The 100398-nt window shown below is 66.8% G+C and carries 95 protein-coding genes (1 of these 95 only partly in view); 32 read left to right on the top strand and 63 right to left on the bottom strand.

What is annotated here, in order from left to right; all coding sequences use genetic code 11:
* The 10 genes from E1832_RS12285 to E1832_RS12240 all read left to right on the top strand — a co-directional run.
* Positions 1-2336, top strand: a 2336-nt coding sequence (locus E1832_RS12285) for a type VI secretion system contractile sheath domain-containing protein (protein ID WP_206021049.1), incomplete at its 5' end; no start/stop codon positions are given.
* Between the two features lie 75 nt (positions 2337-2411).
* The gene (locus E1832_RS12280) at positions 2412-4505 is read left to right on the top strand and encodes a type VI secretion system Vgr family protein (RefSeq protein ID WP_133360050.1); all 2094 of its coding nucleotides are present in this window, start codon (positions 2412-2414) and stop codon (positions 4503-4505) included.
* Between the two features lie 10 nt (positions 4506-4515).
* A complete protein-coding gene (locus E1832_RS12275; protein ID WP_133360049.1) occupies positions 4516-5109 on the top strand; it encodes a DUF6931 family protein in 594 nt (197 codons plus the stop codon).
* 17 nt (positions 5110-5126) lie between these two features.
* The gene (locus E1832_RS12270; RefSeq protein WP_133360048.1) at positions 5127-5426 is read left to right on the top strand and encodes a PAAR domain-containing protein; all 300 of its coding nucleotides are present in this window, start codon (positions 5127-5129) and stop codon (positions 5424-5426) included.
* A gap of 8 nt (positions 5427-5434) precedes the next feature.
* A complete protein-coding gene (gene tagH / locus E1832_RS12265; protein ID WP_133360047.1) occupies positions 5435-7012 on the top strand; it encodes a type VI secretion system-associated FHA domain protein TagH in 1578 nt (525 codons plus the stop codon).
* A gap of 63 nt (positions 7013-7075) precedes the next feature.
* Positions 7076-8416: a type VI secretion system baseplate subunit TssK gene (gene tssK, locus E1832_RS12260; protein ID WP_133360046.1), complete on the top strand. Its 1341-nt coding sequence runs from the start codon at positions 7076-7078 to the stop codon at positions 8414-8416.
* A gap of 16 nt (positions 8417-8432) precedes the next feature.
* Entirely contained in the window at positions 8433-9875 is a 1443-nt protein-coding gene (tssL, locus tag E1832_RS12255) for a type VI secretion system protein TssL, long form (RefSeq protein WP_133360045.1), read from the top strand.
* Positions 9872-13450: a type VI secretion system membrane subunit TssM gene (gene tssM / locus E1832_RS12250; protein WP_133360044.1), complete on the top strand. Its 3579-nt coding sequence runs from the start codon at positions 9872-9874 to the stop codon at positions 13448-13450. Before tssL ends, tssM begins: the two co-directional genes overlap by 4 nt.
* On the top strand, positions 13450-14127 hold the full coding sequence (gene tagF, locus E1832_RS12245) for a type VI secretion system-associated protein TagF (RefSeq protein ID WP_133360043.1): 678 nt from the start codon (positions 13450-13452) through the stop codon (positions 14125-14127). The genes tssM and tagF overlap by 1 nt, the downstream gene beginning before the upstream one ends.
* On the top strand, positions 14124-14846 hold the full coding sequence (locus E1832_RS12240; protein WP_133360042.1) for a PP2C family protein-serine/threonine phosphatase: 723 nt from the start codon (positions 14124-14126) through the stop codon (positions 14844-14846). Before tagF ends, E1832_RS12240 begins: the two co-directional genes overlap by 4 nt.
* Before the next feature lie 102 nt (positions 14847-14948).
* On the opposite strand, the gene E1832_RS12235 is transcribed toward E1832_RS12240, so the two are convergent.
* Positions 14949-17120, bottom strand: coding sequence for a serine/threonine-protein kinase (locus E1832_RS12235; protein WP_133360041.1), 2172 nt, complete (start codon positions 17118-17120; stop codon positions 14949-14951).
* Between the two features lie 27 nt (positions 17121-17147).
* Positions 17148-17714: an OmpA family protein gene (locus E1832_RS12230; protein WP_133360040.1), complete on the bottom strand. Its 567-nt coding sequence runs from the start codon at positions 17712-17714 to the stop codon at positions 17148-17150.
* 181 nt (positions 17715-17895) lie between these two features.
* On the opposite strand from E1832_RS12230, the gene E1832_RS12225 reads away from it, so the two are divergent.
* Entirely contained in the window at positions 17896-18732 is an 837-nt protein-coding gene (locus E1832_RS12225; protein ID WP_245513969.1) for a M15 family metallopeptidase, read from the top strand.
* Between the two features lie 84 nt (positions 18733-18816).
* Here the strand turns inward: E1832_RS12225 and E1832_RS12220 are convergent, their stop codons facing one another.
* Genes E1832_RS12220 through E1832_RS12210 form a run of 3 tightly spaced genes read right to left on the bottom strand, consistent with a single transcriptional unit; the run spans position 18817 to position 21933 of the window.
* On the bottom strand, positions 18817-19500 hold the full coding sequence (locus E1832_RS12220) for a hypothetical protein (RefSeq protein ID WP_133360039.1): 684 nt from the start codon (positions 19498-19500) through the stop codon (positions 18817-18819).
* A 4-nt stretch (positions 19501-19504) separates the two neighbouring features.
* A complete protein-coding gene (locus tag E1832_RS12215) occupies positions 19505-20362 on the bottom strand; it encodes a hypothetical protein (protein WP_133360038.1) in 858 nt (285 codons plus the stop codon).
* Between the two features lie 44 nt (positions 20363-20406).
* Positions 20407-21933 carry a caspase family protein gene (locus E1832_RS12210; protein ID WP_133360037.1) on the bottom strand — a complete coding sequence of 509 codons (1527 nt, stop codon included), beginning with the start codon at positions 21931-21933 and terminating at the stop codon, positions 20407-20409.
* A 215-nt stretch (positions 21934-22148) separates the two neighbouring features.
* On the opposite strand from E1832_RS12210, the gene E1832_RS12205 reads away from it, so the two are divergent.
* Positions 22149-22901, top strand: a complete 753-nt coding sequence (locus tag E1832_RS12205; RefSeq protein WP_133360036.1) for a hydroxypyruvate isomerase family protein — start codon at positions 22149-22151, stop codon at positions 22899-22901.
* Between the two features lie 50 nt (positions 22902-22951).
* Here E1832_RS12205 and E1832_RS12200 read toward each other — a convergent pair whose 3' ends face one another.
* The 3 genes from E1832_RS12200 to E1832_RS12190 all read right to left on the bottom strand — a co-directional run bounded on the left by E1832_RS12200 (position 22952) and on the right by E1832_RS12190 (position 26913).
* Positions 22952-23488: an NADPH-dependent FMN reductase gene (locus E1832_RS12200; RefSeq protein WP_133360035.1), complete on the bottom strand. Its 537-nt coding sequence runs from the start codon at positions 23486-23488 to the stop codon at positions 22952-22954.
* 20 nt (positions 23489-23508) lie between these two features.
* On the bottom strand, positions 23509-26319 hold the full coding sequence (gene polA, locus E1832_RS12195; RefSeq protein WP_133360034.1) for a DNA polymerase I: 2811 nt from the start codon (positions 26317-26319) through the stop codon (positions 23509-23511).
* A 414-nt stretch (positions 26320-26733) separates the two neighbouring features.
* Positions 26734-26913 carry a zinc-finger domain-containing protein gene (locus E1832_RS12190; RefSeq protein ID WP_133360033.1) on the bottom strand — a complete coding sequence of 60 codons (180 nt, stop codon included), beginning with the start codon at positions 26911-26913 and terminating at the stop codon, positions 26734-26736.
* A gap of 324 nt (positions 26914-27237) precedes the next feature.
* On the opposite strand from E1832_RS12190, the gene E1832_RS12185 reads away from it, so the two are divergent.
* The 4 genes from E1832_RS12185 to E1832_RS12170 all read left to right on the top strand — a co-directional run bounded on the left by E1832_RS12185 (position 27238) and on the right by E1832_RS12170 (position 34350).
* Complete coding sequence (locus E1832_RS12185) at positions 27238-30246, top strand: error-prone DNA polymerase (RefSeq protein WP_133360032.1); 3009 nt, start codon at positions 27238-27240, stop codon at positions 30244-30246.
* Positions 30247-30343: 97 nt separating this feature from the next.
* Positions 30344-31861: a 2,3-bisphosphoglycerate-independent phosphoglycerate mutase gene (gene gpmI, locus E1832_RS12180; protein WP_133360031.1), complete on the top strand. Its 1518-nt coding sequence runs from the start codon at positions 30344-30346 to the stop codon at positions 31859-31861.
* Entirely contained in the window at positions 31858-33006 is a 1149-nt protein-coding gene (locus E1832_RS12175) for a murein hydrolase activator EnvC family protein (RefSeq protein ID WP_133360030.1), read from the top strand. Before gpmI ends, E1832_RS12175 begins: the two co-directional genes overlap by 4 nt.
* A gap of 6 nt (positions 33007-33012) precedes the next feature.
* Positions 33013-34350 carry a S41 family peptidase gene (locus E1832_RS12170; protein WP_133360029.1) on the top strand — a complete coding sequence of 446 codons (1338 nt, stop codon included), beginning with the start codon at positions 33013-33015 and terminating at the stop codon, positions 34348-34350.
* Positions 34351-34424: 74 nt separating this feature from the next.
* Here the strand turns inward: E1832_RS12170 and E1832_RS12165 are convergent, their stop codons facing one another.
* From E1832_RS12165 to E1832_RS12155, 3 genes are all read right to left on the bottom strand, one after another.
* Positions 34425-34802: a hypothetical protein gene (locus E1832_RS12165; protein WP_133360028.1), complete on the bottom strand. Its 378-nt coding sequence runs from the start codon at positions 34800-34802 to the stop codon at positions 34425-34427.
* 11 nt (positions 34803-34813) lie between these two features.
* Complete coding sequence (locus tag E1832_RS12160; RefSeq protein WP_133360027.1) at positions 34814-35575, bottom strand: DUF6478 family protein; 762 nt, start codon at positions 35573-35575, stop codon at positions 34814-34816.
* 65 nt (positions 35576-35640) lie between these two features.
* The gene (locus tag E1832_RS12155) at positions 35641-36411 is read right to left on the bottom strand and encodes a hypothetical protein (RefSeq protein ID WP_133360026.1); all 771 of its coding nucleotides are present in this window, start codon (positions 36409-36411) and stop codon (positions 35641-35643) included.
* Positions 36412-36777: 366 nt separating this feature from the next.
* Between E1832_RS12155 and E1832_RS12150 the strand changes: the two genes are divergently transcribed.
* The 6 genes from E1832_RS12150 (at position 36778) to E1832_RS12125 (ending at position 44024) form a co-directional block, all read left to right on the top strand.
* A complete protein-coding gene (locus tag E1832_RS12150; RefSeq protein ID WP_133360025.1) occupies positions 36778-39906 on the top strand; it encodes an ABC transporter transmembrane domain-containing protein in 3129 nt (1042 codons plus the stop codon).
* Positions 39899-40786 carry a CPBP family intramembrane glutamic endopeptidase gene (locus E1832_RS12145; protein ID WP_133360024.1) on the top strand — a complete coding sequence of 296 codons (888 nt, stop codon included), beginning with the start codon at positions 39899-39901 and terminating at the stop codon, positions 40784-40786. The genes E1832_RS12150 and E1832_RS12145 overlap by 8 nt, the downstream gene beginning before the upstream one ends.
* 63 nt (positions 40787-40849) lie before the next feature.
* Positions 40850-41815: an acetyl-CoA carboxylase, carboxyltransferase subunit beta gene (gene accD, locus E1832_RS12140; RefSeq protein WP_133360023.1), complete on the top strand. Its 966-nt coding sequence runs from the start codon at positions 40850-40852 to the stop codon at positions 41813-41815.
* Between the two features lie 42 nt (positions 41816-41857).
* Entirely contained in the window at positions 41858-42163 is a 306-nt protein-coding gene (locus E1832_RS12135) for a monooxygenase (RefSeq protein ID WP_133360022.1), read from the top strand.
* Positions 42164-42185: 22 nt separating this feature from the next.
* Complete coding sequence (locus E1832_RS12130) at positions 42186-43469, top strand: bifunctional folylpolyglutamate synthase/dihydrofolate synthase (RefSeq protein WP_133360021.1); 1284 nt, start codon at positions 42186-42188, stop codon at positions 43467-43469.
* A 57-nt stretch (positions 43470-43526) separates the two neighbouring features.
* Complete coding sequence (locus E1832_RS12125; RefSeq protein WP_133360020.1) at positions 43527-44024, top strand: GFA family protein; 498 nt, start codon at positions 43527-43529, stop codon at positions 44022-44024.
* Here E1832_RS12125 and zapE read toward each other — a convergent pair.
* Complete coding sequence (gene zapE, locus E1832_RS12120; RefSeq protein WP_133360019.1) at positions 44021-45082, bottom strand: cell division protein ZapE; 1062 nt, start codon at positions 45080-45082, stop codon at positions 44021-44023. The genes E1832_RS12125 and zapE overlap by 4 nt on opposite strands.
* A gap of 160 nt (positions 45083-45242) precedes the next feature.
* On the opposite strand from zapE, the gene E1832_RS12115 reads away from it, so the two are divergent.
* Positions 45243-46481: an MFS transporter gene (locus E1832_RS12115; protein WP_133360018.1), complete on the top strand. Its 1239-nt coding sequence runs from the start codon at positions 45243-45245 to the stop codon at positions 46479-46481.
* Positions 46482-46659: 178 nt separating this feature from the next.
* On the opposite strand, the gene E1832_RS12110 is transcribed toward E1832_RS12115, so the two are convergent.
* From E1832_RS12110 to mbfA, 6 genes are all read right to left on the bottom strand, one after another.
* Positions 46660-47586: an ornithine cyclodeaminase family protein gene (locus tag E1832_RS12110; RefSeq protein WP_133360017.1), complete on the bottom strand. Its 927-nt coding sequence runs from the start codon at positions 47584-47586 to the stop codon at positions 46660-46662.
* A complete protein-coding gene (locus E1832_RS12105; protein ID WP_133360016.1) occupies positions 47583-48206 on the bottom strand; it encodes an HAD family hydrolase in 624 nt (207 codons plus the stop codon). The genes E1832_RS12110 and E1832_RS12105 overlap by 4 nt, the downstream gene beginning before the upstream one ends.
* Positions 48207-48274: 68 nt before the next feature.
* Positions 48275-48733, bottom strand: coding sequence for a YaiI/YqxD family protein (locus tag E1832_RS12100; protein ID WP_133360015.1), 459 nt, complete (start codon positions 48731-48733; stop codon positions 48275-48277).
* A gap of 4 nt (positions 48734-48737) precedes the next feature.
* Entirely contained in the window at positions 48738-49568 is an 831-nt protein-coding gene (gene fghA / locus E1832_RS12095) for an S-formylglutathione hydrolase (RefSeq protein WP_133360014.1), read from the bottom strand.
* Positions 49569-49687: 119 nt separating this feature from the next.
* Positions 49688-50617, bottom strand: coding sequence for an AEC family transporter (locus E1832_RS12090; protein WP_133360013.1), 930 nt, complete (start codon positions 50615-50617; stop codon positions 49688-49690).
* 40 nt (positions 50618-50657) lie between these two features.
* The gene (gene mbfA, locus E1832_RS12085) at positions 50658-51629 is read right to left on the bottom strand and encodes an iron exporter MbfA (RefSeq protein ID WP_133360012.1); all 972 of its coding nucleotides are present in this window, start codon (positions 51627-51629) and stop codon (positions 50658-50660) included.
* A gap of 132 nt (positions 51630-51761) precedes the next feature.
* Between mbfA and E1832_RS12080 the strand changes: the two genes are divergently transcribed.
* Complete coding sequence (locus tag E1832_RS12080; protein WP_133360011.1) at positions 51762-52379, top strand: TetR/AcrR family transcriptional regulator; 618 nt, start codon at positions 51762-51764, stop codon at positions 52377-52379.
* A 23-nt stretch (positions 52380-52402) separates the two neighbouring features.
* Here the strand turns inward: E1832_RS12080 and E1832_RS12075 are convergent, their stop codons facing one another.
* The 3 genes from E1832_RS12075 to E1832_RS12065 form a co-directional block, all read right to left on the bottom strand.
* Complete coding sequence (locus tag E1832_RS12075) at positions 52403-53176, bottom strand: NYN domain-containing protein (RefSeq protein WP_133360010.1); 774 nt, start codon at positions 53174-53176, stop codon at positions 52403-52405.
* Between the two features lie 103 nt (positions 53177-53279).
* Positions 53280-53771 carry a GNAT family N-acetyltransferase gene (locus tag E1832_RS12070; protein WP_206021048.1) on the bottom strand — a complete coding sequence of 164 codons (492 nt, stop codon included), beginning with the start codon at positions 53769-53771 and terminating at the stop codon, positions 53280-53282.
* Positions 53772-53824: 53 nt separating this feature from the next.
* Positions 53825-54955, bottom strand: coding sequence for an S-(hydroxymethyl)glutathione dehydrogenase/class III alcohol dehydrogenase (locus tag E1832_RS12065; protein ID WP_133360009.1), 1131 nt, complete (start codon positions 54953-54955; stop codon positions 53825-53827).
* Positions 54956-55167: 212 nt separating this feature from the next.
* Between E1832_RS12065 and E1832_RS12060 the strand changes: the two genes are divergently transcribed.
* A complete protein-coding gene (locus E1832_RS12060) occupies positions 55168-56820 on the top strand; it encodes a Y-family DNA polymerase (RefSeq protein ID WP_133360008.1) in 1653 nt (550 codons plus the stop codon).
* Positions 56821-56896: 76 nt separating this feature from the next.
* Positions 56897-57241, top strand: coding sequence for a DUF2794 domain-containing protein (locus E1832_RS12055; RefSeq protein WP_133360007.1), 345 nt, complete (start codon positions 56897-56899; stop codon positions 57239-57241).
* A gap of 39 nt (positions 57242-57280) precedes the next feature.
* On the opposite strand, the gene E1832_RS12050 is transcribed toward E1832_RS12055, so the two are convergent.
* The 3 genes from E1832_RS12050 to E1832_RS12040 all read right to left on the bottom strand — a co-directional run bounded on the left by E1832_RS12050 (position 57281) and on the right by E1832_RS12040 (position 60013).
* Positions 57281-58138: a C40 family peptidase gene (locus tag E1832_RS12050; protein WP_133360006.1), complete on the bottom strand. Its 858-nt coding sequence runs from the start codon at positions 58136-58138 to the stop codon at positions 57281-57283.
* Complete coding sequence (locus E1832_RS12045) at positions 58135-59517, bottom strand: leucyl aminopeptidase family protein (protein WP_133360005.1); 1383 nt, start codon at positions 59515-59517, stop codon at positions 58135-58137. Before E1832_RS12045 ends, E1832_RS12050 begins: the two co-directional genes overlap by 4 nt.
* Positions 59518-59632: 115 nt before the next feature.
* Complete coding sequence (locus E1832_RS12040) at positions 59633-60013, bottom strand: hypothetical protein (RefSeq protein ID WP_133360004.1); 381 nt, start codon at positions 60011-60013, stop codon at positions 59633-59635.
* 153 nt (positions 60014-60166) lie between these two features.
* Between E1832_RS12040 and E1832_RS12035 the strand changes: the two genes are divergently transcribed.
* A complete protein-coding gene (locus E1832_RS12035; protein WP_133360003.1) occupies positions 60167-60817 on the top strand; it encodes a carbonic anhydrase in 651 nt (216 codons plus the stop codon).
* A gap of 32 nt (positions 60818-60849) precedes the next feature.
* On the opposite strand, the gene E1832_RS12030 is transcribed toward E1832_RS12035, so the two are convergent.
* The 3 genes from E1832_RS12030 to E1832_RS12020 all read right to left on the bottom strand — a co-directional run bounded on the left by E1832_RS12030 (position 60850) and on the right by E1832_RS12020 (position 64867).
* Positions 60850-62487 (bottom strand): DUF4139 domain-containing protein, encoded by a 1638-nt coding sequence (locus E1832_RS12030; RefSeq protein ID WP_133360002.1) that lies wholly within the window; start codon positions 62485-62487, stop codon positions 60850-60852.
* 106 nt (positions 62488-62593) lie between these two features.
* Positions 62594-63616, bottom strand: a complete 1023-nt coding sequence (locus tag E1832_RS12025) for an aspartate-semialdehyde dehydrogenase (RefSeq protein ID WP_133360001.1) — start codon at positions 63614-63616, stop codon at positions 62594-62596.
* Between the two features lie 81 nt (positions 63617-63697).
* Positions 63698-64867 (bottom strand): MFS transporter, encoded by a 1170-nt coding sequence (locus E1832_RS12020; RefSeq protein WP_245513968.1) that lies wholly within the window; start codon positions 64865-64867, stop codon positions 63698-63700.
* 159 nt (positions 64868-65026) lie between these two features.
* Between E1832_RS12020 and E1832_RS12015 the strand changes: the two genes are divergently transcribed.
* Entirely contained in the window at positions 65027-66178 is a 1152-nt protein-coding gene (locus tag E1832_RS12015) for a DUF3095 domain-containing protein (protein WP_206021047.1), read from the top strand.
* A 15-nt stretch (positions 66179-66193) separates the two neighbouring features.
* On the opposite strand, the gene E1832_RS12010 is transcribed toward E1832_RS12015, so the two are convergent.
* From E1832_RS12010 to E1832_RS11950, 13 genes are all read right to left on the bottom strand, one after another.
* Complete coding sequence (locus E1832_RS12010; protein ID WP_425358972.1) at positions 66194-67270, bottom strand: branched-chain amino acid ABC transporter permease; 1077 nt, start codon at positions 67268-67270, stop codon at positions 66194-66196.
* Positions 67267-68298, bottom strand: coding sequence for a branched-chain amino acid ABC transporter permease (locus E1832_RS12005; RefSeq protein WP_133359999.1), 1032 nt, complete (start codon positions 68296-68298; stop codon positions 67267-67269). Before E1832_RS12005 ends, E1832_RS12010 begins: the two co-directional genes overlap by 4 nt.
* Positions 68299-68434: 136 nt before the next feature.
* Positions 68435-69157, bottom strand: coding sequence for an ABC transporter ATP-binding protein (locus E1832_RS12000; protein ID WP_133359998.1), 723 nt, complete (start codon positions 69155-69157; stop codon positions 68435-68437).
* Complete coding sequence (locus tag E1832_RS11995) at positions 69150-69914, bottom strand: ABC transporter ATP-binding protein (RefSeq protein WP_133359997.1); 765 nt, start codon at positions 69912-69914, stop codon at positions 69150-69152. The genes E1832_RS12000 and E1832_RS11995 overlap by 8 nt, the downstream gene beginning before the upstream one ends.
* 112 nt (positions 69915-70026) lie before the next feature.
* Positions 70027-71202, bottom strand: a complete 1176-nt coding sequence (locus E1832_RS11990) for a substrate-binding domain-containing protein (protein WP_133359996.1) — start codon at positions 71200-71202, stop codon at positions 70027-70029.
* 113 nt (positions 71203-71315) lie between these two features.
* Positions 71316-72086: an aldolase/citrate lyase family protein gene (locus tag E1832_RS11985; protein ID WP_133359995.1), complete on the bottom strand. Its 771-nt coding sequence runs from the start codon at positions 72084-72086 to the stop codon at positions 71316-71318.
* Between the two features lie 22 nt (positions 72087-72108).
* A complete protein-coding gene (gene hpaH, locus E1832_RS11980; protein WP_133359994.1) occupies positions 72109-72909 on the bottom strand; it encodes a 2-oxo-hept-4-ene-1,7-dioate hydratase in 801 nt (266 codons plus the stop codon).
* On the bottom strand, positions 72906-73763 hold the full coding sequence (locus E1832_RS11975; RefSeq protein ID WP_133359993.1) for a fumarylacetoacetate hydrolase family protein: 858 nt from the start codon (positions 73761-73763) through the stop codon (positions 72906-72908). The genes hpaH and E1832_RS11975 overlap by 4 nt, the downstream gene beginning before the upstream one ends.
* Positions 73760-75175: a pyridoxal phosphate-dependent decarboxylase family protein gene (locus tag E1832_RS11970; protein WP_133359992.1), complete on the bottom strand. Its 1416-nt coding sequence runs from the start codon at positions 75173-75175 to the stop codon at positions 73760-73762. Before E1832_RS11970 ends, E1832_RS11975 begins: the two co-directional genes overlap by 4 nt.
* A gap of 94 nt (positions 75176-75269) precedes the next feature.
* Positions 75270-76250 carry a 3,4-dihydroxyphenylacetate 2,3-dioxygenase gene (gene hpaD / locus E1832_RS11965; protein ID WP_133359991.1) on the bottom strand — a complete coding sequence of 327 codons (981 nt, stop codon included), beginning with the start codon at positions 76248-76250 and terminating at the stop codon, positions 75270-75272.
* Positions 76251-76357: 107 nt separating this feature from the next.
* Entirely contained in the window at positions 76358-77212 is an 855-nt protein-coding gene (gene hpaD, locus E1832_RS11960) for a 3,4-dihydroxyphenylacetate 2,3-dioxygenase (protein WP_133359990.1), read from the bottom strand.
* A 42-nt stretch (positions 77213-77254) separates the two neighbouring features.
* Complete coding sequence (gene hpaE, locus E1832_RS11955) at positions 77255-78766, bottom strand: 5-carboxymethyl-2-hydroxymuconate semialdehyde dehydrogenase (protein WP_133359989.1); 1512 nt, start codon at positions 78764-78766, stop codon at positions 77255-77257.
* A gap of 5 nt (positions 78767-78771) precedes the next feature.
* On the bottom strand, positions 78772-79158 hold the full coding sequence (locus tag E1832_RS11950) for a 5-carboxymethyl-2-hydroxymuconate Delta-isomerase (RefSeq protein WP_133359988.1): 387 nt from the start codon (positions 79156-79158) through the stop codon (positions 78772-78774).
* 110 nt (positions 79159-79268) lie between these two features.
* On the opposite strand from E1832_RS11950, the gene hpaR reads away from it, so the two are divergent.
* Entirely contained in the window at positions 79269-79718 is a 450-nt protein-coding gene (hpaR, locus tag E1832_RS11945; RefSeq protein ID WP_133359987.1) for a homoprotocatechuate degradation operon regulator HpaR, read from the top strand.
* An 18-nt stretch (positions 79719-79736) separates the two neighbouring features.
* Here the strand turns inward: hpaR and maiA are convergent, their stop codons facing one another.
* From maiA to E1832_RS11920, 5 genes are all read right to left on the bottom strand, one after another.
* The gene (gene maiA / locus E1832_RS11940) at positions 79737-80375 is read right to left on the bottom strand and encodes a maleylacetoacetate isomerase (protein ID WP_133359986.1); all 639 of its coding nucleotides are present in this window, start codon (positions 80373-80375) and stop codon (positions 79737-79739) included.
* A gap of 258 nt (positions 80376-80633) precedes the next feature.
* Positions 80634-81176, bottom strand: coding sequence for a VOC family protein (locus tag E1832_RS11935; protein ID WP_133359985.1), 543 nt, complete (start codon positions 81174-81176; stop codon positions 80634-80636).
* A gap of 3 nt (positions 81177-81179) precedes the next feature.
* Positions 81180-81380: a DUF2783 domain-containing protein gene (locus tag E1832_RS11930; RefSeq protein ID WP_133359984.1), complete on the bottom strand. Its 201-nt coding sequence runs from the start codon at positions 81378-81380 to the stop codon at positions 81180-81182.
* A 5-nt stretch (positions 81381-81385) separates the two neighbouring features.
* The gene (locus E1832_RS11925; RefSeq protein WP_133359983.1) at positions 81386-82996 is read right to left on the bottom strand and encodes an FAD-dependent oxidoreductase; all 1611 of its coding nucleotides are present in this window, start codon (positions 82994-82996) and stop codon (positions 81386-81388) included.
* Between the two features lie 210 nt (positions 82997-83206).
* Positions 83207-84157 carry an MBL fold metallo-hydrolase gene (locus E1832_RS11920; RefSeq protein WP_133359982.1) on the bottom strand — a complete coding sequence of 317 codons (951 nt, stop codon included), beginning with the start codon at positions 84155-84157 and terminating at the stop codon, positions 83207-83209.
* 57 nt (positions 84158-84214) lie between these two features.
* Between E1832_RS11920 and E1832_RS11915 the strand changes: the two genes are divergently transcribed.
* A complete protein-coding gene (locus E1832_RS11915) occupies positions 84215-84781 on the top strand; it encodes a DUF2585 family protein (protein WP_133359981.1) in 567 nt (188 codons plus the stop codon).
* Between the two features lie 32 nt (positions 84782-84813).
* Here E1832_RS11915 and fahA read toward each other — a convergent pair whose 3' ends face one another.
* Positions 84814-86073 carry a fumarylacetoacetase gene (gene fahA, locus E1832_RS11910; protein ID WP_133359980.1) on the bottom strand — a complete coding sequence of 420 codons (1260 nt, stop codon included), beginning with the start codon at positions 86071-86073 and terminating at the stop codon, positions 84814-84816.
* An 86-nt stretch (positions 86074-86159) separates the two neighbouring features.
* Positions 86160-87515, bottom strand: coding sequence for a homogentisate 1,2-dioxygenase (hmgA, locus tag E1832_RS11905; RefSeq protein WP_133359979.1), 1356 nt, complete (start codon positions 87513-87515; stop codon positions 86160-86162).
* A gap of 61 nt (positions 87516-87576) precedes the next feature.
* Between hmgA and E1832_RS11900 the strand changes: the two genes are divergently transcribed.
* Positions 87577-88038, top strand: a complete 462-nt coding sequence (locus E1832_RS11900) for a MarR family winged helix-turn-helix transcriptional regulator (protein ID WP_133359978.1) — start codon at positions 87577-87579, stop codon at positions 88036-88038.
* Between the two features lie 70 nt (positions 88039-88108).
* Positions 88109-89362, top strand: a complete 1254-nt coding sequence (locus E1832_RS11895) for an adenylate/guanylate cyclase domain-containing protein (protein ID WP_133359977.1) — start codon at positions 88109-88111, stop codon at positions 89360-89362.
* Here E1832_RS11895 and E1832_RS11890 read toward each other — a convergent pair.
* From E1832_RS11890 to ffh, 16 genes are all read right to left on the bottom strand, one after another.
* On the bottom strand, positions 89359-90168 hold the full coding sequence (locus tag E1832_RS11890; protein ID WP_133359976.1) for a division plane positioning ATPase MipZ: 810 nt from the start codon (positions 90166-90168) through the stop codon (positions 89359-89361). The two genes, E1832_RS11895 and E1832_RS11890, sit on opposite strands and share 4 nt — an antisense overlap.
* Before the next feature lie 266 nt (positions 90169-90434).
* Entirely contained in the window at positions 90435-90656 is a 222-nt protein-coding gene (gene rpmE / locus E1832_RS11885; RefSeq protein ID WP_133359975.1) for a 50S ribosomal protein L31, read from the bottom strand.
* Between the two features lie 11 nt (positions 90657-90667).
* Positions 90668-91054: a 50S ribosomal protein L19 gene (rplS, locus tag E1832_RS11880; RefSeq protein ID WP_133359974.1), complete on the bottom strand. Its 387-nt coding sequence runs from the start codon at positions 91052-91054 to the stop codon at positions 90668-90670.
* Positions 91055-91348: 294 nt separating this feature from the next.
* Positions 91349-91687: a YegP family protein gene (locus tag E1832_RS11875; protein ID WP_133359973.1), complete on the bottom strand. Its 339-nt coding sequence runs from the start codon at positions 91685-91687 to the stop codon at positions 91349-91351.
* 85 nt (positions 91688-91772) lie between these two features.
* Positions 91773-92585 carry a tRNA (guanosine(37)-N1)-methyltransferase TrmD gene (gene trmD, locus E1832_RS11870; RefSeq protein ID WP_165978867.1) on the bottom strand — a complete coding sequence of 271 codons (813 nt, stop codon included), beginning with the start codon at positions 92583-92585 and terminating at the stop codon, positions 91773-91775.
* Complete coding sequence (locus E1832_RS11865; RefSeq protein ID WP_133359971.1) at positions 92578-93375, bottom strand: sulfotransferase family protein; 798 nt, start codon at positions 93373-93375, stop codon at positions 92578-92580. Before E1832_RS11865 ends, trmD begins: the two co-directional genes overlap by 8 nt.
* Positions 93375-94154: a hypothetical protein gene (locus E1832_RS11860; RefSeq protein WP_133359970.1), complete on the bottom strand. Its 780-nt coding sequence runs from the start codon at positions 94152-94154 to the stop codon at positions 93375-93377. Before E1832_RS11860 ends, E1832_RS11865 begins: the two co-directional genes overlap by 1 nt.
* 4 nt (positions 94155-94158) lie before the next feature.
* Positions 94159-95016 (bottom strand): hypothetical protein, encoded by an 858-nt coding sequence (locus E1832_RS11855; RefSeq protein WP_165978868.1) that lies wholly within the window; start codon positions 95014-95016, stop codon positions 94159-94161.
* Positions 95017-95051: 35 nt separating this feature from the next.
* Complete coding sequence (gene rimM, locus E1832_RS11850) at positions 95052-95555, bottom strand: ribosome maturation factor RimM (protein WP_133359968.1); 504 nt, start codon at positions 95553-95555, stop codon at positions 95052-95054.
* Between the two features lie 156 nt (positions 95556-95711).
* A complete protein-coding gene (gene rpsP, locus E1832_RS11845) occupies positions 95712-96095 on the bottom strand; it encodes a 30S ribosomal protein S16 (protein ID WP_133359967.1) in 384 nt (127 codons plus the stop codon).
* A gap of 69 nt (positions 96096-96164) precedes the next feature.
* Complete coding sequence (locus E1832_RS11840; protein ID WP_133359966.1) at positions 96165-96461, bottom strand: chorismate mutase; 297 nt, start codon at positions 96459-96461, stop codon at positions 96165-96167.
* 31 nt (positions 96462-96492) lie between these two features.
* Positions 96493-97098, bottom strand: a complete 606-nt coding sequence (locus E1832_RS11835; protein ID WP_133359965.1) for a GNAT family N-acetyltransferase — start codon at positions 97096-97098, stop codon at positions 96493-96495.
* Positions 97098-97625 (bottom strand): GNAT family N-acetyltransferase, encoded by a 528-nt coding sequence (locus E1832_RS11830; protein ID WP_133359964.1) that lies wholly within the window; start codon positions 97623-97625, stop codon positions 97098-97100. Before E1832_RS11830 ends, E1832_RS11835 begins: the two co-directional genes overlap by 1 nt.
* Positions 97622-98185: a GNAT family N-acetyltransferase gene (locus E1832_RS11825; RefSeq protein ID WP_133359963.1), complete on the bottom strand. Its 564-nt coding sequence runs from the start codon at positions 98183-98185 to the stop codon at positions 97622-97624. The genes E1832_RS11830 and E1832_RS11825 overlap by 4 nt, the downstream gene beginning before the upstream one ends.
* Entirely contained in the window at positions 98182-98733 is a 552-nt protein-coding gene (locus tag E1832_RS11820) for a GNAT family N-acetyltransferase (protein WP_133359962.1), read from the bottom strand. Before E1832_RS11820 ends, E1832_RS11825 begins: the two co-directional genes overlap by 4 nt.
* Positions 98734-98905: 172 nt before the next feature.
* Positions 98906-100398: the 3' portion of a signal recognition particle protein gene (ffh, locus tag E1832_RS11815; RefSeq protein ID WP_133359961.1), read on the bottom strand. It continues 22 nt past the right edge of the window; only the last 1493 of its 1515 coding nucleotides appear in the window; its start codon lies beyond the right edge, outside the window; the stop codon is at positions 98906-98908.

Raw genomic sequence — 100398 nt, 5'->3', positions numbered from 1 at the left:
CGCTGGACCTGCCGGAAGAGGCCGCGGAGGACACCGACGATCTGCTGGCCGACCTCGCCGCCACAGCGCCCGAGGAGACGGCGGCAGAGGACACCGCCGGCGCCGCGCTCGACAGCCTCGCCGCGCTGGACCTGCCGGAAGAGGCCGCGGAGGACACCGACGATCTGTTGGCCGATCTTGCCGCCGCAGCCCCCGAGGAGACGGGTCTGGACGCGGACAGTGCCGATCTGGACGATCTTTTCGGCGATCTGGGCGATCTGGGCGATCTGGGCGATCTCGGCGATGCGGATAGCGGTACGCCGGCGGAACAGGCGGCGGCGACGGCCCCCGAAGAGACCGGCGGCGGCGATTTCGATGACCTCCTGGGCGATCTGGACGTGGCGGGCGGCGATACGCCCGAACAGGACGTGCCCGAGCAGGATGAGGCCGAACCAGCCGGGGACAGCAGCGTGGATTTCGGCGATCTGGATGACGAGCCGGGCGAGACGGAGGCGGCCGGGGGCGTCGGCGCCGATGATCTCGACGATCTCGACGATCTGCTGGGCGATCTGGGCGCGACAGAGGATGCGGGCGGGGATGCGGGCGCGGATGGGATCGCGGACGGGACCACCCCCGCCGCCCCCCCTGCCGCCACCCTCACCGGCGAACCTGAATTTGCCTATGGCACGCTCAGCGCAGATCGTCCCACGCCCGAACGGCTCAACCGCAAGCGCTTCCGAATGGCTATCCTGGGCGATTTCTCGGGCCGGGCCGCGCGCGGGCTGATCGAGACCGGCGATGCGCTGGCCGCCCGCCGCGCCACCCTGCTCGATCCCGACACCGTCGAGGAGATCATCGAAAGCTTTGCCACCGATCTGGTGCTGCCCCTCGGCAAGGACGGCGCCGGAATCGCCGTTCCGCTCCGGGGGCTTGACGATCTGCACCCGGACGAGCTGTACGAAAAGGTCGGGATATTCGCCGAACTGGCGGGCCTGCGCGGCCAGCTGGCCAGCGGCGCCACCGCCGAACGCGCGGCGCAGCGCCTGCGCGACTGGGGCGCGGCCTATGGCAAACCGGTGCGGCCGCCGCGCGCGCGCTCGGGCGGCAACACGGTGCGGGCCGACCTGAAACTCAGCGCGTTCCAGCAACTGATCGGCGACACCCGGCCCAAACCGCCCGAGGCGAGCCCGGCGGACGATCTGATCGCCCAGATCGTCGGCCCCCATATCCAGGCCCTGCCCGACCCGGATGCGGCGGCGATGACCGCGGCGGTGGACGAGGCGCTGTCGACCGCCATGCGCCTGCTGCTGCACCATCCGGAGTTTCAGTCGCTCGAGGCCCAGTGGCGCTCGCTCGATCTGATCGCGCGGTCGGTCGAGGCCGACGATACGCTCGACGTGATGCTCTACGACATCTCGGCAGAAGAGATCGCCGCCGATCTGGCCAGCCATGACGACCTGTCACAAAGCGGCTTTGCCCGCCTGCTGACAGGGGAGCCGCTGGACGAAGAGAACGGGCGCGGCGGCTATTCGGCGCTGATCGGGCTCTATACCTTCGAAGAGACGCCGCCGCATGCTGAGCTTCTGGGTCGTGTCGCCCGCGTCGCGGCGCATGTCGACGCGCCGTTTCTGGCCGCCATCTCGCCCGGCTTTCTGGAGGTCGAGAAAAAGGACCGCCACCCGCTGGTGGCCCGCGCCTGGGACACTTTGCGCGCCATGCCCGAGGCCGGGCATCTGGGTCTGGTGACCCCGCGCGTCCTGCTGCGCCGCCCCTATGGCGCGAAGACCGAGCCGATCTATGAGTTCGAGTTCGAGGAATTCACCATGGAAGAGGGGCTCTCGGGCCTGCTCTGGGCCAACCCGGCGGTGCTGACGGCGATCCTGCTGGCGCAATCGTTCCGCCGCAACGGGCCGTCGATGGGGCTGGGCTCGGTTATGTCGGTGGGCGAGATGCCTTATCACTATGTCGCCGACCGCTATGGCGACCAGGTGGCGCTGCCCTGCACCGAACGCAACCTGACCCAGGCGCGGGTCGAATTTGCCATGGCGCGCGGCTTTATGCCGGTGGTCTCGATAAAGGGCCGCGATGAGGTTAGACTGGCCTCGTTCCAATCGCTCGCCGGGGGCGACATCCTCGGGCTATGGTCGGGCGCCGTCCCGCCGCAGCCCTCGCCGCCGAACCCGGCGTCGCCGCCCGTCGCCGGCGACGCGGGGGATCAGGCCGGTGCCGACGCTGTGGGCGATGACGATCTCGACGATCTGCTCGCCGGCTTCGGCGACGATCTGGACACGGGCGGGGAGGACGGCGGGGGCGGCGATATGGAGGCCGATCTCGCCGCGCTGCTGGATGATTTGTGATGAAGATTTTTGACCGCATTTTCGAACGCAAGGTGATTTTAACGCGCGTCGCGCCCGGTCACGAAAGGACAGGCCATGGCGATCAGTAAACCACATGAAAAGGACGTCGTCTGGATGTCGGGCGGCTACCAGGCTGAGGACCTTTCGATCAAGCGCGCCATCGTGCGCGAAGGGCTCAGCACGCTGACCGAAACCACGGTCGAGTTCCAGTCAAAGAACAAGTCGCTTGACCTCAAGGACTTCATCGGCAAGCCGATGCGGGTGCACATGCTCGACGAACAGATGAAGGAACGCCAGTTCCAGGGCCTGTGCATCTCGGTCGAGAACCTGGGCTTTCGCGACGGCTATGGCCAGTACGTGGCCGAGGTCCGCCCCTGGGCCTGGATGCTGACCCGTACCCTGAATTGCCGCATCTTTCAGGAAAAGACCGCCGTGCAGATCATCGAGGAGGTGTTCAGCGAACACGGGTTCTCGGATTTCCAGAAACGGCTGAGCGACAGCTATGAGGTCCGCCCCTACTGCGTGCAGTACCGTGAGAGCGATTTCGATTTCATCAGCCGCCTGATGGAGGAGGAGGGGATCTATTACTACTTCGACTCCGACAAGGCCCAGTCCGTCTCGGAAAGGATGGTGCTCAGCGACGGGGTCAACGGCCATTCCCCGGTGCCGGGCGAGGCCACGCTCGACTTTCACGCCCGCGACAACACCGACCGGCGCCGCGGCGATCACATCGCCGAGTGGACCGAGCAGGAGGAGCTGACCCGGGGCAAGGTCACGCTGACCGACTATGATTTCCTGTCGCCCAGCGCCGATCTCAAGGTCGCCAACGCGATCAAGAAGGGCAGCCACAGCCACAACACCTATGAGGTCTATGACTATCCCGGTCATTACCGCAAGGACACCGGGCTGGGCAACAAGCGCGCCCGCGTGCGGATGGAGGCCGAGGCGGTGCGCCACAAGCGCTGGCGCGGCGCCGGCAGCGTGCGTACGCTGGCCACCGGCTTTACCTTCAAGCTCAAGGATCACCCCGACAGAAAGGCGAACGCCGACTATATCATCACCGACGCGGTGCATTACCTCCAGCTCGATACCGACTACAAGGAGGGCGGCCTGCGCCACGACCTGAAACCGCTGAACGCCGATTTCCCCGAAGAGATGTCCGGCGACGCCTATGCCTGCGTCTTCGGCGCGATCCCCAAGAACGAACAGTTCCGCGCCCCGCTGAACACCCCCTGGCCGGAGATCCCCGGCATGCACACCGCGACCGTGGTGGGCAAGTCGGGCGAAGAGATCTGGACCGACGAACACGGTCGCATCAAGGTGCAGTTCCACTGGGACCGCGTCGGCAAACGGGACGAAAACGCCTCGTGTTGGGTTCGCGTGGTCACGCCCTGGTCGGGCAAGGGCTGGGGCATGGTCGCGGTGCCGCGCATGGACCAGGAGGTGGTCATCCAGTTCGAAGAGGGCGACCCCGACCGCCCGATCTGCACCGGCATGCTCTACAACAAGGACACCATGCCGCCGTACGACTATCCGGCCGATCAGACCCAGCTCGGGATCAAGACCAACTCGTCCAAGGGGGGCGGCGGCTACAACGAGCTGATGTTCGACGACAAGAAGGACGCCGAACTGATGCGCGTGCAGGCGCAAAAAGACCACCAGATGCTGATCAAGAACAAATCGGTGGTCACCATCGGCCAGGACGCGGTCGATGCCGGCGCCCATGACGACGAGGGCAGCCTCAGCCAGGTGGTGCGCAACCACGTCACCCAGACCATCCAGGAGGGCAACCACTACTGCACGATCGAGAAGGGCGACGAGGAATACAAGATCGAGACCGGCAGCCAGCTTCTGGAGATCAAGAAGGACAAGACCCAGAAGATCGACGGCAAGCACACCAAGACGATCACCGGCAATGACGCCACCACGGTCAAGACCGGCAACATGACCGTCGATGTCAAATCCGGCAAGATCACCATGACCGCGGCGGTGGAGATCCTGCTCAAGGTCGGCGGCAGTTCGGTCAAGATCGACAATTCAGGCGTGACCATCAAGGGCCCGATCATCAAGATTCAGGGCGATGGCATGATAGAGGCCAAGAGCCCGATGACGACCGTCAAGGGCGACGCGATGCTCGTCCTCAAGGGCGGCGTGACGATGATCAATTAGGGCGGCCGATATGAGCGACAAGTTCCAAGGGTTGGTCAAGTTCCCCGGCGATCCGGTGGCAAAGCTGCTGGCGCGCTGCAACGTGATCCTGAAAACCCGGATCGACGCCCCGGCGAGCGCCCCGGCCGCTGTGGTGCTCTCCGAGCTGACTGAAAAACGCGCGATGATCGACCTGCTGCGCCTGCTGGCGATCCTGCTGCCCCCGCGCGAGCGGGTGTGGTGGGCCTGCATGGCCGCGCGCGATTACATCGGGCCGCGCTCGGAGGATGATCCGCCCGCGCTCACCGCCTCGGAGGCCTGGGTCTACAACCCCTCCGAGGAAAACCGCAACGCGGCGCGGATGACGCTGGACCACGCCTATGTGGACGATGACACCGTGCATTGCGCCACCGCCGTGCTTTATGCTGACGGCACCCTGGGGCCGGGCGATCTGGCGCAGTATCCCGCCCCCGCCGGCGCCGCCGAGGCCGCCGCCTTTGCCATGAATATGGTAGCACTGGGGGAATTGTCTGATAGGTTCGAAGAGCATGGCTGGCTGCTGATCGACCGGGCCCTCGATATCGGGCGCGGCGGCAACGGCAAGGTCAGGCTGGGCGAGGCATAGACAGGGGAGCGCGCGACATGGGAATGCCACAAGCCAGACTGACCGATCTGCATCTGTGCAACGTGCCGGTTGTCGTCGTGCCGCCGGCGCCGCCGGCGCCGATGCCGATCATGCCGCCCTGCCTGCCGACCGTTCTGATCGGCAAACTGCCGGCGGCGCGGGTAACCGACATGCATGCCTCGGCCCCGCCGCACCCGATCGTCAAGGGCTCGATGACGGTGCTGATCGGCAGCCTGCCTGCCGCGAGGGTCGGCGATCTGGGCGCCTGCGGCGGCGCGATCCTGAAGGGCGAATTCACCGTGCTGACCGGAGGCTGACCGCGAACATGGGTGTAACGCTGAAATTCCAGTCCTCCGGCACCATTCCGGGCAATGCCCGGCCGGTCCGGATGCAGGGCGGCAGCCTGACGGTCGGGCGCGGCCCGGCCAACGATATGGTGCTGCCCGATCCTGACCGCATCCTGTCGAAGAACCATTTCGTGATCGAGGATCACAACGGCAACGTGATGGTGGTCGACCTGTCCACCAACGGCACCTTCCTGAACTATGCCAAGATCCCGCTGGGCCGCACGCCCACCCCGCTGAACGACGGAGACGTGCTGTGCCTGGGCCCCTATGAACTTGTGGTCGAGATCGGCGCCGATCTGCCCGCCGACACCCCCATCGCCGCCCCGGCGGCCGAGGGTCCAGCCTCGCACGGGATCGCCGAGAATGCACCCGATCCGCTCAGCCTGCTGGACGATGCAGGGCCGGGCGGCGATTTCCTAGACGATCTTCTGGGCGGGGCCGACGCCCCCACCGGCCCGTCGCAGCTCAACCCGGCCGATCCGATCGACGAGCTGATGCCGCCGCTGGACGAGGATGACGACCCCTTTTTCGCCAAGCCCGACGACGGCCGCGGCGGCGAGGGTGCGAGCCTGCCCGCGCACAACCCCTCGGCCAGCGACAGTTTCGCGCCGCAAACCCCGTCCCCGTTCCAGTCCCCGTCGCAATCGATGATTCCCGAGGATTGGGATGACGACCTGCTGGGCGGCGGAACCGACGCCGCGCCATCTGCGCCCGCCCCGATCCCCCCCGCGCCGGTCCCGACCCCCTCGGCGCCGCCCCAGCCCACGCCGATGGCTCCCCCGGAGGTGACGCACCGCACCCCGCCCAATCTCGATCCCGATGCCGGCCCTCCTGATTTCCTCTCGCCCGATGCGGCCGCGCCGGAACAGCCGCCGCAGCTGGCCACATCAACATCGCCGGCCACCCCACCGGCCACCCCACAGGCCGCGCCGCCCGCCACACCCCAGGGCGAGGCCACGGTCGAGGATTCGGGCACCGATGCCGCCCGCGCCTTTCTCGAAGGGATAGGGGCCACAGAGGTCAAACTCGACGACGAAGAGCTTGTCACCGCAATGGGCCGCATGGGCCGGGTGATGAAAACCCTGATCACCGGCCTGCGCGAGATCCTGATGACGCGCACCTCGATCAAGTCCGAGTTCCGGATCGAACAGACCATGATCGGGGCAGGCGGCAACAACCCGCTGAAATTCTCGATCAGCCCCGAGCAGGCCATCGAGGCGATGGTCCGCCCGGCGGTAAAGGGCTATCTCAGTCCCGAGACCGCCGCCGAGCAGGCGCTCGACGACATCAAGGCGCATGAGATCGCCATGGTCACCGGCATGGAGGCCGCGCTCAAGGGCGTGCTGACCCGGCTCGACCCCAAGGAGGTGGCCGGCCGGATCGAGACATCGGGCGCCTTCGGCAGCCTGCTCAAGGGCAAGAAAGCCCGCTATTGGGAAGTTTACGAAAAGCTTTACGCCGATATTTCGGACGAAGCGGAAAACGATTTTCACGACTTGTTCAGCCGCGAATTCGCGCGCGCCTATCAGAACCAGATGAACAAGCTCAAGCCATAACGCCGGAGCGCCCGGCGACTGATGACAAGACGCCCGCACAGGGCGCAAAAAGGAGGATGCCTCGTGTCCTGGGACAGCAAGGTGCTTTGGACCGAGGGGTTGTTTCTGCAACCCCATCATTTCCAGCAGGCCGATCGTTATACCGAGGCGCTGGTCGCGGGGCTCGCCCGCCGCCTGCGCCCCTATGCCTGGGGGTTCAGTGCGCTCGAAATCGACCAAGAGGCGCTGAAAGTGGGCCAGTTCGCACTGAAATCCTGCGCCGGTCTCACCCAGGACGGCACCGTGTTCCGGGCGCCGATGGCCGACGATCATCCCCCCGCGCTCGAGGTGCCGGAGACGATCAAGGATTGCATCGTCTATCTCACCGTGCCGCAGCGCCGCCAGGGCGCGGCCGAGGTCGATCTGTCGGGCGCCGAGATGTCGGCGAGCCGTCTGCGCCCGGCCGAGCAGGAGGTCACCGACACCATGAGCGCCGAGAAAAAGCCGGTGGTTCTGGGGGTGGGCAAGATGCGGCTGCAATTCGCGCTCGCGGTCGATGACCTGGCCGACCGGCTGGCGATCCCGGTGGCCCGCATCATCGAGGTGCGCCCGGACAAGGAGATCGTGCTCGACCAGGCCTTCATTCCCGCCTGCACCGACATCCGCGCCGCGCTGCCGCTCGACGGGTTCCTGCGCGAGCTGGAGGGGCTGTTGTCGCACCGGATGCAGGCGCTCGCCGGGCGGCTCTCCGAAGGTGGCGCCGCCCGCGGCGTGGCCGAGGTGTCGGATTTCCTGCTGCTGACCATCATCAACCGGATGCTCCCGCAGATCCGCCACATGGGGACGATCGAGAACCTGCACCCCGAGGATCTGTTCCGCACCAGCGCCGGGCTGGCGGGCGAGCTGTCGGTGTTCATGACCGCCGAGAAACAGCCGCCCGATTTTCCGCCCTATACCCATGACAACCTGATCGCCTGCTTCACGCCGGTGATCCGCACGCTGCGGCAATACCTGTCCTCGGTGCTGGAACAGACCGCGATCCCGATCAAGCTTGAGGCGCGCAAATACGGCATCAGCGTCGGCGTGATCGCCGACCGCAAGCTGCTGGGCAACGCCGGCTTCGTGCTGGCGGTCGATGCCGACATCCCGTCCGAGGACGTGCGCCGCCATTTCGCCGGCCAGGCCAAGATCGGTCCGGTCGAGGAGATCCGGCAACTGGTCAACTCCGCCCTGCCGGGGATCACCCTGCGGCCGCTGCCGGTGGCGCCGCGCCAGATTCCCTATCATTCCGGCGTGGTCTACTTCGAACTTGACGCCGCCAGCCCCTATTGGAGCAAGATGACCACCTCCGGGGGCATCGCCGTGCATGTCTCGGGCCAGTACCCGGGGCTCAAGATGGAGCTTTGGGCGATCCGCAACAGCTGACCGAACGGTAGGAACAATGGCCGATCACGACGATCCCTTTGCCGAACCCGATGACACCGAAAAGACGGTGATCAGACCCAATCCGGGCGGTCGGCTGTCGCAGCCGGCCCCGGCGGCGCCTGCGTCCGCCGCACCCATTGGGGGCGGGCAGGGCGGTGGCCAGAGTGGTGGGGGCCAGAGCGGCGGAGAGGCCGCGTTCGGCGTGCCGCAGGCGGCGAGTCCGGCCGCGCCTGCGTCCGCCTCCGGCCCGCGCGAGACCGCGCCGGTCCTGACCGGCATGAACCAGCTTCTGGCCTGCGCCTCGACGCTCTTTGCGCTGATCTCGCGCATCCGCAACCGCGCCCAGCACATGGACCCGGACAAGCTGCGCCAAAGCGTCGTCGCCGAGGTGCGCGAGTTCGAGAACCGTGCGCTGCAGGCCGGCATCCCGGCGCAGACCGTCAAGGTGGCGCGCTATGCGCTCTGCGCCACGCTCGACGATGTGGTGCTCAATACGCCCTGGGGCGGCCAGTCCAGCTGGGGGCTGCAATCCATGGTCGGCACCTTCCACCGCGAAACCGTCGGCGGCGACCGGTTCTATGACCTTCTGGCGCGGCTGGAAAAGGAACCCTCGGCCAATATCGACCTGCTGGAATTTCTCTACATGTGCCTGTCGCTGGGCTTCGAGGGGCGGCTGCGCGTCGAACAGGGCGGCTCGGACAAGCATCTGCGCATCCGCGGCGCGCTGGCCCGCATCATCCGCGCCCAGCGCGGCCCGATGGAACGCGATGTCTCGCCCCATTGGGAGGGGGTGGAAAAACCGTTCAAGCCGCTCTCGGCCTGGCGCGTGGTCTGGATCGCCGTGGCGGTGGTCGCGGTGCTGCTCACCTTGCAGTTCGCCGGGCTCAGCTGGGCGCTGTCCAACTCCACCGAACGGGTTCTGGGCCAGCTTTCGACCATCGAATCCGGCCCCACCGCCACGCTGGAACGGCGCGCTCCGCCGCCGCCTCCGCCGCCGCCGCCGCCCACCGCCGAGGTGCAGCTGCAAAAGGTCACCGGCTTTTTGCAGGCCGAGATCGACGAGGGCATCGTCGAGGTGTTCCGCAAGGGCAACACGCTGATCATCCGCATCAAGGGATCGGGCATGTTCGCCTCCGGCTCCGACGATCTGCAGGAGCGGTTCGTCGGCCCCGTCAACCGGGTCGCCGAGGCGCTCAACGACGAGCCGGGCCCGGTGATCGTGGCCGGCCATTCCGACAACGTGCCGATCCGCTCGTCGCGATTCCCCTCCAACATGCACCTGTCGCTGGCGCGCGCCAAATCGGTGATGGCCGGCATGGCCAGCGTGCTCGAGGATCCCGACCGGCTCAGCGCCGAGGGGCGCGCCGACAAGGAACCCATCGGCGATAACGCCACCAGGGAAGGCCGCGCCAAGAACCGGCGCATCGAGGTGCTTCTGGTCCAGGAGGAGGGGCAATGATCCTTCGCCGCTATATCCTTCCGCTGTTCCGCTCGATCTATACGGTGCTGATCCTCACCGCCTTGGTGCTCTCGGCCTGCATCTGGTATTTCGCGCCGCTGATCGGCACCGAGGGCTGGCATCCCTTCGGCACCATGCTGGCCCGGCTGGTCACCATCGCCTGCCTGTGGCTGTTCTTCCTGCTGCTGATCGGCCTGATCTTCTGGCGCCGCGGCCGCAAGGACAAGGAGATGACCGAGGAGATGGCCGAGACCGTCGACACCTCGGACGATCCCGATGTCACCTCCGAGGAGCTGGGCGAGCTGCGCGGCAAGTTCAGGACCGCGCTGGCCGAGCTGCGCAAATCTAGGAACGGCCGCCGGCATTTGAACGAATTGCCCTGGTACGTGATGATCGGCCCCCCCGGCGCCGGCAAGACCACCGCGATCGTCAATTCCGGGCTTCAGTTCCCGCTGGCCGAAAAGCTCGGCAAATCGGCCATCGGCGGCGTCGGCGGCACCCGCAACTGCGACTGGTGGTTCACCAATCAGGCGGTTCTGATCGACACCGCCGGGCGCTATACCACCCAGGAAAGCGATGCCGAGGCCGACAATGCCGCCTGGCTCGGCTTTCTCGGGCTGCTCAAGAAATACCGCAAGCGCCAGCCGGTCAACGGCGCCATGATCGCCATCAGCCTCAGCGATCTGTCGTTGCAGGACGAGCTGACGCAAAAGAACCACGCCCGCGCCGTGCGCCTGCGCCTGAACGAACTGCGCGAGCGGCTTGGCGTGCGCTTCCCGGTCTATGTGCTGTTCACCAAGGCCGACCTGATCGCCGGGTTCACCGAGTATTTCGACAATCTCGGCAAGGAGGACCGCGAACAGGTCTGGGGCTTTACCCTGCCGCTGGCCAAACCCAAGGCCGAGGCTTCGCCCATCGCCGGGTTCGACGAGGAATTCGGCGCGCTGCTGGGCCGGCTCAACGGCCAGCTTCTGGAGCGGCTGCAAACCGAGACCGACCACCAGCGCCGCGCGCTGGTCGCCGGTTTTCCGGCGCAGGTCGCCTCGATGCGCCGCGTCGCGCGCGAGTTTCTGAACGAGGTGTTTCAGGACAACCGGTTCGAAAAGCGCCACATGCTGCGGGGCATCTATTTCACCTCCGGCACGCAGGAGGGCACCCCGATCGACCGGCTGATGCTGGGCATGGCCCAGACCTTCGGCATCGGCCGTCAGGCCATCGGCAGCGGCAGCGGCACCGGGCGGTCGTTCTTCCTGACCCGGCTGTTCGAGGGGGTGATCTTCCCCGAGGCGGGGCTGGTCTCTTCCGACGACAGGGTCGAACGCCGCTATCGCTGGACCCGGCGCGCGGCCATCGCCGCCACGGTTCTGATCGCGTTGGCGACCGGCGCGCTCTGGGCGCGCTCCTACTTCGGCAATACCGAGCTGATCGCGCAGGCCGGCGAACAGGCAGGCGCCTATCAGCAGGCGGCCGAGACATTGCCGCCCAGCCCGGTGGGCGATACCGACCTGCCCCCCGTGGTGATCGCGCTGAACCAGCTGCGCGACATGCCGGGCAACCCGGTGCTGTCCGATCCCGAACCGCCGCGCGCGCTGCGCTACGGGCTCTATCAGGGCGAGGTGATCGGCACCCAGGCGGCGCAAACCTACCGCGCCGGGCTCAACCGACGCTTCCTGCCGCGTCTGCTGCTGCGGCTCGAAGAGCAGATCACCGGCAACATGAACAACCCCGACATTCTCTATGAGGCGCTCAAGATCTACCTGATGCTGGGCCTTCAGGGGCCGATGAACGCCGATCTGGTCCGCGAATGGATGACCATCGACTGGGAGATCGCCTATCCCGGCGTCCAGCGGAAAGAGCTGCGCGAAGATCTCGCCGCGCATCTCGACGCGCTGCTGTCGCAGCCGATGGAAGAGATCGCGCTCAACGGTCCGCTGGTCGAACGGGTGCAGGGCCTGCTGACCGAGATGCCGCTGGCCCAGCGGGTCTATAACGGCATCCTCAACAGCCCAAAGGCCACCGCGCTGCCGAAATGGCGCATCACCGACGTCGGCGGCCCGGCGGTGGCCCGCGTGCTGGTGCGCTCCTCGGGCAAGCCGCTCAACGACGGCATCCCGGGCATCTTCACCTATGCCGGGTTCAACACCGTCTTTTTGCCCGAGGCGGTCAGCGTCGCCGAACGGGTCCAGAACGAAAGCTGGGTGCTCGGACCGCGCGGCGAGGCGGCCCAGAGCGAGGCGGCGCTGCTGGCGCTCAGCCGCGACGTTCTCGACCTCTATTACAACGATTTCATCACCCAGTACGATCAGCTGCTGGCCGATATCGACATCATCCCGATGGAATCGCTCAGCCACGCGATCGAGGTGACGAACGTGCTCTCCGGGCCGACCTCGCCGCTGGTCAACATCCTGACCGAGGCCAGCAAGGAAACCAGCCTGACCGAGGACCGCTCGGCGATAAACACAGAATCGCTCAGCGAGGGCGCCGGCGCCGTGGCCTCGCTCGAGGCGCGCTCGAACCTCTCGATCCAGGGCCAGATCCTGATGGAGGCGCTGCTCAACTCGACCACCGGCGGCGACGGCACCCCGCCGAAACCGCCCGGCACCTATGTCCAGGACCGGTTCGACTGGCTGCACCGCCTGGTCGAGCGGCCCGAGGGGCAGCCCTCGCAGCTCGATCAGCTGATGGATGTGCTGACGCAGGTCTATCAGGAGCTGAACAAGATGTCGTTCAGCGGCGTCACCGCCGGCGCCCAGGGCGGCGGCGAGGCGATCTTGCGATTCCAGCAGGCGGCCAGCCGGGTCGAGGGGCCGGTGCCGCGCTGGGCCACCCAGATCGTCAACGGCTCGTCCGGGATCGCCGCCGACGGCACCCGCGCCTCGATGAACGCGCGCTGGCAGGCCAGCGTGCTGCCGTTCTGCAAGCAGGCGCTGGCGAACCGTTACCCGTTCAACGCCCGCGCGGGCGCCGATGTCGGGGTGCAGGATTTCGCCAAGCTGTTCGCGCCCGGCGGGCTGATCGACAATTTCTTCAACGAAAATCTGGTGAAATACGTCGATACCCGCTCGCGCCCCTGGACATGGAAACGGGTGAACGATGTCGATCTGGGCATCTCCGACGCGGTGCTGCAACAGTTCCAGTACGCCTTCCAGATCCGCGAGGCGTTCTTTGCCGGCGGGCCGCAGCCGCAGATCCAGTTCCAGATCACCCCCTACGGGCTCGACGACAAGGCGCGCGGGGTGCTGCTCGAGGTGCATGGCCAGCAGATCGGCTTCAAGCATCGCGGCGGTCTGCCCACCCCGGTGGCGGTGACCTGGCCCGGCTCGGTGGGCCTCGCGCGGGTCAGTTTCGAGCCGCAGAAGCGCAACACCGAAAGCGTGCTGTCGCGGGACGGGCCCTGGGCCTGGTTCCGGCTGCTGGACGCGGCCGAGATCCGCTCGCTCAATGTCGCCGACCGCAAGCGGGTGAACTTCATCGTCGGCGGGCGGCTGGCGATCTTCGATCTGCAGGTGGGGTCGGTGATCAACCCCTTCGCGCTGCCGGCGCTGACCAAGTTCAGCTGCCCCGAGTCGCTCTGATGGCGGGGTTCGGCGCCTTCGGCAAGATGCCCGCAGTCGGCGATTTCTTTCGCATCTCGGCGCCGCCCGGCTTTGTCTCGGCCTGGGATCCCTGGGTGCAGGGCGCCATGCTGGCGGCGCAATCGGCGCTGGGTCCGGCTTGGGACGGGCACTATATGTCGGCCCCGATCTGGCGCTTTGCCTTGGCGCCGGGGCTGGCCGGGCGGCACAAGGCGCTGGGCGTGCTGATGCCCTCGGTCGATCGGGTCGGGCGGCGCTTTCCGCTGACCCTGATGGCGGCGCTCGACACGCCGGGACCGGCTCCGCTCGACCATTTCCGCGAGGCGGCGCTGTTCGCCCGGCTGGAAGAGGTGGCGCTCTCCGCCCTCGGCGACGCCATGACGCGCGAGCGGTTCGAGGCCGATCTCGCCGTGCTCGAGGCGCCGCAGATGCGCGCCACCGCCCCGCTGCGCCAGGCCGGCCGTTGTCTGGTGCTGACCCAGTCCGCCGCCGGCGCCCTGCCGGGCGATCTGGCCGCCGGTCTGCTGGCTGGCCGTTACTCCACCCCCAGCGTCTGGAGCGCCGAGGTCGCCGGCGCGCCCCGCCTTCTGGTCTGCGAGGGGCTGCCGGACGAGAACAGCGCCCGCGGCCTGTTCGATCTCAACGCGCCGGTCTGGAACGAGGCCCGCCCGATATGACCGATCTGCACCCCTACCGCTATTCCGTACAGACCCATGTGGGGCTGAAGCGCAAGGTGAACGAGGATGCGGTCCTTGCCCTGCCCGATCACCACATCTGGGTCGTCTCCGACGGCATGGGCGGGCACGAGGCCGGCGATCTGGCCAGCCGGCTGGTCACCGACGCCGTCGCCACGATTCCCGCCGGGCTCGACCCCACCGCGCGGATGCACGCCCTGCGCGACGCGATTCAGGGCGCCCACCGCGCCATCCGCGCCGAGGCCGAGGCGCGCGGCCGCGGCGTGATCGGCGCCACCGTCGCCGCGCTGATGATGGCCAACGGCCATTTCGTCGGCCTCTGGGCCGGGGACAGCCGCATCTACCGGCTGCGGGCCGGGCTGATCGAGATGCTGACCACCGATCATTCGGCGGTGGCCGAACTGGTTCTGTCGGGCCAGATGACCTGGGACGAGGCCGAACAGCATCCCCAGTCAAACGCAATCACCCGCGCCGTGGGTGTCGGCGAGGTGCTGGAGCTGGACAAGATCCGCGGCCAGGTCGCCGCCGGCGACCGTTTCCTGATCTGCTCCGACGGGCTGACCAAATATGCCACCCAGGGCCTGCTGCAACGCCTGCTCGCCCGCGCGCCGCTGGAGACCGTGGGCGAGGAGTTGCTGCAGGTGGCGCTGGCCGGCGGCGGCGCCGACAATATCTCGGTCATCGTGGTGGACGTGCTCTAGACAGGCGTCCGATAACAGGCAGGGCCAACCGGTTCCGGCAGTGCGCTGAGTGTCACAATGGGCGCGGCGCGGAACATTGCGCCCCCGCCGCCATCCCCCGGATCACGGCTTTGCCGCCGTCACCAGAAGCCGACTGTCCAGCGACAGGATGGCGCTGTCATTGCCCTGGGCATGGGCCTGCAGGGCCTCGGCATATCCCAGCGCCGATTCCGAGGTCGGCCGCATCCCGTCGAACAGCGGCGCGCTGGAATGGATCACGACCACCTTGCTCTTGCCCAGCGTGCTGTCATCCACCCTGAAGGCCAGCCCGCCGCCCTCGGCCGCCTCCGCCAGGCTGAACGCCACCCGCACCGCGACCGGCCCCGTCGCGCCGTCGCGCAATGCCTCTACCGCGTTATCCTGCCGGTTGATGTTGGGCAGCAGGTGGAACACGCTGCCCGACACGTCCAGAATCGACACCGTCAGAAACCCGTCCGCCACATCCGCCGGCAGGGTCACGTCGATCACCGGATTCTCGCCGACAAAGAACCGCCCCGAGGGGTTCGGCGCGCCGGTCTCGCCGACATGATAGGCCACGTCGATGCCGCTCTCCGGTGCGCGCGGCAGGTGGCTTTCGATCAGGCAGAGCGTGGGGTTCAGCACCTCGACATCCAGCACCAGCTTGCGCTCCCCGGCCCGGGCCCTGAGCGCGTCGAACAGGGCCACCCGGGTCGCCGTTCCGGCCACCCGCCCGGTCACCGTCACCGCCGCCTCCGGCCCGTATCCGGTGGCCGGCGGATCGCTCAGCTCCAGCGTGCCGCAATCGGCCTGCGCCTCCAGGATCGGGCGCAGCGCGTCGGCGGCCAGAAACAGCTCGCGATAGGCGATCTCGACCGGCCCCTCCAGCGCGCCGGGCAGCTTGCCGGCGAACTGCGCCGCCAGACGCTCCTGCACCGCGCGGTCGGTGGTGGTGCCGCTGAGCCGGCCGCGATTGCCGCTGACCGACAGCCGCCAGTCCTCCAGCTCCGACAGCGGCTGAAGCGTGGCCAGCACATCGGCGCCCCAGCTCTCGGCGATGGCGCCGCTGGCCAGCGTCAGATCGGCGCCGTCGCCGGCCAGACTGGCCAATTCGTCACGCACCGCGGGCGAGGGGGCGTTGCCCACCATCTGCACCGCGCCATCGGCCTTCTGCGCCACCAGCGTATAGGGATCGGCCAGCGGATAGGCGGGGCCAAGCAACCCGTCGAATACCCCGGCGACATACCCGACGGCACCGCCGCCGACCAGAATCAGCGCCAGCGCCGCCGCGATCAGCCCGCCGCGCGATTTGCGCGGTTCCGGTTCCGGCACGGGCGCCGCGCTGGGCTCCGGCACACCCTCGGGCTTCGGCGCGGCCGGCTTGCGCAGGGCTGGGGCGATCACCGTCGCCTCGTCCGCCTCGTCGTCCGCCGCCTCTGCCGCGCCCCCCTCTTCCGGCGCGTCGAGAAAGGCCAGCACATCCGCCGCGCTCTGCATCCGCCGCGCCGGGTCCGGCTCGGTCATCCGGTCGATCAGCGTCTTCAGCGGCTCCGGCACGCCGGTCGTGTCCAACCGGTCGCCCTTGCGCTGCAACACCTCCATCGGCGAGTTGCCCAGTTTCGGCGCGGCGCCGCGGAAATTCGCCAGCAGCAGCGCGCCCAGCGAATAGACGTCCGAGCGCGCATCGGTCTGCCCGCTCAGCTGCTCCGGCGCGGCATAGGCGTATTTGCCGGCGAATTCATTGCCGACGATGGTCTGCGCGCCCGGGTTGGTGTCCTTGGCGATGCCGAAATCGATGATCACCGCCTGAGCCGGATCGCCGCCGCGCAGGATGATGTTGTCCGGGCTGAGGTCGCGGTGCACGATGCCGCGCGCATGGGCTGCCTGCAGACCCCCGGCGACCCGGCGGCAGACCGTCAACAGATCCTCGGCCGCCATCGGCCCCTGTTTCAGCTTGCGGTCCAGCCCCGGCCCCTCGACATAATCCATCAGCAGATAGACATGCCCGTCCTCGGTCCGGTGATTCTCGGAATAGCGCACCACCGCGTCATGGCGGATCTCGCGGATCTCCTCCTCGCGGGTCAGCAGGGTCAGGTAATCCTCGTTGCCCGAGAATTCCGATTTCAGCATCTTCAGCGCGACCAGCCGCCCCGAGATCTCGCTGCGCGCCTTGTAGACGTCCGAGGTGCCGCCGCGCCCCAGGATCGCCTCGATCCGATAGGTGTTGTTGACCAGATCGCCGGGCTGAAAGATGTCTCCGGGGCGCGAGTCCGTCATCGGGCCACCCCCGGCCGCCCGCCGGCCTCAGCCCAGGGCCTGGAATTCGACACGGCGGTTCACGTCGGCGCGGGGATTGCTGCTGTCATAGGGGGCCTTTTCGCCCATTCCGACCGCTTCCAGCCGGGTTTCGGGAATGCCGCATTCGCTGACCAGGTGGCGCTTGACCTCCTGCGCGCGCAGCAGCGACAGCCGCTGATTATACCCGGCCCCGCCCGAGCTGTCGGTATGGCCGATAATCTGGAACAGCGCCACATCGACCGATTGCATCACCTGGCACAGCGTCGCCAGCTTCGGCTTCTGATCCTCGCGCAGCGCGGCGCTGTCGAAGTCAAAGGAGATCTGGATGTTGACCTGATCGTCCTTGTCCACCGCGGAATAGCCGGGATCGGCCGCCGCCGGGGTGACCGTCGTGGCCTCGGCGCTCTCGGACTGCTGTCCCGAGGGCACGATCACCAGCCCGCGGGTCTTTTGTTTCTTGAAGGCCTCGGTGATTTCCTCGGCGGTCATCTCGGTTTGCGCAGCGGCCGGTGCGGGGGCAAGGGCCAGGGCGGCAGGGATGGCGAAAACGGCAAGCAAGGCGAGTCGGAGCATATCCTCTCCTCCTCCTTAATAAATGAATGAAGATATCGGGAAACCTATACCACCGCCGGGGTTCGGGCAACGGTTTTGCGGGCCGCCTACAAGGTGCGCAAATCCCGCCACGCGCGGCATTTCCCCCTTTACGCGCCCCCGTCAACCGGGCTCAAATGGGGTCGGGCATCCAGGGGGTTTCATGCTGCGTTTCGTTCCGGCCATCATCATTGCCACCGCCCTCCTGTTGGTGCCGGTGATCTGGGTCGGGCTCGATCATCTGCTGGCGCAGGACGAGTATCAGGGCGGCGCCGGCATCGATTCCGGCGCCCGGATCGAGATCGAGAGGCTGCGCCAGCAGGTCGAGAGCCTCAACACACGCCTCGACGGGCTGGAGCGCGAGCTGGCCCGCGTCGGCACCAGCGGGGCGATGGCGCCGCAGCCCGGGACCGAGGATCAGGGATTTCGCCAATCGGGCCCCAACGACATCGTCGACGCCTATGCGCAGCTTGTCTTCATCGCCGACCGGCGCAACGTCAATAGCGGCATGAGTGTGTTGACCAGCAGCTATCTGGTGGAAAAGCTGGGCCGCCCGCGCGAGGATCTGAGCGACAACTGCCAGTCGATCACCAATGAACGGCTGGCCGATCAGCTGGTGCTGGAAGAGGTCGGCCCGATCCGGGTCAAGATGCTGAAACCGGCCGCCGAATCGCTGCGCACCGTGTTCGAAAAGATCCGCCGCGCCGATCCCGACCTCTATGCCAAGATCAACACCTCAGGCTCGCTCTGCACCCGTCTGGTGCGCGGCTCGTCGACCTCGATCTCGAACCACAGCTACGGCATGGCGCTGGACCTGAACATCGACGGCCACCTCGACAATCTCGCCGACGGCAAGACCCAGCTGGGCCTGACCATCCTGGCCGATTTCTTCCGCGCCGAGGGCTGGGTCTGGGGCGCCGGCTTCGGGCGCGAGGACAGTATGCACTTCGAGGTCAGCCGCGAAATGCTCGACGAATGGCTGGAGGCCGGGCTGCTCTGAGCCCTGTGTCACGCCACCCGTCTTTCGGGCCCAGGTCTCCCCTCCTCCCCCCCTGCCGGGGAGGGTAATCCGCCTCCTGCCCCCCTACAGCGACCGCAGCAGCACCTTGTTCGAGCCGACCGCCGCGGCGATGCGCTGGTACTGCACGCTGCGCGCCGCCGGATCGTCGGCCGAGCGCAACAGCCGGGTTTCCGCCTCGCTGATCACCGCCAGCGCCTGCGCCACCGCAGCCTGCTGCCGGGCCGGGTCGACCGGCACCAGCGCCCGGTTGGTCCGGGTCACCGTGCCGTCGGCATCCTGGGTGCGAAACCGCGTCGGCCGCTGCGCGGTGGCGCGGTTCGCCCGTGCGATCCGGTTCAGATCGCGCGTCGCCTCGTCCAGCACCGCGCGCACCTCCTCATAGCCGCTGGTGCCCGCCATCCGCCGGTTCACGTCGTCCAGCCGCTCGGCCAGGCAGTCGATCACATAGGCGCCCTTGCCGTCGCGTTTCAGCCAGCCGCAATAGCGCGTCGCCTGCTGCAACGAGGCGACCACCTGCGCGGTGGTGGAGGCGCTCGGCGTCTTCTCCTTCGGGCGCGCCGCGCCGCTGGGCGCGCGTTTTCCATACCCATAGGGGACAAAGACCGGCGACGTGCCGACCGCATCGCCCCCGGTCAGGTGCAACGGGCCGCCGGGGCCGCCGGGGCCGCCGGGGCGGTCGGGGGCGGCAGTCCAGCCGGTCAGGGCAAGCGCGGCGGCGGCGGTGAGGGCAGGCAGGGACAGCGACATCGGCTCAGCTCCGGAACAGTTTGGGATTGAAGAGGTTGACGGTGATCGACACCCGCCGCTGGCCCAGCCGGTCGGTGGCGTCGTTGATCTCGGCGCTGACGGTCATCCAGTCGATATCGTCGAACTTCCAGGACGCGCCCAGATCCAGCGTCTCGCCGGTCCAGGCCGCCGAGAGGCCGAGGTTGCGGTTCACGCCGATCCCCACGCCGCCGAACACTCCCGGATCGGTCCGGGCGTTGCGCAGATGCGTGCCATAGCCCACCGTGACCATCAGCGGGAACAGATCGCCGCCGGCCGAGAGGTCCGGGAACCAGGTCGCCATGATCCGCCCGCGCGTGGGCACGGTGCTGGCCTGACCCCATTTCGCCAGCCCCTCGACCTGCGCCCCCAGGTACAGCGGGGTATCGCCCGATGAGACCAGCCGCGAGACCTTGGCCTCGAAATACCCCGAATCCCCGAAGGCGTTGGTCAGCGAGGTGAGATTGGCGGTCAGCTGGAACCCCAGTGCGCGCTCCGCATCGCCCAGCCCGAGGCCAAGGGCCAGCGAGCCGTCCCATTCGTTCAGCACGCCGCCCCGCTTCGAGGTCAGCCCGAGCGAGGCGAACCCCAGCCCGTGCGGCGCCACCGTCGCCGAGGGAATTCCGAGCAGGGTCAGGTTCTTCGCCGCCCCTTCCTCGTAATAGGGAAGCCCGGCACCGACCGCCTCCTGCGCCCGTGCCGCCGGTGCCGCCAGCCCGATCGCGATCGCCAGACCGGCCAGCGCGGATCTGATCGCGGCGCGGCCGGGCGCGGCCCCAAACCGGACAGGGCGGCGTGCGGGGGGCCGTGCAGCGGGCAGGACAGGGGAACAGGGCTGGTGCATGCAGGTCTCCAATTTCGTTGCCTTTGGCCGCCTGAATGGCGGTCTCAGTCCTCGATGCCGTAGGCGCGCCGGATGCCGCGCTGGGTGCCGGGGCCGAAATCGCCGTCGATCGCCCCGGCATAAAACTCATGCTCTTTCAGCCGCGCCTGCAACGCCCGGCGGGTGGCCGGCTTGAACATGGTCGGCCGTTCGGTCAGCAGTTGCAGCACGTCCGAACTGCCCGAGCGCAGCGCCTCGTAGAGGTATCGCGCCGCGTCCTCCGGCCCCTTCTGGGGGATCAGCCCGTCGTCGATCAGGGCGGCGAAATTGAACTGGGCCTGCGGGTGGCGCAGATCGGCGGCGCGCTCGAAGAACCGCAGCGCCTTGTTCGGATCGGCCGGCAGGCCCAGCCCGCCCTGATAATGCAGAAAACCCAGGTCGTTGATCGCATCGGCGAAATCCTGATCCGCCGCCTCGCGGTAAAGCGCCAGCGCGCGCGCATCGTCGCGCACCACCCCGGTGCCCCGCTCATACAGCTTGGCCAGCTCGAACTGCGCCTCGGGCGATCCGGCCTCCGCCGCACGGGTCAGGAAATCCACCGCCGCCGCCGGATCGAACCGCCCCTCGTTCGGGTTCAGCCGGATATAGGCCAGCCCCAGCATCGACCGGGTGTCGCCCAGCTCGGCCAGCGCCAATAGCTGCTCTTCCTGATCCGGCTTGATCGCCGCCCAGGCATCCAGCGCGCTGGGCGCCGCTGCCGGATCCTGCCCGGCGCCCGGCCCGGCCAGGTAGAACGGAACCCCGGTGAGCGAGCCATAGGTATGCGGCTCCTGCAGGTTGCCGGTCTCGCGCAACACCATGTCGCGCACCTGGCGGAACATCAGGCTGATCTCCAGCCCCGGCTGCACCATCTTTTCCATCAGCGCGCGGGCAAAGGGGCTGTTGTCACCCCGCCCGTCCAGCGCCACCTGACCGTCGCGCGCGGCAAAGGCCACCAGCGTGCCGCGGTCCGGGTCCGCCGCCGCCAGCCCGCCGCCGCCCCGCGTGGTCTGATTGGCGGCCTGATCGGCGGCCTGATCGGCGGTCTCGGTCGCGGCGCTCTGCCTGCTCTGGGCCAGGTCGATGGCATCGCCCAGCGGGTTGTCGCGGCAACTGTCCAGGATCACGATGCGCATCTTGCGCGCCCGTTCCACCGCCGCCAGCATCTGTTTCAGCGACACCGATTGCCGCTGCACGTCGAGATTGCTGGAAACCTGCGCATCGACGGGGATCATGAAATTCTCGCCCTGCACCTCGACCCCGTGCCCTGCGAAATAGATCAGCGCCAGATCGGCGGTCTCCGAGCGAAAGGCGAAATCGTCCAGCAGCTGACGCATCTGCTCGCCGGTGGTGTCGAGCGACAGCGTCACGTCAAACCCGATATCCTCCAGCGTGCGCGCCATGTCCGAGGCATCGTTGCGGGTGTTGTCCAGCGCCGGAACCGTCTGATACGCGCCCAGCCCCAGGATCAGCGCAACCCGATCGCCCGCCGCCCAGGCCGCCGGGGCCAGCAGGCACATGGTCCAGATCACGACAACGCGCAGCGTCCGCATATCAATTCCCGTCCAAAAAAATCTGATCCAAATCCTGTCTCAACCTTACCCCACGTCACTGAAAAGGAAAGGAGGGAATCCCTCACCTCGGACAACAGGCAGACACCAGCGGGTGATCCGCAGCCGCCACCGGGGCGACCGCCCGAAAACCGGGTCCGTCTAGGCTTCTTTTTCGAAATCGGCTAACCCGGCCACAGCCGGAAGGAGGCCGCCCAATGCCACGCTTTGCCGCCAATATCTCGCTGCTCTTCACCGAGCTGCCGTTCATGGCGCGGTTCGCCGCCGCCGCCCGCGCCGGGTTTGACGGGGTCGAGATCCTCTATCCCTATGATCACCCGGCGGAAGAGATCCGCAGCGCGCTGGACGCAAACGGGCTGGCGCTCGCGCTCTTCAACGCCCCGCCCCCGGGCCCTGGGGCCGCGTACCCCGCGCTGCCCGACGGCGAAGACGCCTTCCGCGCCACCATGGAGCAGGTGCTGACCCGCGCCCAAATCCTGCGTCCCGACGCGATCCACGTGATGGCCGGCTATTCGGGCGATCCCCGCGCCGAGGACAGCTTCACCGCCAACCTGCAATGGCTCGCCGACCGCGCCCCGGAACAAGGATTCACCATCGAACCGCTGAACCTTGGGGATCAGCCGGGATATGTCCTCGCCGACTACGATCTCGCCGCGCGGATACTGGCGCGTGTCGACCGCCCCAACCTCGGCCTGCAATACGACAGCTATCACGCCGACCGGATCCACGGCGATGCGCTGGCGACCTGGCACCGCCACGTCGCGCTGGTCCGCCACATCCAGCTCGGCGCGCCGCCGGACCGCAGCGAACCGCGACTGGACCGCGGCCCGGTCGATTTCCCCGCGCTTTTGATGGTGATCGAGACCAGCGGCTACGACGGCTGGATCAGCGCCGAATACAACCCAAGCACCGAGCGGACCGAGGACAGTCTGGGGTGGATGGCGGGGTAGACCGCCCGCCCTCCCTTCCGCTACCAGGCGGAGGGTTAGGGAGGGGGGCGTTATCCCGCCACAGTCCGGCAATAGGCCGCAAATTCCTCAAGAAAATCCACGGCCTGCGCGCGATACTCACCCTCGCCGACAACCTCCATGATCGCCCCGGGCGTCATCTTCATCAGCGGCAGCCGCAGGAAGATCTCCGGCGCGAACCGCTCCGTGACGGTCGACAGCACCAGACGCAGAGCGGCCAGCATGTCATCACCGCGATGCGACGCATGCATCAGCGCGACCGGCTTGCCGATGATATGCTCGCCCGAGACCAGCCAGTCGATCGCGTTCTTCAGCCCGCCCGGGATCGCATGCACATATTCCGGACTGGACAGGATCAGCCCGTCGCTCTGCGCGATGGCCTCCATGAGGGCCTGAACGCTCGGCGGCGGCGGGCCCTCTTCCAGATCCGGCGAGAATACCGGCAACTGCCCGACACCGTCGAAAACCGAAATCTCGATCCCCTGCGGCGCCACGGCGGCGACCGCGCGCAGCAGGGCGGTATTGGTCGAGGCGCGCCGCGCGCTGCCCGAGACGGCCAGAAGTTTCATCGCCCGAAGGCTCCCGTTCCTCAGTGCGCCTCGGCCCAGTTGGCGCCTTGCCCCGCGTCCACGGTCAGCTTCACATCCAGATGCACCGCCGGATCCGCCGCGCCTTCCATCACCGCGCGGGCACGCCCGATCACCTCTTCGGTGGCGTCCTTCTCCACCTCGAAGATCAGCTCGTCATGCACCTGCAGCAGCATCTTGGCCGGCAGCCCGGCAATCGCCTCCGGCATCCGGACCATCGCCCGGCGGATCACATCCGCCGCCGTCCCCTGGATCGGCGCGTTGATCGCCGCGCGATAGGCAAAGCTCGCCCGCGGCCCCTTGGCGTTGATCTCCGGAGTATGGATCCGCCGCCCGAACAGGGTTTTGACGAAGCCGTGTTCCTTGGCGAATGCCTTGGTCTGATCCATATAGGTCCGGATGCCGGGGAACCGCTCGAAATAGCGGTCGATGAATCCCTGCGCCTCGGCCCGCGGAATCCGCAGATTGCGCGCCAGCCCGAACCCGGAAATGCCGTAGATCACGCCGAAGTTGATCGCCTTGGCCTGCCGCCGGATCTCCGGCGTCATCTGGTCCAGGGGCACGTTGAACATCTCGCTGGCGGTGGCGGCATGAATATCCTGCCCCTCGGCAAAGGCCGCCTTCATCCCCGGCAGATCGGCGATATGGGCCAGAATGCGCAGCTCGATCTGGGAATAGTCGAGGCTCAGCAGAACCTTGCCCTCCTCGGCCACGAACGCCTCGCGGATGCGCCGCCCCTCTTCGCTGCGTACCGGAATGTTCTGCAGGTTCGGATCGGTCGACGCCAGCCGCCCGGTCGCCGCCCCCGAGATGATATAGGAGGTATGGACGCGCCCGGTCTCCTTGTTGATGTGATCCTGCAGCGCATCGGTGTAGGTCGATTTCAGCTTGGAAAGCTGGCGCCAGTCCAGCACCCGCGCCGGCAGGTCGTGCCCCTCGGCGGCCAGATCCTCCAGCACATCGGCGCCGGTGGCATAGGCCCCGGTCTTGCCGCGCTTGCCGCCCTCAAGGCTCATCTTGTCGAACAGGATCTCGCCCAGCTGCTTGGGCGAGCCGACGTTGAACGTCTCCCCCGCCAGCTCGTGAATCTCCGCCTCCAGCCCGGCCATCTTCTGGGCAAAGGCGTTCGACATCCGGCTCAGCACGTCGCGGTCCACCTTGATGCCGGCCATCTCCATTTCGGCCAGCACGGGGACCAAAGGCCGCTCCAGCGTCTCGTAGACCGTGGTCACCTGTTCCCGATGCAGCTGCGGCTTGAACATCTCCCACAGACGCCAGGTGATATCGGCATCCTCGGCGGCATAGGCGGTGGCTTCGTCGATCGGCACCCGGTCAAAGGTGATCGCCGATTTGCCGCTGCCCAGCAGCGGCTTGATCGGGATCGGCTGATGACCCAGATAGCGCTCGCTCAGCGTGTCCATGCCGTGGCCATGCAGCCCGGCGTGCATCGCATAGGACAGCAGCATGGTGTCGTCGATCGGCGCCACGTTCACGCCGTAGCGGGCAAAGATCTTGGCGTCGTATTTCATGTTCTGCCCGACCTTCAGGATCGCCGGATCCTCCAGCACCGGCTTCAGCAGCGCCAGCGCCTGATCCAGCCCGATCTGCCCCTCGGCCAGATCGTCCGAACCAAAGAGGTCGTCGCCGCGCCCGGCCTCCTTGTGGATCAGCGGGATGTAACAGGCCCGGCCGGCGCCGGTGCTCAGCGAGATGCCGACCAGATCGACCACCATCTCGTCAAGGCCGGTGGTCTCGGTATCCACCGCCACCACGCCGCGCTCGCGGATCGCCGCGACCCACCCCTCCAGCGCGGCAACCTCGCGCACACACTCGTAGGCGGCGGTATCGAACGGCACCGCCTCCGGCGCCGCGTTCCCCTCGTCGCCCGGCATCGCCGCCGGCACCTCCACGATCACCGGCGCGTCGACGCCCAGCTTTTCGGCGATGCGCCGGGTCAGGGTGCGGAATTCCATCTCGGCGAGAAACGGCAACAGAACGTCGGGGTCCGGCTCGCGCACCTCCAGATCGTCCAGCGTGAAATCCAGCGGCGTGTTCTCGTCCAACTGCACCAGCTTCTTGCTCAGCTCGATCTGATCGCGCATCTCGATCAGGGTCTGGCGCCGCTTGGGCTGCCTGATTTCTTCGGCGCGCTCCAGCAGCGTCTCCAGATCGCCGAATTCGTTGATCAGCAGCGCGGCGGTCTTGATCCCGATCCCCGGCGCGCCCGGCACATTGTCGACGCTGTCCCCGGCCAGCGCCTGCACATCCACCACCCGTTCGGGATAGACCCCGAATTTCTCCAGCACGCCGTCGCGGTCGATGCGGCGGTTCTTCATCGCGTCCAGCATCTCGACCCCTCCGCCGACCAGCTGCATCAGATCCTTGTCGGAACTGATGATGGTCACCCGGCCGCCGGCCTCGCGCGCCTGCACCGCCAGCGTGGCGATGATGTCATCGGCCTCATAGCCCTCCAGCTCCTTGCAGGCGATGTTGAAGGCCTCGGTGGCGCGGCGCGTCAGCGGCATCTGCGGCCGCAGCGCCTCGGGCATCTCCTCGCGGTTGGCCTTGTAAAGGTCGTACATGTCGTTGCGGAAGGTGTGGCTGCCCTTGTCGAAGATCACCGCCACATGGGTCGGCGCATCGGGGCCGGTGGCCTCCTCGACATACTTCTGCAGCATGTTGCAAAACCCCGAGACCGCCCCGATCGGCAGCCCGTCCGATTTGCGCGTCAGCGGCGGCAGCGCATGGAAGGCGCGAAAGATGAAGGCCGATCCGTCGATCAGGTGCAGATGGCAGCCTTTGCCGAATGTCATGAGCCTCGTCTCCCCTGGCCGGTGATGCCCGCCCGTAATGCCATGCGCAAGGAACGGGGGCCAGTGGGGAATGGGGCGCGGACCCAACGCCCTGCTGCCGTTCGCGCTTTTGCGGAGGTGGCAGAACCGCCTTGCCCGGAACAAGGCGCGCAGCGCCGCCGGGCAGCGCCCGACCGCCCGGACGGGCGGGCGCTTCTGCGACCGTGGCGCACAGAATTCACGTTCGATGTTCTGCCGACCATAAAGTGACGGTTTCACACGTCAGCAGCGCCCACCCGCGGTCGGGCGCCGCCCTCTGCCGTACGTTTCGGCGAATGGCGAGACGGGCTCAACAAGCCCCACGTCTCTCACCCAATACTCGAAATCCGGCTCGTCCCCGCAGGGCGCGCGGCCGGTCGCTCTGGCCCCTCTGGCTCAGACCTTCCCTTCGAAATCCTTGTGGATGTATTTGCAGTCGCAATAGGGGCATTCGACCCAGCCCAGATCCTCGGGGATCTGCAGCCAGACGCGCGGGTGGCCCAGCGCCCCCTCGCCGCCGTCGCAGGCGATGCGGTAACTGTCGACGATCTTGGTTTCCGGCGCCTCGATGGTCATGGCTGTGCGGCTCCCTCTTGATGCCGTGGCGGTTTGGTCGGCTGCGTTTATGGGCCAAGCCCGGGGCCGGGGCAAGGGCCGGCGCGCATCGGCCCACCCTGCCGCGCCACGGTTAACGTCGCCCTGCCGTGCCGCGCGTTGCCGTCCGGACGGTGGGGCGGTAACGCAACGTGTACACAACCGCCCGCAAACTCCCCAAAGCGGGAAAACCGGCCCCTTCGGGCGTGGTGAGGATTGTACGAAACCGCCCGAAAACTCCCCGATCCGCCCCCGCATCCCGGGACTCCCAATAAGAACAAAAGGTGAATATACTCCCGACTCGCCATGTATGCCGAATTGTCGATCACCTCGAATTTCACCTTCCTCACCGGGGCCTCCCATCCCGAGGAGTACATCGCGCGCGCCGCCGCGCTGGGCCTGTCCGCCATCGCCATCGCCGACGACAACTCGGTCGCCGGACTCGTCCGCGCCCACAGCGCCGCGCGCGAGATTGCCCGGCGGGTCGCCGAGCGGCGGGCCTGGGATGCCGCCCATTCCCCCATCGGCCCGCCGCGCCCCGCGCATATCCCGCCGCCGCCCTCGTTCCCGATCACCCTCGTCCCGCGGCTGATCCCGGCGGCGCGGCTGGTCTTCACCGACGCCCCCCCCGTCACCGCATTGCTGGAAAACCGCACCGGCTGGGCCAACCTCTGCCGGCTGATTTCCAAGGGCCGGCTGCGGGCGGAGAAGGGGGCGTGCGAGCTTTCGCTGCAAGACCTTCTGGACCACGCCGAGGGGCTGCACCTTTTGCTCTGGCCTCAGGATGTGACCTCTGCCGATCCTCCCGGATCGCCTGCGATCCGGGACACGCATCCCTCTGGTATGAAAAAGAAAAGCCGTGATGAAAGCTCCGAATATGAAGCCGGCTGGCGCCCCTTCCTCCCCCGCCTCCGCGCGCATTTCCAGACCCGCATCCACCTGCTCCTGACCCCCCGCTACGACGGGGTCGACGCCGCCCGCTTCGACGCGCTGACGGCACAGGCCGCGGCGCTGAACCTGCCCACACTGGCCAGCGCCGCGCCACTGTTTCATCACGGCCGCCGCCGCCGGCTCGCCGATGTGCTGACCGCCATCCGCCTGCGCCGCCGGGTCGAGCAACTGGGCCGCGCCGCGCTGGCCAACGGCGAACGCCGCCTGCGTCCGGAGGCTGAAATGCGCCGCCTCTTCGCCGGGCATGAGGGGGCGGTGGATCGCGCCGGGGCGCTCAGCCAACGGCTCGCCTTTTCCCTCGACGAGTTGCGCTACGACTATCCCAGCGAGGTCGAAGGCGGCGAAACCCCGCGCCAGCGGCTGACGCGGCTGGCGCATGAGGGGCTGGCCTGGCGCTATCCCGGCGGCGCGTCGGAGCGGGTGCTCAGGATGCTCGACCACGAGCTGACGCTGATCGCCAAGCTGCGGTACGAGCCCTATTTCCTGACCGTGCGCGACATCGTGGCCTTTGCCAGATCCCGCAACATCTTGTGCCAGGGGCGCGGGTCGGCGGCGAATTCTGTGGTGTGCTATTGCCTCGGCATCACCTCTGTCAGCCCCGAGATCGGCACCATGGTGTTTGAGCGTTTCGTGTCCGAGGCGCGCGACGAGCCGCCCGACATCGACGTCGATTTCGAACACGAACGCCGCGAGGAGGTGATCCAGTGGATCTACGAGCGCTACGGCCGCCACCGCGCCGGTCTCTGCGCCACGGTGATCCATTACCGGGGCAAACGCGCCATCCGCGAGGTCGGCCGCGCCATGGGGCTGAGCGAGGATACCGTCGCCGCGCTCTCTTCCCAGCTCTGGGGCTGGGGCTCGCCCCGCGGGGTGGAGGAGGCCCGGCTGCGCGAGATCGGCCTCGACCCCGACGACCGCCGGCTGCGCCAGACCCTCGATCTGGTGCAGGAGATCGAGGGGTTTCCCCGCCACCTGTCGCAACATGTGGGCGGCTTTGTCATCACCGAGGGGCGGCTTGACGAACTGGTGCCGGTCGAGAACGCCACCATGGAGGGGCGCACGGTGATCTGCTGGGACAAGGACGACATCGACACGCTGGGCATCCTCAAGGTCGATGTGCTGTCGCTCGGCATGCTCACCTGCATCCGCAAGGCGTTCGAGTTGCTGCGCCAGCATCACGGCGCGGAATATACGCTGGCCACGCTGCCGCCCGAGGATCCGAAGGTCTATGACATGCTGTGCCGGGCCGATTCCGTGGGCGTGTTCCAGGTCGAGAGCCGGGCGCAGATGAACTTTCTGCCGCGGATGAAACCGCGCAATTTCTACGACCTGGTGATCGAGGTGGCGATCATCCGCCCCGGTCCGATCCAGGGCGACATGGTGCACCCCTATATCCGGCGGCGGAACGGGGAGGAGGCGGTGAGTTTCCCCTCGGACGCGCTGGGCGAGGTGCTGGGCAAGACGCTGGGCGTGCCGCTGTTTCAGGAGCAGGCGATGCAGATCGCCATCGTCGGCGCGGGGTTCACGCCGGAACAGGCTGACCGGCTGCGCCGCTCGCTCGCCACCTTCAAGAAACACGGAAACGTCAGCGAATTCCGCGGCTTGTTCCTGCGCGGTATGGCGCGGAACGGCTATGACCGCGACTTTGCCGAGCGGTGTTTTTCGCAGATCGAGGGGTTCGGCAGCTATGGGTTTCCCGAAAGCCACGCGGCCAGCTTCGCGCTGCTGGTCTATGCCAGTGCCTGGATCAAATGCCACCACCCGGGGCTTTTTGCCTGCGCGCTGCTGAATGCGCAGCCGATGGGGTTCTATGCCCCCGCCCAGATCGTGCGCGACGCCCGGGCGCACGGGGTCGAGGTGCGCCCGGTCTGCGTCAACGCCAGCTACTGGGACAACGCGATGGAGCCCGACGGGCGCGGCGGGTTGGCGCTGCGGCTGGGGTTCCGCCAGATCAGGGGGATGGGCGAGGAGGACGCCGCCTGGCTGACCGCGGCGCGCGGCAATGGCTATCACGAGGTGGCCGATCTGTGGCGCCGCGCCGGTCTGGGGCCGGCGGTGATCGCCCGGCTGGCCGAGGCCGATGCCTTTGCCGGCTGCGGGTTCACGCGGCGCGATGCGCTCTGGGCGGCCAAGGCGGTGGCCGCCGACCGGCCGCTGCCGCTGTTCGCGCAGGATCTGGGCGGCGAGGTGATCGAGGAGCCCGCCGCGCATCTGCCGCAGATGTCCCTGGGCGAGCAGGTGGTCGAGGATTACGTGGCGCTGCGTCTGAGCCTCAGGGCGCATCCCGTGGCGCTGTTGCGTGGTCTGCTGACGCCCGGCGCGGAGGGCGGCGCGGGCGGCAACCTGCCGGATTTGAGTATTTGACACAGAGAAGAAGCGGGGGCGCGGCATCGAAACCGGTTCACCCCGCCGCGCCCAGGCGTTAGAAGGCGCGGACAGACAACCGTTCCGGAGCCCGCCCATGACCGCCCCCAAACCCGTGATCCTGTGCATCCTCGACGGCTGGGGCCTGTCGGATGAGACGACGGCCAACGCGCCCTATCTGGCGCAGACGCCGAATTTCGACGCGATCATGGCCAAGGGGCCGCACGCCCGGCTGATCACCCACGGGCCGGATGTGGGTCTGCCCAGCGGGCAGATGGGCAACTCCGAGGTGGGGCACACCAATATCGGCGCCGGCCGGGTGGTGGCGATGGATCTGGGCCAGATCGATCTGGCGATCGAGGACGGCTCGTTCTTCGAGAACCCGGCGCTGCTGGACTTCATCGCCAGCCTGAAGAAGACCGGCGGCACCGCCCATCTGATGGGGCTGGTCTCGGACGGCGGCGTGCACGGCCATCTGCACCATATCGCGGCGGCGGCGCGGACCATCGCCGCCTCCGGCGTGCCGGTGGCGCTGCACGCTATGACCGACGGGCGCGACGTGGCGCCGAAATCGGCCTTTGAATACATGCGCGAACTGGAGGAGCATCTGCCCGAGACCGCCCGCGTCGTCACCGTGACGGGGCGCTATTTCGCGATGGATCGGGACAACCGCTGGGGCCGGGTGTCGGAGGCCTATGCGGCGATGGTCCGGGGCGAGGGGCGCAGGGCGGCCAGTGCCAAATCGGCTATCGATCAGGCCTATGAGCAGGGCGAGACCGACGAATTCATCACCGCCACGGTGGTAGGCGATTACGCGGGTATGCGCGACGGCGATGGGCTGTTCTGCCTGAATTTCCGTGCCGACCGCGCCCGCGAGATCCTGAGCGCCATCGGCGCGCCGGGGTTCGATGCCTTCGATACCGGGGCGCGGCCAAAGCTGGCGGGCCTGCTGGGCATGGTGGAATATTCCGACGCCCATAACGCCTATATGACGACCGTTTTCCCGTCGCGCGAGATCGTCAACACGCTGGGCGCCTGGGTGGCGAAACAGGGGCTGCGCCAGTTCCGGCTGGCCGAGACCGAGAAATATCCCCATGTCACCTTCTTCCTCAATGGCGGCAAGGAATCCCCGGAAGAGGGCGAGGATCGCTATATGGCGCAATCGCCGGATGTGGCGACCTATGACCTCAAGCCCGAGATGTCCGCCGGCGAGGTGACAGATCATCTGGTCGCGGCCATCGGCGCCGGTTACGATCTGATCGTGGTGAATTACGCGAACCCCGATATGGTCGGCCATACCGGCGATCTGAGCGCGGCGATCAGGGCCTGCGAGGCGGTGGATCGCGGGCTGGGGCGCGTGATCGCGGCGCTGGAGGCGGCGGGGGGCGCGATGATCGTCACCGCCGATCATGGCAATTGCGAACAGATGGTCGACCCGGTGACCGGCGGCCCGCACACGGCGCATACGCTGAACCCGGTGCCGGTGGCGCTGGTCGGCGGGCCCGGGGGCGCGCAGCTGCGCGACGGGCGGTTGTCCGACCTGGCGCCGACGGTGCTGGCGCTGATGGCCCTGCCCAAGCCGGATGAGATGACGGGGGAAAGCCTGATCAAATGAGCCTGCGCCATGCCCTTGCCGTGATCGCCACCGGCGCCGCCCTCTGGGCCGGCGCCGCGGTGGGAGATGGCGATCCGGCGGTGGCGGCGCGGGCGGCCTCGGCGCAGCTGGAGCAGGCGGCGCTGGATCTGCAGGCCGCCGAGGGCGCGCGCGACCGGGTCCACGCCCTGACCGAGACGGTGCGCGCCTTTGAGGCCGGTCTGGCGGCGATGCGCGACGGGCTGCGCCGTGCGGCAACGCGCGAGGCGACGCTGTCCCATCGGCTGCAGGCGCGCGAGGGCGAGATCGCCCAGTTGATGGGGGTGCTGCTGACCATCGAGACCTCGCCGCCGCCGGTGCGGATGCTGCACCCGCAGGGGCCGCTGGGCAGCGCCCGTTCGGGCATGATCCTGGCCGAGGTGACACCGGCCCTGAATGCCAGGGCCGAACGGCTGCGCCATGACCTCGACGAGGTGCAGACCCTGCGCCTGCTGCAACAGAGCGCGGCGCAGACCCTGGAACAGGGGCTGGCCGGGGTACAGGAGGCGCGCAGTGCGCTGAGCCAGGCGATCGCCGACCGCACCGACCTGCCGCGCCGGTTCACCGAGGATCCGGTGCGCACCGCGATCCTGATCTCCTCTACCGAGACGCTGGACGGTTTCGCCAGCGGGCTGTCGCAGATCGCCGCCGGCGGCGAGATTGCCGACAGCCAGGCCGACATCGCGGCGCTCAAGGGGCGGATCCCGCTGCCGGTGCAGGGCGTGGTCCTGCACAGGGCCGGCGAGGCCGACGCGGCAGGGGTGACGCGCGCCGGGATGGTGGTGGCGGCGCGGCCGCGGGCCCTGGTCACATCGCCCACATCGGCGACGATCCGCTATCGCGGGCCGCTGCTGGACCTGGGAAACGTGATCATCCTTGAACCGCAGCCCGACACCCTCTTTATCCTGTCGGGTCTTGCCGAGGTCTATGGCGAGGCGGGACAGGTGATCGCGGCGGGCGCGCCGGTGGGGCTGATGGGCGGCGCGGTCCCGGAAATCGGCGCAATTCTGTCACTAAGCGGTGATGGCACTGGAACTGAGCGTTCCGAAACGCTCTATATAGAAGTAAGACAGGGCGGCAGCCCGGTGGACCCGGCGACGTGGTTCCGAACCGACAAGGATGGATAATCAGGCATGAAGAGATTCGTGATGGCCGCAATCGGCGGCACGCTTGCAGGCATCGTGGCGACCACACAGGTGGCCGGGCCGTTGCTGGCGGAAGAGAGTGCGCGCAACACCAACGTGTACGAGCAGCTCGATCTGTTCGGCGACATCTTCGAGCGGATCCGCTCGCAATATGTCGAAAAGGTCGATGAGGCCGAACTGATCGAGGCGGCGATCGACGGCATGTTGTCCTCGCTCGATCCGCATTCCAGCTATCTCTCGCCGGAGGATGCCGCCGCCATGCGGGTGCAGACCCGGGGCGAGTTCGGCGGCCTCGGCATCGAGGTCACGCAGGAAGAGGGCTTCGTCAAGGTGGTCTCGCCGATCGACGGCACCCCCGCCGACGAGGCCGGGATCGAGTCCGGCGATTTCATCACCCATGTTGACGGCGAAAGCGTGCTGGGCCTGACCCTGGATGCGGCGGTGGAACTGATGCGCGGCCCGGTGGGCAGCGAGATCGTGATCACCGTGGTGCGCGAGGGCGAGGATGAGCCGTTCGACGTCTCGATCATCCGGGACACCATCAAGCTGACCGCGGTGCGGGCCCGCACCGAAGGCGAAACCGTGGTGCTGCGGGTGACCACCTTCAACGATCAGACCATGCCGAACCTGGAAGCGGGTCTGGTTGAACAGGTCAAGGCCCTCGGCGGTATCGACAAGGTCAACGGCGTGGTTCTGGACCTGCGCAACAACCCCGGCGGGCTGCTGACCCAGGCAATCAAGGTCTCCGACGCGTTCCTCGAAAAGGGCGAGATCGTCTCGACCCGCGGCCGCAACCCGGAGGATGGCGAGCGGTTCAACGCCACCCCGGGCGATCTGACCGGGGGCAAGCCGATGGTGGTGCTGATCAATGGCGGCTCGGCCTCGGCGTCCGAAATCGTCGCCGGCGCGCTGCAGGATCACCGCCGCGCCATCGTCGTGGGCACCAAGAGTTTCGGCAAGGGCTCGGTCCAGACGGTGATGCCATTGCGCGGCGATGGCGCGATGCGCCTGACTACGGCGCGTTACTACACGCCGTCGGGCCGGTCGATCCAGGCGCTGGGCGTATCGCCCGACATCGTGGTGGCACAGCCGCGCCGCCAGCCCGCGGCCGAGGAAGAGGACGCGCCGAAGCGGCCCCGCGCCCGGTCCGAGGCCGATCTGCGCGGACGGCTGAACAACGACAGCCTGACCGAGGACGAGATCCGCCAGATCGAGGCGGACCGCGCCAAGGCCGAGGCCGCCGCGCGACTGCGCGACGAGGACTACCAGCTTGCCTACGCCATCGACATCCTCAAGGGGCTGGTGGCGCTGGGCGGCGAAAAGTAACGGCCCGGACAGGGCAAAAACAAAGGGCCGCGCATATGCGCGGCCCTTTTCCGTACCGGCCTCGGCGCGCCCGCCTACATCGTCTCCAGGCAATGGCGGCGGAAGGCGCGTTTTAGCATGTCGAGCTCGGCGCGCAGCAGTTCCACCTCGGCGCGCAGGTCGTCGGTGATCGCTTCGCCCGCGATCACGGCAAAATCGCTCAGTTTGGCGCCGCTGGCGGCATCCAGGATCACAAAGCAGTGGACGCCGTCGGTCACCGCCTCGTCCGGGATGGTCACGATCAGATCCCAGCTGCCGGCCTCCGGCCCCTCGCTCAGCACGACGCCGGTCACGGGCGTGTCCAGATAGGTGACGGCGATCTCGGGGCGCGGGCCGCCCGCCGGCGCGCCGGTCAGACGTCCCTCCCACCGGCGGTTGCGCAGGCGGATCTTGGTCAGGGTCAGGTCGCTCATATCAGGGCCTCCTAGAGCGCGGCGCGGCGCCGGCGGGAAAAGGTCAGATCACGCAGGATCACCTGATTCATCTCCGGCGCCTCAAAGATCAGGTCGAGCCAGATCTTCTCGATCCGCTTTTCGTTCAGCCGGGAATAGGCCAGGTCGAACTCCACCTTCACCTGTTCCTCGTCCAGCGGCAGCTCGCGCACGATCTGTTCGGTGTTCGGCCCGTGCCGGATGTTCAGCCGGGCGAAGATCTCCAGCGGTTTCTCGGTCTCGATGATGGTGTCCACCCGCAGGATATGATCGCGCGTCATGCCCTCGGCGGCGGTCTCCGGCAGGTCGATCACCAGCGACAGGAACGAGCCGTCAAACCGGAACACATCCATCCGCAGACCAAAGGGGGCCAGATCCTCTTCGCGCGTGTTGCGCAGCTGTCGCAGGGTCAGCTCCGAGACGGTGCAATCGTGAAACAGCGTAACCTCATCGTCGAGCCGGGTTTTTGTCGCCACCGAGCTTAGCCCCGGAACTGGCAGCGGGCCGCGCCACAGCTCGGGACGCCAGGCCCAGTCGGTGCCATGCGGGCGCGGAAAATACGAGGTGCCGATCTGTGGCAGCGCCAGCCGCCCATCGGCGACATGGATCAGCCGGTCGAGATGGGTGCGAAGCTGGCGCGCCTGGTTGCGCTGCTCGCGCAGGTCGGACAGACGGCTTGCGTCGGCCTTTTTCGCCATCCGGCGCCACCTGCGCAGGGTGCGCCCGTGAAGCAGCCGATCCAGTCTCCTGCCCATGTCCCGTTCCTTCGCTCGCCCCAGGGCGAAGTTGTCTTGCTCCCGCTCAGCTTAGCGAAAGCCGCTCAGTCAAACAAACCGCCAATCAGTTTGAAAGGGGAAATAAATTCTCCCTTGCCTGTCCCGCCGTCGGTGCCGGTGTCCGGCGCCGGCTCTGTCGCAGTCTCTTCCGGGTCCGCGCTGGCGGTCTCCGGAGTGGCGTTGTCCTGGCTTGCGTCATCCCGCTTGACGTCCTCCGCGGCGGGCTCCTCGCCCGTCCGCAGGCTGGCCCGCCGGGTGCGCCGCGCCAGTTCGCTCAGCAGGTCGGGGCCGTCGACCTCCGGGGCGGCGTCGCCCTCGGGCGCATAGAGCGCCAGCCCCACAAGCTGCCCGTTCAGCGCAAAGGCGCTGCGCCAGTGTTGCGGCGCAATTCCTTCGATCGGGCCGCCGGGCATGTCCAGCCGGACCATCGGCAGATCGCCAGCCGCGCCCGTTTCGATGACCGTTGCCGGAGCGACCGACTGAACCAGGTCGTCGAGGTTCGGGGGCGGCGCCCCGGCCTCCTGCGGTGCGGTGGTCACCGTGATCAGCGCCAGCCGGCGACCGGGAAAGAAACCGCGGATTCCCAGCGTGTCGCAGCGCGCCAGAAGGGCGAAATCCCCGCGCGGGGCGCGCCGCAGGGCCTGTTTGTCGACGCAATAGCCGGGCGGCGCTTGGACCATGATCGCGCCGCCGGCCAGCTCGGCCTGGGTAGCCTGATCGGGCAGCGCGCCGAAGGGAAACCCCGCGTCGCCGCATCCGGACAGGAGCAGAAGGCCAAGCGCCGAGACCGGCATTTTCAGGGATCTTGGGGTCATTCGTTGCGACCCCGCCGGCAGGTGCCGACAATGTCTCGGCCCCGGTGCGAACCGCCGCACCGGAGAATAACGCCGGGCCGGCCGCGCCCCAGCGCCCTGGTTGCGCCCCGGCCGGGCCGTTCCGAGTTGCCGAACCGGCGCTTGAGCATGTCGGGCCTCCCTGTCTGATAGACAAGGCAATAGCCGCGGGCCGGTGGTGGAACAAGGGAGAAGCGGCCGCGGCCGCGACGGGATCGGATGTCGCCGCCACGACGGAGCCGGCTGCCGTTGTCTTGTAATCGCGTAAGCCAATGTTTACCGTCGAACGGCCCGCGGTGCCGGAGCCATTCTGCGGCGGGGCGAGTTTTCTCGGGCAAGGGCCGGATGATGGAACCCACGCTGTTTTCGTTCATCTGGAAATACTCAAAGCGTCAGCAGCTCTGGCTTCTGGTTCTGACGCTGGTGTCCTTTCCGTTCCTCTACGCCTCGCTGGAACTGCCCAAGCGCATCATCAATGACGCCATCGGCGCGCGGTCCGAGCTGGTCGACCTCTACGGGTTCCAGCTGAACCAGGTGCAGTATCTCTTTGTGCTCTGCGCCGCCTTTCTGGCGACGGTGGTGATCGGCGGGCTGATGAAGATGCATATCAACACCCGCAAGGGGGTGTTGTCCGAACGCATGCTGCGGCGGCTGCGCTATACGTTGATCAGCCGGATGCTGCGGTTTCCGATGCCCTTTTTCCGCACCACCAGTCAGGGCGAGCTGGTGTCGATGATCACCTCCGAGGCCGAACCGATGGGCGGTCTGATGGGCGATGCCATCGCCCAGCCGGTGTTCCAGTTCGGCCAGATGATGACCATCGTCGCCTTTCTGTTCATGCAAAGCGTCTGGTTCGGACTGGCCTCGGTGGCGTTGATTCCGCTGCAGGCCTGGCTGATCCCGATGATCCAGCGTCAGATCAATCTGCTGAACAAGGAGCGCATCGTGCAGGTGCGCCGGCTGTCGACGGAAATCGGCGAGAGCGCCGCGGGCATTTCGGACCTGCGCGCGAATGGCGGGTGGCGCTACCGCCAGGCGATGATCACCGACCGGCTGGGCCGGCTGTTCGAGATCCGGTTCAAGATCTACCAGAAGAAATTCTTTATGAAATTTCTCAACAACATGATCGGGCATCTGACGCCCTTCATGTTCTATTCGGCGGGTGGTTATCTGGCGATTCAGGGCGACATCACCGTCGGCGCACTGGTGGCGGCGCTGTCGGCCTACAAGGACCTGAGCTCGCCCTGGAAGGAGCTGCTGACCTATTACAACCAGGTGCAGGACATGTCGTTGCGCTGGGATGTGGTGACGGAACGTTTTGCGCCCAGGAACATGATTCCAGAGGAATTGTTCGAGGGGGAGCCGTCGAGCATGCCGCATCTGTTCGGCAAGATCGAGCTGCGCGACGTCACGGTGCGCGATCCCGATGGCAACACGGTTCTGGAGGATATCAACCTTGTCATCCCGCCCCGCGCCCGAATCGCCATCCAGAGCGACAAGCCGATCGAACGGACCGCGCTGGCCGAACTGCTGGTGCGCGAAGCCCTGCCGACGCGGGGCGAGATCGTGCTGTCGGGGCATCCGCTGAACGAACTGCATCAGGCGGTGATCGCGGCGCGCATCGGCTATGCCAATTCGCGCCCCTACCTGTTCGACGGTACGCTGGGCGACAATCTGTTGATGCCGCTCAAGATGCGGCCGCGGGATGCCGCCCGCCCGGCCCATGCCCATGCCCATGACCGCAACGCGATCGAAGCCGCGCGCGCGGGCAACAGCGCCGATCCGCTGGACGCCGACTGGGTCGACCCCGAGATCGCGGGTCTGTCGGACGGGGGAGAGGTGCGCGACTGGTGGTTCAAGCTGGTCGAGGCGATGGGCATCGACGAGATCATGTTCCGGCGCACCTTGCGGTCGAAATTCGATCCGCAGCAGCATCCCGCGCTGGCGCGCGAGATTGTCGCCCTGCGCCCCGAGATCCGCCGAAAACTGCACGAGCGGGGCCTCGATGACGTTGTCTATACCCTCGATCCCGACCGGTTCAATCCGGCGCTGCCGCTGGCGGGCAACCTGCTGTTCGCCACGCCCGTGCGCGAGATTCTGCCCGAGACGCTGGCGCGGGAAAAGCGGTTCCTGCAAATGCTGCAGGAACAGGGGCTGGCGGATGAGGCGATCGCAGTCTCGATGGGGGTGATCGACACGCTGAACCGCACCTTTGGCAAGGACGGAACCCAGCATCCGCTGTTCCTCCACCTCGGTCTGGACGAGGATCTGTATCGCCGCGTCTCGGAGATCGCGGCGCGGGCGCGGCGGCGCGGCACCGAGAGGCTCACGCCCGAAGAGCGGGCAGTGCTGCTGATCGTGCCCTTCATGCTGACCGCCGAACAGATCGGCCCCAATTTCCCCGACGAGTACAAGGAAAAGATCCTGTCGATCCGCCGAAGCCGCGGCGCGCTGTTGCGCGACCGGCTCAGCGACATGTTCATGCCGGTCGGCCCGGAGACCTATGTGCCCCGCCTGTCGGTGATCGAGAATGCGATCTTTGGCCGGGTGTCGATGATGGCGGGGGCCAAGGCCGAGGAGATCGAGGATCTGGTGGCCGAGGTTCTGAGCGACAATGGCCTGCGCCACAGGGTCGTTGCGATCCTTTACGATCTGCGCGCCGGGCTGGGGGGCAGCAACCTGCCCACCGTGTTCCAGGAGCGGGCGGCCTTCAACCGGGCGGGGATCAAGCGGCCCGATATCCTGATCATGGACAACGTTCTGGCCAGCCACGATGCCGAAAGCCGCCACCGCACCCGCGAGCGCCTGCGCGAGCTGTTGCCGAACTCGATCCTGATCTTCATGGAGGACCAGTTCGCCAATCCCGACGCCTATGACATGTTCGTCGAAATCCACAACGGCCGCATCGACGGCGGCGCGCAGCAGGCCCCCGTCGCGGCAGAGGGCGACGGCGTCTCGGACGATCTGAGCCGCAAGCTGGCGATCCTGTCGGCCAACGACCTGTTCGGGCGGCTCAGCCAGCGCAACCGACGGCTGCTGGCGTTCTCGGCGCAATGGTACGACGCGGCGCCGAATCAGGTGGTATTCTCTCACAACCAGCCGGCCGACGCGGTTTATCTCTGCCTCGAGGGGTTGGCAGAGCTGCGTTGGCCGACCGCCGAGTCAGGGACGCCGCCGGTCTCTTTCGTGCGACCGGGACGGCTGATCGGCGATCTGGCGGTGATCACCCGCGACAAGCGTTTTCTCAATCTGGTGGCGGTGGAGCCGACGCGCTTTTTACGCATCGGCGCCGAAGAGTTTCGCGCGGTGATCGAGAACGATGCCTCGGTGGCGCTGGCCCTGCTCGAGGCGGTGGCGGCGCATCTGACCGGGGCGACCGAACTGCTGCAAGCCGCGCAGATCAATCTGGCCGATTACGCGGGGACGAAGAACGTGCCGATCGAGCTGGATACGCTAAACGAGTATTTCGATGACTGATCGTCCCTATGCCGCGCATGAGAGCCTGGTCGCACCGGCCCGGAAGCGGGCCGAAATCTGGCGGCTGCTGGCGGGGCTGGTGCTGATCGCGATTATCACGTTCGGGCTGAACGCGGCGTTGCAGGCTGTCGTCTATAGCGCCGCGCCAATCGGCTGGGCGGCGGATCTGGCCACCGGGCACCGGCCCGGCCCGATGCTGGTCCTGCTGGGCAGTTTCGGCTTTGTCATCGTTGCGGTGTTCGCCGCCGCGCATCTGGTGCAGCGCCGCGCGCCGCTGGGGCTGATCGGCATGCCGGGCCTGGCGCTGACGCAGTTCTGGCGGGTGCTGCGGCTGCTGGTGCTGCTCGGCCTCGCGCTGCTGATCCTGCCGCCTTATGACATGGGCGTGCCGCTGGTGCCCAATCTGCCGGTCGCGCGCTGGCTGATCCTGCTGCCGCTGGCGCTTGTGGCGATCCTGATCCAGACCAGTGCCGAGGAGATCCTGTTTCGCGGTTACCTGCAACAGGCGCTGGCGGCGCGGTTCGCGCATCCGTCGGTCTGGCTGATCCTGCCCTCTGCGCTGTTCGCGCTGGGCCATTTCGTTCCGGCCGAGGCCGGTGCCAACGCCGGGCTGGTCGCGATCTGGGCCGGCTGCTTCGGTCTGCTGATGGCCGATCTGACGGCGCGGGCGGGCACGTTGGGTCCGGCGATCGCGGTCCACTTCTTCAACAACATCACGGCGCTGCTGATTTTTGCCCTGCCCGAGAGCCTTAACGGTCTGTCGCTCTTCATCCTGCCGTTCTCCTCGGCCGATACCGGACTGATGCGCGCCTGGCTGGCGGTGGACTTTGTTCTGATGGTGCTGACCTGGCTGGTGGCCCGCATCGCCATCAGGCGTTGATTGCAATTGGCCGCCATGGGCCTTATTTGACGCAGCGTGCATGCGCCTGCCAGAGGACCCGACATGAACTGGATCACCAATTACGTCCGCCCGCGGATCAACTCGATCTTCTCGCGCAGGGAGATGCCGGAGAATCTCTGGCAGAAATGCGATGAATGCGGCACCATGCTGTTTCACCGGGAACTCAGCGATAACCTGAATGTCTGCACTAATTGCGGGCATCACATGGCGATCAGCCCGCGCGAACGGTTCAAGGCGCTGTTCGACGGCGGCGTGTTCTCGGAGATCGCGGTGCCCGAGCCGGTGGCCGACCCGCTGCATTTCCGCGATCAGAAGAAATACCCCGACCGCATGAAGGCGGCGCAGAAATCCACCGGCGAGAAAGAGGCGATGCTGGTCGCCTTCGGCGAGATGGGCCGCACCCCGATCGTGGCCGTGGCGCAGGATTTCGCCTTCATGGGCGGCTCCATGGGCATGTATGTGGGCAATGCGATCATCGCCGCCGCGGAACATGCGGTAAAGCTGAAACGCCCGCTGATCCTGTTCTCCGCCGCCGGCGGCGCCCGCATGCAGGAGGGGATCCTGTCGCTGATGCAGATGCCGCGCACAACCGTCGCGGTGCAGATGCTGAAAGAGGCGGGGTTGCCCTATATCGTGGTATTGACTCATCCCACGACCGGCGGCGTCACCGCCTCGTACGCGATGCTGGGCGATGTGCAGATCGCCGAGCCCAACGCGCTGATCTGCTTTGCCGGGCCAAGGGTGATCGAACAGACCATCCGCGAAAAGCTGCCCGAGGGGTTCCAGCGCGCCGAATACCTGCTGGATCATGGCATGCTGGACCGGGTGACCAAACGCACCGAGATGCGCGACGAGCTGATCACCATCACCCGGATGCTGCTGGGCCTGCCGCCTGCGATCCGCGGCGACCTGCCCGCCCCGGAACCGGAAAGCCCCCCCGCCGAGGCCGCCAAACCGGCCAAACAGTCCGAAAACGACCCCAAACCCAAACCAGCCACATCCAAATAGGGCCGGACCATCGGCCCCTTCCCCCGTCAGGAGAGACAGATCATGGCCTTCACCCTTGTTCAGTTCGACTTTCCCTATTCCGGCCCCTGGGGCGATGATATGACAGCGGCGATGGGCGATCTGGCCCGGGACATCGCCGGCGAAACCGGTCTGGTCTGGAAAATCTGGACCGAGAACCAGGCGACCGGACGCGCCGGCGGCATCTATGTCTTCCAGACGCCCGAGGCGGCGGCGGCCTATACCGAGAAGCACTCGGCCCGGCTGGCGGCCTTCGGCATCACCGGCATCAATGCGCAAAGCTTCGAGGTGAACGGCGTGCTGTCCGACATCACCCGCGCGCCGCTCTGATCCGCAAGCAGGCCAGACCCTGATGCAGACCCGGACCCCCGCGGCGTCGGACGTCATCCTCGAACGGATGATGGCGCTGCACCCCAAGATCATCGACCTGACGCTGGACCGGGTCTGGCGGCTGTTGCACGCGCTGGGCGATCCGCAGGGCCGCCTGCCGCCGGTGATCCATATCGCCGGCACCAATGGCAAGGGGTCCACCCAGGCGATGATCCGGGCCGGACTCGAGGGCGCGGGGTTGACGGCGCATGCCTATACCTCGCCGCATCTGGCGCGGTTTCACGAACGTATCCGCGTCGCGGGCGCGCTGATTTCGGAGTCCGACCTGACCGCCGTGCTCGATGAATGCTATGCCGCCAACGGCGGCGGCAGCATCACCTATTTCGAGATCACCACCTGCGCCGCGCTGCTGGCCTTCGCCCGCACACCCGCCGATTACACCCTGCTGGAGGTGGGGCTTGGCGGGCGGCTCGACGCCACCAATGTGATCGACAAGCCGGCGCTCAGCATCATCACCCCGGTTTCCATCGACCACGAGGCGTTCCTCGGCGACACGCTGGCCAAAATCGCCTTTGAAAAGGCCGGGATCATCAAACGCGGTGTGCCCTGCATCGTCGGCCCGCAGCAGGACGAGGCACTGGAGGTGATCGAGGCGCAGGCCGCCCGGCTCGGCGCGCCGCTGATCGCCTATGGTCAGCATTGGCATGTTTCCGAGGAACGCGGCCGGCTGGTCTATCAGGACGAGCGCGGGCTGCTCGACCTGCCGCTGCCCAACCTGCCCGGCGCGCATCAGATCCAGAACGCCGGCGCCGCGCTGGCCGCGCTGCGCCATCTGCGGCTGAGCGAGGCCGCCTGCGAGACCGCCATGACGCAGGCCCAGTGGCCCGCGCGGATGCAGCGGCTGAAGACCGGCCCGCTTGTCGACGCCGCGCCGCAGGCCGAGCTCTGGCTTGACGGCGGCCACAACCCCGCCGCCGGACTTGCGCTGGGCGCGCATCTGGCCAGCCTTCCGAAACGACCCACGCATATGGTCTGCGGCATGCTGAACACCAAGGATGTCACCGGATATCTGCGCCCGCTGGCGGCGCAGGCGCAGAGCCTGACCGCAGTGTCGATCCCCGGCGAGGCCAATACGCTGAGCGCCGCGGACACCTCGGCGGCGGCGCGTTCGGTGGGGATGCAGGCGGGCAAGGCTGGCAGCGTCCTGTCAGCGGTGCAGACCATCGCGCGTGACCACCCGCGCGCCCGCATCCTGATCTGCGGCTCGCTCTATCTGGCCGGTGGGGTCCTGCGCGAGAACGGCTGATCCGGTCAAAGGGCGGAAAGTTTGCTATCCTTCCGATCGGTCAGTTTGGAGGGTGCCATGGGGTTACAGCAACAGGGCGGCTGCCTCTGCGGTCGCGTCAGATATGAGCTGTCGCAGCCGCCGCTTTGGGTGACGGTCTGCTATTGCCAGTTCTGCCAGAAGGCGACAGGCAGCGATCACATGGTCGAACCGATCTTCAATCGCGGTGATTTCTCGGTCATCCAGGGCGAACCGCGCTGCTATGCCCATGTGTCGACCGGCAGCGGGCAGGATGTTTATGTGCATTTCTGCCCCGATTGCGGCACCAAGCTGTATCTGACCTTTGCGCGCTGGCCCGATCGCCTCGGCGTTTATGCCGGGACCTTTGACGATCCCGGCTGGTTCCCGATGACGCCGGAGAACACCAAACATATTTTCACCGGAACGGCCGCGCGCGGCACTTTGATCCCGGCGGGCTACAACACGTTTTCGGAACATGCGGCAACGCTGGCGGGCGAGGCGATTGAACCGACTGTGCTGGAGTCTGTTAAGGAAATCGGGCGCGGCGGGGTCTAGCTCTGGCCCCAGTCCTTGTCCTGCATCTCGCGCAGCCGACTGGCGGTGCGTTCGAACTCGAACACGCCCTCGCCCTCGACATAAAGCATTTCCGGCTCCGCCGCGGCCGAGCAGATCAGCCGCACCCTGGCCTCGTAGAGCGCGTCGATCAGGGTGACGAAGCGTTTTGCCTCGTTGAAATTTGTCCGCGACAGGCGCGGGATGTCTTCCAGGACCAGCACCCGCACCGCCCCGGCAATGGCGAGATAGTCGGCCGGCCCCAGGTAGTGGCCGCACAGATCATAGAAGCTCGCCCGTGCCACCCCGTTGCGATATTCCGGCAGAACCACCCGGCGGCCCTTGACCTCCAGCGCGAGCTCGGCGGCGGGACCGCCGGCCAGATCGGCCCAGACCGCGCGGATCGCCGCGCGCGCCTCGGGTCCGATCGGGGTGAAATAAACTGGCGCGCCCTCCAGCCGGTTCTGCCGGTAGTCGTTGGGGCTGGTCAGCTCGCGCACCTCCATCCGCTCCTTGATGAGCTGGATGAAGGGCAGGAAAAGCTGCCGGTTCAGCCCATCCTTGTACAGCGCGTCCGGCACCCGGTTGGAGGTGGTCACCACCACCACCCCGGCGTCGAACAGCGCCTGAAACAGCCGGCCAACGATCATCGCGTCGGTGATGTCGGTGATCTGCATCTCATCGAAGGCCAGCACCCTGACCGATCTGATCACCGCCTCGGCGGCCGGCATCAGCGCATCCTCGATGCCCTGTTTGCGCGCCGCGTGCATGGCGGTGTGCATCTCCTGCATGAAGGCATGGAAATGCACCCGGCGGACGGGGATGTCCCCCAGCGCGTCGACGAAGAGGTCCATCAGCATCGACTTGCCGCGCCCGACCCCGCCCCAGAGATAGAGCCCCTTTGGCGGCGGCGGCGGTTTGCGGAACAACCCGCGTTTGGCCGGTCGCGCGAGGGCGGCGCGGATGCGCTCCAGCTCGGGCAGGACGGCCTCCTGCGCGGGGTCGTGGTGCAACGCGCCTTGCGCGATCCGGTCGTTGTAAAGGGCGATCAAATCGGACATGGGCGCAGCCATAACGCGGGCGGGCGGGGTTTGAAAGCGGGGGCGCGCGATGGCGGAGGCATATATATCAATAATACTGACGTAACGTCGATCAAATCCTGATTTGACCCCTTCGCTGACGGGCGTAGGTTCAGCGGGCCAATCTGTCCGGAGCCCGCCCATGTCCCGCCCCGCCGCCTCGCTTACTCCGGTTCTGGTCGTCGGCTGCACCATCATCATGGTCAGTTTCGCGATCCGGGCCTCCTTCGGGGTGTTCCAGATCCCGGTGGCCGAAGAGTTCGGCTGGGCACGGTCCGAATTTTCGCTTGCCATCGCGATCCAGAACCTGGCCTGGGGCATCGGACAGCCGATCTTTGGTGCCATTGCCGAAAAGATCGGTGATCGCCGGGCCATCGTGATGGGCGCGTTGACCTATGCCGCCGGCATGGTGCTGACAGCCTGGTCCACCACGCCGCTGGAGCATCAGCTCTATGCCTGGCTGGTGGGGTTCGGCATCGCCGGCACCGGGTTCGGTGTGATCCTGGCGGTGGTCGGGCGCGCCGCCTCGGACGAGAACCGCTCGATGGCGCTGGCGATCACCACCGCCGCAGGCAGCATGGGGCAGATGGTCGGCGCGCCGGTGGCCGAATGGCTGCTGAGCTTCCTGTCCTGGCAGAACACCTTTATCGTCTTCGCCGTGGCGATCCTGTCGCTGGTGCTGACCCTGCCGATGCTGCGCGCGCCCGAGCCGGCCAGCCGGGCCGAGCTGGAGGAGTCGTTGGGCGCGATCCTGGTCAAGGCGTTCCGCGATCCCTCTTACACGCTGATCTTTCTGGGATTCTTCAGCTGCGGTTATCAGCTCGCCTTCATCACCGCGCATTTTCCCGCCTTCGTGACCGAGATGTGCGGCCCGATCCAGCCCGGCGGGTTGCTGCATGGGATCGGCATCACCACCACCTCGGCGCTGGGGGCGGTGTCGATCGCGCTGATCGGCGCGGCGAATATCGGCGGCACGCTGATGGCCGGATGGGCGGGCAAGTATTATTCCAAGAAATATCTGCTGACGGGCATCTATGCGGGGCGCACGGTGATCGCCGCGGCCTTTATCCTGGCGCCGATCACGCCCACCTCGGTGCTGATCTTTTCGGTGACGATGGGGGCGCTGTGGCTGGCCACCGTGCCGCTGACCAGCGGGCTGGTCGCGCATATCTACGGGCTGCGCTACATGGGCACGCTCTATGGGATCGTGTTTCTCAGCCACCAGATCGGTGGATTCCTCGGCGTCTGGCTGGGCGGGCGGATGTATGACGCCTTTGGCGATTACACCATGGTCTGGTGGATCGGTGTCGGCGTCGGCGCCTTCAGCGCGGTGGTGCATCTGCCGGTGAGGGAACGGCCATTGGGCGCGCGGCTGGCATAGAGCACCTCACTGTATCTCAACCGACCTGCCGCTGCCGTTCGACTTTAAGAGCAATGCACGAGCGGCGGCCTGCGGTCTTTATTCCGCGCTGGAACGCCTCCTAGAGCTGAGGTCGGCGGCGGGCAGGCTCAGATGGTGAAAACGGCACAGGGCGGGCCGAAGCCCGCCTTGTGCCCGGCTACTTCTGCGCCGCCGACCAGCGGTCGAGGATATAGCGGCTGGTCATCAGGTCCAGATGCGCGCCGCCGCCGTTCTTGAACAGCGTGATGTCCTCTGTGCCGCCCGGCGCGAAGGCGTCCAATTGGTAGAAGTCGGCCAGAATGTCCGCCTCGGTGATGACACCCCGATCCAGCGGGATCTGGATCTCGCCGATATGGCCGATGGTGGTGTCGCGGCTGTCGACATAGATCTTTGCCCGCCGCAGCGCAGCGTCGTCCGCCTCGCGCATGTCGGGGCGATAGGCGCCGATCAGGTTGATGTGCTGGCCCGGGCGCAGCCAGTCGCCCCTGATCAGCGGCTCCGAGGACATGGTGGCGCTGACCACGATATCGGCCTGCCGCACCGCCGCCTCAAGATCGGGGGCGACATCGACGCTGCCGATGTCGCGCGCCAGCGCCTCGGCCTTGGCCAGGGTCCGGTTCCAGAGCGCGATCTTTGCCCCGGGGAAGGCTTCGGCAAAGGCCTCGCAGAGCGAGCGGCCGACAGTGCCGGCGCCGGCGATCACGATCCGTTCGCTGTCCGGACGGGCCAGGCGCCGCGCCGCCAGCAGGCTGTCGCCGGCGGTCTTCCATTTGGTCACCAGGTGGAAATCCACCAGCGCCTCGAGCGTGCCGTCGAGATCCGAGAACAGGCTGACGCCGCCGTTGACCATCGGCACCCCGTGCTCGGGGTTGCGCGGAAACACCGTCGCCGTCTTGACCAGGCTGCCCAGCCCGTCGATCCAGGCCGCGCGGGACAGCAGCGTATCGGGGTCGCGGTAGAGAAAAGTGTCGGCGATCTCGGCCCGGGGCAGGGTGTGACCGTCGGCCAGCGCCTCGGTCAGCTCCAGCCAGTCGAGCAGCGCTTCGCCCTCTTTGAACGGGATAATGGGGATCGTGATGCTCATGTCGCCTCCTCCTCGGTCAGCAGTCCGGCGGCCACCAGGCGACCGGCCCAGCCCTGCGGGCCGGTGAACAGATGGGTCTGCCAGCCGCGGCTGGCGGCCATGTCGATGTTGTCGCTCCGGTCATCGGTGAACAGCAGCGCCCGCGGGTCGAAACCGCAATCCTCTTCGAGCCGTTGATAGATCTCCGGCGCGGGCTTCATCACCTTCATGTGGCCGGAGACATAGGCGCGGTCGAACTCCGACAGGAACGGGTAATGCGGCCGGGCGATGTCATCAAAGGTCTGGACGCCGAAATTGGTCAGCGCGAAGACCGGCACGCCCCTGGCCTTGAGCGCGCGCAGAAGGCGCACCGAGCGGGGGATTTCTGGCGCGGCCATTTCGATCCAGCGATCATGCCACAGCCGGATTTCGTCGCGCCAGTCGGGATGCTGTTCGGCCAGGGCATAGACCGTCTCGGTGAAATGGGCCCCGCCATCGACCCGGATGTTCATGCCCTCCAGGTCCACCTCGGCGAACAGGGCGCGGCGCCGCTCGGGGCCGATCACCCTGTCGTAGAACCGTTCCGGCTGCCATTCGATCAGCACGTTGCCGATATCAAAGATCACGGCCTGTGGTTGCATTCTGTCGGTTCCTTTTCCCCCGGAAACCCCGTCCGGTCCGGGTCGATGTCCTGCCGGGGCGACGCGGTTCAGGCCGGCCGCCCCGCCGCTCTGATCTCGCGTTCCAGCGCCTCCAGAAAACGGGAGCGGTCGGCCTTTGTAAAGCCGCGCCCGCCGCCGCCCGCGCCCAGCGGGTTGGCGGCGCGCAGATCCGCCATCAGGTCGCGCATAGCAAGCTGCTGGCCGATGTTCGCCTCGGTAAAGGCCTCGCCGTTGTGGCGCAGCACCCGCGCGCCCGCCGCGACGCATTTCGCCGCCAGCGGGATGTCCCCGGTCACCACCACATCGCCCGGCCCGCAGCGATCGGCGATCCATTTGTCGGCCTCGTCGGCGCCCTCGGCGACGATCACGTTTTCCACCAGCGGATTGGGCGAGGGGCGCAGCCCGCCGTTGGAGACCACGAACATCGTGATCCGGTGCCGCGTCGCCACGCGCTCGGCCTCGGCCTTCACCGGGCAGGCATCGGCGTCGATGTAAAGCGCGACCATCGCCTCAGCGCCAGAGCGCGTCGGCGTGGAAGGCGACGTGGTCCTCCATGAAGGAGGAGACGAAGAAATAACTGTGGTCGTACCCCTTCTGCATCCGGAAGCTGGCCTCCTGCCGCTGCGCGGCGATGGCCCCGGCCAGCGCCTCGGGCCTGAGCAGGTCGAGGAACTGGTCGTTTGCCCCCTGGTCGATCAGGATCGGGCCGTCAAAGCCGCCAGTCCGCATCATCAGCGTGGCGTCGTGGGGCGCCCAGGCGGCCTCGTCCGCGCCCAGATAGGCGGTCAGCTGCTTGCGGCCCCAGTCGCTGGCGCTGGGGTTGGCGATCGGCGCAAACGCCGAGACCGAGCGGTAACGCCCCGGCAGGCCCATCGCCAGCGTCAGCGCGCCGTGCCCGCCCATGGAATGGCCGGTGATCGCCTGCCGCTCGGGGTCGATGGCAAAGGCCGCGTCAATCACCCGCGGCAACTCCTCGGCGACGTAATCCCACATGCGGAAATGCGGCGCCCAGGGATCCTGCGTGGCGTTGACGTAGAACCCCGCGCCCTGGCCCAGGTCATAGGCCTCGTCGTCGGCCACACCAGCGCCCCGGGGGCTGGTGTCGGGAAACACCAGCGCGATGCCATGCTCGGCCGCCCAGACCTGCGCGCCGGCCTTGGTCATGGCGTTCTCATGGGTGCAGGTCAGCCCCGAGAGATACCACAGCACCGGAACCGGGCCATCCTTTGCCTCTTGCGGCAGGAACAGGCCAAAGGTCATGTCGCAGTTGCAGACATCCGAGGCGTGTTTGTAGACGCCTTGCACACCGCCAAAGGCGGCATTTTCGGACAGGGTTTCCATTTTCGCGCACTCCCGTTTCGGTTTGCTTCTGGCTACCGGTCCGGCGGCGGTGCGTAAAGGGCGGGCGCCCCTTGCTGGCGTCTTTTCGGGCAAAAGGCGGCGGCGGCGCTCGGGCCCGCTCAGGCTCCGGTGATCCAGGCGATCACCACCGGCACGGTCAGGATGCTCGCCATGGTCGACAGCAGGATCGCCGCCGAGACCCGGTGCGGCGCGACCCCATAGTGTTGCGCCAGCATATAGACATTACCCGCCACCGGCAGCGCCGCCGAGGCGATGACCACCGAGGCCGAGAAGGCATCGAGCGGGAACAGCACCAGAACCCCCAGCGCCACCGCGGCGGGGTGCAGCACCAGCTTGCCAAAGGAAAGCCAGGCAGCGACCTGCACCCGCTCGGCCGATTTGCTGGCCAGCGAGGCGCCGATGGCAAACAACGCGCCGGGGGTGGCGGCGCCGCCCAGAATGGACAGAAAGGCGTTCAGCGGCTCGGGCACCGGCAGCTCCAGCGCCGACCACAGCATCCCCAGCACGATCGAGACGATCATCGGGTTGCGCAGCAGCCCCATCCCCATCAGGCGCAGGGTCGACAGCTTCAGCCGCCCGTCGCGGCCGCCGTTGATCAGCATCACGATCAGGCTGGAGAACACCACCAGATCGGTTGTCAGCACCAGCATCACCGGCCCGATCGCCGCCTCGCCGAACAGCAGCGACAGCATCGGCAGGCCGAGAAAGCCGACATTGCCGATCGCCACGCATTGCGCCTCGATCCCGGCGGTGGGCACGTCGAGCCCGCGCAGAAAGGCCACCGCCGTGGCGATGCCATAGACAAAGGCGGTGCCCCACAGATAGCCCAGCACAAGCCGGCCGTTGAACACCTCGGCAAAAGAAAGGTTTGCGGCAAACCGGAAGATCATCGCCGACAGCGCAAAATAGAAAACGAACTTGGTCAGATACGAGGTCGCCTCTTCGGTGAAAAAGCGGCTACGCCCGGCCCAGTAGCCAAGGCCGATGATCGCGAAAAAGGGCAGGGTTCGTATGAATATCTCGACCATGACGCATCGGTAGCCGCTTGCGCGGGCTACCGCAAGCCGGCTAGCCGCTGCCGATCAGGACCCCTGCCGCAAGCACCAGCGCGCCCCCCAGCACCACCTGAAACGCGGCGCGGAAGAAGGGTGTGTCCATATAGCGGTTCTGAATCCAGGCGATCGCCCAGAGCTCGAAGAAAACGATGATCACCGCGAGACCCGTGGCGGTCCAGAAATCGGGGATCAGATAGGGCATGGCGTGACCCAGCCCGCCCAACGTGGTCATGACCCCCGCCGCGATCCCCCGTTTCAGCGGCGAACCGCGCCCGGAAATCTCGCCATCGTCCGAGGCGGCCTCGGTAAAGCCCATGGAAATGCCGGCCCCCACCGAGGCGGCGACGCCGACAAGAAAGGTGGTCCAGGAATCCTGGGTGGCAAAGGCGGTGGCAAAGATCGGCGCCAGCGTCGAGACCGACCCGTCCATCAGCCCGGCCAGACCCGGCTGCACCCAGGTCAGCACGAACTGGCGATGCGCGGTGGCCTCCTCGGCGCTGCGCGCGTCGGTGTCGAGATGTTCCTCGGCCAGGCCCTGCGCGGTGTCCTGGTGGCCGGCTTCGGCTGCAGCCAGATCGCCCAGCAGTTTGCGGGTCTGGGCATCACTGCTGCGCTTGGCGGCGGCGAGATAGAAACGCTCGGCATCGCGCTCCATCATCTCGGCCTCTTCGCGGATGCGTTCGATCCCGAGGTTTTCCACCAGCCAGATCGGGCGGCGCGCGTAATATCCCGCCACATGTTCGCGCCGGATCAGCGGAATGGTGTCGCCAAAGCGCTGTTTGTGCGCCTCGATCAACAGCGCGCGATGCTCGTCCTCTTCGGCGGCCATACCGTCGAACATCCTGGCGCTGGCCGGGAAATCGGCGCGCAGCCGTTCGGCATAGCCGCGATAGATCTGCGCGTCGTCCTCCTCGGACGAGATCGCCAGGGCGAGAATTTCCTGTTCGCTCAGATCGCGGAACCGCTTGCGCGCAAAGAACTGCATGGTGATGCCTCACTTTAGATCGGTTCTAAGTATTCGGGTCATTCGACATATTCAAGGGTCGGCAGGCGCCTTGTTGTTGCAACTGAACCGCTCGGTTTATATCACGGAACAGGGCGCCAGCCGGAGGGATCTATGGGCGAAGCTGCGGATATTGTCAGAACCGGGCGCAAGTTCGATCAGGTGCTGGCCGGCGCGCGTCAGGTGTTCCTGGCCGATGGGTTCGAGGGGGCCAGCGTGGATGACATCGCGCGGGCCGCGGGCGTGTCCAAGGCCACGCTCTACAGCTATTTCCCGGACAAGCGGATGCTGTTCATGGAGGTGGCCAACAGCGAATGCGGCCTGATGGCCGAGCAGGCCTCGGCGCATATCGACGGATCCTTTCCCGTGCGCGAGGTGCTGACAGTCACTGGACGGCATATCCTGACCTTTCTTCTGTCGGACTTTTCGCAGCGGATCTTCCGTATCTGCGTGGCCGAGCGCGAACGCTTCCCCGAACTGGGCCGCGCCTATTACGTCAGCGGCCCGGCGATGGGGCGGGAACGGATCAGCGAATACCTGACCTGCGCGGTGGCGCGCGGCGAACTGGTGATCGAGGATATTCCGATGGCGGCCGAGCAATATCTGGAACTGTGCAAGGTCAAGCTGTGGACCCGCGCGGCGTTTGGTATCCAGACCGATTTCTCCGAAGAGGAGAAAGAGGACGTGGTGCGCAACGCGGTCGACATGTTCCTCGCCCGCTACGGGGCCTGATCCGTTACATTGCCTGACCTGCGTCAGTCGATCCGCCGCACCAGAAGCTGATTGCCCTCGCCGACCTTGGTTTCAAACCGCTTCAGTTCCTTGACCAGATCGCTCAGCTTTTTCTTGCCATAGCTGCGGGTGTCGAAATCCGGGTTGGCGGCGGTGATGAACTGGCCGATCTGACCCAGAGAATACCATTCATCCTCTTGGTCGATCGCGTCCATGGCGCGGATCATCAGCTTGGCGGGATCCTCCAGCTCGGCCGGGGCCTCGCCGCTGATCTGGGCCACGGCGGGCGCGGCCTCACGGGTGGTGGCGGTGATGGGTTTGGCCGGTTTCGGCCTGGTCTTGGCTGCCTCGGGCATCAGGTTCTCGACATAGATGAACCGTTTGCACGCCTTGACGAAGGCGGCAGGCGTCTTGCGCATCCCCATGCCGTAGACGTCCAGCCCCTGTTCGCGGATGCGGCTGGCCAGCCGGGTGAAATCGCTGTCGGACGAGATCAGCACGAAGCCATCGAACCGGCCCGAATGCAGGATGTCCATCGCGTCGATCACCAGCGCGATGTCGCTGGCGTTCTTGCCGGTGGTGTTGGCGAACTGCTGGTGCGGGACGATGGCCAGCGCCGCCAGCTTGTCCTTGGACCAGCCCTGCGGCGCGCCGCCGGAGAAATCGCCATAGATGCGGCGGATGCTGGCCTCGCCGAACGAGGCGATCTCCTCGAAAATCGCCTCGGCATATTTGGCCGAGATGTTGTCGGCGTCGATCAGCACCGCGAGCAGCGGTGTGTGCGGCTTTTCGGCCATAGGTGTAAACTCCCCATTTCGGGATTGAAACTGTACGATCCGGGCGCCCGGTGCAATGTTTCAGGCGCATTGTTACAGGTGCAACGGATCAGCGTGTATCGGATCAGAGCGCGCGGAACATCACCAGCGCGTCGACATAGCCCTGCGCCGGGTGGCGATAGGCGTCGGGCAGACGGCCCACCACGTCAAAGCCGGCGCGCTCCCAGGTGTCAATGGCGCGGGTGTTGGTGGCGATCACGAAATTATACTGCATGGCGCGGAACCCCGCCTCGCGCGCGCGATCGAGCGAATCCGCCAGCATTGTGCGCGCGACGCCTTTTCCCTGCGCCGCCTGCGCGGTGATATAGCCGCAGTTGCAGACATGATCGCCCCCGCCCATGGCGTTGGGCCGCAGGTAATAGGTGCCCAGCGGCTGGCCGTCGGCCTCGGCCAGCAGCACCGCATTCGTGGGCGCGAACCAATAGGCCAGCGCGGCCGCGCGCGTCATGTCGCGGGGCAGGGCATAGGTGTCGCCGCCACGAATGACCGGTTCCAGCATCGCCCAGATCGTATCCTCGTCGGCCGGGGTCGCGGGCCGGATCGTCACATCGCTCATGGTCTTGTCATCCTGTGGCGCGCCGGTCCGGGTGGGGCCGGCGCGCGCTTGTGTCAGTATTCCACCACGGCGCGGATCGATTTGCCCTCGTGCATGAGGTCAAAGCCGGTGTTGATCTCGTCAAGGCTCAGCTTGTGGGTGATCATCGGGTCAATCTCGATCTTGCCGTTCATGTACCAGTCGACGAATTTCGGCACGTCGGTGCGCCCCTTTGCGCCGCCAAACGCGGTGCCCTTCCAGACCCGGCCGGTGACCAGCTGGAACGGACGGGTGGAAATCTCGGCCCCCGAGGGCGCCACGCCGATCACCACCGACACGCCCCAGCCGCGATGCGAGCATTCCAGCGCGTCGCGCATCACCTGCACGTTGCCGGTGGCATCGAACGAGTAATCGACGCCGCCGATCTGATCCCTTTCGGTCTTGGTCAGCTCGACGATCTCCTGCACCACCGGGCGCTGCGCCTTCATCGGGTTGATGAAATGGGTCATGCCGAATTTCTTCGCCATCACCGCCTTGTCGTCGTTCAGATCGACCCCGATGATCATGTCGGCGCCGGCCATGCGCAGCCCCTGGATCACGTTCAGACCGATACCGCCCAGCCCGAAGACGGCGGCGGTCGAGCCGATTTCGACCCCGGCGGTGTTGATCACCGCGCCGATGCCGGTGGTCACGCCGCAGCCGATGTAACAGATCTTGTCGAAGGGGGCGTCGTCGCGCACCTTGGCCAGCGCGATTTCCGGCATCACCGTGTGATTGGCGAAGGTCGAGCAGCCCATGTAGTGATAGATCGGCGTGCCGTCGAGCATCGAGAACCGCGTGGTGCCGTCCGGCATCAGCCCCTGGCCTTGCGTGTTGCGGATCGCGGTGCAGAGGTTGGTCTTGCCCGAGAGGCACGACGCGCATTCGCGGCATTCGGGGGTGTAGAGCGGGATCACGTGATCGCCGGGTTTCAGCGTGGTGACACCTTCGCCCACCTCGAGCACGATGCCGGCGCCCTCATGGCCCAGGATCGACGGAAAGAGCCCCTCCGGGTCGGCGCCGGAGCGGGTGAATTCGTCGGTGTGGCAGATGCCGGTCGCCTTGATCTCCACCAGAACCTCGCCCGCCTTCGGGCCCTCCAGGTTCACTTCCATGATTTCAAGGGGTTTTCCGGCCTCAAGGGCCACGGCGGCGCGGGTACGCATGGGTCACTACCTCCAATCAGATTTGTTCCAGACCCTGCGGCAAAGCGGGCCGGGTTTCAACGCCCATTCCATGCGCCTGGGCCGATCTTTGCGCCTCTGAAACCGACCGTTCCGGCCGGGCCTGCGCCAATCCGCCTGTGGCGGTGCTGCGGCTCGACTCCTGCGGAACGGCGATTATATAAGAGGAACAAAAAGAGAACAAAGATGCCGCCATGTCGAAACGCCGGATCCTGTCCCTGTGGTTCCCCCGCCTTGCCGCCGAGCGGGCGTTACGTGTTGCCCGCGGGGCGCTGGAGGGGCCGCTGGCCGTGGTCGAGGAGCGCGGCAACGCCCAGCAGATCGCGGCGCTGGACGCGGTGGCGGAGGCGGCCGGGCTCTGGGTCGGCCAGCCGCTGCGCGATGCGCATGCGCTGTGCGCGGGGCTTGCGACCCGGCCCCGCGACCCTGCGGGCGAGGCGGCGGTCCTGGCCGCGCTGCGGCGCTGGGCGGGCAAGTTCAGCCCCTGGGTGGCGGGAGAGGCGCCGGACGGGCTGATCCTTGATCTGACCGGCTGCACACATCTGTTCGGTGGCGAGCCGGCGCTTCTGGAGCAGGTCGAGGCCGATTGCGCCGCGATGGGGCTGAGCCTGCGGGCGGGGCTGGCGGATACGCCGGGCGCGGCCTGGGCGCTGGCGCGGTTCGCCGGGCAGGTCGCCGGATCGGGCCGCTCGGGCGATGCCATCGACCAGGAGGCGCGCGCCACCCGCGCCCGCGCCGGCAAGCGGCGGCACTGGACCAGGGGCGGCGCGGCGCCTGCGGTTGCGGCGGTGGGCGGCGGCACCCGGATCGCCCCGCCGGGCAAGACCTATGGCGCGCTCTCGCCGCTGCCGGTGGCGGCACTGCGGCTGGAGCCGGAGGTGGTGGCGCAGTTGAACCGGCTCGGGCTGCGGCGGATCGGCGATCTGCTGGGTCAGCCCCGCGCCGGGCTGGCGCGGCGGTTCGGCAAGGGGCTGGTGCACCGTCTGGACCAGGCCATGGGCAGCGCGCCCGAGCCGGTGTCGCCGGCGCGCCCGGAGCGGCGGTTCGCCGTGCGGCTCACCCTGCCCGAGCCGATCGGGCTCAAGGATGATCTGCTGGCCGGGATCGACCGGATGCTGCCCCGGCTCTGCGCCGGGCTGGAGGCGGCGGGGCAGGGCGCGCGGCAGCTCCGGCTGGAGGCGCACCGAACCGACCGCGCCACCGAAGTGGTCATCGTGGGGTTGGCCCGACCCGGCCACGACCCGGACCGCATCCGCCCGCTGCTGGAGCTGAAGCTCGACGGCATCGACGCGGGCTTCGGCATCGACATGCTGCGGCTGGAGGCGGTGCAGGTCGAGCCGATCCATGCCCGCACCGCCACGGGCCATATGCAGGCGGGGCAGGCGGTGCGCGACCGTCTGGTGGGGGGCGCGGCGCTGGACGATCTGCTGGGGCGGCTGGGCGCGCGGGTGGGGATGGAGGCGATCACCCGCCGCCACCCGGCCGCCAGCCACATCCCCGAAAAAACCGCGCAGGTGCTGGCCGCCGCCTGGTCCGAGCCGGCGGCGGGCTGGCCCGCCCCCCCCACGCCGCGCCCGCTGCTGCTCTGGCCGCCCGAGCCGGTGATCGCCCCCGACGCGCCGGAGCTGCCTGCGGCCTTTCGCTGGCGCGGGCGCGACCGGACCCCGGCCGCGGCCACAGGGCCGGAGCGGATCGCGCCCGAATGGTGGCTGGACGAGCCCGCCTGGCGCAGCGGGGTGCGCGATTACTGGGCGGTCACCACCCGGGACGGCGACCGGCTGTGGTTGTTCTATGCCCATGGCGCGGCCCTGTCTCCGGGGTGGTTCTGCCAGGGACAGTTCGCCTGATCTTTCGCCTGATCTTTCATGGCGCCGGATTTGGCGAAAAGCTTGATTTGATGGAAAGAACGCGTAACCTGACGCCATGAACATGCAGACGCCCAGCGGGTATTCCCAAGGCTCCGCCCCGGCCCAGGTCGCCTTTGATCGCCGGGAACTTTCCGTCATCCTGTCCGTCTATGGCCGCATGGTGGCCGCCGGCGAATGGCGCGACTATGGCATTTCCTGTCTGCGCGACATGGCAGTGTTCTCGGTGTTTCGCCGCACCGCCGAACATCCGCTCTACCGGATCGAGAAACGCCCGAGGCTGCGCAGCAAGCAGGGGCAATACGCGGTTGTCGGCATGGATGGCCAGATCCTCAAGCGCGGCCATGACCTGAAGACCGTGCTGCGGGTGCTGGAACGCAAGCTGATCCGCGTGGTCGACTAGGGCGCGGAGCAGGGGGGCGAGGCGCAGATTGAGGCAGGGTCAAAGCCGCTTGTGCGCGGTCACCGGCCCGTCGCCCTGCGCCGCGATTCGCGCGATGGCTCGGGTGACCGGCTCATGGGCCACCGCCATGTGATGGGCGTTGGCATGGATCAGCGTTTCGGCATCCACAACCAACGCCACATGCCCCCTCCAGAACAGCAGGTCGCCGGGTTGCGGCGGGGTGCCTTCGGGCAGGGAGTGGCCTAGCTCGGCCTCTTGCTGGTCGCTGTCGCCAGGACAGGGGATGCCGCAGGCGAGGCAGGCCGCCTGAACCAGCCCCGAACAGTCGATCCCGAACGACGAATTGCCGCCCCAGAGATAGGGGGTGCCGAGATAGAGCACGGCGACCGTCGCCGGGCTGCGCTCTACGGTGTCGATGGGGGCCAGATGCGCCGAGGGCAGCCAGAGCACACGCGGACCGTTGCGGCTGCGGGCGGCGATGCGGGACCAGGCGCCCCGCACCTCGGTGACCGTGACCCGCGCGCCATGGGACAGCCAGAACGCCTCATCCCGCGTCTTCAGCTCGGGCCGCGCCTTGGCATAGCTGTGGCGCACGCAGACCCGGTGGGTCGGCTCCGGCGCGCCGGGCCAGAGCGCGGCGGCCTCGATCCAGCCGGCATGACCGTCGCGCGTGGCAAAGCCGAAGGCCATCGGCCCGCCCCAGTCGAGCACGGTGAACCCTTCACCCAGAACCAGTTCGCGGTCGCGCGCGCCGCCCTCGGCGCTGGCAAAGATCGTCGCGCGCGGGGTGGCGACCGCGCAGGGATCGCCGGGGGTGAACCGCGCCGCCTCGACCTGGCCCCGCAGGCTGTCATGGGCGATGCGCCCGTTGAAACGCAGGCGGCGGCGGTCGGTCACAGCTTCAGCAGCGCCGGCAGCGCCTCCAGCACCGCGCGCGCGCCCTGGCCAAAGCCGCCCTTGGTCCGTCCGGGGGCGTCGGCGGCGCTCCAGGCATAGATGTCGAAATGGATATAGCGCGCGTCACCGGCAAAGCGGCGCAGGAACAGCGCGGCGGTGATCGCCCCGGCCATGCCGCCGCTCGGCGCATTGTCCAGATCGGCGACGCCAGGCTCGATCGTCAGCTCATAGGGGTCATGAAACGGCAGCCGCCAGACCGGATCGGCAACCCGTGCCCCGGCTGCGGCCAGCGCCTGCGCCGCATCCTCGTCATCGGTGAAATAGGGCGCCAGATCGCCGCCCACCGCGACCCGCGCGGCCCCGGTCAGCGTCGCCATCGAGACGATCAGGTCCGGCGCGCCCTCTTCCGCCAGGGCCAGTGCGTCGGCCAGCACCAACCGCCCCTCGGCATCGGTGTTGTTGATCTCGACGGTCAGACCCTTGCGCGAGGTCAGGATGTCGCCGGGCCGGAACGCATTGCCGGCAATCGCGTTCTCCACCGCCGGGATCAGCACCCGCAGCTGCACCGGCAGACCCAGCGCCATGATCATCCGCGCCAGACCCAGCACCGTGGCCGCCCCGCCCATGTCCTTTTTCATCAGCGCCATGCTGCTGGCGGGCTTGATGTCCAGCCCGCCGGTATCGAAACACACGCCCTTGCCCACCAGCGTCAGTTTCGGCCCCGCCGTGCCCCAGCGCATGTCGATCAACCGCGGCGCGCGGGTCGAGGCGCGGCCGACGGTATGGATCATCGGGAAATTCCGCGCCAGCAGGTCGTCGCCCTCGACGGTTTCAAGGCTAGCGCCAAAGGTCTCTGCCAGCGTCCGCGCCGCCGTCTCCAGCTCCTCCGGGCCCATGTCGGCGGCGGGGGTGTTGATCAGGTCGCGGGTCAGCCATTCGGCCGCTGCCATCGCCTCGATCCGGGCGGCGTCGACGCCCTCGGGCGCGATCAGGTTGCGGGCCTCTGCCGCGCGCTTGCGGTAGCGGCCGAACCCGTAGCCGCCGATCAGCCAGCCAAGGGCCTCGGTCTCGAGCACCTGACCCGCAAGGCCCGAGGCGATGCGATATGTGCCCTGCGGCAGCGCCTTGGCCGCCCCGGCCAGAACGAATCGCCGCCGTGCCCGCTGAGCGGCATCGCCGTAGCCAGCCAGCGCCATGGCCGGTGCGCCATCGGGGCCGGGGATCACCAGGGCCTGCGCCTGCGCCCCGGTAAAGCCGTTGGCCTCGACCCAACGTTGCACCGCGTCGGTCTGCGGGGCCAGCCAGTCCTCCAGCGCCAGTTGTTCGATCACGTGGAGAGGCAGGGCGCGGCTGTCGGCGGCGGCAAATCTGGGGGTCATTCGGGGCTCTCGCATTCTGGGCTGGGTGGGGGCAGACTATTCCTCCCGCCGGCAGCCGCAAGCCCCTTGCAAGCCCCTGCCGGAGCCCTTGTCAGTGCCCCTTTCAGTGCCCTGCTCAGACCATCGCGCCCCGTGCCCTCCAGACCGCGCGGAGCGAGCTTTCGCCGACCCGGCGCAGACGCGACAACGTGGCGGCCAGCGCCACGAGATCGCGTTGATCCGCCGCCTCGGTCACATCCTGCGCCACCCGGGCGAGATTCGTCATTCCGGCCTGATCGGCGATCGCGATCATCGAGCGGGCGCATTTGCGCAGCCCGATCATGTCGCCGGCCTCCCACAGCCGGTCGCAGCGGGTCATCCGCGCAGAGAGCTCGCGGCTGGCCCGGCCGATCACCGTGTCGGCCCCGTCCCGGCCCAGCTTGCGGTCCAGCACAAGCAACCTGGCCTGATCCAGTTGAATTTGTTCCGCCTTTTTGAGGGAGAGAACCACACCCATCCCATCCTCCGCTCGTCCGATACGACTGTCACCCGCCCTCATCCTCGGGCGGACAGGTTTGCAAAAGGTTTCAGGGGAACGCGCATAATCCCTCGAATTTTGTGGGAATTCCGACTATCTGATGACCGGATGAAACCAAGCAGGGGATTATGCATGGAATTCGCCAAACCTTTGCCCAGCTATCTGGTCCAGCGGTATCAGGGATGGAAGGCCACGACCTATTCGGAGAACCGCAGCTGGTACCGCCGCCTGGCAACCGAGGGGCAGCGACCCCGGGCGATGGTCATTTCCTGCTGCGACAGCCGGGTGCATGTGACCTCGATCTTCGGCGCCGATCAGGGCGAGTTCTTTATCCACCGCAATATCGCCAATCTGGTGCCGCCCTATGAGCCGGACGGCGATCATCACGGCACCTCGGCGACCATCGAATACGCGGTGACGGTGCTGAAGGTGGCGCATCTGATGGTGCTGGGACATTCCCAGTGCGGCGGCGTGCAGGGCTGCATCGACATGTGCAAGGGCCTCGCGCCGGAGCTGGAGCGCAAGGAAAGCTTTGTCGGCCGCTGGATGGATATCCTGCGTCCGAAATACGACCTTGTTTCCGACATCAGCGACGACGCAGAGCAGGCCCGCGCCTTTGAACGCCAGTCGGTGCTGGCATCTCTGGCGAACCTGATGACCTTTCCCTTCATCGCCGAGGCGGTCGAGGAGGGCTCGCTCAGCCTGCATGGGCTCTGGACCGACATCGGCGAGGGCGGGCTGGAATACTACGACACCAAGGCCAAGGCGTTCGCTCCGGTCTGAGCCGCCGACAGCGGCAGGCGACGGGCGGCGCCTCAGCGCAGCTCGTAGCCGTCCGGCCAGGTCAGCCTCTGCTCCAGCCGGATCGCCTGCTGCGCGCCCGGCGCCAGGGGGAACCGCCACTCCAGCACCCCGCGCCGGCCGTCCACATCGCGCGTCTCGGGACGCGGCGTGGCGGTCCAGTCGATCACCAGATCCTCCTGTTCGGAATAGGGCACCCGGTCGCGCAGCCTGACCTGCCATTCGGTGCCGGTCAGGTTGGCGACCTCGAACGTGCGCGCCTCGGTCAGCTCGTTCGATTTCGACAGCACACCGCGGTCGCCCTCGTTGCGCCCGGTGACCACGGTTTTCAGCCGCAATCCCTCGATTGGCCCGAAGGACAGTTCGGTTTCCTCGCCCGCCGCGATTATCGGCATCCGGCCAAGCCCGACGAAAGTCCCGTCCAGATAAAGGTGCACCCGGTCCGAGGGCAGCAGGATCTCCTGCGTGTCATTGGTGAAGCCGGCGGCGACAAAGGCGGTTTCGTCGTGGCGCGGTGTGGCGCGGGCAAAGACCTCGGCGTCCAGCGCGATCTCGCCCAGCGGGATACGCACCGCGTCGGTGCCCGGCGCCAGCGTGACCGGCCGCGGATAATCATAGGTGACGCTGATCCCGTCCAGCGCCGCGCCCACCGCGGCAAGCGAGCCTATGTCGGCCTGGACTTCGACCATCGGCTCGACCATCGGCTCGGGTGCGGCGCCGGACATCTCGGCCCGGCCCAGGCTCTTTTCCTCGCGCCGTTCGGTGATCCGGCGGCGGAGCGGGAGGATCACCGACGGATCGGTCGGCGCCTCGGGGTCCACCGTGGAGAGCCGCAGCGCCACGTCGCGCCAGGTCTCGCCGCCGTCCTGCGCCACCCAGGCCACGCGGGACAGCACCAGCCGCGGCCGCTCGCCCCGGGTCAGCCGCGCCTCGTAGCCGGGTTGCCACATCGCCTCGGGGGTCAGATAGCTGACCGTGACTTGTCCCTCGGCCGGTGCCGGGGCGGTGACGGTCAGCGTCAGTTCAGCCGGTTCGGCGGTGTCGGGCACCAGCGCGGCGAGCGCCTGGCGGGCGCGCTCCAGCGCCACGGTCAGATCCGCCAGCGGATCGTCCAGCGCCCGCGCCGCCTGCTGCGCCGCCAGGGCGCTGGTTTTCGCGGCCAGGGTCTCTTCGGCGATCATCGCAGAGATCTCGCGCAGGCTGATCACGTCCTGACTGGCGATGCCGTCACGCTCGCCCAGCCCGGCAAGGAAAGCCTGCTTTGCCCGCGCCGCCGCTACCTCCAGAAGATGGGCGGCGCGGCGATCCTCCAGATCCCGGATCTCGCGCTCGATCCGCTTGACCTTGGCGCGGGCGGCGGCAACCTCGGGGCGTTCGGCGGGGGCGCGTGGCGGCAGGTCGCTGCGCCGCGCCGCGAGGGTTTCCAGCATCGCCCCGGCGACCGACAGGCGCAGATCGGTCAGCGGCACGGCGGGATCGGCACCGCGCAGGATCAGCTCATGCGTGCCGGCGGGGATGGAAAAGGGCACCCGCCGCTCCACCGTGGCCCCGGTGGGATGCATCGTGACATGGGTGACGGGGGCGTCGAGGACGAATTGATCGGCCAGACAGACCGAGGGCAAAGCCGCGGCGAGCCAGAGGAACTTGCGCATGAAAAACACCTTCTGAAACGTCTGCCACCAATGGTGCGCAAAGGTGCGAAAAAGAACAAGGGCGCCCGGTGGGGCGCCCTTGGCTGTTGCATTCGATCGGCCGAAATCAGCCCTTTTTCAGAACCTCACGGCCCAGCAGCTCGGCGATCTGGATCGCGTTCAGGGCCGCGCCCTTGCGCAGGTTGTCAGAGACGCACCACAGGTTCAGCCCGTTGTCGATGGTGCTGTCCTGGCGGATCCGGCTGATGAAGGTGGCGAAATCGCCGACGCATTCGGCCGGGGTGACATAGCCGCCGTCTTCGCGCTTGTCGATCACCATGATACCGGGCGCCTCGCGCAGGATGTCGCGGGCCTCGTCCTCGTCGAGGTGATCCTCGAACTCGATGTTGATCGCCTCGGCGTGGCCGACAAAGACCGGCACGCGCACGCAGGTTGCCGTGACCTTGATCTTCGGATCGATGATCTTCTTGGTTTCGACGACCATCTTCCATTCTTCCTTGGTCGAGCCGTCTTCCATGAAGACGTCGATATGGGGAATGACGTTAAAGGCGATCTGCTTGGTGAATTTCCTTGCCGTGACATCGGACGTGGGGTTGTAGATTGCCTTGGTCTGATCCCACAGCTCGTCCATCCCCTCCTTGCCGGCGCCGGAGACCGACTGGTAGGTCGAGACCACCACGCGCTTGATCCCCGCGCGGTCATGCAGCGGTTTCAGCGCCACCACCATCTGCGCGGTCGAGCAGTTGGGGTTGGCGATGATGTTCTTCTTGGCATAGCCGTGGATTGCCTGCGGGTTCACCTCCGGCACGATCAGCGGAATGTCCGGGTCGTAACGGTAGAGCGAGCTGTTGTCGATCACCACGCAGCCGGCGGCGGCCGCCTTGGGCGCGTATTTCTTGGTCGCGTCCGAGCCGATGGCGAACAGCGCCATGTCCCAGCCGGTGAAATCGAAGGTGTCCAGATCCCGGGTCTTGATGGTCTTGTCGCCGAAGCTCACCTCAGTGCCCAGAGATTTGCGGCTTGCCAGCGCAGCAATCTCATCCACCGGGAACTGGCGCTCGGCCAGGATGTTCAGCATTTCGCGGCCCACGTTACCCGTGGCACCCGCGACGACGACGCGATAACCCATATTATCCTCTCTTGCATTTACGGCCAGTCGTTTGACCGGCTGCGGTGTCATATAGGCTTTGAGTCCAAGAAAAAAGGGGGATCAGTCGAGACTGTCGCGGCTGAACAGGTACAGGACCGTGCCGATCAGCAGGGTGACCGCCAAAAATCCGAAAATTACGCCATAGGGGGCGGTGACGGCGCCGCCGGACAATCCGGAATGCAGCCTCCCGGTGACGAACTGCATCAGGCCGACCCCGCCGATGCCGAACAGGTTCATCAGCGTCACGCCGCGTCCGACCAGATGCGCGGGGATGAAAGCCCGGCCATGGGCGATGATCACCGGGAAATAGCCGCCCAGGAACCCGACCACCGCCAGCAGCGCCACCGAGAGCAGCGGGCTGGTTCCGATCACCAGGGTCAGCCAGACCAGCGCCGCGACCGATCCCAGCGCGCCGCCGGCCACCACCCATTTTCGCGTGCCCAGCAACCGGTCCATCGGGCCATAGCACAGCGTGCCGGCGATCATCGCCGCCCCCATGGCCAGGCTCGCCTGCCCGATCTGCGCGGTGGTGAGGTGGAACACATCGGCCAGATAGGGGCCGATCCAAAGGCCGCGCACCGTGGCCGCAGGGGCATAGTTGACCAGCATCATCGGCAGGATCAGCCACATCACCGGCAGCTTCAGGATCGTCAGAACCGACCCGCGCAGCTCGGTTTCCACCCGGGCCGGATCGCGGACCGATAGAAAGATCCCCGCCGCCACAAGGGTCGAAAGCGCGGCCAGCCCGGCCAGCGTGCCGCGCCAGCCGATCAATTCCGCCGCCAACGCCGTGGGATAGGAGGCGACGATATTGCCCGCCGACCCCACACCCAGCATCAACGCGGCCAGCGTGGCAAAGCGCGCCGGCGGATATTCGCGGGCGAAGATGTAATAGGAGGCCATCAGCACCGGCGAACAGCCGATACCGATCAGAAACATGGCGATGGAGATATGCGCCGGGCCACCGGCCAGCGCGAACAGTGCCGCCCCGCCGCCGCCGCCCAGCAGCAGCAGCACCGCCGCCGTGCGCCGCGGCCCGATTCGGTCAAGCGCCCATCCCACCGGGATCTGCATCGCCGCAAAGGACAGGAACCACAGCCCCGACGCCGTGGCCAGCGCCTCGGGCGCGGCGCCCAGATCGCGCTCAAGAACCTCGCTGAGAACCGCCAGAAAGGCGCGGAAAAACTGGCTCAGAACATAGGCCAGGCATAGCCAGATCAATCCCGCCACACGCCGCTCCTCCCTGCTGCATTTCCCTGGGGTGCCGCTGCGTCGCATGTTGCCGCGGGACACACAAGGGCGTGTCGTTCTGTTTCGGTGCATGGACGCGCGCCCCTGCCTGACCTACCTGTCACCCGGACCGGGTGCGGCCTGGCGAGGGAGACGGCGATGGACAGGGCGATGGATGACGACGGGTTTTATGATCGCCTGCGCCCGCAGGCGGATTTTTCCTCACTTGTCGCGCAGGACAGTTTCTCCCCGGTGCCGGGCGACTGGCTGGTGGCGACCGCCGATATCGTCGATTCCACCGGCGAGATCGGGCGGGGACGCTACAAGACGGTGAACATGGCCGGCGCCGCCGTCATCGCGGCGATCATGAACGCGATGGGGGGGCGGGCGTTTCCCTTTGTCTTCGGCGGCGACGGGGCCGCTTTCGCCATCGCGCCCCGGGATGCGGAGAGAGCCCGCGCGGCGCTTGCCGCCGTGCGCCGCTGGACCGCCGAGGAATTCGGCATGCAGATGCGCGCCGCGCTGGTGCCGGTCGCGGAGATCCGGGCCGCCGGACGCGATCTGCGGCTGGCGCGCTTTGCCGCCTCGCCGGGCGTGGACTATGCCATGTTCGCCGGCGGCGGACTGGCCTGGGCCGAGGCCAGGATGAAGGCGGGTGCCTATGAGGTGCCGCCGGCACCGCCTGGGACGCAGCCCGATCTGACCGGCCTGTCGTGCCGGTGGTCCAACCTGCGCGCGCGCAACGGCTGCATCCTGTCGCTGGTGGTCCAGCCGGTGCCGGGCGCCGACCCGGAGGGATTCGTGCAGGTGGCGCGCCAGGTCATCGGATTGACCGGGGCGCTCAGTCGCGGCGGCCATCCGGTGCCGGCGTCGGGGCCGGAGGTGCGCTGGCCGCCGCCAGGGCTGACGCTCGAGGCGCAGGCGCGCCATGGCGCCGCGCCGCTGCCGCGGTACAGGCTGGCGCTGCTGGTGAAGACCCTGGTGGCCTGGCTGCTGTTCCGGACCGGCCTGCCCGTGGGTGGTTTCGACCCGGCCAGCTATGCCGCCCAAGTCGGCGCCAATGCCGATTTCCGCAAGTTCGACGACGGCCTCAAGATGACGCTGGATTGCGACGCGGCCACCCGCGACCGGATCGTCGCGGCGCTGGATGCGGCCGCCGCGGCGGGCGCGATCCGATATGGCCTGCACGCCCAGGACGAGGCGCTGGTGACCTGTTTCGTGCCCTCGGTCCGGAAGCACGACCATGTGCATTTCATCGATGGCGCGGCGGGCGGCTATACCCGCGCGGCGGCCCAGATCAAATCCGCCTGAGCGCGGCGTCAGGCGCTATTTGCCGCCGCGCAACCGGCCGACGATGCCGGTGGGGAAGAAATAGACGCTGAGGATGAACAGCACCCCCAGCCACAAGAGCCAGCGGTCGGCGCTGAGCAACTCGGGCAGCACCGGCAGCCCCTCGACCAGGCCCGAGGCGGCGCCCATCAGCGTCTGCAGATAATTCTGCGCCAGCACGAAAAGCGTCGCGCCGATCACCGCGCCGTACATCGTCCCCATGCCGCCGATCACCACCATCAGCAGGATGTCGATCATCAGCTCCATCGACAGCGTGGTCTCGGGGCCCACATAGCGCAGCCAGATCGCATAGAGCGATCCCGCCAGCGCCGCCGCCGCCGCCGAAAGACAGGTGGCGGCCACCCGGTAATAGACCACGCGATAGCCGATCGCCTCGGCGCGGAAATCATTCTCGCGGATCGCCAGCAGCACCCGGCCAAAGGGCGAGTTGACCACCCGCAACAGCATCAGGAACAGCACCAGCGCGCCGGCGAAGACAAAGTAATAGGCCAGCAGCTTGCCGTTCAGTTTCACCCCGAACAGCTCGCCGCCCAAGGCCTCCTTGCCAAACTTGAAGGCCGGGCCAAGCTCGCGCGGCAGTTTGAAGGTCAGCCCGTCCTCACCCCCGGTCAGCCCGGAAAGCTGGCTCACCAGCACGGCGACGGCAGAGGCCACCGCCAGCGTGATCATGGCAAAGAAGATCGCCCGCACCCGCAAGCTGAACAGCCCGATCAGCAACGCCAGCGCTGCGGCGACCACGGCGCCCGCACCCGCGCCCAGAAAGATCGCGCCAAAGCCGCGCCCCAAATGGGTCAGCGACAACGCCACGCCATAGGCGCCGATGCCAAAGAACATGGTATGGGCGAAACTGACGATACCGCCATAGCCCAGCAGCAGATCGTAACTCGCCACCAGCACGATGAAGACGCAGATGCGCGCGGCGGTATCGACGGTGCGCACGCCGGGAAACAGGAATGGCGCCAGCGCCAGACCGACCAGGATAAGGGCCAGCAGGACGGCCAGCACCGTGCTGCGGGGCATGTCGCCGGACAGGATGGAACGGAACAGGGTCATTTCGCCTTCACCACCGGGATCATGCCCATCGGGCGCCACATCAGGATCGCCACCATCAGCGCGATATTGGAAATCAGCGCCGCCTTCGGCTCCAGATAGGCGACGTAGTTCTGCAACAGCCCGACCAGCAGCGCGCCGATGAAACAGCCCTCGACGCTGCCGAGGCCGCCGATGATCACCACGATGAAGATCAGGATCATCGCGTCATTGCCCATATGGGCGGTGATCACCTCCTGATAGAGGCCCCACATCACCCCGCCGAGGCCGGCAAGCGCAGAGCCGGCGATGAAGACGCCGACAAAGACCCGCCGCAGCCGGTAACCCAACGCCTGCACCATCTCGCCGTTCTGCACCCCGGCGCGCACGATCAGCCCAACCTTGGTGCGCCGCAGCACAAAGCGCATGGCGACGAAGACCACCAGCCCCACAACCACGGCGACCAGCCGGTATTTCTCCAGCGCCGCGCCGGCAAAGGTGATCGCCCCCTTCAGGCTTTCGGGGCGGGCGATATAGATCTCTTCCGGTCCCCAGAGCACGATGATCAGCTGCTCGACCACGATCAGCCCGCCCATGGTGACCAGGATCTGCTTCAGGTGATGGCCGTAGACCGGCATCACGATCACTTTTTCAAAGGCCCAGCCGACCAGGCCGGTCGCGGCCATGGCGCCGATCACCGCCAGCATCAGCGCCACCAGGTTCAGCCCCAGCGACGGCGCCCCGGTCATCTGCCCCAGCAGCAACAGAACGGTGACGCCGACAAAGGCACCGATGGAGACAAAGGCGCCGTGACCGAAGTTGATCACGTCCATCAGCCCGAACACCAGCGTAAGGCCGGAGGCCATGATGAAGATCATCATTCCCATCGCCAGCCCCGAAACCGTCAGCGTCAGCCAGCTCGAGGTCTCCGGGATCGCCAGCGCGCCCAGCAGCACCAGCGCCGGCACCAGCAGCACCGGCATCCAAGGGCCCAGCCGGTCGGCAAGGGACAGCTCCGCCATCTTTGGCGCATGTTTGGGGGCCGCGGTCATCGGGCGCCCCGCCGCATCATCTTGCCGTACATGTTCATGGCCTGCGCCTCCTCCCTCGCCGCAGGCCGGAACGGCGCACCGCCCCCCTGCGTCTTCTTTGCCCAACTGCTCACATCCGACATTCGCCGCACCCGCATCAATGGGCCTCCAGGCTCAGCCCCATCAGCCGTTCCTGCAATCCCGCGTCCCCTGACAGTTCGGCCATGGCCCCCGACCAGATCACCCGCCCGTCGTCCATCACATTGGCGGTGTCCCCCAATGCGCGGGCGACGGCGAAGTTCTGTTCCACCAGCAGGATCGAGGCGCCCTGCGCCTTCAGCTCTTTCAGCGCGCGCGCCATGGTCGAGACGATGGCAGGGGCCAGCCCCTTGGTCGGCTCGTCGATCAGGTAAAGCTTGCGCTCCTCGACCATTGCGCGGGCAATCGACAGCATCTGTTTCTGCCCGCCCGACAGGTTTCCGGCCTCGGATTTCCAGAAGGTCTTGAGCGGCGGGAAGGCGGTGAAAATCCACTCCAGCCGCGCGCTGTCGATGGGGCCGGAGGCGGCGGCGAGCACCATGTTCTCCTCCACCGTCAGGTCGGAAAAGATGCCCATGTCCTCGGGCACGAAGCCGACGCCGGATCGCGCGATGGCGGGGGTCGGCAGGGCGGTGATGTCCTCGCCGTCGAACAGGATGCGGCCCTGACGCGCGCGCCAGTGACCGATGACGGTGCGCAGCGTGGTGGTCTTGCCGACCCCGTTGCGGCCCAGCAGCATGGTGACCTGGCCGCGCGGCACCTCCAGATCGACGCCCTGCAGGATGTGATACTGGGCGATGTTGGTATAAACGCCCTCCAGACGCAGGATCGGGTCAGACATCTTCCAGTTCCTTGCCCATATAGGCCTCCTGCACGACGTCCGAGGCCATCACCTCGGCCGGTGCCCCGTCCGCGGCAAGCGCGCCGTTGTGCAGCACGATGATCCGGTCCGCCAGCGTGCGGATCACGTCCATCTTGTGCTCGACCAGAAGGATGGTGCGGTCGCGCTGCGCCTTCAGCTCCGCGATCAGATCCAGCACCACCGGCGCCTCGTCGACGCTCATCCCCGCGGTCGGCTCGTCGAACATGTAGACGGCCGGATCCAGCGCGATCAGCAGCGCCACCTCCAGTTTGCGCTGGTTGCCGTGAGACAGCTCCGAAACCACCTGATGGCGCTGCTCCAGCAGGCGCACACGCACCAGGATCGCCTCGGCGGCCTCGACCATCTCGGCATGTCCGGAGGCCATGGACCACAGGTTGAACCCCTGCCCCGAGCGCGACTGCACCACCAGGCGGACATTCTCCAGCACGGTCAGGTCCGGAAACAGGTTGGTCAGCTGAAAAGCCCGGCCGATGCCGGCCCTGGTCCGCAGCGACACCGACTGGCCCGAGATGTCGCGCCCGCGCAGGAAAACCTTGCCCGCCGTGGCGGGGATCTGGCCCGAAATCAGGTTGAAATAGGTGGTCTTTCCGGCGCCGTTGGGGCCGACGATGGCGGTCAGCTCACCTGCCTGAAAGCCGCAGCTCACGGCATCCACCGCCACATGGCCGCCAAAGCGGACGGTCAGATCCTGGGTTTCGAGGATGGGGTCTGTCATTTTGTCCTGTCCTTCTCGATCCCGCTGTGGCGCGGGCGGGGACGGCCTCCGGGGGCGGATCGGACAGGGGCGGGCCGGCGCACCAGCCCGCCCCCGTCGTCCGGTTCCGGGTTTACTTGTTCCGCACCGGGATCGGCAGATCCTCGATGGACAACTCGCGCACAAGTTCCGGGATCGCCCATTCGACGTTGGGATCGACCTTGATCTTGAAGTGGTACATCGACTGCATCGCCTGGTGATCCTCGGCGCGGAAGACCATCTTGCCCTTGGGCGTCTCCCATTCCATGCCTTCCATGGCGGCGATCAGCGCCTCGGTGTCGGTGCCGCCGGCCTTCTTGATCGCCTCGACCACCGCGAGACCGGCCGCCATGCCGCCGGCGGTAAAGAAATCGGGCGGCGTGCCAAAGCGCGCCTGATGCTCCTTCACCAGCCAATCGTTCACCGGGTTCTGCGGGAGGTCGTAGTAGTAATAGGTCGCGCCCTCCATGCCTTCGAACTCTTTCCAGCCCTTCAGCGCAGCCAGGATGTTCCCGCCACTGGCGATCTTGATCCCGAAACGGCCGGGGTCCATCGCGTTGACCTTGCTCATCGGGTTGCCGCCGCCGGCCCAGATGACGAACAGCTTCTTCTCGCCGTCCAGATCCTTCATCGCGTTAAAGATGCGCTCTGCCGCCGCCGTGAAATCGGTGGTGTCGGTGGGCACGTATTCTTCATGCGCGACGTCGGTGCCTGTGCCCTCCAGCGCGTCCTTGAACGCCGCGACACCGTCGCGGCCAAAGGCATAATCCTGCGCCAGCGTGGCGATATGCACGTTCGGGCCAGCCAGCGCGATGGCGTTGGACACCGCGTCCTGGGACGAGTTGCGCCCGGTGCGGAAGATATAACGGTTCCAGTTCTTGCCGGTGATGGAATCGGCCACCGCCGGTTCGACCAGCAGGATCTTTTCATATTCCTCGGCGACCGGCAGCATCGCCAGCGCCACGCCCGAACTGACCGGCCCGACGGCGAGGTCGACCTCATCGTCGCCATAGGCCTCTTCCAGCAAGGCGCGGCCGTTCTCCGGTTTCAGCTGGGTGTCCTTTTCGATCACGACGATCTTTTCGCCGTCGATCTCCATGGTGCCGCCAGTGGCGTACTCCAGACCCATCATCAGACCGTCGTGGGACTGTTTCGCATAGGCTTCATAGGGGCCGGTCTTGCCATAGACATGGGCGATCTTGATCTCGGCGGCGGCGGCACTGGCCAGGGCCAGCGCCGACACCATGCCGGCAACGAAAATGCGTGTCACGTTCTCTCTCCCTCGTACGCACCGTGGGTACGGCGCAGAACTTCCATGACTTTACGCTATCGTCGGGGTCTCATCGCGGTCAATTGCGTGTAAATACGCATGACCCGTTGAAGTCAGGCCTCTTTCCAGCGTTTGGCCAGGGCGCGGGAGGTCTGCGCCAAAACCAGAACGTCGATGCCGACCGCCAGGAACTGCGCCCCCATGTCGTGATAGGATTGCGTCGCCTCCTCGGTCACGCCAAGGATGCCGGGCGCCTTGCCCGCCGCGCTGATCCGCGAAATCGCGTCGGCGATCGCCGCCCGCACCTCGGGCGCGGCGCTGTTGCCCTTGAAGCCCATGTCGGTGGACAGGTCCGCCGGCCCGATAAAGACGCCGTCGATCCCGTCGACCGCGAGGATGTCGTCCAGCGCGGCAAGGCCGGCGCGGCTTTCCACCTGGACCAGCAGGCAGATCTCGGCGTCGGCGGTGGGGATGTAATCGGGGATCGAGGCGAACATGGTCGCCCGCCCGCCCGCCGCGCCGACACCGCGGGTGCCCGTCGGCGGATAGGTGCAGGCGCGCACCAGCTCGCGCGCCTGTTCGGCGCTTTCCACCATCGGAACCAGCACGGTCTGCGCGCCGGCATCCAGCACCTGCTTGATCAGCCAGGTCTCGCCGATCGGCACCCGCACCACCGGATGGCTGGGGCTGGCCGCCAGCGCGATCAACTGGTCGCGGATCGAGCGGATGTCGTTCGGCGCGTGTTCGCCGTCGAGCACCAGCCAGTCAAAGCCGGCGGTGCCCATGATCTCGGCGGCCTGGCCGTCGGCAAAACTCATCCAGCAGCCGATCTGTCTGCGGCCTTCGGCGAGCGCCTGTTTGAACGTGTTCTTGGGGGCGGGCATGGGAACCTCTCAGTTGAAAGTGTCAGGCGAAATTGATGTGAACCGAGCCGAACGGCCCGAAATCGGCGGCGATACGCGCGCCTGAGGGCGCTTCGATGGGCCGGATGAAAGAGCCCGAGAGGACGATATCCCCCGCCTCGATCTGCTGTCCATAGATCGCCATGCGGCGGGCGAGCCAAAGGACCGAAGTGACCGGATCGTTCAGCACCCCCGCGCCCAACCCGGTCTCCTCCACCACATTGTCGCGGGCGACGATGGCACCGACCCAGCGCAGGTCCACCGCGTCGGGCGCATGGCGTTCGGCGCCGATCACGATGCCGGCATTGGCGGCGTTGTCGCTGATGGTGTCCACGATGACGCGCGCCTTGCCGGTCTCGGGATCGGCGCGCAGCACCCGGGTATCGAGGATCTCCAGCGAGGGGGCGACATAGTCGGTCGCGGCCAGAACATCGTCGCGGGTGCAGTCGGCGCCCGCCAGCGGCGCTTTCATGACAAAGGCGATCTCAGCCTCGACGCGGGGCTGGATGAAGCGGCCCGCGGGCACGGTGGCGCCGTCGTCAAAGACCATATCGTCCAGCAGCACGCCGCTGTCCGGCGTGTCGATCTTCAGCGCGTCCTGCATCGCCCGGCTGGTGAGGCCGATCTTCCAGCCGATCTTGCGGCGTCCCGAGGCCAGCTTTCGCGCGATCAGCCGCGCCTGCACCGCATAGGCATCGTCCAGCGTCATGCCCGGATAGATCCGCGAGAGCAGCCCGCATTGCTGCCGGGTCTGCTCGGCGTTGAAGAGCGTCTCAGCCGCCTCGTCGTACTGATCGGGGGTCATTCGTCTTTCACCGTGTTGACCAGCTTGCCGATCCCCTCGGCCTCGACTTCCACCACATCGCCGGGTGCGAGGTATTTCGGAGGATCGAACCGCGCGCCCGCCCCGGTGGGGGTGCCGGTCACGATGATGTCGCCCGGCACCAGCGTGGTGAAGGTCGAGATATATTCGATCTGCCGCCGGATCGGGAACAGCATTCGCCCGGTGCGGTCGTCCTGCCGAAGCTCGCCGTTCACGCGTGTCGTCAGCCGCACGTCATCGAGCTGCGCCGGCGCGGTGAAGGGCACCAGCCAGGGCCCCATGGCGCCGGAGCTGTCCCAGTTCTTGCCCTGCGTCACGTTGAACTTGGCGTGCCGCACCCAGTCGCGCAAAGTGCCCTCGTTGCACAGGGTAATGGCGGCGATGTGGTCATAGGCGTCGGCCTGCGAAATCCGCCGCCCGCCCTTGCCGATGACAATGGCAATCTCGCCCTCGTAATCCAGCTGCGGCGTCTCCGGCGGGCGGATCAGCGGCCGGTCGTGGCCGGTGAAGCTGCGCGGAAACCGGATGAACAGCGACATGTTGGGCGGCGCCTCCTGCCCGTCCTTGTATTCCGCATTGCGGTCGGGGAAGTTGACGCCGACGCAGATGATCTTTTCCGGGGCAGGGATCGGGATCTGATACTCGAATGTCCCGTTCGGATGGGTCACCGGCTTGTCCTGCGCCGCGATGGCCAGATCGTAGAGCGCCCCGGCCTCGATCACCTCCCGCAGGGTCGGCCATTCCTTGCACGCAGGCGAGAGGGCGATCATTCCCTCCGGCACCGCCGCGCCGTAGAAGGTTTCGCCATTGGCGGTATAGGTGGCAAATCTGCTCATCGGCTCAATCCCTCGGCAATTTCGGTGATCACGTCATAGGCCATCATCACGTCTTCTTCGGTGGTCTCGAACTGACCGGCCTGAAAGCGGATGGCGATCTGCCCGTCGACGCGGGTCTGGGTCAGGTAGATCCGCCCGTCATCGTTGATCGCATTGACCAGACGGATGTTGAGATCGTCCAGATCCCGGGCGCCCTGCGGCGCATAGCGGAAGGTGAAGAGCGACCACATCGGCGGCGTCACGATCTCGATATCCGGATGGGTGGCCAGCTTGTCATGCAGTTGGCCCGACCATTTGACGTGGTTCCGCAACCGCGCGCGCAGCCCCTCCAGCCCGTAGGCGCGGATCAAGAACCACAGTTTCAGCGCGCGGAACCGGCGGCCCAGCGGGATCGACCATTCGGAATAGTTGACGATGCCCTCGGCGCCATGGGTTTTCAGGTACTCCGGGCTGATCGCCAGGGTGCGTACAAGATCCTCTGGATTTCGTACAAAATGCGCCGAGCAGTCGAATTGCGCCCCCAGCCATTTATGCGGGTTGAAGACCAGGCTGTCGGCGCCCTCGATCCCGGTCCAGTAGTGCCGGAACTCCGGACAGATCATCGCGCTGCCGGCCCAGGCGGCGTCCACATGGGTGTAGAGACCGTATTTGCGCGCAACCGCCAGACAATCGCCGATCGGATCGGTGGCCCCGGTGCCGGTGCCGCCGACGCAAAGGATCACGCCGGCGGGCTTGAGGCCGGCGTCGAGGTCGGCCTTGATCGCGGCCTCCAGCGCCTCCGGGTCCATGCCGCGCCAGTCGCCGGTGATCGGCACACGGATCAGGTTCTGCTGGCCAATGCCGGAAATCCAGATCGCCCGGTCGATGGAGGTATGCACCTCGGATGAGGCATAGACCCGCAGCGGCACCTGCCCGGCGAGCCCCTGCTGGTTGCCCTGCCAGTCCAGCGCCTTTTCCCGCATGGTCAGCACCGCCGCCAGCGTGGCGGTGGAGGCGCTGTCCTGGATGACGCCGGCGAACCCCTCGGGCAGGCCCAGAGACTGGCGCAGCCAGTCCATCATCCGCGTTTCCATCTCGGTTGCCGCGGGCGAGGTCTGCCACAGCATGCATTGCGGCGCGATGGCCGAGACGAGGAATTCCGCCAGCACCGAGGGGGCGGCGGCGTTGGAGGCGAAATAGGCGAAGAAACGCGGGTGCTGCCAATGGGTTATGCCCGGCATCACGATCTCTTCGAAATCGCGGAAAACCTGTTCCATGTCCTCGGGCGTCTCGGGAGGCGCGGCGGGCAGGGCGTTCAGCACATCGCCCGGCCTGGTCTGCGCCCGCACCGGCCGCTCGCCCACGGTCAGGTGATAATCCTGCGCCCAGTCGGCCACGCGGCGGCCCCATCCGGCGAATTCAGTCCATTTCATAACGTGGCCTCTTGTTTCTTCCGGTGAGCGCAGCTCACCGGATCGCGCCCGCCCTCGGGCCGGGCTCGATCCTTCGTTATTCTCCAGCGCCATTTCACGGCGCAATGATCGGCTGCGCGTTCAGTTGCGCGGGCACCGGCTCCTGTCCCTCGAACAGGCTGCCTTCCTCGAACCACGACCGGGGCGCGGCGGCGCCCCAGAGCGTTTGGCGTTGCGGGTCCTTCAGATCCCATTTGATCGGTTCCAGGTCCGGGTCCACCGTCTGATAGTCGGAACAATAGATCTCGATCCGGTGGCCGTCGGGGTCGCGGATATAGAGGAAGAAGGCGTTGGAGATGCCGTGCCGTCCCGGCCCGCGCTCGATATTGTCGACCCAGCCGGTGGTGGCCATCAGGTCCAGCAGGTCGATGATGTTCAGCGGGGTCGGCACCCAGAAGGCGGTGTGATGCAGCCGCGGCCCGGTGCCGTTGGTGAAGGCCATGTCGTGCACGCCGCCCTTGCGGTGGGTCCAGGCGGCCCAGAGATGGCCGCTCTCCTCGTCCTCGGTATATTCGGTGACCCGGAACCCGATCTCGTTATAGAAGGCGACGCTTTCGTCCACATTGGGCGAGAAACAGTTGAAATGGTCGATCCTGAGCGGCTTCACCCCGCGATAGAGCGCGTATTTCTGGTGGATCGGCGGCAGCCGGTCCATTTTCACGTAGAATTCCAGCGGGATGCCGTGCGGGTCGCGGGTGCGGAAGGTGCGCGACTGGAACGGGCGGTCGACCCACTCCACCGGCAGGCCCTTGGCCCTGAAGAACGCCTCCGCCTTGTCCAGATCCTCGTCGCCGAACAGCTTGAAGCCCAGATCGCGGGCGCGGGGGGCGTCCCCTTTGCGCAGCACGATGCAGTGATGGCCGCGTTCCTCCATCGCGCGCAGATAGATCGCCTCGCTGTCCTCGTCGGTGACCTGCAGGCCCAGCGTGTCGACGTAGAAGGCGCGCGATTTTGCCAGGTCGGTGACGATCAGTTCCACATGGCTGAGCCGCACGATGTTGAACGGCGGATAGAGGTTCGGGGCGGGGATGGGCATCTCGGACTCCTTTCAGGGGCGTCAGCGCGGCGGTCGGGCGGGGCCGGGGTTATCGGCCCCCTCACCCCTCCGGCCTTTCCGCGTCGCATCATTTCGGTCATGTCGGCCTATTGCACCGGAAAGATGACGTTGGTCTGCCCGGTGCCGGAAGAGGGGAAATAGGGCGTCACCACCTCGCATTTGGCGTCGTATTCGTCCCAGCCCAGCGCGCCGTAGAGCATGGCGGTGTCGTGCATCGACCCCTCGCCGCTGCAATGGCGGGCGTACTCCGGCAGCATCTTGAGGAAGGTGGCGTGATCGCCGGCCTTCCACATCTCCAGCACATGCAGGTCCATCTGCCGGTTGAACTCGGAACTGATGGTGAAGGTGCCATTGTTGGCCGCGTAATCCCTGTTCGCCCAGATCTTGTGGGAGAGCGAGCCGGAGGCCACCAGCAGCACCTTGCTGTCGCTGTCCTCGACCGCCTTGCGGATCGCGGCGCCGACGATGCGGCTTTCCTGATGGTCGTGGACGGTGCACCAGGCTGCGACCGAGACGACCTTCATCTCATGCTCGCGCGCCATGAAGCGCAGCGGCACCAGCGTGCCGTATTCCAGTTCCAGACTGTCCAGATGGTGCGACAGGGTATAGGCGCCCATGTCCGTGGCCGCCGCGGCAATCGCGTCGCCCAGCTCCGGGTTGCCCTGATAGTCATAGGGCAGATCCTGTATGAATTGGGGGAATTCGTTCGAGGTGAACACCCCCTTGAACCGGGCATTGGCGTTGATGTGAAAACCAGCGTTGATCACCCAGTGGGTGTCGCAGATCACCACCGTGTCGGCACCGAGCGCCTTGGCGCGCCGCGCGATCTCCGCGTGGCCGTCGATGGCCGGCTGCCGCCTGCCCTCCACCGGGCCCGGCTGTTCCGACATCAGCATGGTCGGCACATGGGTGCATTTGGCGGCGAGAACGATCTCTCCCATGGTCTTCTCCTCCTGAAATCCCGCGCGTTGGTCTTTGGGCGGTCATGCACCCAGACGGGGGATCTTGTGCTGCCCGAGGGCGAAGCCGATGTGCTTCTGTTCCATGTAGAACTCGAACGACCAGTCGCCGCCGTCGCGGCCGATGCCGCTGGCCTTGACGCCGCCAAAGGGGGTGGGCAGGTGGCGCACGTTCTCCGAGTTCACCCAGATCATGCCCGCCTCGAGCCGATCGGTAAAGCGCAGCGCGCGGGTCAGATCGTTGGTCCAGACATAGCCGGTCAGCCCGTATTGGGTGTCATTGGTGATCTCCAGCGCCTCCGCCTCGCTCGCGAAGCGGATCGAGGTCAGCACCGGGCCAAAGATTTCCTCTTGCGCGATGGTCATCTCGTTGGTCGCACCGGTGAAGAGGGTGGGGCGCACGAACCAGCCCTGATCGCCGACCCGCTCGCCGCCGGCGGCCACGGTGGCGCCATCGGTTTTCGCGATGTCGAAATAGGAGGTCACCTTGTCGAAATGCACCTTGTGGATCAGCGGGCCGACCTCGGTGGCCGGGTCCAGCGGGTGGCCGACCTTGATCCGGTTGACCCGTTCGATCAGTCTGGCCTCGAACTCATCGGCGATGGTGTCCTGTACCAGCAGACGGGAGGAGGAGGTGCAGCGTTCGCCGTTCAGCGAATAGATCATGAAGATCGCCGCATCGAGCGCGCGGTCCAGATCGGCGTCGTCGAACACCACCACCGGGTTCTTGCCGCCCAGTTCGAAATGCACCCGCTTCAGCGTGTCGGCGCCCTGTTTCATGATCATCGATCCAGTCTTGGATTCCCCCACGAAGGCAATCGCCTTGATCGCCGGATGTTCGGTCAGCGCCCGGCCGGCATCCTCGCCAAAGCCGTTGACCAAATTCCAGACCCCGTCGGGCAGCCCGGCCTCATGGGCGATCTCGGCCAGGATGCGGGCTGTCAGCGGGCTGAACTCGGCCGGCTTGTGCACCACTGTGCAGCCGGCGGCCAGCGCCGGGGCGATTTTCCAGGTCGACAGCATGAAGGGCGTGTTCCACGGCGTGATCACCCCCACCGGGCCCAGCGGGACCCGGGTGGTCACGTTCATCAGCGTGGGCGAGCGCAGGTTCTGTCCGTCGCGGGCGGAGGCCACCTTGTCGGCGAAAAAGCGGAAGTTGGCCGCTCCGCGCAGCGCCGCCTTGGACATGAAGCGCAGCGCCTGCCCGGTATCCCAGCATTCGCAAAGGGCGATCTCCTCGGCCCGTGCCTCGATCCCTTCGGCGATACGGATCAGGATCGCCTTACGCTCGGCCGCTGCCATGTCGCGCCAGGCGGGAAAGGCGTCGGCGGCGGCGCGGGCGGCGGCGTCGATATCCTCGGCCCCGCCGCGGGCGACCGGACAGATCACGCTTTCATCAACGGGCGAGGTGGTGTCGAACACCGCCCCCGAGGCCGCCGGGCGGCTTTCGCCCGCGATCAGGTTCTGGATGCCGTGGTCGTGGAACCGGGCGAGATAGCCGTTCAGTTTCCCGATGTTGTCGGTCAGCGCGGTCATGCGGGTTATCCCTTTTTCAAATGGTCGCGGATGGTGCCGGTCTTCGGCGCAAGCTCGGGGTCGATGTCGCGCATTTCCAGCGACAGGGCGAGCGAGCGGGTCGCCATCACCGGTTTCAAGACCTGTTCGGCTGCGGCAAAGATATGGGCGGTTGCGGCCTTGCGGGTGTCCAGATCGCGGCCGCCGCGCAGCCGGACCGAGATGTCGATATAGCCGTGGTCCGGATCGCCGTCGGCGATCGAGACATGATCGGCCCGCATCGCCCGTACCCGGATCCCGGGCATCGGCAGCGCGCCGGTTTCGATCGCGGCCAGGCGCAGGGTGTCGCAAAAGGCGGCCATGTCGACCCAATCCTCAACGTTCGCCGAGTAATCGACCATCAGATGTGCCATGGCATTCTTCCCCGTCCCAATATAATTAACATGTGTAATAAAATCCCATTTGTCAATCACGGTCACAATCGCGCATTGCACGGGCGGCGCTGGTTCTGCAAAACTGCCTCATGACCAGAGCCTTACCGAGTACCTCCCGCTCTCTTCCGATCGCGCTTTTGCGGGCGCGGGAAGAGGTGATGGGACCGATTCGCGCCATGTTGGCCAACGTGGGAATTACCGAACAGCAATGGCGGGTGTTGCGCGTGCTGGATGAACGGGGCGCGATGGAGCCGACGCGGATCGCCGAGGACTCCTGCCTGCTGCTGCCCAGCCTGACGCGGATCCTTCAGAAACTGGAGGAGCGGGGGCTGATCGTGCGACGGCGCGACGAGGAGGACAAGCGCAAGCAGATCGTTCAGATCACGCCGGCCGGCTCCGAGGTGATCGCGGAAAATCTGGAAACCAGCATCGCGCTGACCGAAAGGATGCGCGCCCGGCTGGGCGCCGGACGGTACGAGATGCTGCTGGATCTGCTGAATGAGCTGGGCGTGGACGGCGCGGAGCGGTCAGGCGACTGACCGCGCCGGCGGCGAAGGTCAGCCCGGTTTGTGCAGGTCGGGATAGGCGGCGGCAAAGGCCGGGTTTTCGGCGCAGGCGGCCTCGATGGCGCAGATGCGCGACAGGTCCGAGACATCGACGCCCCAGCGATGGGCATTGTAGAGCTGCGGCATCAGGCAGATATCGACCAGCCCGGGCGCGTCGCCGCAGGCATAGGGCGCCTGGTCGAACCCGCCCAGCATCACCTCGACCGCTTCCAGTCCGGGGCGAATGAACTGCTGCATCCAGTCTTCCTTGACGTTCTCGCGGTTGCCGGTGATTTCGGCGGCGTAGTTGATGACCTGCAGGTTGCAGACCGGGTGAATGTCGACGGCGATGGCATGGGCCACAGCCATCTGCCGGGCGCGCGCGCCGGGATCCTTCGGCAGCAGGCCCATGTCGCGGGTGCCGTCGAGATAGTCGAGCATCGCCAGCGACTGGGTCAGGCGCAGCCCGTCGATTTCCAGCACCGGCACCAGCCCCTGCGGATTGCGGGCGATATGGTCGGCGGTCTTGTGCTGTCTTGTCGGCAGATCGACCGGCACGGATGTGTAATCGATCCCGGCCAGATTCAGGGCGATCCGCATCCGGTAAGCGGCCGAGGACCGCCAGAAATCAAAGAGCACAACCTCGCTCATATCCGTTCTCCTGTTATCGGTTTTCGCGGCGCGCCGGGTTGCCCGACGCTGTCGCGGCGGACGTTACCCGCTTCGCCGTCGCGCGGCCATATCAATTCGGGGGCGGGAGGGGCGGCCGCCTTGCGGCGCGAAAAATGGCCGGACGACCGGCAGAATCGATGGGGGGTCAGGCCGGACTGCCGCGCCTGACCCCGTGTTCCGCGTCATACCCCCGGCCGGGAACCCGCGCCGGAATCCGGGTCTGCCAACGCGCGGACCTCAGACTTCGCTCAACTCCTTGGCATGCATCCATTCGGCATGTTTGGGGGCCTTCTTGGTCTTTGACCATTCTTCCAGCATGTCCCATTTCACCGCGTCGAGCTTTGCCAGCATCGCGTCTTCCTCAGGATCCGGACAGGCCAGTTCGACCCGGTGCCCGGAGGGATCGAAGAAATAGATCGAATGGAAGATGGAGTGGTCGGTCACCCCCAACACCTCGACGCCGTTGGCCTCCAGATGTTCCTTGAATTCGACCAGTTCGTCGCGGTTCTTCACCTTGAAGGCGATGTGCTGCACCCAGACGGGGGTGTTCGGGTCGCGGCCCATCTCGGGCTTGGTCGGCAGCTCGAAAAACGCCAGCACATTGCCGTCGCCCGCATCGAGGAAGATATGCATGTAGGGGTCGGGTTCATGCGTCGAGGGCACGTGATCCTCGGCAATCGCCAGGATGAACCCCATGTTCAGCATCTTGCCGTACCACTCCACGGTCTCTTTCGCGTCCTTGCAGCGATAGGCGACGTGGTGAATTTTCTCGATCTTCATGGCTTATTCCTCCTCTTGAAGTCTGGCGGCGCGCAGCGCCTGGCTCAGCACGCCCCGGTCACCGATGTGGTTGGACAGGATCAGCACCAGCCGCGCATTCAGCGCGTTGCTCTCCGCGGTTTCCAGCCCCTCATGCGTGGCCAGAAGTTCGGCATAGAAATCGTCGGCGCCGTCGATGTTAGGGGTCAGGATCAGGTCGGACATGGGGTTTACTCCTTGCCGGTGGCGCGGCGGATGGCGGCGCGGAACAGGGTTTCGTCAAAGCTGGCGCGGCGGGCCGCCACATGCTGATCGGGGCGGATCAGATAGACAGCCGAGGTCGCGTCGCCCAGATACCGCTCTTTCAGCGCCAGCGTCGGGTCATCCTTGACCGAGAGCGCCAGGCGCGTCACCTCGATGCCGTCCTCCTCGATCCGGTCGGGGGCGTCGGCGTCGATGGTCAGCAGCGTAAACCTGTCGCCCAGCCTGGGAAGCAGGAACCCATCGCCCAGCGGCGCGTCGGGACAGGGCGAGCCGGGGCGGGTGCGCTCCGGTCCGTCCAGCGCGTCGGCGGAATTGAGCGGCGAGCGGTCATAGGTGCAGGGCACCGAGAGCCGCCCCGAATTGACCAGCGGACGGGCGAATTCGTAATGCTCGGACATGTCCAGAACCGCGTCGCGCAGCATCCGCGACATTTCCGATTTCGGGGTGATGAAATCGGTGGAGCGGGTGGAGTTCAGGATATTTTCATCCGCGCCGTGGACCCGCTCTATATCATAGCTGTCGAGCAGCGAGTCCGGCGCCTTGCCCTCCATCACCAGCTTGAGCTTCCAGATAAGGTTGTCGGTGTCCTGCAGGCCGGAGTTGGCGCCGCGGGCGCCGAACGGGCTGACCTGATGCGCGGCGTCGCCGGCAAAGATCACCCGGCCGTGGCGGAACTGCTCCATCCGGCGGCACTGGAAGGTATAGATGCTGACCCATTCCAGCTCGAACTCCACATCGTCGCCCAGCATCGCCTTGAGGCGCGGGATCACGTTTTCGGGGCGCTTCTCGCGCTCCTTGTCGATGTCCCAGCCCAGTTGCAGGTCGATGCGCCAGACGCCATCGGGCTGTTTGTGCAGCAGGGCCGACTGGCCGCGGTTGAACGGCGGGTCGAACCAGAACCAGCGTTCGGTCGGAAAATCGGCCTCCATGATCACGTCGGCGATCAGAAAGTTGTCCTCGAACACGCGGCCGACGAAATCCTTGCCCAGCATGGCGCGCAGCGGCGATCCGGCGCCGTCGCAGGCGATCACCCAGTCGGCCTCGAGGTTATAGCTGCCCTCGGGGGTGTCGATTTCCAGCGCCACATGATCGGGGTGCGTGCCCACCGCCGAGACCTTGTTGCGGCCACGGATCTCGATCGGCGCGCCCTCGGCCTGCAATTCGCGGACCCGGTTCACCAGGAACTCCTCGAAGTAGTATTGTTGCAGGTTGATGAAAGCCGGGCGCTGGTGGCCTTCTTCGGGCAGCAGGTTGAAGTCATAGACCTTGCGGTCGTCGAAAAAGACCTTGCCCATGTTCCAGACGACGCCCTTGTCGACCATCGGCTGGCCGCATCCCAGCCGGTCGAGGATTTCCAGCGGCCGCTTGGCAAAGCAGATCGCGCGGGATCCGAAACTCACCTTGTCGTTTTCGTCCAGGATGACCACCTCGATCCCCTGTTGGGCCAGGTCGATCGCCGCGCCCAGGCCGATCGGGCCGGCGCCGACCACGATCACCTTGTGGCGCGCGACCGAGGGGGGATCCTGGTCAGGGCTGCGCTCATAGGGGTAGAGCGGTATCTCGAAGATCTTGTTCATGGGCTTTCTCCCAGTTTGCGCGCCGGGCGCACCTCCTCCATTTCCCAGCGCGGGCGGCGCCGGGAACTTGCTTTCAGTCTCTCATCTTTCCGGGCGGGGCGGTACGATCTGGATCAAACCGCCACTTGTTTGCCTAGCGCGCCGGACCCTGCCGGGGCTCCGCCCGTGAACAGGCGAAACGCTCGGCCAGAGCGTTTCCGGGACGCCTGTTCACCCCTGCAGCTGTTCCCACATCTCCAGATCGCGCTGGGCGGTCCAGATCCGCGGGGTTTCGATGCCTCGGGCCTCGTCATAGGCGCGGGCGACGTTGAAGGGCAGGCAGTGCTCGTAAATCGCGTATTCGGCGAATTTCGGGTCGCATTCGGCGCGCACCGCGTCCCAGGCTTCTTTCAGGCTGCCGCCGCGGGCCGCAACCTTTGCCGCCGGGCGATAGGTGCTTTCGACGAAATCGCGGGTGTTCTCGATCGCCTCGTTGACCATCTCCTGACCCACCAGCGCATCGCCCCGGCCCGGCGCGATGGCGTCGACCTCGAACCATTTGATCGCGTCGAGCGTGTCGCCCCAGTCGGCGAAGTGGCCGTCGCCGCAATAGCAGGCCGAGTGATATTCGACGATGTCGCCGGTGAACATCACGTTCTGATCGGGCACGTGGATCACCGCGTCGCCGGCGGTATGGGCACGGCCCAGGTGCATGATGTCGATGCGGCGCTTGCCCAGATAGACGGTCATCGAATCGCTGAAGGTGGTGGTCGGATAGGTCAGGCCGGGGATGCTTTCATGGCCCTCGAACAGGCGAGGGAAGCGTTGGAATTCACTGTCCCAGTCCTCTTGTCCCCGTTCCACCACCATGCCGCGGGCGGCGTCGGACATGATGATCTGTTGCGCGCCGAAGGCCGAGGCGCCCAGCACGCGCACGGCGTGGTAGTGGGTCAGCGCCACATGGGTGATCGGCTTGTCGGTCACCGAGCGGACGCATTCGATCACCTTGTTCGCCAGCCGCGGGGTGGCCTGGGCCTCGATGATCATCACGCTGTCATCGCCGATGATCACGCCCGAGTTCGGGTCGCCCTCGGCGGTGAAGGCATAGAGCCCTTCGCCCACCTCGGTGAAGCTGATCTTCTTTTCGGTCATGTCGCCTTGCGACGCGAATGCCTTGGCCATGGTCTTTCCCTTTTCTTTTCAATGGACGACGCCGGGGCGTCGTGCTTGTCTCGCGCCATGATCCAGTCGCGGCGCGCGTTTCCTTCCGTTCTGGTCGTGGCCATCCTTCTGGCCACGCTCCTGATCCTGTGGGCGATGGGCCGGTCGCTGATCTGCCCCTGCGGCACCGTGAAGCTGTGGCACGGCGCCGGCGCCGAGGGGCCGAGCAGCCAGGACATGATGGACTGGTACACGCCCAGCCACCTGCTGCACGGCTTCCTGTTCTACTACCCGCTGTGGCTGATCGTGCCACGGATGCCGCTGTCCTGGCGGCTGGTGATCGCCACCGCGGTCGAATGCGGCTGGGAGATCCTGGAGAACACCAACTGGGTGATCGACCGTTACCGCAGCGTGACCATATCGCTCGACTACAACGGCGACTCGGTGATCAATTCCGGCGTCGACATCCTGTTCATGCTGCTGGGCTTCGCCCTGGCGGTCCGGCTGCCGGTCTGGGCCAGCGTGGCCATTGTCATTGGCTTCGAGGGGCTGACCGCCATTCTGATCCGCGACGGGCTGGCGCTGAACGTCCTCATGCTGCTCTGGCCGCTGCAATCCATTCTGGACTGGCAGGCGGGTGCCTGAGCGGCAGGGGATATTCAGCGCAGCGCCCATCGTCAGCCCCGCGCGTAGGGGTCGTCCAGGGCGGGCAGCACCTTGCCGACGCAATCGCCGAAGCCGATGGTATAGCCGGCGCCCCGGGCGGCCCCTTTGAGCGTCAGTGTATCGTTATCCTCGATAAAGGTTCGTGTCCCGCCGCTCTTCAGCTCGACAGGCTCCTTGCCGCCCCAGCTCAGTTCCAGCAGCGAGCCGCGCTCGGGTTTGGTCGGCCCGGAGATCGTGCCGGAGCCCAGCAGATCGCCCGCGTTCATCGGGCAGCCCGAGGTCGTGTGATGGGCCAGCTGCTGTGCGGCAGAGTAGTACATCTGCTTGTAGTTGGTCCGCGCGATGGTGGTTTCGGCCTGTCCTTCGGGGGCCAGCGTCACCTCCAGCTCGATGTTATAGAGCATCGGGCCGCAGTCCTTGATATGGTCCAGCAGCTCCACCTCGCGCGCCGGCGTGTCGGTGCGGAACGGCTCCAGCGCCGCTTTGGTGACGATCCAGGGGCTGATGGTGGTGGCGGTCGCCTTGGCTTGGAACGGGCCCAGCGGCTGGTATTCCCAGGCCTGGATGTCGCGCGCCGACCAGTCGTTCAGCAGCACATAGCCGAAGATGTGGTCGTCGGCCTCCTGCACGGTGATCGGCCCGTCCGAGGGGGTTCCCACGATGGCGCCCATCTCCAGCTCGATGTCGAAACGGGCACAGGGGGCAAAGCGGGGTTTTTCGTCGTTCGGCCCCTTCAGTTGCCCCCAGGGGCGGCGCACCTCGGTGCCGGAGACGACGACCGAGGAGGCGCGGCCGTTATAGCCGATGGGGATATGCAGCCAGTTCGGCGGCAGGGCATTTTCGGCGCCGCGGAACATGGTGCCAACGTTCACGGCGTGGTTCTTGCCGGCATAGAAATCGGTGTATTCGCTGACCGCGAAAGGCATGTGCAGCTCGGCCTCTGCCATCGGCACCAGCAGCGGCTCGACCTTGTCGCGCTCTGCCGCACCGTCGGACAGCAGCGCGATCAGCCGGTCGCGCAGGGCGGCCCAGACGGCGGGCCCCTCTTCCATCAGCTCGTTCCAGAACGGCACGTCGAACAGCGGCATGTCGGTCAGCGCGACCAGGCCCTCGGCCTCGGCCGCGGTGACGTCGAGGATCCGGTCGCCGATGGCGACGCCGCAATGCGGCTCGGCCTCGGCGATCGAGAATACGCCATAGGGCAGGTTGTTCAGGGGAAACGGGCAGTCGGCCGAATTGGCGCTCTCCACCCAGCTTTTCATCAGGGGCATTTGGTATTCCTTGTCCGGTGCGGCGGGCTGAAGCCCGCCCTGCGAGGTTGGGGTAGGGCGGGCATTTGCCCGCCATCACCGTCTGCTTATTTGGTTCCGGGCGTGCCGTCGAATTTCTTCTCGATATCGCTCCAGCAGTCGATGTAATCGTCCTGCAGCGGCGCCTCCTTGGCGGCGAAGGCGGTGAGGTGCTGGGGAAAGCGGGTCTCGAACATGAAGGACATGGTGTTCTCCAGCTTCTCCGGTCCGAGGTTGGAGTTCGAGGCCCCTTCAAAGGCGTTCTTGTCCGGCCCGTGCGGCAGCATCATGTTGTGCAGGCTCATCCCGCCGGGGACAAAGCCCTGCGGCTTGGCGTCATACTGGCCGTAGATGTTGCCCATCAGCTCGGACATGATGTTCTTGTGATACCACGGCGGGCGAAAGGTGTTCTCGGCCACCATCCAGCGTTCGCGGAACAGCACGAAGTCGATATTGGCGGTGCCCGGCACGCCCGAGGGGGCGGTCAGCACGGTAAAGATCGACGGGTCGGGGTGGTCGAACAGGATCGCGCCGACCGGGCAATAGGCGCGCAGGTCGTACTTGTAGGGCGCGTAATTGCCGTGCCAGGCCACCACGTCGAGCGGCGACTGGCCGATTTTTGTCTGGTAGAACTGGCCGCACCACTTGATGGTGAGGGTCGAGGGCGTCTCGCGGTCCTCGAAGGCGGCCACCGGCGCCTTGAAGTCGCGCGGGTTGGCCATGGCGTTGGCGCCGATCGGGCCGCGCGCCGGCAGCTCGAACTTCTGGCCGTAATTCTCGCAGACGAAACCGCGCGCCGGCCCCTCCAGCACCTCGACACGGTAGACGAGTCCGCGCGGGAGGATGGCGATCTCCTTCGGCTCCAGATCGAGGATGCCGAGCTCGGTGGCGAAGCGCAGCCGGCCCTCCTGCGGCACCACCAGCAGCTCGGAATCGGCCGAATAGAAATATTCATCCTGCATCGAGGCGGAGACCAGATAGACATGGCTGGCCATGCCGACCTGGGTGTTCACGTCGCCCGCCGTGGTCATCGTGCGCATGCCGGTCAGCCAGGTCAGCTTTTCCTCGGCGTATGGCACCGGATCCCAGCGGTACTGGCCCAAGCTGGTCACGTCCGGGTCCACATTCGGCGCCGATTTCCAATAAGGCAGGTCGATCTTGGTGTATCGTGCCGAATGCTTGACGCTGGGACGGATGCGATAGGTCCAGGTCCGCTCCGGCGGGTGGGCGGTAAAGGCGGTGCCAGAGAGCTGCTCGCCGTAAAGACCATAGTTGCATTTCTGCGGGCTGTTCATGCCCTGGGGCAGCGCGCCGGGCAGCGCCTCGGTCTCGAAGTCGTTGCCAAAGCCGGGCATGTAGCCCTCGGTGGTGCCGGTGGGCGAGGCGGCCTGCACCATTTTGTGGGGGTCAATCGGACGATTCATCGCGCGTTCCTCCTTTTGCTGCTTGCCTCGTAGTAGTTGTTTTTGTAACTAACAATACGCGATGACGGAAAATTTGGCAAAACCCGATGCGGCCAGGGATGATTTCGACCTGGCCAATTTTCTTCCCTTCCTGCTCAATCAGGCGGCCGAGGAAAGCTCGCTGGCATTCCAGCATGTCTACAAGAACCGCTATGGTATGTTGCGCACCGAATGGCGGGTGCTGTTCCACCTGGGCATGTACGGGCGGATGACGGCGAAGCAGATCGGCGTCCGCGCGATGATTCACAAGACCAAGGTCAGCCGCGCGGTGCAGCGTCTGGCCGAGCGCCGGTTCCTCACCCGTACCCGGGACGAGGCCGACCGCCGGTTGGAGCATCTGGAACTGACCCCGGCGGGCGAGGCCGCCTATCGCGATCTGCGCGGCGTGGCGCGGGACTATGACGCCAGGCTTGCCCGGCATTTCACCTCTGGCGAGGTGGCGCTGTTGCGCTCCATGCTGCGCCAACTGGCGGGCATCCGCTAGCGCCGGGGCGGATACCTCTGACCGCACCTTCGTGCTATTGATAACGCGACCCTCCCGGAACCGAGCGCCGATGCCCATGTCCAGCCCGCCCGCCGCCGCCGCCGACCTGTCCCAGTGGCTGCTGGAGTGCGGCCTGGACGGCACCCCGCGCGAAGAGATGCTGACGGGCTACTGCACGCGGCTGCTGGACGCGGGGGTGCCGCTGTACCGGCTGCATGTGGCGCAACGCGCGCTCAATCCGCGGTTCGGCGGCATCGGTTTCGACTGGCTGCGCGGCGGCGCCGGCGTCTCGCACGAGCATTACGCCCACCGCGAAACGCCGCGCCAGCGCTGGGTGCAAAGCCCGCTCTACGCGATCCTGGAAACCGGCGGTATGGAGCTGCGCGAGCGGCTGGATACGCCCGGCCAGCACAGCCGGTTTCCCCTGCTCAACGAGTTGCGGGATCATGGCGCGACCGATTATTTCGCTTCTGGCCTGTTGTTCGAGAAGCCTCCGGAGGGGGGGATCGTCGACCCCAACAACACGCCCGAAGGGATGCTCGCCTCCTGGACCAGCGATCATCCCGACGGGTTCTCCGAGGCCGACCTCGCGCTGATTCGCGGCACCCTTCCGCAATTGGGACTGGTGATGAAATCGACCTCGAACCGCCGCATCGCGCATGATCTGCTGGGCATCTATCTCGGACCCGACGCGGGAGAGCGGGTGCTGTCGGGCGAGATACAGCGCGGCTCGGTCGAAGAGATCAACGCGGTGGTCTGCCTGTTCGACCTCTCCGGTTTCACCAGCCTGGCCGAGCAGATCCCGGGGCCGGAACTGATCGCCATGCTGAACGCCTATTTCGGGCTGGCGGTCGCCGCCATCGAAGACCGCGGCGGCAATGTGCTGAAGTTCATGGGGGACGGATTGCTGGCAATGTTCGATTGCCCGACGCCGGAGCAATCCGCCTGCGCCGCGCTCGATATGGTGATCGCCCTCAGCAACCAGATCACTGCCGCCAACCGCGACCGCGAACGCGACGGGCTGCCGGTGACCCACTGTACCTTCGCGCTGCACGCCGGGGAGATCTATTACGGCAATATCGGGGCCGAGACCCGGCTGGATTTCACCGTGATCGGCCCGGCGGTCAACCTGACCGCGCGGATCGCCGATATGCACCGCCCGCTGGGGCGCCGCGTGATCCTGTCCGAGCAGATCCGCAGGGCTGCCCGGGGCGGTTCGCATGATCTGGTGTCGCTGGGGCGCTATATGCTGCGCGGGGTGTCGCAGCCGCAGGAGCTGTTCACGCTCTACACTGGCGCGGACGGCGCGGACGGCGCGGCCTAGAAGTTCACATCGACGCCCGGCAGATTCAGGGCCTTCATCATGTCGCGCAACTCCTGCCGCGCCGCGATGTTCGAGATGTTCAACTGCCGCACACCGATATCCTTGAGATCGAGAAGCGTCAGCCCGCGCGGGAACAGTTCGCGGAAGATCACCCGCTCGGAAAAGCCCGGTGCGATGCGAAAGCCAATGCGTTTTGACAGCATCTGCACCGCGCGTTCCATCTTTTCCTTGTTGACCATGCGCTGGGTGCCGACCCGGTTGCGGATCACCACCCAGTCGATCGGCTTCAGCCCGGCCTGCGCCCTGAGCTGGCGGGCGTTCCAGACCATCTCGGAATAGACCGAGGGGCCCAGGATCTTTTCGCCGCTGGGATCGGTGTGAGCCAGCAGGTCGAAATCGATGAAACTGTCGTTCAGCGGCGTGATCAGCGTGTCGGCCAGAGAATGCGCCACCTGGCTCAGCCGCGTGTGCGAGCCGGGGCAGTCGATCAGGATGAAGTCGTTGTCGCCCTCCAGCCCGGCGATCGCGGCCGACAGCCGGTGATCATAGACATTCTCGCCGGGGTTCAGCGTCGCCGGGTCGATCTCGGGCAGTGCATGCAGGCGGATCTGCGGCAGGTCGACGCCGCTTTCCCTGATGAAATCCGCTCGATTTTCCACGTAGCGGCCCAGGGACCGCTGACGCAGGTCCAGATCCAGCGCGGCCACCTTGTGGCCCAGCCGGGCAAGGGCGCTGGCCACATGCATCGAGACGGTCGATTTGCCCGCCCCGCCCTTTTCATTTCCTACAACGATAATATGCGCCATCGTTCCGTCCCTGGGCCCTTGTTAGGCTCTGATTTCTCTTTTCAGATACTATATATTGGGGCGGCTGCAAGCAAAACCCCAAAGCCCCGCGCGCGGTTGCCTGCGATTCCCGCGCCGGTGCTGTCGTTTCGCGTTCGGGTGCGGCAGGTTCGCCCGCCCCTTGGCCGCCTGCCTTGTCCGGCTGCCTGGCCCGCCGCCCCGCAATGCAAAAGCGCCGCCGCTGATCCACAGCGGCGGCGCTTGCATTGGCGCGAAAGGCGGTTGGATCAGAAACCCAGGCCTTCGTATTTTTTCTTGAACTTCGACACACGGCCGCCGGTATCCATCAGGCGCGAGGAGCCGCCGGTCCAGGCCGGGTGCACCGACGGGTCGATGTCCAGCGACAGCTGGTCGCCCTCGGCGCCCCAGGTCGATTTCATCTGAACCACGGTGCCGTCGGTCATCTTGACGTTGATCAGGTGGTAATCGGGGTGGATGTCTTTTTTCATCGCTCCGCTCCTTACGCCTCGGCGCCGGCCGATTTGGGTTTGTAATTCGAGACTTCCGCGATCCGGGCCGATTTGCCGCGACGCGAGCGCAGATAGTACAGCTTGGCGCGGCGGACACGACCGCGGCGGACAACGGTGATGCTGTCGATATTGGTCGAATAGAGCGGGAACATCCGTTCCACGCCTTCGCCAAAGGAAATCTTGCGAACCGTGAACGAGCCGGCGATGCCGGAGCCGTTCTTGCGGCTGATGCAGACGCCTTCATAGTTCTGCACACGGGTGCGCGACCCTTCGGTCACTTTGAAGCCGACACGGATCGTGTCACCGGCTTTGAAATCGGGGATATCCTTCCCCAGGGCGGCGATCTGTTCCGCCTCCAGCTGTGCGATCAGGTCCATCGCATCTACTCCTGAACTGCTCGTGGTTGGTCCACGAAGGTTTGCGCGCCCTCAGAGCTCTCGGTCTTCACCGGGTCCGCCTTGCCCGTCAGAGGGGGCGCCCGCCAGAGTTCAGGTCGTCTTTCGCTTGTCACGCTGACGTCCCGGTTATGGCGATAACGGGGAAGAACCCGCCGGTGCCCCGGAAAAACAGCAAAAACACCTGAGTCGGGTCGCCCCGGTCAGGTCGCGTTCGTTTAGGGGATGCGGGCCGCCATTGCAAGGCTTATGCGGCCCGCGCCCCTGGCGTTGAAATCAGGCGTCGGTCAGGTCGACCAGCGCCGCGTCGGGGGCGTTTTTCTTCACCGACTCGATGCCGTTGTCGCGGGCGCTTTCGCTGCTGTAGGATTCGCTGGTGCCGATCACCTGGCCGTTGGTGGCCTTGAGGTTGAACATCGGCTTGCCCGAGGAGGTTTCCTTGCGCTCATAGCGTTCGTCGACGGGGCCGTTCTTGCGCACCGACTGGATGCCGTTCTCGGCGCTGGCACGCTGTTTGTAGCCCTCGCTGGCCAGAATGATCTCGCCATTGCCCGCCTTCAGGCGAAAGCGGAACTCGCCCGCCTTGTCCTTGTAGAGTTCAAATTTCCCAGCCATTGCCCGGCCTCCTCACAATAAAATCAAACCTTGTGAGACTATTCCCCAGGATCGCCATCGCTGCAACGTTTCCCTTACCGGAGCCTTAGTCCTGCGCCTTGCGGCGCTGATAGGCCTGCCACAAATCGGGCCGGCGCTGTTTGGTGATTTCCTCGGACATCTCCTGGCGCCATTCGGCAATACGCCCGTGATGGCCCGACATCAGGATCTCGGGGATCGGGCGGCCTTTCCAGTCGGCCGGGCGGGTATATTGCGGATGCTCCAACAGGCCGTCCGAGAAACTCTCTTCTTCCGCCGAGGCCTGATTGCCCAGCACCCCGGGCAGCAGCCGCACGGTGGCATCGATCAGCGCCTGCGCGGCGATCTCGCCCCCGGTCATCACGAAATCGCCCAGCGAAACCTCCTGCACACCGTATTCCTCCAGCACCCGCTCATCGACCCCCTCGAAGCGGCCGCAGATCAGCGTCACGCCGTCGGCGCGGGCCAGATCGCGCATCAGCGGCTGGTCCATCCGCCGCCCCCGCGGCGACAGGTAGATCAGCGGCCAGTTGCGCGTGGCCCCCTCCATCGCCTGCTCGATCGCGGGGCCCAGGACGTCAGCGCGCAGAACCATGCCGGCGCCTCCGCCAGCGGGGGTGTCATCGACATTGCGGTGTTTGCCGATGCCGAACCCGCGCAGATCCAGCGTCTCGAGTTGCCACAACCCCTCCTGCAGCGCCTTGCCGGTCAGGCTTTCGCCCAGCACACCGGGAAAGGCGGTGGGGAACAGCGTGATCACCCGCGCCTTCCACACCCCGTGCAGGTCGGGCGTGGGTGTGATCAGTTCGCGTGGTTTCAGCGATGGGCGGATGGTCTTGCGGCCCAGCGAGCGGGCCGGGCGATCTGGGGTATCAGTCACGGGTTGTCTCCTGCGCGGCGCTGAGAATGGCCTGTTTGGCGGCGGCGCGCGCGTCGCGGTCGGTGTAATCGCGGTTGGCGGCCAGAAGTGCAAGCAGAACGCTGTCGTCCAGCCGCGCATTGGCGGGCGGAACCGGCGTGAGTCCGCGCTGCGCCTCTGCCGGGGTGCCGCACAGATCCAGCAGCGGCCCTGCCGGGCCGAGCGGGGCATCGGCGCAATCCTCCAGCCATATGCGATGGACCGGACAGGGCAGCGCCGCCGCCATAGTGTCGGCCGCCACCGCCAGATCGGCGCCGGGTCGGGTGGCGGCGGCGAAATCCGGCCATGCCTGCGTCATCGACGAGGCTTTGACATGTTCCCAATAGGCGCTGCGCAGCCAGCTTTCAGGCCGGCGCAGGGTGAGCACAAAGCAAAGCGGCGTTCCCGGGTGCATCTTGCCGGCGATCCGCGCCATGTCCGAGGCCAGCACCGCGGCGGCGCTGTAATCCGCGATCCCCTCGCGCCCCGGCAGATGGCCCGAAAGCTCTTCGCAGGACAGGCACAAGACCCGGTTCGGCAGCGGTCCGACCTTTTCCAGCAGGGCGCGAAACCGGCGCGCGAACTTGTCCAGCGTAAAGGGATCGCGCCAGCTGGAATAGCCGCGCGCGGCATGGACCAGATCGCGCATCTCGCCGCGCAGCACGATCCGGACCCGCCCCTTCAGCGCCGGCCGGTTGTGCCGCAGCACCTGTTGCAGGGTCGAGGTGCCGGTCTTGTGAAACCCGGAATGGATGACGATGGCGCGCGGCATCAGCCGGCCTCGCGCAGCAGCGCCTGCTTTGCCGCGCGCAGCTCCGCCTCGCCCAGATCGCTGCGGTTGAGCCGCAGAAACGCGGCCGCGCAATCGGGGGGCGGCGCGGTATTTGCGGGCGGGTGCGGCACCAGGCCCTCCAGCAGGGCGGCAGGCAGGCCAAGCAGATCCAGCAGCGGGGCGAGCGGCCCCAGCGGACGCCCGGCGCTCTGCTCCAGCGCGGCGCGATGAACCGGTAGGGGGGCGAGCGCGGCGGATATGTCATCGACCACAGCGTCCAGATCCGCGGCCCGGCGATAGCGTTCGGCAAAGTCCTCGGCGCTTTCGGTCATGCGCATGGCGCGCAGATGCTGGGCATGGACACTGGCAAGCCAAGCCTGCGGCGCGCGGGTGGAGAAATAGAACTCGGGCCGCGCGGCGGGGTGCAACTCACTCAGCACCTCAAGGATCGCGATCATCAGCGGCGCCGCCGCGGCATAGCTTTCGACCCCGTGCCGGCCCGGCATATTGCCGCACAGATCCTCGACCGAGGTTACCAGCGGACGGGGATCGGCGCTGTCCCAATCGACCATCACCTCGGCCAGCTCATAGCGAAACAGTGCCATGTCAAGCGGATCGCGGCTCGCCGACCAGGCCCGCGCGCTGCGCCCGGCGGGCATCATCCGGTCGCGCGGCACCAGCCGCAGATGCGCGTCGAGGGTCCGGCGGTTGCGGTGCAGCGCCTGTTGCAGCGTCGTGGTCCCGGTCTTGTGAAACCCGGCGTGCAGGATCACCCGCATCGGCCTAGCCCCCCTTGCGCGCGGCATGTTCGACCGGCGCGAGAAGCCTGGCCAGCTCCGGCGCCTCGCCGGCGCGGTCGCGCAATTGCTCGGGCGGGGGCAGGGCACTGGCCGGGGCGTCCTCCTCCAGCAGGGTCTGCACCAGCGCCACCAGATCCGCCTGTACGCCGGGGTCATCGCTGTTCAGCAGCAGCGCGAAAGCGGGACGCAGATCGGTCCGCTCCGCGATCAGCCGGCGGCGCACCGCCGGGCTGGCGAGATAACGCAGCAGCGCGCGGTCGACCTGGGCAAAGCCCTCGGCGACCTCGTTCAGCAGGTCGGCAAAGGCCCGGTGACCGACCCGCGCCTCCAGCCGCTGCACCACCTTGTCGAGCTCGGACGCCCCGGCGTCGGGCGGCAGGGCCCAGAGCTCCGCCATCGCCTGCTGCACGGCGGCGCGGTCCTGCGGGTCGGTGGGGTCATCCCCCTCCCCTCCGCTGTCGAAGGAGGCGCCGTTGGTGATCGAGGCCAGCGCCTGATCGAGCAGGCCGATCACCTCGTCCTGCTGCGGGTCGTGCGAATAGTGCAGCGCATAGATCGTTCCGCCCAGAGCGGTCAGCGCCAGCGGCAGCCAGAGCGGCGCCGCAAGCGCCCCGGTCAGCGCCGACAGGCCGGCACCGGCAGCATAGACCGCCAGCACCAAAACGACCTGTGTCAGCGCCAGAACCGTCAGGTGGAGCGGACGCGGCATGTCCCCGCGCGCCGCAGTCTTTCCGCTTAAGATCTGGGCCAGAAAGAACATCGCGGCCAGGGCCGCCAGCAGCGGCCAGGCCGCCTGCATCCACCCCGCCAGAAGCGGTCCGCCATACAGCGGCACGGCCATCAGCAGAAGGCCCGCGCGGCTGCGGCGGGGGGGCATCAGAACAGCCCGTCCGGGGGATCGGCGATGATGCGGCCGGCCTCCAGATCGACCGTCGGCACCGCCTCCTGCGTGAAGGGCAGCAGCACCGTCGCCTTCAGTCCCGGCCCGATGATCTCCAGCAGGTCGCCGGCGCCGTGGTTCTGCACAGACCGCACCCGGCCCAGCGGGGTGCCGCCGGTATCCAGAACCTCCAGCCCGATGAGGTCGGCATAATAGTATTCGTCATCAGGCAGCGCCGGCAGCCTCTCGCGCGGGGCATAGAGGCGCAGCCCCTTCAGCGCGTCGGCGGCCTCTTTGCTCTCGACGCCGCTAAGGCGCGCGGTCAGCCCGTTCTTGATCCGGCCGGTGACCTGCACGGAAAAGTTCTGCGTGCCGTCCTCGGAGCTAAGCGGGGCATAGTCCACGATGTCCTCGGGCACCGCGCAAAAGCTTTTCAGCCGCACCTCGCCGCGCACGCCATAGGCCCCGGCGATGGCGCCGACACAGACCTTGTCGTTCATCGGATTTTCTCCCCGGTATCGGCGGGAAAGCGGTCGACAGGATGGCGCAACATGGGACCTCGATCCGTTCGGAAAAAAGGGGGCGGGCCAGTGTCAATCTGGCCCGCCCCCGGCAGTCTTGTCCAGTGCGCGCATGCGCGCGCGGCGCAGGGGCGCTTATTCGGCGGTGTCTGCCGCGGCGTCCTCTGCCGGGGCTTCGGCCTCGGCGGCTTTCGCGGCTTTTTCTTCCGCGCGCTGCTTGGCCTTGGCGCCCGGCTCACCCTTCTTGAGGTTGCTGCGCTCTTTCTTGGCGATCACGCCGGCAGCTTCCAGCATGCGGGCAACGCGGTCGGTCGGCTGGGCGCCCTTGTCGAGCCAGGCCTTGACGGCGTCGATGTCCATCTTCACGCGCTCTTCGCTGTCTTTCGGCAGCAGCGGGTTGTAGGTGCCCAGCTTTTCGATAAAGCGGCCGTCGCGCGGCATGCGGCTGTCAGCAGCCACGATGCGGTAGAAGGGACGCTTTTTCGAGCCGCCGCGGGCCAGTCGGATCTTCATTGCCATGGTGTTTCTCCTTTGATGGCGTTGACCGGGCAAATCCCGGTTATTTCTGCTGTTGATGGACCCAGAGGGTCATTGCTGGTGTTTCTTGTGGTGGCGGATGACTTCCTCAATGATGAAATTGAGGAAGGCCTTGGCGAATTCAGGGTCCAGATCGGCCTGTTTCGCCAGGTCTTCGAGCCGCTCGATCTGCGCCGCCTCGCGGGCCGGATCGGACGGGGGAAGGTCGTGTTCGGCTTTCAGTTTCCCGACAGCCTGGGTGTGCTTGAACCGCTCGCCCAGGGTATAGACGAGGATCGCGTCGAGCCGGTCGATGCTATGCCGGTGCTCTTTCAGAAGCGCCGCGGCGCGGATGGCGTCATCGGTCATGGTCCGGGGTCCTTCTGCGGGGCTTGGAGCGTCAGTCAATGGCCCAGCCTTTCGGTTTGAACAGCGGGTCGGTATAGTGGCCGATCTCCATCTCGATCCCATGCGCCAGCTGGCTGCCGTCGAGCTGCGCCGGCGAGGGGTGGCGATAGACCGCGTCATTGCCGTCGATGCTGGCCGCGTCATGGTCCTTTACCGCGCCCAGCCGCTCGGCCAGGCGGATCGAATCGAGGTTCTTGGGATCGATATAGCTGACCGCCGTGGTCCAGCCCCGTTCGCGGTAGAGATAGCGGCGCACCGCGTGGGTCGCCTCCAGTGCATAGCCCTTGCCGGCCTTGTCGGGCCAGATCACCCAGGCGATCTCGGCCTCGGGCCACATCGCCGGTTTCCAGCCGCCGGCCATGCCATAGGTCTCGTCGGTCTGCTTGTCGTGGATCATCCACATGCCATAGCCGCGAATCTGCCAATGGCCGATCTCGGCGGCGTAGAGCATCCAGCTTTCATAAGGGGTTAGCGGCCCGCCCATGAAACGGGCGCGGTAGCTGGTGAAGGTCGCCTTGAAGTTCGGGTAATCCTCGGCCGCCGGGCCGCGCAGCAGCAGCCGCCGGGTTTCCAGTACGGGGATGTCGCGATGGGCCATCAGCCGGCCTCCGCGAGCGTCGGGTGGCGGTAGACGTGGCAGGGGTGACCCATCACCTCGCCCTCGCGTTCGAACCGGGCGCCGAGCCGGGTGGCCAGCGCCAGGGAGCGGGCATTGGCCGGGTCGATATAGGAGATCACCCCGTCGAGCCCGAGACGTTCGGCGCCGTAGCGCCGCGCGGCCAGGGTGGCTTCATAGGCCACGCCCTTGCCCTCGGCGGCGGCATAGAGATGCCAGCCCAGTTCCGGTTCGTCCCAGCCATAGGAATTGATGAAGCCGATGCGGCCTAGCGGTCTATCGTCGGCCTTGTCGGTGACCAGCCACATGCCGTAGCCGCGCAGCACCCAATGGCCGATCGAGCCGGTGAAGCCGCGCCAGGCGATGGGTTTGTCCTGCGGGCCGCCGATGAATTTGCTGCGTTCGGAGGCCATCAGTTCGGCATGCGCCTCGAAATCGCTTTCGCGCGGGCCGCGCAGGACCAGCCGTTCAGTCTCGATCACCGGGATGGGGAGGGTAAAGCCGGTCATTCCGCGCGCTCTGCCTGTGCCCGCGCCTCGGGGCCGGGGTGGCGATAGGCCATCTCGGTGTCATGGGTGACGTTGGTAAAGTCGCGCTCGTGCCAGGCGCCCAGCCGTTCGGCCAGCGCGACCGAGCGGGCGTTGCCCCGGAAGATGTTGCTGGTCAGGGTGGTGAACCCCATGTGGTCATAGGCATGGGCACGCGCGGCCTGCGCCGCCTCATAGGCGTATCCCTTGCCCTCGGAGCCTTCGAACATCACCCAGCCCAGTTCCGGCTCGGGCCAGCCCTCGGGGTTCCACAGGCCGGTGATGCCGATGATCGCGCCGCCGTCCCGGGTTTCCACCGTCCAGAAGCCATAGCCGTGCAGCGCCCAGTGACCGATGTTGCCGGCGAACCAGCGCCAGGCCTCGTTGCGGCTTTTTGGCCCGCCAAAGCCCCAGCTGCGCGCCTCGTCGGCGAAAAAGGCGGCGAGCGGTTCGAAATCGCGTGCCTCCGGCCCGCGCAGAATCAGCCGCCCGGTTTCCACGGCGGGGATATCCAGGGGGATTTTCAGGCCGGGCGCATTCATGCGTAGGCCTCCATTCCGCCACCGGTGAGATCGCCGGGCGCCGGGTGGCGCCAGATCTGCATGGTGCCGTGGCGCGCATGGGTGAAATCGCCGTCATGGCGCGCACCCAATCGCCGGGCGACGCGGGCCGATCCGGTGTTGGCCGGTTTCACCAGGCTGATCGCGGTCTGCCAGCCGAGCACGTCATAGGCATAGGCGCGCGCGGCGCCGCCGGCCTCGGTGGCGTACCCCATGCCCTCGTGGCCGTTGAACAGATCCCAGCCGATTTCCGGCTCCGGCCAGCCCTCTGGGTCGAACAGGCCGACCATGCCGATGGCCGTGTCGCTGTCCCGGACGGTCACGGTCCAGCGGCCGAAACCCTTGAGCGTCCAGTGGCCGATCTCCATCGCCAGCATGCGCCAGGCGCCTTCGGCGTTCAGCGGGCCGCCCACGAAATCGGCGCGCGGGCTGGCATAGAATTCGGCAAAGGGGCCGAAGTCCTGCGGGCCGGGCGCGCGCAGGATAAGCCGCTCGGTCTCAAGCGTGGGGATGATGAGGGTATAGCTCATGCGGCGGCCCCTTTGGTGGGGGCGGTGCGGTCGACATAGCAGGCTTGGCGTCCGGCCCGCGAGGGGGCGCCGGCGGGACGCGCCCGCCCCGTGAGGGGACGGCACGGACGCTGCCCGGCGCAGAGCGCCCGGCAATCAGCACCAATCATGTCGATCCGCAGGTACATCGCGCTTACTTCTTCTTCCCGAAGCCGCTCAGCCCCGGCGGCAGGCCCATGCCGCCGCCGAGCCCCGGCAGACCGCCCGGCATCTTGCCGCCCGCGCCCATCTGGCGTGCGGCGGCTTCCAGTGCCTTGGGGTCCATGCCGGCGGCCATCTCCTCGGGGCTGGGGCCGCCCTTGCCGAACATGCCTTTCATGGCCTGTTTCAGCATCTTGCCTTTGCCCATCTTGCCGATCTTCTTCATCATGTCGCCCATCTGGCGATGCATCTTGAGAAGCTTGTTCAGGTCGCTGACCTCCATGCCGGCACCGGCAGCGATCCGCTTCTTGCGCGAGGCCTGAAGGATCTGCGGATTGGCGCGTTCCTTCTTGGTCATCGACTGAATCAGCGCGATCTGGCGCTTGAGAACCTTGTCGTCGAAACCGGCCTCTTCGACCTGTTTGGCCATCTTGCCCATGCCGGGCATCATCGACATCATGCCCTCCATGCCGCCCATCTTGAGCATTTGTTCCAGCTGCATGCGCAGGTCGTTCATGTTGAACTGACCCTTGACCATGCGGCGCATCATCCGCTCGGCCTGCTCGGCCTCGATGGTTTCCTGCGCCTTCTCCACCAGCGCCACGATGTCGCCCATGCCGAGGATCCGGCCGGCGATGCGGTCGGGCTCGAAGGTCTCCAGCGCGTCCATCTTCTCGCCCAGGCCGACAAAGCGGATCGGCTTGCCGGTGACCGCGCGCATCGACAGCGCCGCGCCGCCGCGGCCGTCGCCGTCCATCCGGGTCAGCACGACGCCGGTGACGCCGATCTTGTCGTCGAACTCGGTCGCCACATTGACCGCGTCCTGGCCAGTCAGCCCGTCGACCACCAGCAGGGTCTCGCGCGGGTTGGCGACGTCGCGCACCGCGGCCGCCTGGGCGATCAGATCGGCGTCGATATGCAGCCGGCCTGCGGTGTCGAGCATATAGACGTCATAGCCGCCAAGGCTCGCCTGGGTCTTGGCGCGCTTGGCGATCGCCACCGGATCCTCGCCCTTGACGATGGGCAGGGTGTCGACGCCGATCTGCTTGCCGAGAATGGCCAGCTGCTCCATCGCCGCCGGGCGGTTGGTGTCGAGCGAGGCCATCAGCACCCGCTTGCCCTCTCTCTCGGTCAGCCGCTTGGCGAGCTTGGCGGTGGTCGTCGTCTTGCCCGAGCCCTGAAGGCCCACCATCAGGATCGGCGCCGGCGGGCTGTCGATTTTCAGCGCGCCGGGATCGCCCTCGCCGCGCAGCACGTCGACCAGCGCGTCATGGACGATCTTGACCACCTGCTGACCGGGGGTGACCGATTTGGTCACCGCCTGGCCGGTCGCCTGATCCTGTACCTTTTTCACGAAGTCGCGGGCGACCGGCAGCGAGACGTCGGCCTCGAGAAGCGCGACGCGGACCTCGCGCAGGGCGGTTTTCACGTCCTCTTCCGAGAGTGCGCCCTGCTTGGTCAGCCGGTCGAAGACGCCGGAGAGGC

Source organism: Antarcticimicrobium luteum (genome assembly GCF_004358185.1).
Taxonomy (GTDB): Bacteria; Pseudomonadota; Alphaproteobacteria; order Rhodobacterales; family Rhodobacteraceae; genus Antarcticimicrobium; species Antarcticimicrobium luteum.
Note: the sequence above shows the minus strand (reverse complement) of the source record. Positions and strands in the feature narration are given on the sequence as shown.

Coding starts and splice junctions, on each gene's coding strand:
- E1832_RS12150 (WP_133360025.1), top strand. CDS start 36,778: ATGGAACCCACGCTGTTTTCGTTCATCTGGAAATACTCAAAGCGTCAG.
- hpaE (WP_133359989.1), bottom strand. CDS start 78,766: ATGACCGCGCTGACCGACAACATCGGGAAACTGAACGGCTATCTCGCC.
- E1832_RS12280 (WP_133360050.1), top strand. CDS start 2,412: ATGGCGATCAGTAAACCACATGAAAAGGACGTCGTCTGGATGTCGGGC.
- E1832_RS12090 (WP_133360013.1), bottom strand. CDS start 50,617: ATGGTCGAGATATTCATACGAACCCTGCCCTTTTTCGCGATCATCGGC.
- E1832_RS12240 (WP_133360042.1), top strand. CDS start 14,124: ATGACCGATCTGCACCCCTACCGCTATTCCGTACAGACCCATGTGGGG.
- tagH (WP_133360047.1), top strand. CDS start 5,435: ATGGGTGTAACGCTGAAATTCCAGTCCTCCGGCACCATTCCGGGCAAT.
- maiA (WP_133359986.1), bottom strand. CDS start 80,375: ATGAGCGAGGTTGTGCTCTTTGATTTCTGGCGGTCCTCGGCCGCTTAC.
- E1832_RS12110 (WP_133360017.1), bottom strand. CDS start 47,586: ATGAGCATCACGATCCCCATTATCCCGTTCAAAGAGGGCGAAGCGCTG.
- mbfA (WP_133360012.1), bottom strand. CDS start 51,629: ATGCAGTTCTTTGCGCGCAAGCGGTTCCGCGATCTGAGCGAACAGGAA.
- polA (WP_133360034.1), bottom strand. CDS start 26,319: ATGACATTCGGCAAAGGCTGCCATCTGCACCTGATCGACGGATCGGCC.
- E1832_RS12135 (WP_133360022.1), top strand. CDS start 41,858: ATGGCCTTCACCCTTGTTCAGTTCGACTTTCCCTATTCCGGCCCCTGG.
- E1832_RS11985 (WP_133359995.1), bottom strand. CDS start 72,086: ATGCCCGCCCCCAAGAACACGTTCAAACAGGCGCTCGCCGAAGGCCGC.
- hpaD (WP_133359991.1), bottom strand. CDS start 76,250: ATGCCCATCCCCGCCCCGAACCTCTATCCGCCGTTCAACATCGTGCGG.
- E1832_RS12145 (WP_133360024.1), top strand. CDS start 39,899: ATGACTGATCGTCCCTATGCCGCGCATGAGAGCCTGGTCGCACCGGCC.
- E1832_RS12220 (WP_133360039.1), bottom strand. CDS start 19,500: ATGTCGCTGTCCCTGCCTGCCCTCACCGCCGCCGCCGCGCTTGCCCTG.
- tagF (WP_133360043.1), top strand. CDS start 13,450: ATGGCGGGGTTCGGCGCCTTCGGCAAGATGCCCGCAGTCGGCGATTTC.
- E1832_RS11875 (WP_133359973.1), bottom strand. CDS start 91,687: ATGGCTGGGAAATTTGAACTCTACAAGGACAAGGCGGGCGAGTTCCGC.
- E1832_RS12060 (WP_133360008.1), top strand. CDS start 55,168: ATGTCGAAACGCCGGATCCTGTCCCTGTGGTTCCCCCGCCTTGCCGCC.
- E1832_RS11895 (WP_133359977.1), top strand. CDS start 88,109: ATGCCCATGTCCAGCCCGCCCGCCGCCGCCGCCGACCTGTCCCAGTGG.
- zapE (WP_133360019.1), bottom strand. CDS start 45,082: ATGTCCGATTTGATCGCCCTTTACAACGACCGGATCGCGCAAGGCGCG.
- hpaH (WP_133359994.1), bottom strand. CDS start 72,909: ATGACCCCCGATCAGTACGACGAGGCGGCTGAGACGCTCTTCAACGCC.
- E1832_RS12105 (WP_133360016.1), bottom strand. CDS start 48,206: ATGCAACCACAGGCCGTGATCTTTGATATCGGCAACGTGCTGATCGAA.
- E1832_RS11915 (WP_133359981.1), top strand. CDS start 84,215: ATGATCCAGTCGCGGCGCGCGTTTCCTTCCGTTCTGGTCGTGGCCATC.
- E1832_RS12015 (WP_206021047.1), top strand. CDS start 65,027: ATGGACAGGGCGATGGATGACGACGGGTTTTATGATCGCCTGCGCCCG.
- E1832_RS11830 (WP_133359964.1), bottom strand. CDS start 97,625: ATGACCGGCTTTACCCTCCCCATCCCGGTGATCGAGACTGAACGGCTG.
- accD (WP_133360023.1), top strand. CDS start 40,850: ATGAACTGGATCACCAATTACGTCCGCCCGCGGATCAACTCGATCTTC.
- E1832_RS11920 (WP_133359982.1), bottom strand. CDS start 84,157: ATGGCCAAGGCATTCGCGTCGCAAGGCGACATGACCGAAAAGAAGATC.
- E1832_RS12065 (WP_133360009.1), bottom strand. CDS start 54,955: ATGCGTACCCGCGCCGCCGTGGCCCTTGAGGCCGGAAAACCCCTTGAA.
- E1832_RS12025 (WP_133360001.1), bottom strand. CDS start 63,616: ATGGGTTATCGCGTCGTCGTCGCGGGTGCCACGGGTAACGTGGGCCGC.
- E1832_RS12235 (WP_133360041.1), bottom strand. CDS start 17,120: ATGACGGACTCGCGCCCCGGAGACATCTTTCAGCCCGGCGATCTGGTC.
- E1832_RS12080 (WP_133360011.1), top strand. CDS start 51,762: ATGGGCGAAGCTGCGGATATTGTCAGAACCGGGCGCAAGTTCGATCAG.
- E1832_RS12040 (WP_133360004.1), bottom strand. CDS start 60,013: ATGGGTGTGGTTCTCTCCCTCAAAAAGGCGGAACAAATTCAACTGGAT.
- E1832_RS11855 (WP_165978868.1), bottom strand. CDS start 95,016: ATGGCCGTGCCGCTGTATGGCGGACCGCTTCTGGCGGGGTGGATGCAG.
- E1832_RS11820 (WP_133359962.1), bottom strand. CDS start 98,733: ATGAGCTATACCCTCATCATCCCCACGCTTGAGACCGAGCGGCTTATC.
- E1832_RS11930 (WP_133359984.1), bottom strand. CDS start 81,380: ATGTCCGACCTGATCCTGACCCCTAACATCGACGGCGCCGACGATTTC.
- E1832_RS12170 (WP_133360029.1), top strand. CDS start 33,013: ATGAAGAGATTCGTGATGGCCGCAATCGGCGGCACGCTTGCAGGCATC.
- E1832_RS12160 (WP_133360027.1), bottom strand. CDS start 35,575: ATGGGCAGGAGACTGGATCGGCTGCTTCACGGGCGCACCCTGCGCAGG.
- E1832_RS12210 (WP_133360037.1), bottom strand. CDS start 21,933: ATGCGGACGCTGCGCGTTGTCGTGATCTGGACCATGTGCCTGCTGGCC.
- E1832_RS12275 (WP_133360049.1), top strand. CDS start 4,516: ATGAGCGACAAGTTCCAAGGGTTGGTCAAGTTCCCCGGCGATCCGGTG.
- E1832_RS11840 (WP_133359966.1), bottom strand. CDS start 96,461: ATGACCGATGACGCCATCCGCGCCGCGGCGCTTCTGAAAGAGCACCGG.
- E1832_RS12000 (WP_133359998.1), bottom strand. CDS start 69,157: ATGTCTGACCCGATCCTGCGTCTGGAGGGCGTTTATACCAACATCGCC.
- hpaD (WP_133359990.1), bottom strand. CDS start 77,212: ATGGGAGAGATCGTTCTCGCCGCCAAATGCACCCATGTGCCGACCATG.
- rpmE (WP_133359975.1), bottom strand. CDS start 90,656: ATGAAAAAAGACATCCACCCCGATTACCACCTGATCAACGTCAAGATG.
- gpmI (WP_133360031.1), top strand. CDS start 30,344: ATGACCGCCCCCAAACCCGTGATCCTGTGCATCCTCGACGGCTGGGGC.
- E1832_RS11995 (WP_133359997.1), bottom strand. CDS start 69,914: ATGACAGACCCCATCCTCGAAACCCAGGATCTGACCGTCCGCTTTGGC.
- E1832_RS11935 (WP_133359985.1), bottom strand. CDS start 81,176: ATGAAGATCGAGAAAATTCACCACGTCGCCTATCGCTGCAAGGACGCG.
- E1832_RS12035 (WP_133360003.1), top strand. CDS start 60,167: ATGGAATTCGCCAAACCTTTGCCCAGCTATCTGGTCCAGCGGTATCAG.
- E1832_RS12115 (WP_133360018.1), top strand. CDS start 45,243: ATGTCCCGCCCCGCCGCCTCGCTTACTCCGGTTCTGGTCGTCGGCTGC.
- E1832_RS11975 (WP_133359993.1), bottom strand. CDS start 73,763: ATGAGCAGATTTGCCACCTATACCGCCAATGGCGAAACCTTCTACGGC.
- E1832_RS12215 (WP_133360038.1), bottom strand. CDS start 20,362: ATGCACCAGCCCTGTTCCCCTGTCCTGCCCGCTGCACGGCCCCCCGCA.
- E1832_RS11900 (WP_133359978.1), top strand. CDS start 87,577: ATGACGGAAAATTTGGCAAAACCCGATGCGGCCAGGGATGATTTCGAC.
- E1832_RS12055 (WP_133360007.1), top strand. CDS start 56,897: ATGAACATGCAGACGCCCAGCGGGTATTCCCAAGGCTCCGCCCCGGCC.
- E1832_RS12205 (WP_133360036.1), top strand. CDS start 22,149: ATGCCACGCTTTGCCGCCAATATCTCGCTGCTCTTCACCGAGCTGCCG.
- tssM (WP_133360044.1), top strand. CDS start 9,872: ATGATCCTTCGCCGCTATATCCTTCCGCTGTTCCGCTCGATCTATACG.
- E1832_RS12030 (WP_133360002.1), bottom strand. CDS start 62,487: ATGCGCAAGTTCCTCTGGCTCGCCGCGGCTTTGCCCTCGGTCTGTCTG.
- E1832_RS12005 (WP_133359999.1), bottom strand. CDS start 68,298: ATGACCGCGGCCCCCAAACATGCGCCAAAGATGGCGGAGCTGTCCCTT.
- E1832_RS12225 (WP_245513969.1), top strand. CDS start 17,896: ATGCTGCGTTTCGTTCCGGCCATCATCATTGCCACCGCCCTCCTGTTG.
- fahA (WP_133359980.1), bottom strand. CDS start 86,073: ATGCCCCTGATGAAAAGCTGGGTGGAGAGCGCCAATTCGGCCGACTGC.
- E1832_RS12165 (WP_133360028.1), bottom strand. CDS start 34,802: ATGAGCGACCTGACCCTGACCAAGATCCGCCTGCGCAACCGCCGGTGG.
- E1832_RS12155 (WP_133360026.1), bottom strand. CDS start 36,411: ATGACCCCAAGATCCCTGAAAATGCCGGTCTCGGCGCTTGGCCTTCTG.
- E1832_RS12010 (WP_425358972.1), bottom strand. CDS start 67,270: ATGACCCTGTTCCGTTCCATCCTGTCCGGCGACATGCCCCGCAGCACG.
- hpaR (WP_133359987.1), top strand. CDS start 79,269: ATGACCAGAGCCTTACCGAGTACCTCCCGCTCTCTTCCGATCGCGCTT.
- E1832_RS11950 (WP_133359988.1), bottom strand. CDS start 79,158: ATGGCACATCTGATGGTCGATTACTCGGCGAACGTTGAGGATTGGGTC.
- E1832_RS12075 (WP_133360010.1), bottom strand. CDS start 53,176: ATGGCCGAAAAGCCGCACACACCGCTGCTCGCGGTGCTGATCGACGCC.
- E1832_RS12130 (WP_133360021.1), top strand. CDS start 42,186: ATGCAGACCCGGACCCCCGCGGCGTCGGACGTCATCCTCGAACGGATG.
- E1832_RS12070 (WP_206021048.1), bottom strand. CDS start 53,771: ATGAGCGATGTGACGATCCGGCCCGCGACCCCGGCCGACGAGGATACG.
- tssL (WP_133360045.1), top strand. CDS start 8,433: ATGGCCGATCACGACGATCCCTTTGCCGAACCCGATGACACCGAAAAG.
- E1832_RS12200 (WP_133360035.1), bottom strand. CDS start 23,488: ATGAAACTTCTGGCCGTCTCGGGCAGCGCGCGGCGCGCCTCGACCAAT.
- E1832_RS11925 (WP_133359983.1), bottom strand. CDS start 82,996: ATGAACAAGATCTTCGAGATACCGCTCTACCCCTATGAGCGCAGCCCT.
- rpsP (WP_133359967.1), bottom strand. CDS start 96,095: ATGGCAATGAAGATCCGACTGGCCCGCGGCGGCTCGAAAAAGCGTCCC.
- E1832_RS12100 (WP_133360015.1), bottom strand. CDS start 48,733: ATGGTCGCGCTTTACATCGACGCCGATGCCTGCCCGGTGAAGGCCGAG.
- E1832_RS12045 (WP_133360005.1), bottom strand. CDS start 59,517: ATGACCCCCAGATTTGCCGCCGCCGACAGCCGCGCCCTGCCTCTCCAC.
- E1832_RS11890 (WP_133359976.1), bottom strand. CDS start 90,168: ATGGCGCATATTATCGTTGTAGGAAATGAAAAGGGCGGGGCGGGCAAA.
- E1832_RS12125 (WP_133360020.1), top strand. CDS start 43,527: ATGGGGTTACAGCAACAGGGCGGCTGCCTCTGCGGTCGCGTCAGATAT.
- E1832_RS11835 (WP_133359965.1), bottom strand. CDS start 97,098: ATGGCCCATCGCGACATCCCCGTACTGGAAACCCGGCGGCTGCTGCTG.
- E1832_RS11825 (WP_133359963.1), bottom strand. CDS start 98,185: ATGAATGCGCCCGGCCTGAAAATCCCCCTGGATATCCCCGCCGTGGAA.
- hmgA (WP_133359979.1), bottom strand. CDS start 87,515: ATGAATCGTCCGATTGACCCCCACAAAATGGTGCAGGCCGCCTCGCCC.
- E1832_RS11970 (WP_133359992.1), bottom strand. CDS start 75,175: ATGAAATGGACTGAATTCGCCGGATGGGGCCGCCGCGTGGCCGACTGG.
- E1832_RS12270 (WP_133360048.1), top strand. CDS start 5,127: ATGGGAATGCCACAAGCCAGACTGACCGATCTGCATCTGTGCAACGTG.
- E1832_RS12230 (WP_133360040.1), bottom strand. CDS start 17,714: ATGCTCCGACTCGCCTTGCTTGCCGTTTTCGCCATCCCTGCCGCCCTG.
- fghA (WP_133360014.1), bottom strand. CDS start 49,568: ATGGAAACCCTGTCCGAAAATGCCGCCTTTGGCGGTGTGCAAGGCGTC.
- rimM (WP_133359968.1), bottom strand. CDS start 95,555: ATGAACGACAAGGTCTGTGTCGGCGCCATCGCCGGGGCCTATGGCGTG.
- E1832_RS12175 (WP_133360030.1), top strand. CDS start 31,858: ATGAGCCTGCGCCATGCCCTTGCCGTGATCGCCACCGGCGCCGCCCTC.
- E1832_RS11865 (WP_133359971.1), bottom strand. CDS start 93,375: ATGCCGCGCGCCATCGTCATCCATTCCGGGTTTCACAAGACCGGCACC.
- rplS (WP_133359974.1), bottom strand. CDS start 91,054: ATGGACCTGATCGCACAGCTGGAGGCGGAACAGATCGCCGCCCTGGGG.
- E1832_RS11860 (WP_133359970.1), bottom strand. CDS start 94,154: ATGCGGGTGATCCTGCACGCCGGGTTTCACAAGACCGGGACCACGACG.
- E1832_RS12190 (WP_133360033.1), bottom strand. CDS start 26,913: ATGACCATCGAGGCGCCGGAAACCAAGATCGTCGACAGTTACCGCATC.
- E1832_RS12185 (WP_133360032.1), top strand. CDS start 27,238: ATGTATGCCGAATTGTCGATCACCTCGAATTTCACCTTCCTCACCGGG.